The sequence below is a fragment of the Micromonospora sp. R311 genome (genome assembly GCF_056780015.1).
Genome location: NZ_JBSWCE010000007.1, coordinates 1 through 111,063, shown reverse-complemented (window position 1 = coordinate 111,063; position 111,063 = coordinate 1). Strand labels below are relative to the sequence as shown.

111 protein-coding genes and 1 pseudogene (1 of these 112 only partly in view) are annotated in these 111,063 nt (G+C 73.9%); 59 read left to right on the top strand and 53 right to left on the bottom strand.

The genetic code is table 11. The features are described from left to right. On the bottom strand, positions 1-128 hold the 5' portion of the coding sequence (locus AC1WTP_RS07970) for a Gfo/Idh/MocA family protein (protein ID WP_481648568.1). It extends 841 nt beyond the left edge of the window; 128 of the gene's 969 nt are visible here — the first part of the coding sequence; its start codon is at positions 126-128; its stop codon lies beyond the left edge, outside the window. 71 nt (positions 129-199) lie between these two features. Between AC1WTP_RS07970 and AC1WTP_RS07965 the strand changes: the two genes are divergently transcribed. Further along, positions 200-1,033, top strand: a complete 834-nt coding sequence (locus AC1WTP_RS07965; RefSeq protein ID WP_481648567.1) for an NUDIX hydrolase — start codon at positions 200-202, stop codon at positions 1,031-1,033. Positions 1,034-1,134: 101 nt separating this feature from the next. Here AC1WTP_RS07965 and AC1WTP_RS07960 read toward each other — a convergent pair. From AC1WTP_RS07960 to AC1WTP_RS07945, 4 genes and pseudogenes are all read right to left on the bottom strand, one after another. Beyond that, positions 1,135-1,275: pseudogene (locus tag AC1WTP_RS07960) on the bottom strand (ATP-binding cassette domain-containing protein); the annotation flags it as partial. A gap of 346 nt (positions 1,276-1,621) precedes the next feature. Then, on the bottom strand, positions 1,622-2,548 hold the full coding sequence (gene mshD / locus AC1WTP_RS07955) for a mycothiol synthase (protein WP_481648566.1): 927 nt from the start codon (positions 2,546-2,548) through the stop codon (positions 1,622-1,624). 61 nt (positions 2,549-2,609) lie between these two features. Further along, entirely contained in the window at positions 2,610-3,464 is an 855-nt protein-coding gene (locus tag AC1WTP_RS07950) for a polysaccharide deacetylase family protein (protein WP_481648565.1), read from the bottom strand. Positions 3,465-3,619: 155 nt separating this feature from the next. Beyond that, on the bottom strand, positions 3,620-4,339 hold the full coding sequence (locus tag AC1WTP_RS07945; RefSeq protein WP_481648652.1) for a winged helix-turn-helix transcriptional regulator: 720 nt from the start codon (positions 4,337-4,339) through the stop codon (positions 3,620-3,622). A 245-nt stretch (positions 4,340-4,584) separates the two neighbouring features. Here AC1WTP_RS07945 and AC1WTP_RS07940 point away from each other — a divergent pair, with 245 nt between their 5' ends. The 6 genes from AC1WTP_RS07940 to AC1WTP_RS07915 all read left to right on the top strand — a co-directional run bounded on the left by AC1WTP_RS07940 (position 4,585) and on the right by AC1WTP_RS07915 (position 8,986). After that, positions 4,585-5,643, top strand: coding sequence for a hypothetical protein (locus AC1WTP_RS07940; RefSeq protein WP_481648564.1), 1,059 nt, complete (start codon positions 4,585-4,587; stop codon positions 5,641-5,643). Positions 5,644-5,723: 80 nt separating this feature from the next. Continuing rightward, the gene (locus tag AC1WTP_RS07935) at positions 5,724-6,509 is read left to right on the top strand and encodes an LmeA family phospholipid-binding protein (RefSeq protein ID WP_481648563.1); all 786 of its coding nucleotides are present in this window, start codon (positions 5,724-5,726) and stop codon (positions 6,507-6,509) included. Positions 6,510-6,580: 71 nt separating this feature from the next. Beyond that, a complete protein-coding gene (locus AC1WTP_RS07930) occupies positions 6,581-6,658 on the top strand; it encodes an Ms5788A family Cys-rich leader peptide (RefSeq protein WP_311202345.1) in 78 nt (25 codons plus the stop codon). Between the two features lie 204 nt (positions 6,659-6,862). Further along, entirely contained in the window at positions 6,863-7,711 is an 849-nt protein-coding gene (locus tag AC1WTP_RS07925; protein WP_481648562.1) for a sulfurtransferase, read from the top strand. A 1-nt stretch (position 7,712) separates the two neighbouring features. After that, positions 7,713-8,048 carry a DUF1416 domain-containing protein gene (locus AC1WTP_RS07920; protein WP_481648561.1) on the top strand — a complete coding sequence of 112 codons (336 nt, stop codon included), beginning with the start codon at positions 7,713-7,715 and terminating at the stop codon, positions 8,046-8,048. An 86-nt stretch (positions 8,049-8,134) separates the two neighbouring features. Further along, on the top strand, positions 8,135-8,986 hold the full coding sequence (locus AC1WTP_RS07915; RefSeq protein WP_481648560.1) for a hypothetical protein: 852 nt from the start codon (positions 8,135-8,137) through the stop codon (positions 8,984-8,986). 12 nt (positions 8,987-8,998) lie between these two features. Here AC1WTP_RS07915 and AC1WTP_RS07910 read toward each other — a convergent pair whose 3' ends face one another. The 3 genes from AC1WTP_RS07910 to AC1WTP_RS07900 form a co-directional block, all read right to left on the bottom strand. After that, positions 8,999-11,056 carry an amylo-alpha-1,6-glucosidase gene (locus AC1WTP_RS07910; protein ID WP_481648559.1) on the bottom strand — a complete coding sequence of 686 codons (2,058 nt, stop codon included), beginning with the start codon at positions 11,054-11,056 and terminating at the stop codon, positions 8,999-9,001. Continuing rightward, positions 11,053-11,433: an SCP2 sterol-binding domain-containing protein gene (locus AC1WTP_RS07905; protein ID WP_481648558.1), complete on the bottom strand. Its 381-nt coding sequence runs from the start codon at positions 11,431-11,433 to the stop codon at positions 11,053-11,055. Before AC1WTP_RS07905 ends, AC1WTP_RS07910 begins: the two co-directional genes overlap by 4 nt. Positions 11,434-11,529: 96 nt before the next feature. Beyond that, positions 11,530-11,892, bottom strand: a complete 363-nt coding sequence (locus AC1WTP_RS07900; protein ID WP_109898117.1) for a DsrE family protein — start codon at positions 11,890-11,892, stop codon at positions 11,530-11,532. A gap of 23 nt (positions 11,893-11,915) precedes the next feature. Here AC1WTP_RS07900 and mtfM point away from each other — a divergent pair, with 23 nt between their 5' ends. Both mtfM and AC1WTP_RS07890 read left to right on the top strand, forming a co-directional pair. After that, positions 11,916-12,020, top strand: a complete 105-nt coding sequence (gene mtfM, locus AC1WTP_RS07895) for a small membrane protein MtfM (protein WP_267897534.1) — start codon at positions 11,916-11,918, stop codon at positions 12,018-12,020. Between the two features lie 232 nt (positions 12,021-12,252). After that, positions 12,253-12,846 (top strand): heme-binding beta-barrel domain-containing protein, encoded by a 594-nt coding sequence (locus AC1WTP_RS07890; RefSeq protein ID WP_481648557.1) that lies wholly within the window; start codon positions 12,253-12,255, stop codon positions 12,844-12,846. A 96-nt stretch (positions 12,847-12,942) separates the two neighbouring features. Here the strand turns inward: AC1WTP_RS07890 and AC1WTP_RS07885 are convergent, their stop codons facing one another. Further along, positions 12,943-13,803: an aminotransferase class IV gene (locus tag AC1WTP_RS07885; protein ID WP_481648556.1), complete on the bottom strand. Its 861-nt coding sequence runs from the start codon at positions 13,801-13,803 to the stop codon at positions 12,943-12,945. A 68-nt stretch (positions 13,804-13,871) separates the two neighbouring features. Here AC1WTP_RS07885 and AC1WTP_RS07880 point away from each other — a divergent pair, with 68 nt between their 5' ends. From AC1WTP_RS07880 to AC1WTP_RS07865, 4 genes are all read left to right on the top strand, one after another. Beyond that, entirely contained in the window at positions 13,872-14,300 is a 429-nt protein-coding gene (locus tag AC1WTP_RS07880) for a Fur family transcriptional regulator (protein ID WP_481648555.1), read from the top strand. After that, entirely contained in the window at positions 14,297-15,409 is a 1,113-nt protein-coding gene (gene ygfZ / locus AC1WTP_RS07875) for a CAF17-like 4Fe-4S cluster assembly/insertion protein YgfZ (RefSeq protein ID WP_481648554.1), read from the top strand. The genes AC1WTP_RS07880 and ygfZ overlap by 4 nt, the downstream gene beginning before the upstream one ends. Positions 15,410-15,502: 93 nt before the next feature. Then, the gene (locus AC1WTP_RS07870) at positions 15,503-16,345 is read left to right on the top strand and encodes a beta-keto acid cleavage family enzyme (RefSeq protein ID WP_481648553.1); all 843 of its coding nucleotides are present in this window, start codon (positions 15,503-15,505) and stop codon (positions 16,343-16,345) included. A gap of 94 nt (positions 16,346-16,439) precedes the next feature. Next, entirely contained in the window at positions 16,440-17,399 is a 960-nt protein-coding gene (locus AC1WTP_RS07865) for an asparaginase (RefSeq protein WP_481648552.1), read from the top strand. Between the two features lie 85 nt (positions 17,400-17,484). On the opposite strand, the gene AC1WTP_RS07860 is transcribed toward AC1WTP_RS07865, so the two are convergent. Further along, a complete protein-coding gene (locus tag AC1WTP_RS07860) occupies positions 17,485-18,282 on the bottom strand; it encodes an alpha/beta fold hydrolase (protein ID WP_481648551.1) in 798 nt (265 codons plus the stop codon). 110 nt (positions 18,283-18,392) lie between these two features. On the opposite strand from AC1WTP_RS07860, the gene AC1WTP_RS07855 reads away from it, so the two are divergent. The 5 genes from AC1WTP_RS07855 (at position 18,393) to AC1WTP_RS07835 (ending at position 21,739) form a co-directional block, all read left to right on the top strand. After that, entirely contained in the window at positions 18,393-19,025 is a 633-nt protein-coding gene (locus tag AC1WTP_RS07855) for a helix-turn-helix domain-containing protein (RefSeq protein ID WP_481648550.1), read from the top strand. Further along, complete coding sequence (locus AC1WTP_RS07850) at positions 19,022-19,720, top strand: hypothetical protein (RefSeq protein ID WP_481648549.1); 699 nt, start codon at positions 19,022-19,024, stop codon at positions 19,718-19,720. Before AC1WTP_RS07855 ends, AC1WTP_RS07850 begins: the two co-directional genes overlap by 4 nt. Before the next feature lie 71 nt (positions 19,721-19,791). Next, positions 19,792-20,106 carry a DUF2516 family protein gene (locus tag AC1WTP_RS07845; protein WP_124820335.1) on the top strand — a complete coding sequence of 105 codons (315 nt, stop codon included), beginning with the start codon at positions 19,792-19,794 and terminating at the stop codon, positions 20,104-20,106. Beyond that, entirely contained in the window at positions 20,103-20,990 is an 888-nt protein-coding gene (locus AC1WTP_RS07840) for an alpha/beta fold hydrolase (RefSeq protein ID WP_481648548.1), read from the top strand. Before AC1WTP_RS07845 ends, AC1WTP_RS07840 begins: the two co-directional genes overlap by 4 nt. Before the next feature lie 11 nt (positions 20,991-21,001). Next, positions 21,002-21,739: an alanyl-tRNA editing protein gene (locus tag AC1WTP_RS07835; protein ID WP_481648547.1), complete on the top strand. Its 738-nt coding sequence runs from the start codon at positions 21,002-21,004 to the stop codon at positions 21,737-21,739. Between the two features lie 46 nt (positions 21,740-21,785). Here the strand turns inward: AC1WTP_RS07835 and AC1WTP_RS07830 are convergent, their stop codons facing one another. Together AC1WTP_RS07830 and AC1WTP_RS07825 are read right to left on the bottom strand one after the other, a co-directional pair. After that, positions 21,786-22,688, bottom strand: coding sequence for a GNAT family N-acetyltransferase (locus AC1WTP_RS07830; RefSeq protein ID WP_481648546.1), 903 nt, complete (start codon positions 22,686-22,688; stop codon positions 21,786-21,788). A gap of 223 nt (positions 22,689-22,911) precedes the next feature. Further along, a complete protein-coding gene (locus AC1WTP_RS07825; protein ID WP_481648651.1) occupies positions 22,912-23,607 on the bottom strand; it encodes a nucleotidyltransferase domain-containing protein in 696 nt (231 codons plus the stop codon). 77 nt (positions 23,608-23,684) lie between these two features. Between AC1WTP_RS07825 and AC1WTP_RS07820 the strand changes: the two genes are divergently transcribed. After that, a complete protein-coding gene (locus tag AC1WTP_RS07820; RefSeq protein WP_481648545.1) occupies positions 23,685-24,599 on the top strand; it encodes an SDR family oxidoreductase in 915 nt (304 codons plus the stop codon). Here the strand turns inward: AC1WTP_RS07820 and AC1WTP_RS07815 are convergent. From AC1WTP_RS07815 to AC1WTP_RS07795, 5 genes are read right to left on the bottom strand one after another with little or no spacing between them, the layout of a single operon-like run. Then, positions 24,590-25,615 (bottom strand): helix-turn-helix transcriptional regulator, encoded by a 1,026-nt coding sequence (locus AC1WTP_RS07815; protein ID WP_481648544.1) that lies wholly within the window; start codon positions 25,613-25,615, stop codon positions 24,590-24,592. The genes AC1WTP_RS07820 and AC1WTP_RS07815 overlap by 10 nt on opposite strands. A gap of 24 nt (positions 25,616-25,639) precedes the next feature. After that, positions 25,640-26,281: a response regulator gene (locus AC1WTP_RS07810; RefSeq protein ID WP_481648543.1), complete on the bottom strand. Its 642-nt coding sequence runs from the start codon at positions 26,279-26,281 to the stop codon at positions 25,640-25,642. After that, positions 26,278-27,546 carry a sensor histidine kinase gene (locus AC1WTP_RS07805; protein WP_481648542.1) on the bottom strand — a complete coding sequence of 423 codons (1,269 nt, stop codon included), beginning with the start codon at positions 27,544-27,546 and terminating at the stop codon, positions 26,278-26,280. The genes AC1WTP_RS07810 and AC1WTP_RS07805 overlap by 4 nt, the downstream gene beginning before the upstream one ends. Positions 27,547-27,558: 12 nt before the next feature. Further along, complete coding sequence (locus AC1WTP_RS07800) at positions 27,559-28,293, bottom strand: ABC transporter permease (RefSeq protein ID WP_481648541.1); 735 nt, start codon at positions 28,291-28,293, stop codon at positions 27,559-27,561. Positions 28,294-28,304: 11 nt separating this feature from the next. Continuing rightward, positions 28,305-29,213: an ABC transporter ATP-binding protein gene (locus AC1WTP_RS07795; protein WP_481648540.1), complete on the bottom strand. Its 909-nt coding sequence runs from the start codon at positions 29,211-29,213 to the stop codon at positions 28,305-28,307. A gap of 154 nt (positions 29,214-29,367) precedes the next feature. Between AC1WTP_RS07795 and AC1WTP_RS07790 the strand changes: the two genes are divergently transcribed. Together AC1WTP_RS07790 and AC1WTP_RS07785 are read left to right on the top strand one after the other, a co-directional pair. Then, positions 29,368-30,159 carry an EI24 domain-containing protein gene (locus AC1WTP_RS07790; protein ID WP_481648539.1) on the top strand — a complete coding sequence of 264 codons (792 nt, stop codon included), beginning with the start codon at positions 29,368-29,370 and terminating at the stop codon, positions 30,157-30,159. 1 nt (position 30,160) lies between these two features. Next, the gene (locus tag AC1WTP_RS07785) at positions 30,161-30,673 is read left to right on the top strand and encodes an O-acetyl-ADP-ribose deacetylase (protein WP_481648538.1); all 513 of its coding nucleotides are present in this window, start codon (positions 30,161-30,163) and stop codon (positions 30,671-30,673) included. A 149-nt stretch (positions 30,674-30,822) separates the two neighbouring features. Here the strand turns inward: AC1WTP_RS07785 and AC1WTP_RS07780 are convergent, their stop codons facing one another. The 7 genes from AC1WTP_RS07780 to AC1WTP_RS07750 form a co-directional block, all read right to left on the bottom strand. Further along, a complete protein-coding gene (locus AC1WTP_RS07780; RefSeq protein WP_447134231.1) occupies positions 30,823-31,230 on the bottom strand; it encodes a RidA family protein in 408 nt (135 codons plus the stop codon). A 67-nt stretch (positions 31,231-31,297) separates the two neighbouring features. Continuing rightward, positions 31,298-32,305: a LacI family DNA-binding transcriptional regulator gene (locus tag AC1WTP_RS07775; RefSeq protein ID WP_481648537.1), complete on the bottom strand. Its 1,008-nt coding sequence runs from the start codon at positions 32,303-32,305 to the stop codon at positions 31,298-31,300. A gap of 20 nt (positions 32,306-32,325) precedes the next feature. Continuing rightward, positions 32,326-33,708, bottom strand: coding sequence for a GH1 family beta-glucosidase (locus tag AC1WTP_RS07770; protein WP_481648536.1), 1,383 nt, complete (start codon positions 33,706-33,708; stop codon positions 32,326-32,328). Next, positions 33,705-34,538 (bottom strand): carbohydrate ABC transporter permease, encoded by an 834-nt coding sequence (locus AC1WTP_RS07765; protein WP_481648535.1) that lies wholly within the window; start codon positions 34,536-34,538, stop codon positions 33,705-33,707. Before AC1WTP_RS07765 ends, AC1WTP_RS07770 begins: the two co-directional genes overlap by 4 nt. Next, positions 34,535-35,536: a carbohydrate ABC transporter permease gene (locus AC1WTP_RS07760; protein ID WP_481648534.1), complete on the bottom strand. Its 1,002-nt coding sequence runs from the start codon at positions 35,534-35,536 to the stop codon at positions 34,535-34,537. Before AC1WTP_RS07760 ends, AC1WTP_RS07765 begins: the two co-directional genes overlap by 4 nt. A 122-nt stretch (positions 35,537-35,658) precedes the next feature. Continuing rightward, positions 35,659-36,963 carry an ABC transporter substrate-binding protein gene (locus AC1WTP_RS07755; protein WP_481648533.1) on the bottom strand — a complete coding sequence of 435 codons (1,305 nt, stop codon included), beginning with the start codon at positions 36,961-36,963 and terminating at the stop codon, positions 35,659-35,661. Positions 36,964-37,233: 270 nt separating this feature from the next. After that, complete coding sequence (locus AC1WTP_RS07750) at positions 37,234-37,995, bottom strand: maleylpyruvate isomerase family mycothiol-dependent enzyme (RefSeq protein WP_481648532.1); 762 nt, start codon at positions 37,993-37,995, stop codon at positions 37,234-37,236. Positions 37,996-38,065: 70 nt separating this feature from the next. Between AC1WTP_RS07750 and AC1WTP_RS07745 the strand changes: the two genes are divergently transcribed. Further along, positions 38,066-39,157, top strand: a complete 1,092-nt coding sequence (locus tag AC1WTP_RS07745) for a UDP-N-acetylmuramate dehydrogenase (protein WP_481648531.1) — start codon at positions 38,066-38,068, stop codon at positions 39,155-39,157. 118 nt (positions 39,158-39,275) lie between these two features. On the opposite strand, the gene AC1WTP_RS07740 is transcribed toward AC1WTP_RS07745, so the two are convergent. Continuing rightward, positions 39,276-40,064: a class I SAM-dependent methyltransferase gene (locus AC1WTP_RS07740; protein WP_481648530.1), complete on the bottom strand. Its 789-nt coding sequence runs from the start codon at positions 40,062-40,064 to the stop codon at positions 39,276-39,278. Positions 40,065-40,086: 22 nt separating this feature from the next. Next, positions 40,087-40,851 carry an SDR family NAD(P)-dependent oxidoreductase gene (locus tag AC1WTP_RS07735; protein ID WP_481648529.1) on the bottom strand — a complete coding sequence of 255 codons (765 nt, stop codon included), beginning with the start codon at positions 40,849-40,851 and terminating at the stop codon, positions 40,087-40,089. Between the two features lie 192 nt (positions 40,852-41,043). Here AC1WTP_RS07735 and mshA point away from each other — a divergent pair, with 192 nt between their 5' ends. The 3 genes from mshA to AC1WTP_RS07720 all read left to right on the top strand — a co-directional run bounded on the left by mshA (position 41,044) and on the right by AC1WTP_RS07720 (position 44,194). After that, complete coding sequence (gene mshA, locus AC1WTP_RS07730) at positions 41,044-42,408, top strand: D-inositol-3-phosphate glycosyltransferase (protein WP_481648528.1); 1,365 nt, start codon at positions 41,044-41,046, stop codon at positions 42,406-42,408. A 59-nt stretch (positions 42,409-42,467) separates the two neighbouring features. Next, positions 42,468-43,058 carry a type III secretion system chaperone family protein gene (locus tag AC1WTP_RS07725; protein ID WP_481648527.1) on the top strand — a complete coding sequence of 197 codons (591 nt, stop codon included), beginning with the start codon at positions 42,468-42,470 and terminating at the stop codon, positions 43,056-43,058. A gap of 290 nt (positions 43,059-43,348) precedes the next feature. Then, positions 43,349-44,194 (top strand): hypothetical protein, encoded by an 846-nt coding sequence (locus AC1WTP_RS07720; RefSeq protein WP_481648650.1) that lies wholly within the window; start codon positions 43,349-43,351, stop codon positions 44,192-44,194. Between the two features lie 394 nt (positions 44,195-44,588). On the opposite strand, the gene AC1WTP_RS07715 is transcribed toward AC1WTP_RS07720, so the two are convergent. Both AC1WTP_RS07715 and AC1WTP_RS07710 read right to left on the bottom strand, forming a co-directional pair. Further along, on the bottom strand, positions 44,589-45,860 hold the full coding sequence (locus AC1WTP_RS07715) for an MFS transporter (protein ID WP_481648526.1): 1,272 nt from the start codon (positions 45,858-45,860) through the stop codon (positions 44,589-44,591). An 83-nt stretch (positions 45,861-45,943) separates the two neighbouring features. Next, on the bottom strand, positions 45,944-47,353 hold the full coding sequence (locus AC1WTP_RS07710; RefSeq protein WP_481648525.1) for an MDR family MFS transporter: 1,410 nt from the start codon (positions 47,351-47,353) through the stop codon (positions 45,944-45,946). 150 nt (positions 47,354-47,503) lie between these two features. Here AC1WTP_RS07710 and AC1WTP_RS07705 point away from each other — a divergent pair, with 150 nt between their 5' ends. Next, positions 47,504-48,271: a phosphoglyceromutase gene (locus tag AC1WTP_RS07705; RefSeq protein ID WP_481648524.1), complete on the top strand. Its 768-nt coding sequence runs from the start codon at positions 47,504-47,506 to the stop codon at positions 48,269-48,271. A gap of 49 nt (positions 48,272-48,320) precedes the next feature. On the opposite strand, the gene phoU is transcribed toward AC1WTP_RS07705, so the two are convergent. After that, on the bottom strand, positions 48,321-48,974 hold the full coding sequence (gene phoU / locus AC1WTP_RS07700; RefSeq protein ID WP_481648523.1) for a phosphate signaling complex protein PhoU: 654 nt from the start codon (positions 48,972-48,974) through the stop codon (positions 48,321-48,323). Between the two features lie 199 nt (positions 48,975-49,173). Here phoU and AC1WTP_RS07695 point away from each other — a divergent pair, with 199 nt between their 5' ends. Continuing rightward, positions 49,174-50,460 (top strand): sensor histidine kinase, encoded by a 1,287-nt coding sequence (locus AC1WTP_RS07695; RefSeq protein WP_481648522.1) that lies wholly within the window; start codon positions 49,174-49,176, stop codon positions 50,458-50,460. A gap of 23 nt (positions 50,461-50,483) precedes the next feature. After that, entirely contained in the window at positions 50,484-51,167 is a 684-nt protein-coding gene (locus AC1WTP_RS07690; RefSeq protein ID WP_447134248.1) for a response regulator, read from the top strand. 90 nt (positions 51,168-51,257) lie between these two features. On the opposite strand, the gene AC1WTP_RS07685 is transcribed toward AC1WTP_RS07690, so the two are convergent. After that, positions 51,258-51,932, bottom strand: coding sequence for a response regulator (locus AC1WTP_RS07685; protein ID WP_481648521.1), 675 nt, complete (start codon positions 51,930-51,932; stop codon positions 51,258-51,260). Next, positions 51,929-53,623 carry a sensor histidine kinase gene (locus AC1WTP_RS07680; protein ID WP_481648520.1) on the bottom strand — a complete coding sequence of 565 codons (1,695 nt, stop codon included), beginning with the start codon at positions 53,621-53,623 and terminating at the stop codon, positions 51,929-51,931. The genes AC1WTP_RS07685 and AC1WTP_RS07680 overlap by 4 nt, the downstream gene beginning before the upstream one ends. Before the next feature lie 99 nt (positions 53,624-53,722). Between AC1WTP_RS07680 and AC1WTP_RS07675 the strand changes: the two genes are divergently transcribed. Genes AC1WTP_RS07675 through AC1WTP_RS07655 form a run of 5 tightly spaced genes read left to right on the top strand, consistent with a single transcriptional unit; the run spans position 53,723 to position 57,474 of the window. Continuing rightward, positions 53,723-54,730 carry a Bug family tripartite tricarboxylate transporter substrate binding protein gene (locus tag AC1WTP_RS07675; RefSeq protein WP_481648519.1) on the top strand — a complete coding sequence of 336 codons (1,008 nt, stop codon included), beginning with the start codon at positions 53,723-53,725 and terminating at the stop codon, positions 54,728-54,730. Then, positions 54,727-55,407: a tripartite tricarboxylate transporter TctB family protein gene (locus AC1WTP_RS07670; RefSeq protein WP_481648518.1), complete on the top strand. Its 681-nt coding sequence runs from the start codon at positions 54,727-54,729 to the stop codon at positions 55,405-55,407. The genes AC1WTP_RS07675 and AC1WTP_RS07670 overlap by 4 nt, the downstream gene beginning before the upstream one ends. Further along, positions 55,407-56,909, top strand: a complete 1,503-nt coding sequence (locus AC1WTP_RS07665; protein ID WP_481648517.1) for a tripartite tricarboxylate transporter permease — start codon at positions 55,407-55,409, stop codon at positions 56,907-56,909. The genes AC1WTP_RS07670 and AC1WTP_RS07665 overlap by 1 nt, the downstream gene beginning before the upstream one ends. Beyond that, positions 56,906-57,301, top strand: coding sequence for a universal stress protein (locus AC1WTP_RS07660; RefSeq protein WP_481648516.1), 396 nt, complete (start codon positions 56,906-56,908; stop codon positions 57,299-57,301). The genes AC1WTP_RS07665 and AC1WTP_RS07660 overlap by 4 nt, the downstream gene beginning before the upstream one ends. Further along, complete coding sequence (locus AC1WTP_RS07655; protein ID WP_481648515.1) at positions 57,298-57,474, top strand: hypothetical protein; 177 nt, start codon at positions 57,298-57,300, stop codon at positions 57,472-57,474. Before AC1WTP_RS07660 ends, AC1WTP_RS07655 begins: the two co-directional genes overlap by 4 nt. A gap of 47 nt (positions 57,475-57,521) precedes the next feature. Here the strand turns inward: AC1WTP_RS07655 and AC1WTP_RS07650 are convergent, their stop codons facing one another. Further along, the gene (locus AC1WTP_RS07650) at positions 57,522-58,340 is read right to left on the bottom strand and encodes a DUF3109 family protein (RefSeq protein WP_481648514.1); all 819 of its coding nucleotides are present in this window, start codon (positions 58,338-58,340) and stop codon (positions 57,522-57,524) included. Between the two features lie 74 nt (positions 58,341-58,414). On the opposite strand from AC1WTP_RS07650, the gene AC1WTP_RS07645 reads away from it, so the two are divergent. Then, positions 58,415-59,359: a Ppx/GppA phosphatase family protein gene (locus AC1WTP_RS07645; protein WP_481648513.1), complete on the top strand. Its 945-nt coding sequence runs from the start codon at positions 58,415-58,417 to the stop codon at positions 59,357-59,359. A gap of 76 nt (positions 59,360-59,435) precedes the next feature. Next, on the top strand, positions 59,436-60,242 hold the full coding sequence (locus AC1WTP_RS07640) for a sugar phosphate isomerase/epimerase family protein (protein WP_481648512.1): 807 nt from the start codon (positions 59,436-59,438) through the stop codon (positions 60,240-60,242). A 23-nt stretch (positions 60,243-60,265) separates the two neighbouring features. Here AC1WTP_RS07640 and AC1WTP_RS07635 read toward each other — a convergent pair whose 3' ends face one another. Genes AC1WTP_RS07635 through AC1WTP_RS07625 form a run of 3 tightly spaced genes read right to left on the bottom strand, consistent with a single transcriptional unit; the run spans position 60,266 to position 62,310 of the window. After that, on the bottom strand, positions 60,266-60,853 hold the full coding sequence (locus tag AC1WTP_RS07635; protein WP_481648511.1) for a CGNR zinc finger domain-containing protein: 588 nt from the start codon (positions 60,851-60,853) through the stop codon (positions 60,266-60,268). A gap of 19 nt (positions 60,854-60,872) precedes the next feature. Continuing rightward, on the bottom strand, positions 60,873-62,039 hold the full coding sequence (locus AC1WTP_RS07630; RefSeq protein ID WP_481648510.1) for a glutathionylspermidine synthase family protein: 1,167 nt from the start codon (positions 62,037-62,039) through the stop codon (positions 60,873-60,875). A 1-nt stretch (position 62,040) separates the two neighbouring features. Beyond that, positions 62,041-62,310, bottom strand: a complete 270-nt coding sequence (locus tag AC1WTP_RS07625) for a hypothetical protein (protein ID WP_481648509.1) — start codon at positions 62,308-62,310, stop codon at positions 62,041-62,043. A gap of 152 nt (positions 62,311-62,462) precedes the next feature. Between AC1WTP_RS07625 and AC1WTP_RS07620 the strand changes: the two genes are divergently transcribed. Continuing rightward, complete coding sequence (locus AC1WTP_RS07620) at positions 62,463-63,383, top strand: proline dehydrogenase family protein (protein WP_481648508.1); 921 nt, start codon at positions 62,463-62,465, stop codon at positions 63,381-63,383. Position 63,384: 1 nt separating this feature from the next. Here the strand turns inward: AC1WTP_RS07620 and AC1WTP_RS07615 are convergent, their stop codons facing one another. After that, positions 63,385-63,795, bottom strand: a complete 411-nt coding sequence (locus tag AC1WTP_RS07615; RefSeq protein WP_481648507.1) for a VOC family protein — start codon at positions 63,793-63,795, stop codon at positions 63,385-63,387. Positions 63,796-63,871: 76 nt separating this feature from the next. Between AC1WTP_RS07615 and AC1WTP_RS07610 the strand changes: the two genes are divergently transcribed. From AC1WTP_RS07610 to AC1WTP_RS07560, 11 genes are all read left to right on the top strand, one after another. Next, positions 63,872-64,669, top strand: a complete 798-nt coding sequence (locus AC1WTP_RS07610; protein WP_481648506.1) for an alpha/beta fold hydrolase — start codon at positions 63,872-63,874, stop codon at positions 64,667-64,669. After that, positions 64,662-65,237 carry a TetR/AcrR family transcriptional regulator gene (locus AC1WTP_RS07605; protein WP_481648505.1) on the top strand — a complete coding sequence of 192 codons (576 nt, stop codon included), beginning with the start codon at positions 64,662-64,664 and terminating at the stop codon, positions 65,235-65,237. Before AC1WTP_RS07610 ends, AC1WTP_RS07605 begins: the two co-directional genes overlap by 8 nt. Then, complete coding sequence (locus tag AC1WTP_RS07600) at positions 65,237-65,572, top strand: YrdB family protein (RefSeq protein ID WP_481648504.1); 336 nt, start codon at positions 65,237-65,239, stop codon at positions 65,570-65,572. Before AC1WTP_RS07605 ends, AC1WTP_RS07600 begins: the two co-directional genes overlap by 1 nt. A 100-nt stretch (positions 65,573-65,672) precedes the next feature. Then, positions 65,673-66,974: a hypothetical protein gene (locus AC1WTP_RS07595; protein WP_481648503.1), complete on the top strand. Its 1,302-nt coding sequence runs from the start codon at positions 65,673-65,675 to the stop codon at positions 66,972-66,974. A 69-nt stretch (positions 66,975-67,043) separates the two neighbouring features. Continuing rightward, positions 67,044-68,435: an efflux RND transporter periplasmic adaptor subunit gene (locus tag AC1WTP_RS07590; RefSeq protein ID WP_481648649.1), complete on the top strand. Its 1,392-nt coding sequence runs from the start codon at positions 67,044-67,046 to the stop codon at positions 68,433-68,435. A gap of 28 nt (positions 68,436-68,463) precedes the next feature. Beyond that, positions 68,464-69,369, top strand: a complete 906-nt coding sequence (locus tag AC1WTP_RS07585) for an ABC transporter ATP-binding protein (RefSeq protein ID WP_481648648.1) — start codon at positions 68,464-68,466, stop codon at positions 69,367-69,369. Further along, positions 69,366-70,550 carry an ABC transporter permease gene (locus tag AC1WTP_RS07580; RefSeq protein WP_481648502.1) on the top strand — a complete coding sequence of 395 codons (1,185 nt, stop codon included), beginning with the start codon at positions 69,366-69,368 and terminating at the stop codon, positions 70,548-70,550. Before AC1WTP_RS07585 ends, AC1WTP_RS07580 begins: the two co-directional genes overlap by 4 nt. Positions 70,551-70,773: 223 nt before the next feature. After that, positions 70,774-70,983: a helix-turn-helix domain-containing protein gene (locus AC1WTP_RS07575; RefSeq protein ID WP_007465625.1), complete on the top strand. Its 210-nt coding sequence runs from the start codon at positions 70,774-70,776 to the stop codon at positions 70,981-70,983. A gap of 222 nt (positions 70,984-71,205) precedes the next feature. Next, the gene (locus AC1WTP_RS07570; RefSeq protein WP_007465623.1) at positions 71,206-71,307 is read left to right on the top strand and encodes a 30S ribosomal protein bS22; all 102 of its coding nucleotides are present in this window, start codon (positions 71,206-71,208) and stop codon (positions 71,305-71,307) included. Positions 71,308-71,427: 120 nt separating this feature from the next. Beyond that, on the top strand, positions 71,428-72,501 hold the full coding sequence (locus AC1WTP_RS07565; protein WP_481648501.1) for an NAD-dependent epimerase/dehydratase family protein: 1,074 nt from the start codon (positions 71,428-71,430) through the stop codon (positions 72,499-72,501). 287 nt (positions 72,502-72,788) lie between these two features. Further along, positions 72,789-73,646 (top strand): lysophospholipid acyltransferase family protein, encoded by an 858-nt coding sequence (locus AC1WTP_RS07560; RefSeq protein ID WP_481648647.1) that lies wholly within the window; start codon positions 72,789-72,791, stop codon positions 73,644-73,646. Between the two features lie 33 nt (positions 73,647-73,679). Here the strand turns inward: AC1WTP_RS07560 and AC1WTP_RS07555 are convergent, their stop codons facing one another. From AC1WTP_RS07555 to AC1WTP_RS07545, 3 genes are all read right to left on the bottom strand, one after another. Further along, complete coding sequence (locus tag AC1WTP_RS07555) at positions 73,680-74,555, bottom strand: HAD family hydrolase (RefSeq protein ID WP_481648500.1); 876 nt, start codon at positions 74,553-74,555, stop codon at positions 73,680-73,682. A gap of 228 nt (positions 74,556-74,783) precedes the next feature. Then, positions 74,784-75,662: a DUF5667 domain-containing protein gene (locus tag AC1WTP_RS07550; protein ID WP_481648499.1), complete on the bottom strand. Its 879-nt coding sequence runs from the start codon at positions 75,660-75,662 to the stop codon at positions 74,784-74,786. 293 nt (positions 75,663-75,955) lie between these two features. Continuing rightward, positions 75,956-76,912 (bottom strand): ECF subfamily RNA polymerase sigma factor, BldN family, encoded by a 957-nt coding sequence (locus AC1WTP_RS07545; RefSeq protein ID WP_481648498.1) that lies wholly within the window; start codon positions 76,910-76,912, stop codon positions 75,956-75,958. 787 nt (positions 76,913-77,699) lie between these two features. Here AC1WTP_RS07545 and AC1WTP_RS07540 point away from each other — a divergent pair. From AC1WTP_RS07540 to AC1WTP_RS07530, 3 genes are read left to right on the top strand one after another with little or no spacing between them, the layout of a single operon-like run. Further along, positions 77,700-79,346, top strand: a complete 1,647-nt coding sequence (locus AC1WTP_RS07540; RefSeq protein ID WP_481648497.1) for an AMP-binding protein — start codon at positions 77,700-77,702, stop codon at positions 79,344-79,346. Further along, positions 79,339-79,590: a glutaredoxin family protein gene (locus tag AC1WTP_RS07535; protein WP_088996181.1), complete on the top strand. Its 252-nt coding sequence runs from the start codon at positions 79,339-79,341 to the stop codon at positions 79,588-79,590. Before AC1WTP_RS07540 ends, AC1WTP_RS07535 begins: the two co-directional genes overlap by 8 nt. A gap of 21 nt (positions 79,591-79,611) precedes the next feature. Next, positions 79,612-80,262, top strand: coding sequence for an HAD family hydrolase (locus AC1WTP_RS07530; protein WP_481648496.1), 651 nt, complete (start codon positions 79,612-79,614; stop codon positions 80,260-80,262). Between the two features lie 35 nt (positions 80,263-80,297). Here AC1WTP_RS07530 and AC1WTP_RS07525 read toward each other — a convergent pair whose 3' ends face one another. Both AC1WTP_RS07525 and AC1WTP_RS07520 read right to left on the bottom strand, forming a co-directional pair. After that, complete coding sequence (locus AC1WTP_RS07525; RefSeq protein WP_481648495.1) at positions 80,298-80,951, bottom strand: response regulator transcription factor; 654 nt, start codon at positions 80,949-80,951, stop codon at positions 80,298-80,300. 70 nt (positions 80,952-81,021) lie between these two features. Further along, complete coding sequence (locus AC1WTP_RS07520; protein WP_481648494.1) at positions 81,022-82,320, bottom strand: sensor histidine kinase; 1,299 nt, start codon at positions 82,318-82,320, stop codon at positions 81,022-81,024. A 390-nt stretch (positions 82,321-82,710) separates the two neighbouring features. On the opposite strand from AC1WTP_RS07520, the gene AC1WTP_RS07515 reads away from it, so the two are divergent. From AC1WTP_RS07515 to AC1WTP_RS07490, 6 genes are all read left to right on the top strand, one after another. Further along, positions 82,711-83,481 carry a redox-sensing transcriptional repressor Rex gene (locus AC1WTP_RS07515; protein ID WP_481648493.1) on the top strand — a complete coding sequence of 257 codons (771 nt, stop codon included), beginning with the start codon at positions 82,711-82,713 and terminating at the stop codon, positions 83,479-83,481. Further along, a complete protein-coding gene (locus AC1WTP_RS07510; protein WP_481648492.1) occupies positions 83,478-84,848 on the top strand; it encodes a glutamyl-tRNA reductase in 1,371 nt (456 codons plus the stop codon). The genes AC1WTP_RS07515 and AC1WTP_RS07510 overlap by 4 nt, the downstream gene beginning before the upstream one ends. Next, on the top strand, positions 84,845-85,813 hold the full coding sequence (hemC, locus tag AC1WTP_RS07505; protein ID WP_481648491.1) for a hydroxymethylbilane synthase: 969 nt from the start codon (positions 84,845-84,847) through the stop codon (positions 85,811-85,813). The genes AC1WTP_RS07510 and hemC overlap by 4 nt, the downstream gene beginning before the upstream one ends. Next, positions 85,810-87,390 (top strand): bifunctional uroporphyrinogen-III C-methyltransferase/uroporphyrinogen-III synthase, encoded by a 1,581-nt coding sequence (locus AC1WTP_RS07500; RefSeq protein ID WP_481648490.1) that lies wholly within the window; start codon positions 85,810-85,812, stop codon positions 87,388-87,390. Before hemC ends, AC1WTP_RS07500 begins: the two co-directional genes overlap by 4 nt. Positions 87,391-87,408: 18 nt before the next feature. Further along, positions 87,409-88,392: a porphobilinogen synthase gene (gene hemB, locus AC1WTP_RS07495; RefSeq protein ID WP_481648489.1), complete on the top strand. Its 984-nt coding sequence runs from the start codon at positions 87,409-87,411 to the stop codon at positions 88,390-88,392. Between the two features lie 392 nt (positions 88,393-88,784). Next, a complete protein-coding gene (locus AC1WTP_RS07490; RefSeq protein ID WP_481648488.1) occupies positions 88,785-89,285 on the top strand; it encodes a helix-turn-helix domain-containing protein in 501 nt (166 codons plus the stop codon). A gap of 20 nt (positions 89,286-89,305) precedes the next feature. Here AC1WTP_RS07490 and AC1WTP_RS07485 read toward each other — a convergent pair whose 3' ends face one another. The 4 genes from AC1WTP_RS07485 to AC1WTP_RS07470 form a co-directional block, all read right to left on the bottom strand. After that, positions 89,306-90,256: a hypothetical protein gene (locus AC1WTP_RS07485; protein ID WP_481648487.1), complete on the bottom strand. Its 951-nt coding sequence runs from the start codon at positions 90,254-90,256 to the stop codon at positions 89,306-89,308. A 718-nt stretch (positions 90,257-90,974) separates the two neighbouring features. Then, positions 90,975-94,250, bottom strand: a complete 3,276-nt coding sequence (locus tag AC1WTP_RS07480) for a lamin tail domain-containing protein (RefSeq protein WP_481648486.1) — start codon at positions 94,248-94,250, stop codon at positions 90,975-90,977. 94 nt (positions 94,251-94,344) lie between these two features. Beyond that, positions 94,345-95,361: a GNAT family N-acetyltransferase gene (locus AC1WTP_RS07475; protein ID WP_481648646.1), complete on the bottom strand. Its 1,017-nt coding sequence runs from the start codon at positions 95,359-95,361 to the stop codon at positions 94,345-94,347. Between the two features lie 72 nt (positions 95,362-95,433). Next, positions 95,434-96,864 (bottom strand): lytic transglycosylase domain-containing protein, encoded by a 1,431-nt coding sequence (locus AC1WTP_RS07470; RefSeq protein ID WP_481648485.1) that lies wholly within the window; start codon positions 96,862-96,864, stop codon positions 95,434-95,436. A 39-nt stretch (positions 96,865-96,903) separates the two neighbouring features. Here AC1WTP_RS07470 and AC1WTP_RS07465 point away from each other — a divergent pair, with 39 nt between their 5' ends. Next, positions 96,904-97,128: an FmdB family zinc ribbon protein gene (locus tag AC1WTP_RS07465; protein WP_481648484.1), complete on the top strand. Its 225-nt coding sequence runs from the start codon at positions 96,904-96,906 to the stop codon at positions 97,126-97,128. Between the two features lie 142 nt (positions 97,129-97,270). Beyond that, the gene (locus tag AC1WTP_RS07460; RefSeq protein WP_481648483.1) at positions 97,271-100,114 is read left to right on the top strand and encodes an ATP-binding protein; all 2,844 of its coding nucleotides are present in this window, start codon (positions 97,271-97,273) and stop codon (positions 100,112-100,114) included. A gap of 130 nt (positions 100,115-100,244) precedes the next feature. On the opposite strand, the gene AC1WTP_RS07455 is transcribed toward AC1WTP_RS07460, so the two are convergent. The 7 genes from AC1WTP_RS07455 to arfA form a co-directional block, all read right to left on the bottom strand. After that, positions 100,245-100,784 (bottom strand): phospholipase, encoded by a 540-nt coding sequence (locus AC1WTP_RS07455; protein WP_481648482.1) that lies wholly within the window; start codon positions 100,782-100,784, stop codon positions 100,245-100,247. A 175-nt stretch (positions 100,785-100,959) separates the two neighbouring features. Then, a complete protein-coding gene (locus AC1WTP_RS07450; protein WP_481648481.1) occupies positions 100,960-102,621 on the bottom strand; it encodes a glycoside hydrolase family 10-like protein in 1,662 nt (553 codons plus the stop codon). 350 nt (positions 102,622-102,971) lie between these two features. Beyond that, the gene (locus AC1WTP_RS07445) at positions 102,972-103,994 is read right to left on the bottom strand and encodes a glycoside hydrolase family 43 protein (RefSeq protein WP_481648480.1); all 1,023 of its coding nucleotides are present in this window, start codon (positions 103,992-103,994) and stop codon (positions 102,972-102,974) included. Beyond that, positions 103,991-104,848 carry a carbohydrate ABC transporter permease gene (locus AC1WTP_RS07440; RefSeq protein WP_481648479.1) on the bottom strand — a complete coding sequence of 286 codons (858 nt, stop codon included), beginning with the start codon at positions 104,846-104,848 and terminating at the stop codon, positions 103,991-103,993. The genes AC1WTP_RS07445 and AC1WTP_RS07440 overlap by 4 nt, the downstream gene beginning before the upstream one ends. A 10-nt stretch (positions 104,849-104,858) precedes the next feature. Then, entirely contained in the window at positions 104,859-105,824 is a 966-nt protein-coding gene (locus AC1WTP_RS07435) for a carbohydrate ABC transporter permease (protein ID WP_481648478.1), read from the bottom strand. A gap of 6 nt (positions 105,825-105,830) precedes the next feature. Then, complete coding sequence (locus AC1WTP_RS07430; protein ID WP_481648477.1) at positions 105,831-107,159, bottom strand: ABC transporter substrate-binding protein; 1,329 nt, start codon at positions 107,157-107,159, stop codon at positions 105,831-105,833. 59 nt (positions 107,160-107,218) lie between these two features. Continuing rightward, entirely contained in the window at positions 107,219-108,733 is a 1,515-nt protein-coding gene (gene arfA / locus AC1WTP_RS07425) for an arabinosylfuranosidase ArfA (protein ID WP_481648476.1), read from the bottom strand. Between the two features lie 148 nt (positions 108,734-108,881). Between arfA and AC1WTP_RS07420 the strand changes: the two genes are divergently transcribed. Continuing rightward, positions 108,882-109,889: a LacI family DNA-binding transcriptional regulator gene (locus tag AC1WTP_RS07420; protein WP_481648475.1), complete on the top strand. Its 1,008-nt coding sequence runs from the start codon at positions 108,882-108,884 to the stop codon at positions 109,887-109,889. Between the two features lie 111 nt (positions 109,890-110,000). On the opposite strand, the gene AC1WTP_RS07415 is transcribed toward AC1WTP_RS07420, so the two are convergent. Then, positions 110,001-110,726 (bottom strand): methyltransferase domain-containing protein, encoded by a 726-nt coding sequence (locus tag AC1WTP_RS07415; protein WP_481648474.1) that lies wholly within the window; start codon positions 110,724-110,726, stop codon positions 110,001-110,003. Positions 110,727-111,063 lie beyond the last annotated feature (337 nt).

The window sequence follows — 111,063 nt, the reverse complement described above, 5'->3', positions numbered from 1 at the left end:
GCGAACCGCTCCGCGCTCTCGGCGGTGCGCGAGCCGACCGCGACCAGTTCCGCCCCCGGCACCAGCCGGAGGTCTTCGGCGAAGCGGCCGGCGATGTGTCCGGTGGCCAGGATGCCCCAACGTGTCATGCCGACAACGCTAGCGAAGATCAACCCACCGGGGCGCGGGCCATCCGCCCGGTGGGAACTAGGCTCGCCGCATGACGATCGACAGCGACGGCTTCGCCGCCCCGCCGGCGCTGGTGGAGCACGCCCGCCGGTTCCGCGCCGAGGGGGGCACCCCGGCCGTGCCCCGGGTCGCGGCCACCGTGCTGCTGCTCCGCCCGGCCGACGCCGGCTTCGAGGTCTACCTGATCCGCCGGGTGGCCGCGATGGCCTTCGGCGGCATGTACGCCTTCCCGGGCGGCGGGGTCGACCCCTCCGACTCGCAGGCGCACCCGGGCTGGGCCGGCCCGGCCCCGGCCCACTGGGGCGAACGGCTCGGCCTGGCCCCGGCGGCCGCCCAGGCGGTGGTCTGCGCCGCGGCCCGGGAGGTCTTCGAGGAGGCCGGCGTGCTGCTCGCCGGCCCCGACCCGGCGACCGTGGTGGGGGACGTCAGCGGCGACGACTGGGAGGCAGCCCGGGTCGCCCTGGAGCAACGCCGGGTCGGCTTCGCCGACCTGCTGGCCGACCGCGGGTTGACGCTCCGCTCGGACCTGCTGCTGCCGTGGAGCCGGTGGATCACCCCGGAGTTCGAGCCGCGCCGCTTCGACACGTACTTCTTCCTGGCCCTGCTGCCGGCGGGGCAGCGGACCCGGGACGTCTCGGGCGAGGCCGACCGGACGCTCTGGGTCCGCCCGGCGGACGCCCGTGCCCGGGCCGAGGCGGGTGAGCTGACCATGCTCCCGCCCACCCTGGTCACCCTCGCGCAGGTGGCCGCCGCCGGAGACCTGGACGGGGTGGTCCGCGCGGCCGCCACCCGGGACGCCGCCACCCCGGTCACCCCCCGCCTCGACCTGCCCGAGGACGGCGAACCCCGCTTCGTCCTCGGCTGAGCCGGCGGGGTCGAGGCGCCCCGACGTGAGAAGGAGTGGCCGTTCCCCCGTGGAACGGCCACTCCTTCCGACCGGGTGGGCCGACGGCGCGCGGACGGCTCAGCCGAGCAGGGCTCGTCCATGAGCAGGACCTGCGGCTCGACCGCGATGGTCCGGGCGATGCAGAGCCGCTGCTGCTGGCCGCCGGAGAGGCCGGCGCCGGGCTTGCCGAGCGGGTCCTTGACCTCGTCCCAGAGGTTCGCCGAGCTGGTAGACGAAGAGGGCCAGCGACGACTGGTTGTTCTCGAACGGGTTGAAGTTGATCGCCGCGCCGCCGCCGGCGACCAGCAGCACCGGCGCCGTCTCGCCGGCCGCGGGCGATGGCGAGCATCACGCCGGTGACGATGCCGGGCAGGGCGGTCGGCAGCACGACCCGCAGAATGGTCTGCCACTTCGGCACGCCGAGGGCGTACGCCCCTCGCGCAGCGGCGCCGGGACGAGGCGCAGCATCTCCTCGGTGGAGCGGACCACGGTCGGCAGCATCAGCACGCTCAGCGCGAGCGCGGCGGCGAAACCCGGAGAAGCCGGGCCGGCCGTGCCGGCCGGATTCTAGCCCAGGTGGTAGTTGACGTGCGCGGACCAGTGCGCGAAGCCGAGCCGCTGGTAGAGCGCGACGGCGCCGGTGTTCGACTCGTCCACGTAGAGCATCACCCGGTCCAGCCCACGCCGGTCGCGCAGGTACGCCAGCCCGGCCGCGGTCAGCGCCCGGCCCAGGCCGCCGCGGTGCGCGGACGGGTCCACCCCGAGCACGTACACCTCGCCGATCCGGGCCGAGCCGGGGCGCTCGTGCACCTTGGTCCAGTGGAAGCCGAGCAGCCGGCCGGTCGCCGGCTCCTCGGCGAGCAGGAAGCCGGCCGGGTCGAACCACGGCTCGGCGAGCCGGACCCGCAGGTCCTCCGGGGTCCAGCGGCCCTGCTCGGGGTGCTCGGCGAAGGCCCGGGCGTTCAGCGCCAGCCAGGCCGCGTCGTCGGCGCCCGGGCGGAAGGCGCGCAGCACCACGCCGTCGGGCAGGCGGGGTTCGTCAAGCGGAGCGGTCAGCGGCCGGCGCAGCTGCCAGAGCACCCGGGCCCGGCGGAAGCCGAGGTCGACGGCGAGCGCGGCGGCCGACGGGTGGTCGCCGTGGGCCCAGGCGCGCAGCGGGCCGGTGGCCGCCGCCAGCACCCCGCGGGCCAGCGCCCGCCCGGTGCCGCGCCGCCGGTACGCCGGGTGCACCGCCAGCTCCACCCCGATCCCGGTCGCGGCGTCGGTGGTGTCCAGGTGGGCGTAGCCGGTGAGCAGCCCGTCGTCGCTCCGGGCGGTCAGGTGCACGGCCGGCGCCCCCGGGTCGCGGAGCCGGAGCAGCACGTGCTCGTCGAGCGGGTCCGCGCCGTCCGCGTCTCCGGCCACGCGGGCCAGCGTGAGCACGTCGGCGATCTCCGCCGGAGAGAGGCGGTCGGTCCGGGTCACCTGGTCGATCGTCGGTTCGGCGCTGCTCATCCCGCCACCGTAGCCCGCGACCACCGCGGCCCGGCCCCGCCGTCCACTGCCGAGGGTCCGGTCACGTCGGCTCGGTGGGCAACGCCTCCAGCTGGAACCGGTTGGTCAGCTCCGGCAGCATCCGGTACAGCGCGTCCACCGTGCCCTGCCGGTCGCCGCCGGCGTCGTGCAGCAGCACCACCGAGCCGGGCGCGACCTGGGTGACCACCGTCGCGGCGATCCGCCCGGCGCCGGGCACCTGCCAGTCCGAGGGGTCCACGTTCCAGTGCAGGGGCGTCATCCCGAGGTTTCGCGCCGTCGAGACCACCGGCAGCGTCCACGCCCCGCCGGGCTGGCGGTAGTAGAGGATCGGTGCGTCCGGCGCCGCCGCCCGGATGGCGCCGCTGGTGCGCAGCAGGTCGGCCCGGATCCGCTCGGGTGACCGGGAGCCGAGGCCGACGTCGTGGTTCCAGCTGTGGTTGCACAGTGTGTGGCCGTCGGCCACGATCGCCCGGACCAGGTCCGGGTGGGCCTGCGCGTTCTCGCCGACGACACAGAAGGTCGCCTTGACGTCGAACTCCCGCAGCGCGTCGAGCACCTGCGGGGTGTACTGCGGGTCCGGGCCGTCGTCGAAGGTCAGCGCGACCCGCGAGCTGCCGGTGGTGGTGCGGGTACCCAGCGGCCCCTCGGGGTCGGTCGGCTCCGACCGGCCGTCGCGCCCGTCCTGGCCGGCCTCGTCCGGGCCGTCCGACCAGCCGGCGTCCGGTGACGGCTGCTCACCGTAGTGCGGGCCGGTGGCGCTGGTGACCGCGCCCGAGGAATGCGGATCGGGCCGGTCCGGCATCAGGCTCCGGCCCAGGGCGTACGCCGAGCCGAGCAGGGCGGTCAGCACCAGCGCGACGATCCCGGCGGCGCGTACGGCCGAGGGGGCCGGCATCAGTGCCCCCACCCCGGTCGACCCGTCGCCGCCCCCGTGATCACTGCACGCACCGCCGCCCCCTTTTTCCGGCAAACCCGGCAGTCAGGATAGAGGCGCTGAGCTGCACAAAAGGGGCATATCGGGAACAGTGCCCGGGAGGGGTGAACGGGGCGTCAGACCGGCAGCGGCGCCGGCTCCGCGTCCGGCAGCGACCGCGCCGGCGGTACGACGAACTTGTAACCGACCTGGCGGACGGTGCCGATCATCGACTCGTACTCGGAGCCGAGCTTGGCCCGCAGCCGCCGGACGTGGACGTCGACCGTCCGGGTGCCGCCGAAGTAGTCGTATCCCCAGACCTCGCGCAGCAACTGGTCCCGGGTGAACACCCGGCCCGGGTGCTGGGCCAGGAACTTCAGCAGCTCGAACTCCTTGTAGGTGAGGTCGAGCGGGCGCCCCTTGAGCTTCGCGGCGTAGGTGTCCGGGTCGATGGTCAGCTCGCCGGCGCGGATCGAGCCGCCGGCCCCGGAGACCGCGTTGCTCAGCCGGCCGACCGCGAGCCGCAGCCGGGCCTCCACCTCGGCCGGCCCGGCGGAGGCGAGGATGACGTCGTCGACGCCCCAGTCGGCGTTGAGGGCGATCAGCCCCGCCTCGGTGACCACGGCGACCAGCGGCACCCCGAGCCCGGTGGCGTGCAGCATCCGGCAGGTGGCCCGGGCCTCGCTCAACTCGGACCGGGCGTCCACCAGCACCGCGTCCGGGCTGGGGCCGGCGACCAGGGTGCGGACGTCACGCGGCGCGGTGCGGACCGAGTGCGGCAGCAGGTCGAGCGCCGGCAGCACGGCGGCCGGCTCGCTTGCGCGCGCGGTCACCAGCAGCAGGATCTCCACGATCACCTCCGTCCCGGCGGCCTGTTGTGCCGCGCGCGACCAGCGCACTCCTCGCGGATGTGGCGCTGAGAACTTTCCGTGGGTCCCGGCGTCGCTGACGGGCGGGTAACGGCTTGAGCGTAACCGATCGCCCCCGCTGCGCCTCCGCGCGCTTCCCTGTTTGCCCGGCTTGCCCCTGATCACACCGCAGGTTTTAACGTTGCCGAAACCGTGATCCCCGCCTCCGCCGGTGGGTCTGGCACGATCGGTGCGTGTTTCCCTCCAACTCGCCCGAGACCGGCCGTGACCCGTGGCCCGACGGCCCCCGCCCGCAGCCGGCCGGCCCGTCCCGGGGCCAGCCGCCGGCCCCGCGTGGTGGACCGGCCGTCGACCAGGACGACCGCCGGGAGCGCAGCGGGCCGCGCCGGGCCCGCCGCAGCGGTGAGCCGGCCCGCCGCCCCGACGACGAGCCGGGCGCCGAGCCGGACGAGGAGGCCGTGCCGCCGGTCGAGGTGCGCCGGTCGCTCGCGCTCGCCGTCGCCGGGTTCGCCGTGCTGCTCGGGGTGGGTCTGGTGCTCGGCGCGCAGACCTCCGGGCCGGGGCACCGGCTGCCCTTCGCGTTCATCATCTTCGGCGTCCAGCTGCTCTTCGTGCTGGCCTGGACGATGGCCATGCGGCCGCCCGCGGTGCTGCTGGTCGCCCTGATCAGCGTCGCCACCGCGGTCGCGGCCGACACCGCCGCCGTGCGGTCCGACGTCGCCGGGCTGGCGCCGCTGGGCTACGTCGCGGCGGGTGGCTTCCTGCTCGGCGTGCTCGGTCAGCTGGTCCGCCGGGTCGACCGGGTGCGGGTGACCGACTCGCTCGGCGGGACGCTGCTGATCCTGGTCGGCGTGGTGGCCTTCGGCACCCTGATCGTGCTCAGCCGGATCCCCGCCGGCACCCAGGCGATCACCGTCTGCCTCACCGCGAGCGGGGTGGCGCTCACCGTCGCCCGGCTGACCGACGCCGTCGCGCCGTGGCCGCGGCTGGCGCCCCAGGTGCCCCGTGGCGCCGCCGGCGTGGTCGCCGGCGCGATGGTCGGAACGCTGATCAGCGCCCTGCTCGGCAGCTACCTGGTCACGCCGTTCACGCCGACCCGGGCCGCGATCATCGGGCTGGTCGCGGCGGTCGCCGCCGTCCTGGCCGACCTGGCTGTGGGCTACGCCGAGGCGGGCCGGCTGATGGCGGGCGAGCCGCCGACGATGTGGGTCGCCCGGCACATGCAGGGCCCGCTCGGCGGCTTCGCGCTGGCCGCGCCGGCCGCGTACGCGATGTGCAAGCTGGTGCTGTGACCGGAGATTGAGCTTTTCCCCTTTCGGGTACCAACGGTGCGCCGTGGCACGGCGACCGGGGTGTGGAGACAGGAGGCGGCGTGGCGCAGGACTATCCGTACGAGGAGCGGCCCCGACGCCGGGGCCGCAAGGTGCTGATCACCCTCGTGGTCCTGCTGCTGCTCCTGGCCGGGCTGCTGGTCGTCGCCGACCGGGTGGCGGCCGCGGTGGCCGAGCGCGCCATCGCCGACCAGGTCCGGCAGGAGGTCGCCAAGCAGAACGCGCAGTCCGCGCCGCCGGAGGTCGAGGTGGGCGGCTTCCCGTTCCTCACCCAGGTGCTCGACGGCCGCTACGAGCGCATCTCGATCGTGCTGCGCGACGTGCAGGGCTCGGTGCAGGGCGACGCGGTCAGCGTGCCGCGGCTCGATGTGGACGCCCGCGACGTGCGTGCCTCGCTGGACACCATCCGCTCCGGGCAGGGCGAGGTGGTGGCCGACCTGGTCAACGGCACCGGCACCATCAGCTACGACAGCCTGGCGCAGCTGCTCGACCGGCCGGGGCTGCGGCTGGGCGAGCAGGACGGCCGGCTGGCCGTCACCGCGCCGGTGGACATCCTCGGCCAGCGGCTGACCGTCACCGGCACCGCCGACGTCACCGTCAGCGAGCAGGGCAAGGTGGCGCTGCGCTTCAACGACCTGAACGCCGAGGGGCTGCCGAACGTGCCGCTGGCCCGCACGCTGCTGAACAACTACGCGAAGGGCATCTCGGTCGACGTGCCCCTGCCCGAGCTGCCGTTCCAGCTCGCGGTGCGCGAGGTCCGGCCGATGCCCGAAGGGCTGGCGGTGACCGCGGACGCGCGCAACGTGCCGATCAACTCGGCCGGCTGAGCCAGCGAGGCCGTCCCGGATGCTGGTCGGTCCGGTGGCTCCTCCGGGCGCGGCTGGTAGGCTCCCTGCCCATGGGGACGCTCCTCACCAAACGGCGCGCGGTCGACCTGTGCCGCGTGGCCACCTGCCTGTGTCGCCCCGTCATCTGACGGCGGGGCTGTCCTCGGCCGCCTAGCGGCCATCGGCACGCAGGGTCCGCGTACCCTCCGGTGCTCCCACCATCGCCCGGCAGCGGCGCCGTCGCACGAACCCGTGATCCGTTCCGACCCATGGGTCCCGCGCGTGGTGCGACACCGACGAACATCGATCTCCGCGCGCTGGCTCACCATCCATCCTCACCAGGGAGTGATCTGATGAGTCGCGACACCGCACTCGTCTCGGCCGAGTGGGCCGAGAAGAACCTCGACGCCCCGGGCGTCGTCTTCGTCGAGGTCGACGAGGACACCTCGGCCTACGACACCGGCCACCTCGCCGGCGCGATCAAGCTGGACTGGAAGACCGACCTGCAGGACCCGGTGCGCCGGGACTTCGTCAACAAGGGCCAGTTCGAGGCGCTGCTCTCCGAGCGGGGCATCAGCAACGACGACACCGTCATCCTCTACGGCGGCAACAACAACTGGTTCGCCGCGTACGCGTACTGGTACTTCAAGCTCTACGGCCACCGCGACGTCAAGCTGCTCGACGGCGGTCGCAAGAAGTGGGAGCTGGACGCCCGCCCGCTGGTCAAGGACCCGGTGACCCGCCCCGCGACCCAGTACGTCGCCCAGCAGCCGGACACCTCCATCCGGGCCTTCCGGGACGAGGTGGTGGCCGCCATCGGCACCAAGAACCTGGTCGACGTGCGCAGCCCCGACGAGTACGCCGGCCGGCTGCTCGCCCCCGCCCACCTGCCGCAGGAGCAGGCGCAGCGGGCCGGGCACGTGCCGACCGCGATCAGCGTGCCGTGGTCCAAGGCGGCCAACGAGGACGGCACCTTCAAGTCCGACGACGAGCTGCGCAGGATCTACGCCGACGCCGGGCTGGACGACGGCAAGGAGACCATCGCCTACTGCCGGATCGGCGAGCGCTCCTCGCACACCTGGTTCGTGCTCCAGGAACTGCTCGGCCACCGCAACGTGAAGAACTACGACGGATCCTGGACCGAGTACGGCTCGCTGGTCGGCGTGCCGGTGGCGCTCGGCGACGAGCCGGGGGAGGCCTGAGATGACCGCACCGACCGCTGCCACGGCCGCCGGCTGCGCCGCTCCCGACCAGGCCGCCCCGCTGCCCGCCAGCCTCGACCTGGAGAAGGAGACCGTCATCACCGGCCTGGTCAAGGCCGAGTCCGGTGAGGTCGTGCCGGGCGCGTACGTCCGGCTGCTCGACTCCACCGGCGAGTTCACCGCCGAGGTGGTGACCTCCGCCGCCGGCCAGTTCCGGTTCTTCGCCGCCCCCGGCGACTGGACCCTGCGGGCGCTCTCCCGGCACGGCAACGGCGACACCGCCGTCACCGCCGGCCGGGGGATCAACGAGGTCGCCGTGACGGTGGCCCTGGCCTGACCCACGCTCTGATCGGCCCGGGGCCGGTCACCCCTCGCGGGTGACCGGCCCCGGCCGCGTTCCGGGGCGCGTGACACCATGAGCGGGTGAGCGGTGTCGTCCAGCCGGGGTACGCCCCACCGACCGGTCCCGATCAGCCGGCCGCCCCCGGCCGGCGGCCCTGGTTGATCGTCGTCGTGGTGGCCTGGGCGGTGCTGCTGGCGGCGCTCACCTGGGTCTCCGTCCGCGACGACCCGCCGACCGTCCGCGAGCAGCGCAGCCTGGCCCAGGCCGGGCCGGTGGTCGACCGCGCCGTCGGTGAACTGGTCGCGGCGGCCGGCGACGCGGTGCTGGCGCTGACCCCCGCGCGGGTCGAGCGGGGCTGCCGGGTCACCCCGTTCGCGGACGGCGCGACGCTGGTCCGCGGGGTGGACGTGGTGGTGCCCACCGGCGAGGAACGGGCGCTGCTGGAGCGGGTCGCCGACCGGCTGCCGGCCGCCTGGCGGGCCGGCGTCCGGGCCACCCCGGACGGTCCTCGGCTGCGCGCCGACGCCGGCGAGTTCGTCACCGTCGAGGGCCGCCGCGAGGCCGACGGCCTGGTCCGGCTGGTCACCGACACCGGATGCCGCCCGGTCGGCACCGGCTACGCCGCGCCGCCGCCCGTAGCCGCCGGGGCGGAGACCACCGCCCTCGCCGAGGCGCTGTCGGCCCTCGGCCGCCGGGCCGGGCCGAATCCGGAGCTGCTGACCGCGCCGTGTCCGGGTGGCGGCGTCGCCCGCACCGCCCGGGCCGCCGCCGGCCCACCACCGTCGTCCCCGGCCGCCGGGCTCGCCCCGTTCGCCGCGCCGGTGGCCGACACACCCCAGGTGTACGCGTACCGGCGGGGCGACGTCGCGGTGCTGCTCGACCGGGCCGCCGCCGACAGCCCGGTCTCCGCCACCACCGGCTGCGCCGGCTGACCCGCCCGGCGGTCAGTGGCCGCGAACACCGTCGTGCGGGGTGCGGCTGCGACCCAGCGCGTCCACCCGCCCCCACCGGCCGGGAATGTCGAGCAGCTCGACCCGGCCCATCCCCTCCGGCAGGGCCGGATCGATGATCAGGTGCTCGCCCTGCGGCTCCAGGCCGAGCATCACCCGGAGCAGCAGCAGCGGCGTCCCCGTCGACCAGGCCTGCGGGCTGCACGCGGTCGGGTACTCCACCGGGTACTGGGTGAGTTCGCGCTCGTAACCGGCGAAGGCCTCCGGCAGCCGCCCGTTGAAGAACCGGGACGCGGCCAGCATCGAGTCGCAGATCCGGCCGGCCTCCTCCCGGAACCCGTACCGCCACAGTCCCCAGGCGATGATTGAGTTGTCGAACGGCCACACGGTGCCGACGTGGTAGCCGATCGGGTTGTAGCGCCCCTGGTCGTCGGCGAGGGTCCGGACGCCCCAGCCCGAGAAGAGCCGCGGCCCGAGCAGGTGCTCGGCGATCCGACCGGCCCGGGACTCGTCGACGATGCCGCTCCACAGCAGGTGGCCGATGTTGGAGCTGAGCGCGTCGACGTGCCGCCCGTCGGCGTCCAGGGCGAGCGCGTAGTACTCCTTCTCCGGGATCCAGAAGTCCCGGTTGAACCGCTGCTTGAGCGCGGCCGCCTCGCGTTCCAGCCGTTCCGCGTACGCCGGGTCGCCCCAGATGGCGCGGGCCAGCCGGGCGCCGCGCATCTTCGCGTCGTAGGCGTACCCCTGCAGCTCGCAGGTGGCCCGGGGGAAGCCCGGCAGCCGGCCGTCGGCGTAGGAGATGGCGTCCCAGGAGTCCTTCCAGCACTGGTTGGGCAGGCCGGTCTCCTCGTTGCGGGTCTGGTACCAGATGTAGCCGGTGCCGAGCAGGTCCCCGTACGTGTCGATCCACTCCAGCGCGGCCCGGGCCGCCGACTCCAGTTGCTTCACCAGCTTCGCGTCGCCGGTCCACCGCTCGTACTCGTCGAGCAGGATCACGAAGAGCGGCGTCGCGTCGGCGGAGCCGTAGTACGGCGAGTGCGGCTGCTCCTCGAAGCCGGCCATCTCGCCGTAGCGCAGTTCGTGCAGGATCTTGCCCGGTTCCTCGTCGCGGAAGTCGTCCAACCGGTGCCCCTGGAGCCCGGCCAGGATCAGTGCCGTCGGCGGGATCAGCTCCGGCAGGTAGGGCAGCAGCTGGAGCGAGGTGATGATGCTGTCCCGGCCGAACAGGGTCATGAACCAGGGCAGCCCGGCCGCCAGCAGCCGGACGCCGAGCGCGATCGACTCGTAGCGCAGCGCCCCGACGTCGTTCAGGCTGCGCCGGTACGCCCCGGCCAGCGGCTCGCAGTCGCAGCCGAGCTTCGGCGCCTGCCTGATCAGCTCGTTCTGTTCGGCCTTGATGGCGGCCGCGCCGCGGCTGCCGCGGTACAGCGGCAGGTTGGACCGGATGTCCTCGCCCCGCGCCCCGTACACGACGGTGTTCACGTGTAGCCGCGTGGTCCACTCGTCGTGCGGGCCGATCATGACCCGGAAGGTCATGCCCGACACGTCGATCTGCCCGGGCGTGGTGGTGGTGATCACCGTCTCCCGGTGGAAGGCCTCCCGGCGGTAGGTCAACCGGAGCTCGTTACCGCTGACCGAGGCCGTGACGCGGCCGTGCTTCTGCCGTACGTTCTTGATCTCGAACAGGTCCGCGAAGTCGGCGCCCATGTCGACCCGGACGTTGAACTCCATCTCCCGGCCGGCGTGGTTGATCACGGTCAGCTCCTCGTCGAAGCTGCCGCCGATCGCCCGGCTCCGGATCACCGAGACCTTCGCGTCGAGGTAGTGGGTCGGCTCGCCGGGCACCAGGAAGAAGCGGGTGCGGTAGGACTCCGCGTCGTCGACGGAGAGCGCGTGCAGCCGTTCGCCGTCGAGGGTGAGCAGCCAGGTGGAGAGGAACCGGGTGTCGAAGGAGAAGAGCCCGGTGGGGTAGTCGAGGGAGGGTTCGATGTCGCCCCGGCGGTCACTGACCAGGAAGGTGTTGCCGTCCAGGATGCTGACCAGCGGCCTCACCTGAGCCGTCCGGCCTGCTTGCGGGCGACCTCCCGGGGGTCCCGGGTGCCGGGCGGGTTGGGGAAGAACCGCCGGAACGCCAGGAACAGAACCACGTTGCCGCTGAACGTGCTCTCGTTGCGCAGCACCGCGGAGACCCCCTGGGCGCGGCCGGTGACCAGCCGGTCGAAGAGGTCCTCGCTGCTGTACCAGATGGCGTCCGCCGGCCCCCGCTCCCGGCGCACCTCGATCGCGCCCGGCCGCATCCGCACCAGCCAGTGGTCGATCCGGTCGCCGTTGCTGAGTTCGATCTGAAGGGCGCCGCTGACCAGGCCGCGGAGGATCTCCGGGGCGCGTGCCGGCAGTGATTCGAAGAATCGCTCGGTCGCCTCGGCCACAACCGAATGGTAGGCATTGGACCGACTTGTCGGGCCGGTATCGCCGCTCCGTCGACCGGTCGTCACCAGGCCGGCGACGGCGTCGGGTCGGCCCGGTCAGTAGACCAGCGCCTGCGCCCCCTCGGCCATCGCCTCCTCGACGAAGACCGCCGCGCCCGCGATCCGTACGCCCGGCAGCACGTCGCCGGGGCCGATGTCCCGGCGGGCGGCGCACTGGGTGCAGGCGGTGACCGTGCCGGTGGTGAGGATCACGTGCAGCAGTTCGGCCAGCGGGGCCGAGTGCGGCAGCTCGAACTCCTGGGCCCGCCCGGGCAGCGCGAACCAGGTCGACTCGCCGGTCAGCCAGAGCGAGACGTCCACCCCGGCCGCGGCGGCGGTGGCGGCGACCGTGAACGCCTGGGCGCACCGTTCCGGGGCGTCGGCGCCGGCGGTGGCCTTGACGACGAGAGTGCGGGCCATGGCGCCAGCATAGGATGGCCGGGATGGTCACCGAGATCGGGTTCGTCAGCCTGCTGGTCGCCGGCCTGGGCGCGCTCGCCGGTGGCCTGGTCTACCTGGCGGTACGCATATCGAGAGGACGTTGGTGAGCGCGAGGAGTGAGCCGGGTCTGCGAGCCCCGCAGTCGCGAACGAAGGGGGTTCGGTGAGCGCGAGGAGTGAGCCGGGTCTGCGAGCCCCGCAGTCGCGAACGAAGGGGGTTCGGTGAGCGCGAGGAGTGAGCCGGGTCTGCGAGCCCCGCAGTCGCGAACGAAGGGGGTTCGGTGAGCGCGAGGAGTGAGCCGGGTCTGCGAGCCCCGCAGTCGCGAACGAAGGTGGTCCGGTGAGCGACGAGAACCCGTTGCAGCCGCCGCCGTGGCTGAACGCGCCGCCGGTCGACCCGTACCCGTACGAGGAGAGCCACGACCTGCGGGTCGGTCCCAAGCTGCACCCCACGCTGGACGGGCTGCTCCCGTACGTCGGGGTGTGGCGGGGCCGGGGCCGGGGCGGCTTCCCCACCATCGAGGACTTCGACTTCGCCCAGGAGATCAGGATCAGCCACGACGGCCGGCCCTTCCTGTTCTACGAGTCCCGGGCGTGGATCCTCGACGAGCAGAGCCGTCCGGTCCGTCCGGCCGGTCGGGAGGTCGGCTGGTGGCGCCCGGTGGTCAAGGACGACCGGGCCACCGACGAGCTGGAGGCGTTGATGACGACGCCGACCGGGGTGATGGAGCTCTACCTGGGCCGGCGCACCGGCACGCAGGTCGAGTTCGCCACCGACGCGGTGGTGCGTACCGCGACCGCCAAGGAGGTCACCGCCGGCCACCGCCTCTTCGGCATCGTCGAGGGCGCCCTGCTCTACGCCCAGGAGATGGCCGGCCTCGGCCACGGCCTCTCCCCGCACCTCTCCGCCCGCCTCACCCGCGTAGCCGGCTGACCCACCCACCCCCCGCTCCCCCCGGCCCCCCGCTCCCGCCGGTTGATCATGAGTTGACGTCGTCCGCCCCGGCGTGTCGTGACGCCAACTTCATGATCAACGAAGGTTGCCGGAGGGGAGGGGGAAGGAGAGCAGGGACTGGAGGGCGGGGGTGTGGGGAGAGGGTGGCAGCGTGGTGCCGTCGAGGGTGCGCAGTCGGGTGAGGCCGCGGACCGACGAGGTGAACCAGACTCCGTCGGCGGCGGTCAGCTCCGCGGGGGTGACCAGGCGTTCGGCCGCCGCCAGGCCGAGCTCGTGGGCGTGGGCGAGCAGCCAGGCGGCCGTGGTGCCGGGCAGGATGCCGGTGTCGGCGGCGGGCACCGTGCAGAGCGTGCCGCCGGTCAGCCAGACCACGTTGGCGGTGGGCCCCTCCAGGGCGTACCCGTCGGTGGAGACCCAGAGCACGTCGTCCACCCCGGCCCGCCGTGCCCACCGGCGGGCGGCGGTGCTCACCGCGTACGACGTCGACTTGATCCCGGCCGGCAGCCAGTCCAGGCCGGTGCGGGTCACGGCCGGCACCCCCAGCGGCAGCGTCGCCACGGTGATCCCGTCCCGGCGGGCGGCCCGCGCGGCGGCCGGCACCTCGGCCAGCGTGGCGTAGACGGTCGGCGGCCCGCCGTCCTCCGGCCCGCGGGTGCAGACCAGCCGCAGCGCGCCCTCCACCTCGGCGGGCCAGCCGGCACAGATCGTGTCCAGCAGGTCGACCAGCGCCGTGGTGGGCGGCAGCGCCAGCTCCACGGCCGCGGCGGCCCGGGCCAGCCGGGCCAGGTGTTCGTCGCGCAGCCACGGCCGGCCGCCCCGCAGGTGCATCGTCTCGAAGAGCCCGTCACCGCGCAGCACGCCCAGGTCGTCGCCGCGCAGCACCGGCTCCTCGGGCGGTAGGAGCCCCCGCCCGAGCACCGCCATCCTCGACGCCATGACCGCCGAGCGTAGCGGCGCGCCCGGCGGGCCGGGGGTCACCGTGGTTACCGAACTATGATCGGACGGTGTCCGAATCCTCCCTCGCGGAACTGCTCCGCGCCCGTGGGCTGCGGCTGACGGCGCAGCGGCAGCTGGTCCTCCAGGCGGTGCTGGACCTGGGGCACGCCACGCCGGAGCAGGTGCACAACGCCGTCCGGGAAGTGGCCGCGGGCGTCAACATCACCACCATCTACCGCACGCTGGAGCTGTTGGAACGGCTCGGCCTGGTGACCCACACCCACCTCTCGCACGGCTCGCCGACCTATCACGCGGCCGGCGAGGACCAGCACGTCCACCTGGTCTGCCGGGAGTGCGGCGCGATCGACGAGATCGATCCCGAGCTGCTGCGCCCGCTGGCCGACCAGTTGGCGGGCCAGCGCGGGTTCGGCGTGGACATCGGGCACGTGTCACTCTTCGGCGTCTGCGGCCGCTGTCAGAACGGGGACACGAAATGATCGACATCGCGGGAGCGGTGGCCGTCGAGAGCATCGACGAGGCCAGCCGGGACCAGCCCGAGCCGGCGCACGCCGCGGCGGGCGTCCGGGGGGTGGCCGCGCACTACGGCGACCCGATGCGGGAACAGCGGACGCTGGACACCGCGGTAGGCCTGGTCGACCGCTCGCACCGCGGGGTGATCGCGGTGCCGGGCGAGGAACGGATCGGCTGGCTGCACACCCTCACCACCCAGCACCTGGCGCAGCTGACCGCCTTCCAGGGCACCGAGCTGCTGGTGCTCTCCCCGCACGGGCACGTCGAGCAGCACGCCATGGTGACCGAGGACGGCGTCACCACCTGGCTGGACACCGAGCCGGGCGCCACCGAGGGGCTGCTGTCGTACCTGGAGAAGATGCGGTTCTTCAGCAGGGTCGAGCCACGCGACGTGACGCCCGACCACGCGCTGCTCTCCCTGGTCGGGCCGGAGGCCCCCGACGCGCTGGCCACGCTCGGCGTGACCGGGCTCGCCGAGCCCGACGTGGTCGCGGTGCCGGGCCCGAAGTTCCGCACGGGCTCGGTGCCGGCCCGGCCCACCGCGCGGTACGACGTCCGGCCGCTGCCGGTCGGCGGCTGGGCCCGGCGCGGCCCGCTCGGGGTGGACCTGCTGGTGCCCCGGGCCGCGATGGAGCAGGTGGTCGCGGAACTGCGCGGCGCCGGGGTGCCGGTCGCCGGCCTCTGGGCGTACGAGGCGATCCGGGTGGCCGCCCGCCGGGCCCGGGTGGGGGTGGACACCGACCACCGGACCATCCCGGCCGAGGTGGACCTGATCGCCCCGGCCGTGCACCTGGAGAAGGGCTGCTACCGGGGCCAGGAGACGGTGGCCCGGGTGCACAACATGGGCCGCCCGCCGCGCCGGCTCGTCCTGCTGCACCTGGACGGGGTCACCACCGACCAGCCGCCGGCCGCCGGCACGCCGGTGAGCCTGGACGGCCGGACGGTCGGCTTCGTCGGCACCGCGGTCCACCACCACGAGCTCGGCCAGGTCGCCCTCGCCGTGCTCAAGCGGAACGTGCCGGACGACGCCCGGCTGCTGGTCGGGGAGACGGCCGCCGCGATCGATCCGGCCTAGGACGGCTGGTAGCGAAAAGTTCTCTGCTTGGCGACGCGTAGGCCGGAAAAGTTCCGGTCGACTGGGCTCGGAGCCGCGGTCTAGGATCCCGGCATGACGACAGGGACGTTGATCACGGTTGCCCCCACCGGTGCGGAGTCGGCCAAGGCGGAGGTGCCCGCGCTGCCGGTGACCCTCGACGAGCTGCTGCTGACCGCCAAGGAGTGCGAGGCGCTCGGCGCCGCCGTGATCCACGTCCACATCCGCGACGACCAGGCCCGGCCGACCCTGGACCAGGGCCGGCTGCGGGAGACCGTGGCGGCGCTGCGGGAGAGCAGCGACCTGGTGGTGCAGCTCTCCTCGGGCGGCGCGGTGACCGACCCGGAGGCCGACCGGCTCGCCGTGCTGGACGCCGGCCCCGACATGGCCTCCTGCACCATGGGCACGGTCAACTTCGGCGACGACGTCTTCCTCAACCGCTGGGAGTTCATCGTCGGCCTGCACACCCGGATGCAGGAGCGGGGCATCGTGCCGGAGTACGAGATCTTCGACCTCGGCCACCTGACCGCCCTGCAACGCCTGCTCGGCAAGTACGGCCTGCCGGCCGGCGGGCACGTGCACGTCGACTTCGTGATGGGCGTGCCGGGCGGCATGCCGGGCACCACCGAGGCGCTGGTCGCCTGCCGCCAGGCGCTGCGGGACCTGCCCGAGGGCACCACCTTCTCGGCCACCGGCATCGGCCGCAGCACCATCCCGGTGATGCTGGCCTCGCTCTCCACCGGCGGGCACCTGCGGGTTGGCATGGAGGACACCGTCACGTACGCCAAGGGGCGCCCGGTGGAGTCCAACATGCAACTCGTCGCCCGGGCGGTCGGCTTCGCCCAGCTCGCCCAGCGCCCGCCGCTGACCACCGCCGAGGCCCGCGAGCTGCTCGGCGTGCCGGCCGCCGGACGGTAAGCGGCGCGCTCGCCGGCGCTCCTGTACACCGGGGCGCGGACGACCTGGTCACCCCGCCGCCCGGGGCCGTCCGGTCGTCGGTACCGTCCACGCTGTGGGAAAGACGTACGAGGGCGGTGCGCCGCTCGCCGAGGTGGTCCGGTCCGGTTTCGTGGAGGGCGTCCACCGCGGCTCGGTGGTGGTGCTCGACGCGACCGGGACGACGGTGGCCGGTGCGGGGGACGTGACCTCGCCGGTCTTCCCCCGCTCGTCGAACAAGCCGATGCAGGCGGTCGGGATGCTCCGTGCCGGCCTGCCACTCACCGACCCGGCCGACCTCGCGCTGGTCTCCGCGAGCCACGCCGGCGAGGAGTTCCACCTGGCCCGGGTCGGCGCGCTGCTGGCCCGCGCCGGGTTGGACGAGTCGGCGCTGCACTGCCCGCCGGACCTGCCCGTCGGTGAGGCGGCCCGGGCCGCCGTGCTGCGCGCCGGCGGCGGCCCTCGCCGGGTCCAGATGAACTGCTCCGGCAAGCACAGCGGGATGCTGCTGACCTGTGGCGCCGCCGGCTGGCCGCGGGACGGGTACTGGCGTCCGGAGCACCCGTTGCAGCAGTGCCTGCGGGACGCGGTCGAGGAGTTCACCGGCGAGCGGGCGGCGGCGGTCGGGGTGGACGGCTGCGGCGCCCCGGTGCTCGCCGTCTCGCTGACCGGGCTGGCCGGGGCGTACCTCCGGCTGGTCTCGGCCGAACCCGGCTCGGCGGCCCGGACGGTGGCCGACGCGATGCGCGCCCACCCGGAGATCGTCGGCGGCACCGAGGCGGACGACACCCGGCTGATGCGGGGCGTTCCCGGCCTGCTGGCCAAGGTGGGCGCCGAGGGGGTCATCGCGGCGGCGCTGCCCGGCGTCGGGGCGGTCGCCCTCAAGATCGACGACGGAGCGGCCCGGGCCCGGATGCCGGTGCTGGTCTCCGCGCTGCGCCGGCTCGGCGTGGCCGCGCCGGTGCTGGCCGAGTACGCCGAGCTGCCGCTGTTCGGCGGCGGCGTCCCGGTCGGCGCGGTCCGCCCGGTCTGGTGACCCGGGGCGGGCCCGGGGACGCGACTGGTCCGACCGGCGCAGGCCGGCGGGCCGGCTCAAGCCGGCGTGGGTCGGGGCGGGCGGCTCAGCGGAGGAAGTCGAGCAGGGCGGCGTTGACCGGCTCGGGGCGCTCCAGCGGAAGCAGGTGGGCGGCGTCGGGCACGTCGGGCAGGCGTACCGCGTCGGGCGCCTCGGCGGCGATCCGGTCGGCGAGCCGGCTGATGTCCGGCACGTCGGCCGCGCCGGCGGTGACCAGCACGGGCATCCGCAGCTCGGCGAGGCGGCCGATCGCCGGCGGGTCGAGTTCGGCCACGTCCACCGCGGAGAGCGCCAGCTCGGCGGCGAGGGCGCGCTGGTCCATCTCCCGGGCGAAGGCGAGCAGCTCCTGGTCCACCTCCTCCGGGCGGCGGCCGGGGCCGACCACCCAGAACCGCACCTCGGCGGCCGCGCTGGCCGCGAAGTCCTCCTGGTCGACCTCGCCCACCAGCTGGTCCCAGAGCTCGTTGGCCTGCTCGGACCATTCGTGACCGGAGATCGCGGTGCCGAACAGGGCGAGCGCGCCGACCCGCTCCGGGTGGGCCAGCGCGGTGTCGACCGCCACCGCGCCGCCGAAGGAACAGCCGACCAGGGCGGCCCGCGGCACGCCGAGCGCGTCCAGCAGCCCGACCACGTCGTCGTGGTGGGCGAAGGGGGCGGGCGGCAGCTCGGAGTCGCCGTAGCCGCGCAGGTCGAGCGCGATCACCCGGTGCCGCGCGGCCAGCGCGGCGATCTGCTCGCGCCACATCCGGCGGTCGGCGATGCCGGCGTGCAGCAGCACCACCGGCGTCCCGCTACCGGCCTCGTCGTACGCGAGCTGGGCGCCGTTCACCTCGATCTTGGTCACCGGAGGAAGGTACGCACGAGACGACCTGGACGCAACCACGTACTGAGACCCTGCTAACTCTGGCTAGCGCTTTGCTTGCAAGAGCTAGCAGCGCGGGCTAGCGTCGGGGTATGGCCACACCCAAGGACCTTCCCGACGTCGGCGGGTTCATTCGCGACCTGCGCCGCAACGCGAAGATCTCGCTGCGGCAGCTCGCCGAGCAGGCGGGGGTCAGCAACCCGTACCTCAGCCAGATCGAGCGCGGCCTGCGCAAGCCCAGCGCCGAGGTGCTCCAGCAGCTGGCCAGCGCGCTGCGGGTCTCCACGCCGGCGATGTACCTGCGGGCCGGGCTGCTCGACGACAAGGAGGGTCAGGGGGTGCTCGCGGCCATCGCGGCCGACCCCGACCTGACGATGGCGCAGAAGCAGTCGCTCAGCCAGATCTACGAGACGTTCCGCCGGGAGAACGCGCGGCTCGCCGAGGCGACCGCCGCGGCCGCCGGCGCCGAGGCCACCGGCACCGAGGCGGCCGCACCCGGCGAGACCCCGCGGCCGTCCGCGCCCGCGTCGGCCGAGTCGGCGCCCGCCCTGGTCAACCCGACCGCCACCGGCCCCACCACCGAGGCGGGCACGCCGACCGAGGCCGTCATCGAGTCGGTCGCCGTCACCGAGGCCGGCGCCGCTCCCGCACCGACCCCCGAGAAGGAGGCCGCCCCCGGGGCGGCCCGGAAGGCCGCCGAGGCGGCCGAAGAGGAGAAGTCATGACCCAGCCGAAGACCAACCGCATTCCGGCCCCGATCTACGCCGCCGCCGGCGCCGGCGAGCTGGCCATCCAGCAGCTGCGCAAGCTCCCCGCGGTCTTCAGCGACCTCGGCACGAAGGTCGTCGCCGACCTCGGTGGCAAGGCCGTCGTCACCGGCTTCGAGCTGCGCCAGAAGGCCAACGAGACGCTGCGTACCGCGAACCAGACCGCTGGCAGCCTGCGCGAGAAGGCCGTCCCGGCCGACCTGGACCTGAACCGGCTGCGCGAGGTCGCCGACCTCGACCGGCTGCGCGAGGTCGCCGACCTGGACAAGCTGCGCGCGGCGGCCACCCGCAACGCCGCCGTCGTGGTGGCCGGCGCCCAGGCCGCCCAGGAGCGGGCGCTGGCCGCGTACGGCGCGCTGGTGGCCCGGGGCGAGCGGGTGGTCGGTGCCGGCGTGCTCGAGGCCGCCGACACGGTGAACGCCGACATCGAGGCGACCGAGGCCGCCGAGCCGGCCGCCGCCGCGAAGCCGGCCGCGCCCGCCGCCGAGGTGCCGACCCCGGCCGAGGTGGCCGAGGTCGTCGAGGCCAAGCCGGCCGCCGCGAAGAAGGCCACCCGGGCCGCCAAGGCCACCACGAAGGCCGCGAAGCCGGCCGCCACCCCGTCGGCGAAGCTGCCCCGGGCCACCAAGCGGACCCGCCCGGCCGCCGAATGATCCGCTGAGCCGGCGACCCCGGAGGCGTCCTTGTCGGACGTTTCCGGGGTCGCCGGCATAAGCTTGCCCTCATGGCCAACGCCGCGCCGATCTTCGCCTTCGAAGTCCGCTACGTGATCGAGCTGATCCTGCTCGTCTTCGCGCTGATCATCCAGGGCGTCGCGCTGGTGCACGCCATCACCCAGCGATCCGACGCCTTCCCCGCCATCGGCACGCTGCCCAAGGGCGGCTGGATCGCCATCCTGGCGGTCTGCCTGGTGCTGACCCTGCTCGGGTTCGGCCCGATCAGCCTCTTCGGACTGATCGGCATCGCGGCCGCGCTCATCTACCTGCTCGACGTCCGGGTCGGGCTGCGCGACCTCAGCGACGGCAAAGGGTTCTGGTGAGAGGCTTCCGCTGGCCACCCCCGCCGGACGGCGGGCCCCGCACCTGGGGTCCGGGGCCGGGCGGTCCGCGTACCGGGCGGCCGGCCCTGCCCGAACCGGAGACCGAGCTGGTCGCCACGCCACACGGCGTACGGCTGGAACGGCTGGTCACCGGGACCGGTGACCCGGTCACCGTGTTCGCCCACGGCCTGGCCAACGGCATCGCCACCACCCGGCCGTTCGGCAGCGGCGTCACCGGCCGCAAGCTCTTCTTCCAGTTCCGCGGGCACGGCCGCTCCGACGCGCCACCCGGGCCGTGGAGCTACCTCGACCTCGCCCGCGACCTGCGGGCGGTCGCCGACCTCGGCGGCGCCACCCGGGCCTTCGGTGCGAGCCTCGGCGCGGGTGCGCTCTGCCGGCTGCTCGTCGAGAGCCCGGAACGGTTCGAGCGGTTGGTCTTCTTCCTGCCGGCGGTGCTCGACCGGCCGCGTGGCGAGGTCGCCCGGGCCCGGCTGACCGCGCTGCTCGACGCGGTGGAGAGTGGCGACGCCTCGGCGGTCGCCGAGGTGGTCTCGGTGGAGCTGCCCCCGGGCGTGCGCAACACTCCCGCCGGCTGGGCGTACCTGCGCCAGCGGCTGGACCAGCTGCTCCGCGACGGGCTCGCCCCCGGGCTGGCCAGCCTGCCCGAGCAGGTGCCGTTGCGCGACGCCGGAGCGCTGGCCGCGGTGACCGCGCCCGTCCTGGTGATCGGGTGCGCCGGCGACGACCTGCACCCGGTGGAGGTGGCCGAGCAGCTCGCGGCCGCGCTGCCGGCGGCCACCCTGCACGTGTACGACCGGCCCGGCGTGCTCTGGACCGAACGCGCCGACCTGCGGTCGCGGATATCCGCCTTCCTCAACGAGTAACCTGCCCTGTCATGGGCGTCACACACCACGGACGTACGCACCGGCTGGACCTCGCCGACCCGACCCTGCGGGAGTGGCGGTGCACGGTGCTGCACGCCGACCCGGAGCAGGGCATCGTGCTCGACCGGTCGGCGTTCTACCCGGGCGGCGGCGGCCAGCCGCCGGACCACGGCGTACTGCTCTGGCAGGGGGTGCAGACCCGGATCGTCGGCACCCGCAAGGGCGACGACCTCTGGCTGATCCCGGCCGAGGGTGACCCGCTGCCGCCGGCCGGCACCCCGGTGACCGGCGCGGTCGCCGACGAGCGGCGCACCCGCCTGATGCGCACCCACTCGGGGCTGCACGTGCTCTGCGGCGTCGTGTTCCGCGACTTCGGCGCGCTGGTCACCGGCGGCAACATGGAACCGGGTGAGGCCCGGATGGACTTCAACCTGCCCGAGGTGCCACCCGACTTCAAGAGCCGGATTGAGGAACTGGTCAACGCCGAGGTGGCCGCCGACCGGGCGGTGGCCGTCCGGGTGCTGCCCCGGGCCGAGGCGCTCGCCCTGCCGGACATCATCCGCACCCAGTCCAACCTGATCCCGCCGGACGAGCAGGAGGTCCGGATCGTCGACATCGTCGGCCTGGACGTGCAGGCCGACGGCGGCACGCACGTCGCCTCGACCGCGCAGATCGGCAAGGTGCAGGTGGTGAAGGTGGAGAGCAAGGGCCGGGCCAACCGCCGGGTCCGGGTACGCCTGGTGGACTGACCGGTCTCCCGGCGCCGGGACACCCCGGCGCCGGGAGGTCACCGGCTCACACCAGGTCGATCCGTTCCCGCTCGACCGGATAGCCGGCCCGGGCGAAGGCGGCCGCCATCGGGTGGTTGGTCTGGTCGGTGGCCGCCACGATCACCTCCACCCCCGCCTCGACGAGCAGGTGGGTGGCCTCGACCAGCAGGTCGTACGCGTAGCCGTGCCCGCGCTGCCCGGGAACCACGCCGACGAAGCCGACGATCGGATCGCTGTGGTTGCGCGCCGGCACGGTGATGCCGACCAGTTCGCCCTCGGGCGTCCAGGCCAGCCGCCACCAGTCGCGCGGGCTCGGCAGCCAGCGCAGCAGGTCCAGTTCCTCCCGCGCCGCCGCGTCCGGCCCGTGCTCGGTGGCGGTGTGCCGGGTGTGCGCGTCGAGGCTTCCCTCGCCCACCCGGCGCAGCACGTCGAGGATCACCGCGTCGTCCGGTTCCGGGCGGAACTCCAGCCGGCCGGGTCGGGCGGGCAGCCCGCACTCCGGCGTCCAGCGGTACCGGTACCGCTCGACCAGTGGTGCCATGCCGGCGTCGATCGCGGCGTCGATCCGGGCCTGCGCCTCCGCGCGGACCGCCGGGTCGTCCCGCCAGCCGGGCGGCAGGGAGAGCGAGTACTCGGCCCGCAGCGGCGCGGTGCGCAGCAGCCGGACCGCGGCCTCGCGGTCGGTGAAGTCGAACCAGTCGAGGGCCAGCGGCGATTCGTCGTCCGGCCCGCCCCACCAGGCGGCCCGGGCCACCACGGTGCCGGCGCGCAGGGCGACCCAGCTCCACTCGGGACGGTACTGGCCGGCCGCGGCCATCTCGGAGTAGGTGTCGCCGAAGGCGGCGCGCCCGACCAGCTTGGTGTGCGGCAGGGAGTCGAACAGTGCTTCCTCGCCCGCGGTGAGCGGGCGGATGACCAGGTCGGTCATGGGATCCTTCCGGGTTTCGTGCTCCCGGCTCAGGACCGTGGCGCCCTCGTGACCGGGCGGGAGCACAACGATGTCGTGGACACGGTGCTCACCTCCCTTCCCGTCGACGAGGGCGTGCGGGGACGCTACCAGGCGGCCGTGGTGGCCCGTCAAACCGATTTACCCGCCCCGCGCGCAGGACGCCTCCACGGCGTCCGCCGCCGACAGCCGGCGGCCGGGCGGGTCAGCGTCCGGTCACCTCCGGCGGCAGGTGGGCGGCGCGGACGTCGAGCAGCCAGCGCTCGACCGTGGCCTCGTCCGGCCGGTCCGGCAGCGGGGTGCGGATCCGGTCGAAGTCCCGCTCGGCGTCGGCCAGCAGCGCCCGGGCCTCGTCCAGTTCGCCGCCGGCGACCCGTTCGCCGAACGCCCGGAACCACTCCGGGTCGGCGAGCCGGATCTCCAGCACCCCGGTGGCGTAGAGCAGCCGGCCCTGGTGCACCAGCCGGGCCAGGTGCCGGGCGTGCTTGGCGGTCCGGCGCCGGGTGTCGGCGGAGAACGTGCCGTCGCCGCGCGACTCCAGCCTGCGGAACTGCCGGCCGGCGTAGCCCAGATACGCGTCGCGGACCCGGGGCGCGCTGAGGAAGGCCGCGCGGATGCCGATCAGCCGTTCGCCGAACTCCGTCCGGGTCTCGTAGCAGTCGTCCGGCAGCCACATCAGCTCGGTGGCGGTCGGGTTGCCGCTCAATCCCAGCTTCGCGTACTTCGCGGCCTCGTGCAGGGTGACGTCCGGGTCGGTGGTGACCACCGACTCGCGGGGCGGGTGCAGGCCGTGGAAGGCGACCGTGGGCGCCGCGAACACGCCGATCCGGTCCACGTCCGAACCGGGCCGGGCCAGCCCGTACGCGACCGAGCCGACGATGCCGGCGAGCAGCAGGTGCATGCCGGCGAGCATGACGGATGACACCCGGTGCGCCAAACCCGACTTCGGCTGTCAGGTATTGCTGACACGCTGGCCGCATGACGAAACCGCTGACAGGAAAGATCGCGCTGGTGGCCGGCGCGAGCCGCGGCGCCGGGCGGCAGATCGCGGTGCAGCTCGGCGCGGCCGGGGCCACCGTCTACGCCACCGGGCGCAGCAGCCGGGCCGGCCGGTCGGAGATGGACCGGCCGGAGACCATCGAGGAGACCGCCGAGCTGGTCACCGCGGCCGGCGGCGAGGGTGTCCCGGTCGTGGTCGACCACCTGGTCCCCGAGCAGGTCCGCGACCTGGTGGCCCGGATCGACGCCGAGCGTGGCCGGCTGGACGTGCTGGTCAACGACATCTGGGGCAGCGATCCGCTGATCACCTGGGAGAAGCCGGTCTGGGAGCAGCCGCTGGAGGCCGGCTTCCGGACGTTGCGGCTGGCGGTCGACACGCACATCATCACCAGTCACTTCGCGCTGCCGCTGCTGATCCGCCGTCCCGGCGGGCTGGTGGTGGAGATCGGCGACGGCACGAAGGAGTACAACGACGCCAACTACCGGCTCTCGGTCTTCTACGACCTGGCGAAGGTCTCGGTGAACCGGCTCGCGGCGAGTTGGGCGCACGAGCTGAAGCCGCACGGTTGCACCTCGGTCGCGCTCACCCCGGGCTGGCTGCGGTCGGAGTCGATGCTGGAGCTCTTCGGCGTAACCGAGGAGAACTGGCGGGACGCCCTGGACAAGCAACCGCACTTCGCCATCTCGGAGTCGCCGGCGTTCGTCGGCCGCGCGGTCGCCGCGCTGGCCGCCGACGAGGACCGGGCCCGGTGGAACGGGCGGTCGGTGTCCAGCGGCGAGCTGGCCAAGGTGTACGGCTTCACCGACCTCGACGGCAGCCAGCCGGACGCCTGGCGCTACCTGGTGGAGGTGCAGGACCCCGGCAAGCCGGCCGACGTCACCGGCTACCGCTGACCGGTGCCGTCGTGCCCGGCCGCGGCACCCGGCGAGGGCGGAGGTGACCCCGCGTAGCGGGCGACGGTACGGGCCGCGGCGTCGGCGAGCCACGCCCGCAGGCCGGGCGGGTCGAGCACCTCCACCTCCGGCCCCAGCCCCAGCAACTGGGTGTACGCCACCTCGACGGACTCGACGGGCAGCCGGGTCACCACCCAGCCCTCTCCGTCGGGTTCCCCGGCGGCGGCCACCGCCTCCTCGTACGCGAAGGGGGCGTCGGCGGCGTGCCGGAGCCGGCGCAGGCCGGCGGGGCTGAGCCGGACGGTGATCCGGTCCCGCAGCATGCTCCGCAGGAACGCCTCGGCCTGCTCCCGCCAGTACCCGGCCAGGTCGAAGCGCTCGTCCCGGTCGAAGGTCTCCGCCCGCACCTCGACGGCGGTGACCCGGTCCACCCGGTACGTCCGGTACCCGTCGTCGACCCGGCCGACCAGGTACCAGGTGCCGCTCTTGAGCACCAGGCCGTAGGGGGACAGCTCCCGGGTGACCTCCCGGTCGCCGCGCCGGTAGCGCAGCTCGACCACCCGGTCGCGCCAGACCGCGCCGGCCAGCTCGCTCAGCCACCGCGGCGGCCCGGTCTCCCGGAACCAGCCCGGCACGTCCAGGTGGAACCGCTGCCCGGTGCGGGCCGGCGCGTCCCGCAGCGCCGGCGGGAGCGCGGCCAGCACCTTCAGCTCGGCGGCCGCGACCGCGTCGGCGAGGCCCATGTCGCCGGCCGGGCCGGGCAGCCCGGCCAGGAAGAGCGCCTCCGCCTCGTCCCGGGTCAGCCCGGTCAGCCGGGTCCGGTAGCCGCCGAGCAACCGGTAGCCGCCGGCCCGGCCCCGGTCGGCGTAGACCGGCACGCCGGCGGCGGAGAGCGCCAGCACGTCACGGTAGACCGTCCGCTCGGAGACCTCCAGCTCCCGGGCCAGCTCCGCGGCGGTCATCGTCTCCCGCGCCTGGAGCAGCAGGACCAGGGAGATCAACCGGGACGCGCGCACCCGTCCATCCTGCCCCGGCGGCGCTCAGCGCCCGCCGGGGGTGAGCAGGCCCCGGTCGTACGCGGCGGCCACCGCGGCGGCCCGGTCGTTGACCCCGAGCTTGGCGTAGACGTGCAGCAGGTGGGTCTTCACCGTGGCCTCGCTGATGAACAGCCGGGCGGCCGCCTCCCGGTTGGACGAGCCCTTCGCCACCAGGGTGAGCACCTCCAGCTCGCGCTGGCTCAGCGGCTCCTCGGCGGGCCCGCGGAGCCGCCCCATCAGCCGGCCGGCCACGCTGGGGGAGAGCACCGCCTCACCCCGCGCGGCGGCCCGCACCGCCCGGACCAGCTCGTCGCGGGGCGCGTCCTTGAGCAGGTAGCCGGTGGCGCCGGCCTCGATCGCCGGCAGCACGTCGGCGTCCGTGTCGTAGGTGGTGAGCACCAGCACCCGGGCGCTGCTGCCGGCCCGGGCCAGCCGGCCGATCGCGGTCACCCCGTCCATCCCGGGCATCCGCAGGTCCATCAGCACCACGTCGGGGTGCAGGTGGGCGGCGAGCGCGAGCGCCTCGGCCCCTTCGCCGGCCTCGCCCACCACCTCGAAGCCGGGGTCGCCGGTGAACATGCCGCGCAACCCGTCCCGCACCACCGGGTGGTCGTCGACGATCAGCAGCCGGACCGGGGCGGTCAACCGGCACCTCCGGGAAGTGCGGGCACGGACGCCGAGACGGCGGTGCCGCCGCCCGGCTCACTTTCGACGGCCAGCTCGCCGCCGACCCCGGCCACCCGCTGCCGCATGACCGTCAGCCCGTAGCCGCCGTCCGGCCGGCGGGGGGCGGGCGGATCGGTGACCGCGAAGCCCACCCCGTCGTCCCGGACGTCCAGGGTGACCACGTCGCCCATGTACGACAGGGTCAGCCCGACCCGGGACGCCTTCGCGTGCCGGGCCACGTTGGACAGCGCCTCCTGGGCGGCGCGCAGCAGGGTCACCTCGACCTCCGGGTGCAGCGGGCGCGCCTCGCCGGTGACGCTGACGTCGGCGCGGACCTCGTTGATCGTCGACCAGCGCCCGGTCAGCTCGGCGATCGCCTCGGGCAGCCGGGCGGCCTCCAGCGCCCCGGGGCGGACCGCCCGCACCGAGCGGCGCGCCTCGGTGAGGCTCTCCCGGGCCAGGGCGACCGCGGTGTCCACGTGCCGCTGCCAGTCGGACCGGCGGTCCCGGGCCTGCCCGGCGGCCTCCAGCTGGGTGATGATGCCGGTGAGGCCCTGGGCCAGGGTGTCGTGGATCTCCCGGGCCATCCGCTGCCGCTCGTCGGTCACCCCGGCTTCCCGCGCCTGGGTGAGCAGTTGGGCGTGCAGCCCCTCGTTCTCCCGCATCGTCTCGGCCAGCCGGCGGTTCGTCTCGGCCAGCTCCTCGACCAGCCGCTTGCGGTTGGTGTTCTGCCGGTCGGTGATGGTGCCGAACCAGGTCACCCCGCCGGCCACGCCCACGTTGAACAGCACGAGCACGCACCAGAGCAGCCAGTGCGACAGTGAGGACGGCAGGCCCGCGCTCTGCGCGGTGGCCACCAGCACGGCCGACGCGGCCACCCCGGCGAACCGCCAGTTGCCGGGCAGCACGAACGTGTGCAGGAAACCGGCCCAGGCGAAGAAGCCGTACCACGGGCTGCCCAGCACCAGCACGGTGGCGAACGCGAGCAGCCCGAGGTAGTAGACCGCCATCAGCGTGCGCCGGGTCACCCAACCGGGGTGCAGGTTGACGAACCAGGCGACCCAGCAGGCCGCGGCCGCGCCGACGAGCAGGTGATGGGCCAGCGGGAGGGCTCCGGGCGCCGGCGCGGCGGTGGTCAGCAGTGCCCCGACGGCCAGCCCCACGTAGGGCACCACCCGGTGGAGCCCCGCCTCCCGGGCCTCCCAGGCGGCCAGCCGGTCGACCTGCTCGGCGGTGCTGGTCATCGGACCCCCGGCTCATTCCCAGCGGAACAGTTTCGCCGCCACCGTACCGGCGAGCAGGGCGACCACCGCCATCACCGCCAGGTGCGCCGGGTGCGGTGCGGTGCCGGTCCAGGCGTCGAGCAGCGCCTGCACCCCCGGCGGGGTGTAGTCGCCGATCCGGACCAGGACGTCCGGCAGCAGGAACCGGGGCACGTAGACCCCACCGAAGAACATGACCACCAGGAACAGCGGCACGGCCAGCGCCTGCGCCGCCTTGGTCGTCCGCGCGACCGCCGCCACCAGCAGCCCCAGCGCCAGCAGCGCCGCGGTACCGAGGACCAGGGCCAGCGCGAAGCCCAGTGGACGTCGGGGCAGCGGTACGTCGAAGGCGAGCCGGCCGACCACGACCAGCAGCAGGGCACTGATCAGGATGGTGGCGAGCGAGATGACCAGTTGGGCGGCCAGCAGCGCGGCCGGGCTGGCCGGGGTGGTGGCCAGCCGGCGCAGCACCCCGCGTTCCCGGTAGGTGGCCAGGACCGTGGGCAGGATGTTCACCGCCGCCATGGCGAGCGTGATCACCAGCAACGAGGGGGCGAAGTACTGGATGAAGGACAGGCCACCGAACTGCGCCTCCGGCTGGCGCCCCGCCGGGATCAGCCCGAACACCATCAGCAGCGCGAGCGGTAACGCGACGGTGGTCAGCGGCGAGGCGAGGTCCCGCAGGTAGAGTCTCGTCTCGATCTTCAGGATCTGCCTGAAGGCGTGCATCCCGGTCTCCCTCAGTCGGCGGGTCGGTGCCCGGTCAGCTCGACGAACGCGTCGTCGAGAGTGGACTGCTCCAGCCGCAGGTCGGCGGCGACGATCTGGTTGCGGGCCAGCACCGAGGTGACCGCGTGCAGCACGTCGCCGCTGCCGGTCACCACCACCTGGCTGCCGGTGCGGTGCACGGCGCTCACCTCGGGCAGGTCGGCGAAGAGCCGGTCGTCCACCGGGGCGGACGGCCGGAACCGGACCCGCTGCTCCGGAGTCACCGCCGACACCAGGCCGGCCGGGCTGTCCAGCGCGACGACGCGTCCGCGGTCGATCACGGCCACCCGGTCGCAGAGCCGCTCGGCCTCCTCCATGAAGTGGGTGACCAGCACGATCGTCACCCCGCTGTCCCGGACCTGCTCGATGAGGGTCCAGGTGTCCCGCCGGGCCTGCGGGTCCAGCCCGGTGGTCAGCTCGTCCAGGATGGCGATCTCGGGGTTGCCGACCAGCGCGAGCGCGATGGACAGCCGCTGTTTCTGGCCGCCGGAGAGGTCCTTGTACGCGGTGTTCCGCTTGGCGCCCAGGCCCAGCTTGTCGATCAACCCGGCCGGGTCGGCCGGCTCACGGTAGAACGAGGCGTACAGCTCCAGCGCCTCGGCCACCCGCAGCCGGTCGGGCAGTTGGCTCTCCTGGAGCTGCACCCCGACCTGCTGGCGGAGCCGGGCCGCGTGCCGGTGGGGGTCGAGCCCGAGGACCGACACCCCGCCGGAGTCGGGGACGCGGAGCCCGGAGACGCACTCCACCGTGGTGGTCTTGCCCGCGCCGTTCGGGCCCAGGATGCCGAAGATCTCCCCGGCCGCCACGGTGAACGACACGTCGTCCACGGCCACCACGTCGCCGTACCGCTTGTGCAGGTTCGTCACCTCGATGACCGGCATCGTGCCGCCTTCCGCCGTTGCAGATCCGTACGTCGAGGATGGACGGGCGGACGCGGCGGCGGATCGACCACACGGCGATCATGGGGGACGGCGCGGGTTGATCCCGGCGATCCACCAACCGGTTGACGCGCCGGCCGCCGTTAGGCTCTCGGTCGTGAACGCACCCCGCCTCGCCGCGCCCGTGACCGGCCCCGCCCGTCGGTTCCTCACCGGCGTCGGGCTGCTGCTGCGCGGTCTCGGCCTCTACGTCCGCAGCCCCGGCCTGATGCTGCTCGGCATCGTGCCGGCGCTGATCTCCGGTGCGCTCTTCGTCGCCGCGTTCGTCACCCTGGCGTTCTTCGTCGACGACCTGGCCGAGCTGGTCACCCCGTTCGCCGACGACTGGTCGGCGACCCCGCGCGACCTGGTCCGGGTGGTCGCCGGGCTGGCCTTCCTCGGGCTCGGCGGCCTGATCGGGGTGCTCGCCTTCACCGCGGTCACCCTGGTTATCGGCGACCCGTTCTACGAGAAGATCTCCGAGCGGGTGGAGGAGCGCCTCGGCGGCACACCGGGCGCGGTCGACGTGGCGTTCTGGTCGTCGCTGCGCCGCAGCCTGGCCGACTCGGTCCGGCTGGTGGCCCTCTCGGTGCTGATCGGCGTCCCGCTCTTCGCGGCGGGCTTCATCCCGGTGGTCGGGCAGACCGTGGTTCCGGTGATCGGCGCGGCGGTGGGCGGCTGGCTGCTCGCGCTGGAACTGGTCGGCGCGCCCTTCTACCGGCGCGGCATGCGTCTGCCGGACCGCCGGTCGGTGCTGAAGGCGGACCGGCCCACCGCGCTCGGCTTCGGGGTGGCGGTCTTCGTCTGCTTCCTGATCCCGCTCGGCGCGGTGCTCGTCATGCCGGCCGCGGTCGCCGGCGCCACGCTGCTGGCCCGCCGGTCGCTCGGCCAGTCCATCGAGGAGCGCTGACATGCGGATCACCCTGGTGGAGGGGGACATCACCACCCAGGAGGTGGACGTGGTCGTCAACGCCGCGAACTCGTCGCTGCTCGGCGGCGGGGGCGTCGACGGCGCGATCCACCGGCGCGGTGGCCCGGCCATCCTGGCCGAGTGCCGGGCGCTGCGGGCCTCCCGCTACGGCCGGGGCCTGCCGACCGGGCAGGCGGTGGCGACCACCGCCGGGAACCTGCCGGCCCGCTGGGTGGTGCACACCGTGGGGCCGGTCTGGTCGGCCGACGAGGACCGCTCGGCGCTGCTGCGCGACTGCTACGCCAACAGCCTGCGGGTCGCCGACGAACTGGGTGCGCGCACGGTGGCGTTCCCGCTGGTGTCGGCCGGGATCTACGGCTGGCCGGTCGAGGACGCGGTCGGTCAGGCCCTGGCCGTGCTGCGCGCCGCGACCCCGGCGAACGTCACCGAGGCGCGGCTGGTGCTCTTCGGGGCGGACAGCTATGAGGCCGCTCGGCGCGTCCACGGCGGCTGAGCGCCCGGGACGGTTCCGGTGCGAGACCGGAGACCGGCTCCACCCGACGTAGCCCGACCCGCGCAGTGCGGTCGCGGGGCGGGCTACGGAGCCGGGGCCCTCTCCTGCGCCGGGAGAGGCCCCCGCTGCCGTGCGGGTGCGAACCCCGTTCAGCTCGACGGGCGGACGGCGGCCACCGCCTCCACCTCGACCAACTGGTCGGCGTAGCCGAGCACGGCCACGCCCAGCAGGGTGCTCGGCGGGTCGTGGTCGCCGAAGTGGTCGCGGACCACCTCCCAGACGGTGACCAGGTCGGCCTGCCGGCCGGACGCCACGTAGACGGTCGTCTTGACCACGTCGGTGAGCCGCGCGCCGGCCGCCGCGAGGGCGGTTTCCAGGTTGGCCATCACCTGCCGTGCCTGCGCCGCGTGGTCGCCGGGCGCCACCGTCCGGCCGTCCGGGTCGAGCGGGCAGGCGCCGGCGGTGAAGACCAGCCGGGCCGGCGGCTCCACCGTGGCGGCGTACGCGTACTCGGCAACGTCGGAGAGCGCGGGCACGTGGATCAGGTGGGTCGTCACCGGCCGACGCTATCGCCGGGCGCGCGGGCGGCTCGACCGAATATCGTGCCCGGGGCCGCACGAGCGGTCAGGCGGACTCGCGCCGGATCAGCTCGGTCGGCAGCACCAGGGCGGTCTCGATGGCCTCGCCGGCGGCCAGCCGGAGCAGCTGGCGGGTCATCTGCCGGCCGATCTCCTGGATCGGTTGCCGGACGGTGGTCAGCGGCGGCTCGGTGTAGGCGGCGGTCTCGATGTCGTCGAAGCCGATCACCGCCACGTCGTCCGGCACCCGCCGCCCGGCCTCCCGCAGGGTACGCAGGGCGGCGTGCGCCATCAGGTCGGAGGCGGCGAAGACCGCGTCCAGGTCGGGGTGCTCGGCGAGCAGTTGCCGCATCGCCGCCGCCCCGGACTCCCGGGTGAAGTCGCCGACCGCCACCAGCTCGGGCAGCCCGGCCGCCGCCACCGTGCCCCGGTAGCCGGAGAGCCGCTCGATCCCGGCGACCATGTCCTGCGGGCCGGCGATGGTGGCGATCCGCCGCCGGCCGCCGTCGATCAGGTGTCGCACGGCGGCGGTCACCCCGCCGACGTGGTCGACGTCGACGTACGGCACGTCCGCACCGTCGAGCGGCCGGCCGCTGCACACCACCGGGATGCCGAGCCGGGCCAGCCGGCCGGGCAGCGGGTCGGCGCCGTGCAGCGAGGCGAAGAGCACCCCGTCGACGTGCCGCCCGGTGGTGTACCGCTCCACCCGGGCGTGCCCGGCCGGCGAACCGGCCAGCATCAGCACCAGCTGCTTGTCGGCCGCCTCCAGCTCCTGGCTGACGCCCCGGATGATCCCCGGGAAGACCTGGTCGTCGGAGAAGACCCGGGTGGCCGCCTCCGGCATGACCAGGGCGATCGAGTCGGTCCGCTGGGTGACCAGGCTGCGGGCGGCCAGGTTCGGCACGTACCCCAGCTCGGCCACCGCCCGGTTGACCGCCTCCCGGATCGGCTCGGCCACCGTGGTGGAGCCGTTCACCACCCGCGAGACGGTGGCCCGGGACACCCCGGCCCGGCGGGCCACCGCTTCGAGCGTCGGTCGTTGCGCCGTCGTCATGGTCGCCATCCCCCCGCTGGTCACAGCCCGTTCCGGGAGATCACCTCCTGGTACCACCGGGCGCTGGCCTTCGGTGTGCGCCGCTGGGTCAGGTAGTCGACGTGGACGATCCCGAACCGCTTGCGGTAGCCCTCCGCCCACTCGAAGTTGTCCAGCAATGACCATACGAGATAGCCGCGCAGGTCCACCCCCCGGGCGATCGCCTCGTGCGCCGCGCGCAGGTGCCCGTCGAGGTAGGCGATCCGGTCGGTGTCGACGACGCCGCCCCCGCCGTCCGGTCCGTCCGCCCCCGGCTTGTCCGGGAACGCCGCGCCGTTCTCGGTGATCAGCAGCGGCACGCCCGGGTAGTCGGTGGCGATCCGCTCCAGCAGCCGGGTCAGCCCGGCCGGCTCGATCATCCAGCCCATGTCGGTCAGCGGCCCGACCGCCGGCAGGAACTCCACCGCACCCTCCGTACCCGGGTAGGCGCCGCCGCCCCCGGCCCCGCCGGGGCGCCCGGCGACGTAGGTGGGCTGGTAGTAGTTGATCCCGAGCAGGTCGATCGGGGCGGCGATCAACTTCTCGTCGCCGTCCCGGACGAAGGACGGCTCGACGATCCGGCCGACGTGCTCCAGCACGTCCTCCGGATAGCCGCCGGCCAGCAGCGGATCCAGGAAGATCCGGTTGTGCAGGCCGTCGACCAGGCGGACCGCGGCGGCGTCGGCGGCGCTGGCCGGGTCGGCCGGGCGCACGTCGGCCGGGTTGAGGGTGATCCCGACGATCTCCGCGCCGGCCGCGCGCAGCGCCCGGGCCGCCAGGCCGTGCCCGAGCAGCAGATGGTGTACGGCGGTGAAGGCCGCCGCCGGATCCTGCTCGCCCGGGGCGTGCACCCCGTTGCCGTACCCGAGATAGGCCGAGCACCACGGCTCGTTCAGCGTGGTCCAGGTGCCCACCCGGTCACCGAGTCGGGCGTGTACCGCGGTTGCGTACGTGGCGAAGTGCTCGGCGGTCTCCCGGCTGGTCCAGCCGCCCCGGTCGCCCAGGCTCTGCGGCAGGTCCCAGTGGTAGAGCGTGACGATCGGGTCGATGCCCCGGTCGAGCAGCGCGTCGGTCAGCCGGTCGTAGAAGTCCAGCCCGCGCGGGTTGACCGGGCCGGTGCCGTCCGGCTGGATCCGGGGCCAGGCCACCGAGAAGCGGTAGGCGCGCAGCCCCAGCTCGGCCATCAGCGCCACGTCCTGCGGGTACCGGTGGTAGTGGTCGCAGGCCACGTCGCCGGTGTGCCCCTGGAACACCTTCCCCGGCGTACGGCTGAAGGTGTCCCAGATGGACGGGCCGCGACCGTCGTCGCGGGCCGCGCCCTCGATCTGGTACGCGGCGGTGGCGGCGCCCCAGAGGAAGTTCTCGGGAAATCGGAGATTGCTCAAGCTTTGACCGCACCTTCCATGATCCCGCCGATGATCTGGCGGCCGAACAGGACGAAGACCAGCAGCAGCGGGAGCGTTGCGATGGCCGTCCCGGTGAAGACCTGCGACATGTCCTGGTAGTACCCGTCGGACAGGGCCCGCAGGGACAGCTGGACGGTCGGGTTCTCCGGGTCGTTCAGCACAGCGTACGGCCAGAGGAAGTCGTTCCAGGTGGTCATGAAGGTGAGCAGGCCGAGCACCGCCGCGGCCGGGCGCAGCGCGGGCAGCACCACGTTCCAGTAGATCCGGGCCGTGCCGCAGCCGTCGACCCGGGCCGCCTCGATCAGCTCGGTGCTGACCGCCTGGCCGGCGTACTGCCGCATCATGAACACCCCGAAGCCGGTGACCAGCGCCGGCACGATCACCGCCGGCAGCCGGTCGTTCCAGTTCAGCTTCGTCATCAGCATGTACAGCGGGATGACGCCGAGCTGGGTCGGCACCATCATGGTCGCGATGATCACCAGCAGCAGCACGTTGCGCCCGCGGAACCGCAGCTTGGCGAAGGCGAACCCGGCCAGGGTGGAGAAGAGGACCACCGACACGGTGACGGTGGTCGCCACGATGGTCGAATTGATCAGACCGGTCAGGAAGTACGCGTCGGTGTTGCCGAACAGCCGGGCGATGTTCGCCCCGAGGTTGCCGCCGGGGGTGACCGGCGGCGGCACCTGCCCCATCGCGTCGCTGGACCGGCTGGCCACCACGAACATCCAGTAGATCGGGAAGATCGACAGGAACGCGGCGGCGAGCAGCGCGCCGTACGTCAGCGGGCTGGCCCGCCACAGCCGGCTCATCGGAGGTCTCCCTTCGCGGCCCGGCCACCGGGCGTCTGCCCGCCGAGTCGCCGGATGATCAGTACGTTGACCGCCGCCACGACGGCGATCAGGGCGAAGAGCAGCCACGCCACCGCCGAGCCGTAGCCGAAGTTGTAGTGCGGCGCGAAGGCGTTCTCGAACATGTACATGGTCACCGTCTGCGACTCGCGCAGCGGTCCACCGCGGATCGGGTTGGTCCCGGAGTGGAACAGCCGCGGCTCGGTGAACAGTTGCAGCCCGCCGATGGTGGAGATGATGACCGCGAAGATGATCGTCGGCTTGAGCAGCGGCACCGTGATGGACCAGAACTGGCGGGCCCGGTTCGCGCCGTCGATCGCCGCCGACTCGTAGAGGTCCCGCGGGATGGCCTGCATGGCGGCCAGGAAGATCAGCGCGTTGTAGCCGGTCCACCGCCAGTCGACCATGGCGGAGATGGCCACCCAGGAGGCGAACCGGTCCGACTTCCAGTTGACCGCGTCGATCCCGACCAGGTCGAGCAGCCAGTTCACCATCCCGAACTCGCGGCCGAAGAGCACCCCGAAGACGATCGCGACGGCCGCGGTGGAGGTGACGTTCGGGATCAGCACCGCCATCCGCCACCCGGTGCGGGCCCGCAGCGACCGGTTGAGCAGGTTGGCCAGCCAGAGCGCGGCGAGCAGCTGCGGGACGGTGGAGATGACGAAGATGCCGAGGGTGTTGACCACCGCGTGCCAGAAGTCGGCGTCGGCCATCAGCCGGGCGTAGTTCTCCGTGCCGACGAAGGCGTGCTCGGTGCCGAGCAGGTCCCAGTCGTGCAGCGACACCCAGAACGTGTACGCCAGCGGGTACACCCCGAACACCGCGAAGAGCAGGAAGAACGGGGCGATGTAGAGGTAGGGCGAGTACCTGGTGTCGAACCTGCTGAGCCGGTGCGCCCGGGTGGGCCGGGCGGCGGCTGCCGGTGCCACCGGGGGCCGCGCGTCGAGCTGGACGCTCATGGCCGGAAACTCCTTTCCACGCCGCCTGCCCGCCCCGCACCCCGCCGGCCACCGGGTCGGGCGTCGCGGCGCGCGACGCCCGACCCGGGTCGGCCGAGCCGGGGTGCGGGGGCGGGAGGGGGTTACTTGGCGGCGGCCTTCTTCGCGTTGGTCACCGCGTCGGTCCAGCCCTGGTCGGGGTTGCGCTGGCCCAGCTCGACGGTCCGGACGGCGTTCTCCACCTCGGTCCGGACCGCCTGGTTCTTCGGGCCCATGTAGACCGGCTTCAGGTTCTTCGCCCCGGCGGCGAAGATCTGGCCCACCGGCGCCCCGGAGAAGTACGCGTTGGTCGCCCCGGTGATCGCCGGGTCGTCGAGGGCCTGCGGCGACGACGGCAGCGGCCCCTTGGCCTTGAACGCGCCGATCTGTCCCTTGGCGCTGGTGAGGAACGTGGCCAGTTCGATCGCCTCGGCCTGGTGCTTGCTCTGCTTGGGCACCGCCAGGTAGGAGCCGCCCCAGTTGCCGCCGTTGCCGGGCACCTGGGCGATGTCCCACTTGCCGGACGCGTCCGCGCCGGCGTTGCCCTCGATGACCCCGGTCATCCAGGCCGGGCAGGCGATGGTGGCGAACTTGGCCTGCTTGAAGGCGGAGACCCACTCCTCCGACCAGGCGCCGTACTTGCCGGACAGGCCCGAGTCGATGATGTCCATGGTGGTGTCCCAGGCCTGCCGGACCGCGGGGTTGCTGTCGACGACCAGGTTGTCCGAGGTGTCGTAGTAGCTGTAGCCCTGGGCGTTGCCGGCGGTCTGCAGCAGGATGGTGTTGAAGGTGTTGGTGGCCGCGTCCAGGAACGACGCCCCGGTCTGCTTCGCGGTGAACTGCTCGCCGACCCGGATGTAGTCCTGCCAGGTGGGCCAGAGCTTCGAGACCGCCTCGCGGTCGGTGGGCAGGCCCGCCTTGGCGAACAGGTCCTTGCGGTAGCACATCGCCATGCCGCCCACGTCGGTGCCGAGGCCGATGAGGTGCTTGCCGTCGGCGGTCAGCCCGGCGTTCCACTTCCAGTCCAGGAAGTTGCCCTTGAGTTCGGCGGCGCCGTGGTCGAGCAGGTTCACGAAGTTGCCGGGGTTGGCCTTGTACTCGACCAGCAGCCCCTCCTCGATGGCCACGACGTCGCCGGCGCCCTTGCCGGCGGCGAGCCACTGGGTGAGCTTCGGCGAGTACTCGTCGAGGTTGCCGCCGGTGCCCCGTTCGACGATCTTCACGCCGGGGTGGCTGGCCATGTACTCCTGGTAGAGCTGCTCGTAGCCGAACTGGCCGAAGACGTCGACGGTCAGCGTGACCGTGCCGTCCTCGGCGGCGTCGTCGCCACCGCAGCCGGTGGTGACGAGCAGTGCGCTGGCGGCGACGAGGGCGACCGCCGCGAGGCGGCGGCGCGGAAAGGCACCCATCTGTCTCGGACCCCTCTCAGGTCGGGCGGGTGATGGTGGAAGAAATCTGAGAGAGCGCTCTCACGTAGGGTGCTGTCTCGTTGATCCGGTGTCAAGAGAGCGCTCTCTCAGGTGTCGAGACCGTTACCTGGCGGCTGGTCGCCCGGCCCGCCCGCCCTTCGTCGCCGCCGCCCGGCGGACGAGTCCCCCGCAGACGGAAAGAGTGGCCTCCGTTGCCGGGAGGCCACTCTTTCCGGAACCTGGTCCGGGACTCGGCCCGGCGGGTCGGGCTCAGCCGGTGCGGAGGCCGTCGAGCAGGGCGTGGTCGCCCGCGACGTCCAGGGTGTCGAAGCTGACCCGGCCCCACAGCGCCAGCAGCAGGTCGCTCGCCGTGCCGCTGACCTGCACCCGGGCGTGGTGGTCGTCGTGGCCGAAGATGGTGGCGGTGTCCAGCAGCGCGACACCCTCGCCGCGCAGCCGCAGGTACCACTCCTGGGCGGCGTCCACCGCCGACAGGTGCACCACCCCGTGCCACTGGCCCGGCACCCGCCGCCGGCCGGCCGGCAGCCAGGTGTCCAGCACCTCACTCACCCCGTCGGCCGCGAGCTTCGCCTCGACCGGTTCGCCCGCGGCGATGGCGAGCTGGGCGTCCCAGCGGTGCACCGCCGTCTCGTGCGCCGCCCGGCGCGGCCAGAACCCGGCCTTCTTCGGCTGCGGCGCCCAGTTCCACGCCGGAGCCTCCGGGTCGAGCCCGTCGAAGAGGGTCATCAGCTGGTCGAAGTCGTGCTGCCAGACCTGGAGCGGGGTGGTGCCCGGCGCCAGGTCGGCGAGCTCGGGGCGCTTCGGCGGGGCGGCGGTGGCCCCGGACCCGGCGAACGAGTGCACCCACCGGTAGAAGGCGGCCAGGTGCAGGGTGAGGTCGGCGACCGTCCAGCCGGGACAGGAGAGCACCGGGGTCTCGGGCGGCGCCTCGGCGACCGCGGCGGCGAACGCCGGCCCTTCCGCTCGCAGCGCGCCGATCCAGAAGTCCTTCGTTACGTGCAGCCTGCTCATCGCCATCCTCCCGGGGGTGACCCGGCCACCAGTAGGTGCCGCGGCTACCCCACAGCCTAGGGTGAAAGGCGTGTCAGACGTCTACGCCCAGCCGACAACCGGACCCGGAGCCGACGCCATGTGCGATCTGGCGCGATACACCACATTGCGCCTGGGCGGGCCGGCCGGACGGATCGTGACCGCCACCAACGCCGAGGAAATCGTACGAAGTGTCCGCGAGGCGCAGGGACGGGACGAGCAGGTGCTCATCCTCGCCGGGGGTAGCAACGTGGTGATCGGTGACGCCGGTTTCCCCGGCACGGTGGTGCTGGTCCGCTCGCGCGGCCTGCGGGTGCTCACCGAGGACGACGACGCGGTCACCGTACGGGTGGAGGCCGGCGAACCCTGGGACGACCTGGTCGCCGCCACGGTGGCCAACGGTTGGTCCGGTCTGGAGTGCCTCTCCGGCGTGCCCGGTTCGACCGGCGCCACCCCGATCCAGAACGTCGGCGCGTACGGCCAGGAGGTCGCCGAGACGATCACCGCCGTCCAGGTCTACGACCGGGTGGAGGGCATCACCGGGCGGATCGCCGCCGCCGACTGCGGCTTCGCCTACCGGTCCAGCATCTTCAAGTACAGCGACCGCTGGGTGGTGCTCGCCGTCGACTTCCGGCTCGCCCGCTCGCCGCTCTCCGGGCCGGTGCGCTACGCCGAGCTGGCCCGGGCGCTCGGCGTCGAGGTGGGTGACCGGGTGCCGCTGGCCGACGCCCGGGCCACCGTGCTGCGGCTGCGCGCCGGCAAGGGCATGGTGCTCGACGCCGCCGACCCCGACACCCGCTCGGTCGGCTCGTTCTTCACCAACCCGGTGCTGGACCGGTCGGCGTACGAGCTGCTGCGCGAGCGCGCGGCCGACATCGGCGAGCCGCCGGCCTGGCCGGGCGCGGGTGACGTGGTCAAGGTCAGCGCCGCCTGGCTGATCGACAAGGCCGGCTTCGGCAAGGGCCACTCCGGCCCGGAGGGGGTCGCCATCTCCAGCAAGCACACCCTCGCGCTGACCAACCGCGGCGGCAACGCCAGCACGTCCGCGCTGGTGGAGCTGGCCCGGGAGATCCGCGACGGCGTCCACCACCGGTTCGGCGTCACCCTCCACCCCGAACCCGTCCTCATCAACTGCACCATCTGACCCCCTTCCCCTCCCCGCCCCGAGGCTTGCTCCGCGATCCTGCGGTTCCTGCCCCGGCATGACCGGCGAACGGTGCGATCCGCGCGCCGAAAGTGCAAGATCGGCGGAGTAAGGGGGGTTAGGTGGGGGCGATGGTGGGCCAGGGGAGGGTGACTTCGCCGAGGCGCCAGCGGCGGGGGCGGTCGAGGATCGGCCAGCCGGCGGCCTTGACCGACTCGACGGCGCGCAGCCAGCGCTGCCGGGGGCCGAAGGGGGCGTAGCCGGCGGCGGCGTGCCAGGCGTCGTCGAGCGCGCGGAGCAGCGCGTGCACCGGCTCGCCGGGCACGTTGCGGTGGATCAACGCCTTGGGCAGCCGCTCGGCCAGTTCGGCCGGACTGCCCAGGGCGCCGAGCTTCGCGGCCAGGGTCAGCGTGCGCGGCCCGTCGGCGTCGAGCAGCACCCAGCCGGCGAGCCGGCCCAACTCGTCGCAGGTCCCCTCGACCAGCAGCCCGCCCGGGACGAGCCCGCCGGTCATCGTGCGCCAGGCGTCGGCGACCTCGCTCTCGTCGTACTGGCGCAGCACGTTGAAGGCGCGGACCAGGGCCGGCCGCAGCCCGGCCAGTTCGAAGCCGCCGCGGGCGAAGGTGAGCCACGGCGGATCGGCGGCCGGCGCGGCGGCGGCCACGCGTACCGGATCGATCTCCAGCCCGACCACCCGCACGTCGGCGCGGACCGCGGCGGCGAGCCGGGCACGCAGTTCGACGGCGGTGACCGGGGTGGCGCCGTAGCCGAGGTCGACCACCAGCGGGTCGGCTGCGGCCCGCAGCCGGTCCCCGCAGGTCGCGACGATCCAGTTGTCCACCCGGCGCAGCCGGTTGGGGTTGGTGGTCCCCCGGGTCACCACGCCGAGCGGCCGGCGCCGCCCCATCCCCGCCACGCCCGGCCCCGACTCAGCCGACCCGGTGCACCTTGTGCTGGGCGGCCTGCGCCAGCGGGCGGACGACCAGCCGGTCCACGTTCACGTGGTGCGGACGGGTCGCGCACCAGGCGATGCAGTCGGCGACGTCCTCGGCGACCAGCGGCTCCGGCACCCCGGCGTAGACCGCGGCCGCCTTCTCGGCGTCGCCGTCGAAGCGGACCAGCCCGAACTCGTCGGTCTTCACCATCCCGGGGTCGATCTCGATCACCCGGACCGGCCGGCCGCAGAGTTCCAGCCGCAGCGTGCCGGCGATCGCGGTCTGCGCGTGCTTGGCGGCGGTGTAGCCGCCCCCGCCCTCGTACACCGTGAAGCCGGCGGTGGACGAGACGATCACGATCGTGCCGGCTCCGGACGCCTCGAGCGCGGGCAGCAGCGCCTGGGTGACCCGCAGCGTGCCGAGGACGTTGGTGTCGTACATCCACTGCCAGTCGCCGACCGAGCCGGACTCCACCGGGTCCAGGCCCCGCGCGCCGCCGGCGTTGTTCACCAGCAGGGTGACCGGTCCCGGCGCGTCGGCCGCCGCCCCGGCGAGCAGGGCCACCGACTCGTCCGAGGTGACGTCGCAGCTCACCGCGGTGGCGGTGCCGCCGGCCCCGGCGATCTCGTCGACCAGGCCGGCCAGCCGGTCGGTACGCCGGGCGGCGGCGAGCACGTGGAAACCCTCGGCGGCGAGCCGGCGGGCGGTGGCCGCACCGATCCCGCTGGACGCCCCGGTGACGATGGCGACTGGACTCATCCGGCCATTGTGCTCCCGGCCCGAGATGCGCTCCACCGCGGGCGCGGGCCGTGCCGTGATGAGGTCCGTCACGCCCGGCGGCCGTCCCGGGGCATTACCCACCTCCGATGGGGAAGATGACATTCGGCGAGGACGTTGTCCGAAAAGCGCCGGGCGTGCGGGACGGCATCAACCGTGGCAGAGGGAGCGGACGTGGCGGAAATGCACACCGGTGTCGGTCGGCAGCGAGGTGCCCGGCCGTGGCCCCGGCCCCGGCGGATCGCGACGCTCTCGGTGCACACCTCACCCCTGCACCAGCCCGGCACCGGCGACGCCGGCGGGATGAACGTCTACATCCTCGAGGTGGCGCGCCGGCTCGCCGAGGCGGACGTCGAGGTGGAGATCTTCACCCGGGCCACCTCGGGCGACCTGCCACCCGTGGTGGAGATGGCCCCGGGGGTGCACGTCCGGCACATCATCTCCGGCCCGCTGGAAGGGCTCACCAAGGAGGAACTGCCCGGGCAGCTCTGCGCCTTCAGCGCCGGCGTGCTCCGCGCCGAGGCCGCCCGCCCGCCGGGCTGGTACGACCTCATCCACTCCCACTACTGGCTCTCCGGGCAGGTTGGCTGGCTGGCCAAGGAGCGCTGGGGGGTGCCGCTGGTGCACACCGCGCACACCCTGGCGAAGGTCAAGAACGCCCAGCTGGCGACCGGTGACCGGCCGGAGCCGAAGGCCCGGGTGATCGGTGAGGAGCAGGTGGTCGCCGAGGCCGACCGGCTGGTCGCCAACACCGGGGTCGAGGCCCGGGACCTGATCGACCGGTACGAGGCCGACCCGGCCCGGGTCGCCGTGGTCGAGCCCGGCGTTGACCTCGCGCGGTTCCGGCCGGCCCGGGGTGACCGGCACACGGCCACCGTCGCCGCCCGCCGCCGGCTCGGCCTGCCCACCACGGGGTACGTGGTGGCCTTCGTCGGCCGCATCCAACCGCTCAAGGCGCCCGACGTGCTGGTCCGGGCGGCCGCCGCGCTGCGCGACCGCGACCCGGAACTGGCCGCGGAGCTGACCGTGGTGGTCTGCGGCGGCCCGAGCGGCAGCGGCCTCGACCGGCCGACCGCGCTGATCGAACTGGCCGGCTCGCTCGGCATCGCCGACCGGGTGTGCTTCCTGCCCCCGCAGACGGGCGACGACCTGCCCGCCCTGTACCGGGCCGCGGACCTGGTCGCGGTGCCGTCGTACAACGAGTCCTTCGGCCTGGTCGCCCTGGAGGCCCAGGCCTGCGGCACGCCCGTGGTGGCGGCCGCCGTCGGTGGCCTGGTCACCGCGGTGCGGGACCGGGTCAGCGGGGTGCTGATCGACGGCCACGACCCGGCTGACTGGGCCGCGGCGCTGGGCCGGCTGCTGCCGGACCGGCCGGGCCGGGCCGAGCTGTCCCGTGGCGCCGAGCGGCACGCCCGCAACTTCTCCTGGCACCGCACCGTGTCCGGGTTGCTCGACGTCTACGGCGAGGCGATCTCCGCGCACCGGGCCCGGCTCGTCGCCGAGCTGGCCGGCGACCCGGCGCTCACCTGTTCCTGGTGACGCCCGCGGCCGTCCCGCCCGTCCAATGCGTCGGCCGGGGCGGTCGTAGAGTGGTTCCGGTGAGCGGGAAGAGCGATCTTGCGGCCCTGATCGAGTCGGTCTGCGACGAGCGGGAACTGGTTTGGGAGCCGACCGGCCCGGGGTCGTACGCGGTCACCCTGCCCGGCACCCACAAGCTCAAGACCGTCTGCAACCTGATCGTCGGCGAGCACGCGCTGCGCATCGAGGCGTTCGTGATGCGCCAGCCGGACGAGCGGCGCGAGGAGCTGTGGGCCTGGCTGTTGCAGCGCAACGCCCGAATGTACGGCGTCTCGTTCTCCGTCGACGCGGTCGGCGACGTCTACCTGACCGGTCGGGTGAACCCGGCCGGGGTCGACGCGGACGAGCTCGACCGGTTGCTCGGCGCGGTGCTCACGTACGCCGACGAGTCGTTCGACACGATGCTGGAGATCGGCTTCGGCAGCTCGATCCGCCGGGAGTGGGAGTGGCGGGTCAAGCGGGGCGAGTCCACCGCCAACCTGGCGGCGTTCGCCCACCTCTTCGAGCCGTCCGGCGGCGCCTCGGGCGAGGGGGCGCCGGGCGGTTCCGGGAACGCCGCTTCCGGCGCGCGGAGCACCGGTGCGGCCGATGGAGGTTCGGACCGGTCCTGACGGGTATGCCGCACCGCGCGGTGCGGCACTTGGGACCCGCCGCGCGCCGAGGACGGACTGTCGAGGAGCGTGAGCGTCCCATGGCTCAGCGGAACAGCTCAGGTCGCGGCGGGACTGCGACCAGGACCAAACGGCAGGCGGGCAACCAGACCCCGAACACCCCGACGATCTCCGAGTCGGAGATCTCCCGGATGCGGGTCGACGACATCCGCGGTCAGCTGCGCCGGCACGGGGTGTCCGGGATCTCCGCACTGCGCAAGCCGGAACTGGTGAAGACGCTGGTCCGGACCCTGCGATCGGCAGGGGGCGCGGGTCGGCGGAGCACCGGGCCGGCGGGCCGTGCCACGGGCACGAAGGCGGCGGCGGGCCGCCCGGCGGCCACGAAGAAGGCCGCGGGCAAGGCGGCACCGGCCCGCGCCAAGGCCGCGCCGGCGAACAAGACCGCCCCGGCCAGGAAGGCCGCGGTGAAGAAGGCGGCGGCGAAGAAGGCGCCGGCCAAGAAGGCGCCCGCGAAGAAGGCGCCGGCCAAGAAGGCGCCCGCGGCGAAGAAGACCGCGGCGGCGCGGCGGACGACGGCGGCGGCGAAGAAGGCGCCCGCGAAGAAGGCGCCGGCCAAGAAGGCGCCCGCGGCGAAGAAGGCGCCTGCGGCGAAGAAGACCGCGGCGGCCCGGCGGACGACCGCGCCCGCGAAGAAGGCGCCCGTGGCCGGGAAGACCACCACGGCCGCGGCGAAGCGGACACCCGCCAAGGCCGCCCAGGGCGGGGCCGTCCGGACCGGGCGGACCAGTTCCCGGTCGGTCAGCTCGTCACAGGTCATCTCGTCGCTCACCGACCGCCCGGAGCGCCCGGGGCGGAGCCTGGTCACCACGAACCACGAGGTGATCCAGCGCTGGGCCCGGGAACGCGGCGCGAAGCCGGCCACCATCGCCGGCACCGAGCGGGAGGGCCGGGCCGGGGTGCTGACCTTCAACATCCCGGGCTACCGGGAGAGCAGCCGGATCCGGGAGATCACCTGGGACGACTGGTTCCACACCTTCGACCTGCGCAAGCTCAACCTGATCTACCAGGAGCAGCTGCGCGACGGCCGGCAGAGCAACTTCTTCCGTACCGAGTCGCCGGACCGGGAGGACGCGTGAATCCGGGGTGTTTGCGGGAATCGTCGGCGGGTATCCGCTGTTGGCCAGGACGAGGCCCGAAGTATCGGCCACGGCGATCCGCGTGTGACCGGCGAGACAGCCGGAGCGGGTTGAATCCGTAAACCGGGCGAACTAACTTTATTGCACCGCGCCACGCTCGGAAACGTTCGGGGGAGCGGCGGATCGATCAGATCCGTGCACCGAGCGAGGCGCAGGGGACGAGTGGGTCAACACCGTTGGGGGACGGTGTCCACTCGTTTGGACCGGCGGCGCGAGCGGGCGACGCTTACGGGGGTGAGTGCCGCCCGCCGCCGCCGGTCATACGGTGCGGGTGCCCGTCACGACTCCGGTCGTGGCGGGCGCTTTGCGTCGTACGGGAGTGACTGTCCGGCTGTCAGCGGCCGGTGAGCGCCGGCTCGGCCGTGGCCCGTCGCAGGGCGGCGACCCGCCGTTCCCGGGGCGGGCCGGCCCAGAGGTGCCCGACGGCGGCCAGCAGGCCCAGCCCTCCGACGACCAGCCAGTGCCGCTCGCCGAGGTACTGCAGGCTCGCCCCGCCGAGGGTGGGCGCCACGAACGACGCCGCCGGGAACGCCAGGTAGAAGACCGACTGGTAGCGGGCCCGCAGCTCCGGCGGGGCGAGGTCGGCGTTGATCTGGGCGTTCGGCGGCGCGGCGAGCATCGAGCCCACCGTCCAGACCACGGCGGCGCCCAGGTAGACCGCCAGTTCGTCGGCGAACGCGAGGGCGCCGAAGCCGAGCGCGAGCAGCCCGGTGGAGACGGCCAGCACGCGATCCTTGCGGTGCCGCTCGATCAGCCGGGGCACGAAGAGTTGGCCGAGCACGATCAGCACGCCGCCGAGCGCCACCACCGCGCCGTACGCGGACGGGCGCAGACCGTCCGCCCGCATGGCCAGCGGCATGATCGTCGAGGTCTGCAGGGTCAGCACGGCCAGCACGAAGGTCAGGCCGACGAAGACCAGGAAGATCCGGTCGGTCAGCGCCGTGTGCAACCCCGGCCGGCGGGACCGCCGGTCCCGCCCCGGCACCCCGCCCCTGGAGAGGGCGCGGCGGGCGCCGGCGGGGAGGGTCTCCGGCACCTTCCAGGCGATCACCGCCGCGGCGAGCAGGGTGGCCGCCGCGTCGACCAGGAACAGGGCGACGAAACTCGCCTCGGCGAGGACGCCGGCCAGCAGCGACGCCACCGCCATGCCCAGGTTGAACGCCCAGAACTGGAGGTTGAAGGCGCGCGACCGGCGTTGCTCGGGCACCACGTCGACGATCGCCGCGACGAACGCCGGGCTGGGCATCGAGTGGACCACGCCGACCAGCGCGGCGAGCGCCGCGATCACCGCCAGGTGGTGGCTGAACGCCAGCGCGACCATCAGCCCGGCGGTGACCAGGTGCGCCGCGAGCAGCGTGGACCGGCGGCCCCACCGGTCGGCGAGCACCCCGCCGAGCAGCACGCCGGCCGCCCCGCCGGCCCCGTACGCGCCGACCACCACGCCGGCCACCGCCTCGCTCGCGCCGCGCGCGGCGGTCAGGTAGAGCGGCAGGAAGAGCATCGCGAAGGCGCCGGCCCGGTTGATCAGGAGCCCGGTCCAGAGGTACCAGAACGTGGCAGGCAGCCCGCCGGCGGTGTCGTCCAGCCAGCGCCGCAGTGACCGCACGCGTCCTCCGAACAGTTCAGTCAACTAACAGTTCCGTTCCGACCGTAATAATCCCGACCCGGCGGGCGCCACGTGTGGCTGGTTCACCGCGTTCCGGCCGACTCGGTCGGGCGGGCCCGGTCCGGGCCGCCCGTCACCGGCCGCGCCGAACCGTTCGCCTCGGCCGGGCCGGCCGGCAGGACCGGCTCCGCGGGTGCGGTGGCCGCCGCCTCGGCCGCCTCGGGTGCCGGCGACCGGATCGCGGTCACCGGCACGACCGGCTCGGTGGCCGCCCGCAGCGCGACCGCCCGCCGCTCCCGGGCCGGCCCGGAGACCAGGTGCGCCACCGCCGTCACCCCGCCGATCGCCGCGCAACCGAGCCAGAGGGCGCCGTCGCCGGCCTGCTCCCGCACCAGGCCGCCGAGGATCGGGGCCACCGCGCCGGCCACCTGCCAGGAGAGCGAAAAGACGCCCTGGTAGCGGCCGCGCAACTCGGCGGGGGAGAGTTCGGCGATCAGCGTGGCGTTGGACGGCGAGTTGAGCATCTCGCCGAGCGTCCAGATCAGCACGGTGAGCCCGTAGAACCAGGCGGCGTCCGCGAACGCGGTCAGCCCGAAGCCGACGCCCATCACCACCGAGGCCAGGGCGAGCACGTGCGACCGGCTCCGGCCCCGGATCAGCCGGGGCACGAAGAGTTGTCCCACCACGATCAGCACGCCGTTGAGCGCGATCACCGAGCCGTACGTGGCGGGGGTCAGGCCCGAGTCGCCCATCGCGATCGGCAGCATCGAGATGTGCTGGAGGAAGACCAGCGCGGCGAGCAGGTTCAACGCCACGAAGCCGAGGTAGACCCGGTCGGCCAGGATGGTGCGCAGCGCCCCGGCCGGCGCGCCGTCCCGGGCCGGTGCCGGCGGCGCGGTGACCGCGGTCCGGGTCTCCCCGACCTTGCTGAAGATGATCAGCGCGGTGACCACCGTGGTGACCGCGTCGACCACGAAGAGCAGCAGGTAGCCGGCCTGGGCGGCGAGGCCGGCGAGCACCGCCGCGCAGGCGAAGCCGAGGTTGATCGCCCAGTAGTTCAGCGAGAAGGCGCGCAGCCGGTCCTTCGCCGGCACCACGTCGATCATCATCGCGCCGAACGCCGGCCGGGCCGCCTCGGCGAACGTGCCGAGCAGCAACGCGCCCAGCGCCACCGCCCACAGGTCCCGGGCGAAGCCGAGGCCGAGCATCATGGTGGCCGCGCCCAGGTGCGCGGTGAGCAGCGTGGGCCGGCGTCCCCAGCGGTCGGTCAGCGTGCCGCCGACGGTGGTGCCGACCGCGCCGCCGACGCCCCAGAGCCCGATCACCAGCCCGGCCTGCGAGGCGGAGAAGCCGCGCTCCTGGGTGAGGTAGATGGCCAGGAACACCAGTACGAACGAGCCGAGCCGGTTGATCAGGGTGCCGGTCCAGAGGTACCAGAACCGGGCTGGCAGCCCGCCCGTCGTATCCCGCAACCAGCCGCGCACCGTCCGCATCTGCCGCCCCCGCTTTGGTAATGACCGATCTATCGCAAGCGCCTTACAACCTAGTCCCGCCCCGGAGTGCCGGTCATCGGCTTTTCCACGTGGTGGTCGTCACGACCGGTCGCCGCGTGTCCGGCGGCGGCGTACGGCAGGATGATCCGCATGACTGCGAGCGAGGGGCCCACCGTCGGGACGCTGGTCCTGCTGCGGCACGGCGAGAGCGACTGGAACGCCAAGAATCTCTTCACCGGCTGGGTCGACGTCGACCTCACCGAGAAGGGCGAGAACGAGGCGCGCCGCGGCGGCGAGCTGATGCGCGAGCACAGCCTGCTGCCGGACGTGGTGCACACCAGCGTGCTGCGCCGCGCGATCCGCACCGCCGAACTTGCGCTGAGCGCCGCGGACCGGCACTGGATCGCGGTACGCCGGTCGTGGCGGCTCAACGAGCGCCACTACGGCGCCCTGCAGGGCAAGAACAAGAAGCAGACGCTGGACGAGTACGGCGAGGAGCAGTTCATGCTCTGGCGCCGCTCCTACGACACCCCGCCGCCGCCGATCGCGGACGACGACGAGTGGTCCCAGGTCGGCGATCCCCGGTACGCGCTGCTGCCGGGCGAGCTGATGCCGCGTACCGAGTGCCTCAAGGACGTCGTCGAGCGGATGCTGCCCTACTGGTACGACTCGATCGTGCCGGACATCCTGGCCGGCCGTACGGTGCTGGTGGCCGCGCACGGCAACTCGCTGCGGGCCCTGGTCAAGCACCTGGACCAGATCTCCGACGAGGCGATCGCCAAGCTCAACATCCCGACCGGCATCCCGCTGCGCTACGACCTCGACCCGCACCTGCGCCCGCTCACCCTGGGCGGCACCTACCTCGACCCGACGGCCGCCAAGGCGGCCGCCGCCGCGGTGGCCAACCAGGGCCGCTGACGTATCCGACGGGGCCCGGCCGCACCGGCCGGGACCCCGTCGCGGCGGGTCAGTTGGGAGAGGGCGCGGTCTGCCCGGTGATCAGGTAGACGACGTGCTCGGCGGTGTTCACCGCGTGGTCGGCGAACCGCTCGTAGAAGCGGCCGAGCAGGGTGGCGTCGATCGCGGTCTCCACCCCGTACGGCCAGTCCTCGCCGAGCAGCACGCCGAACAGGCTCTTGTGCAGGTCGTCCATGGCGTCGTCGTCGCGGTCCAGTTCGGCGGCCACGTCGACGTCGGGCTTGGCCAGCACCGACCCGATCTTCCCGGCCATCCGGTCGGCGATGCCGGCCATGTCGGTGAAGATCGGCCGCAGCTCCGCCGGCACGGCCGGCGAGGGGTGCCGGCGCAGCGCGGTCTTCGCCACGTGGTCGGCCAGGTCGCCCATCCGCTCCAGGTCGGCGGCGACGTGCAGCGCCGTGATCATGGCGCGCAGGTCGGAGGCGACCGGCGCCTGCCGGGCGAGCAGGTCGCAGACCCGCTCCTCGACGTGCCGGTAGAGGTCGTCGATCTCGGCGTCCCGCTCGATCACCGTCTCCGCGGCCCGGCGGTCCGCGGTGAGCAGGGCGCGGGTGGCCTGCCGCATCGCTGCCCGGACCCCCTCCGCCATGTCCACCAGCAGTTGGCTGACGATCTGCAGGTCAGCCCGGAACTCGTCGCGCATTGTCACGTCCTGTGTCGGCGGCCGCCGGCCGGGCCGGCGCGGGATGGGCAGGTGCGCGGCCCAGGCTAGGTCGCACGGGCGGACCGCAGATGAACCCCGGTGAACGACGCCGGACGCGGGGGTGAACTTTCCCGGAAGTGAGGTTGGTTCGTCCCGTTATGGGCGATGCCCAGGTTAACAATGACCCTACGATCGCCGGGTGGAGTGGGCGGTGACCGTCGGTGTGGTCGTGGGCCTGGTGGCCGGGCTGGTCGCCGGGTTCCTGCTGGTCCGGTCGGTCCCGGCGCTGCGCGCCCGCGTCACGTCGGCGGGGGGCCGGTCCGGCCGCCGCCTCGGCAGGGGGAGGCTCGCGATAGCCGACGACCAACAGGTCGGGCTCGGCCGGCGGACGATCGACTCGCTCCGCGCCGGGGTGGTGGTGCTCGACGCCGAGGACCAGCCCGTCCTGGTCAACCCGGCCGCCCGGGCGATGGGGCTGCTCCGCACCGGCGCGACACCCGGTTCGGTCGCCGCCCACCCGTTGATCCGTACGCTCGCCGGCCAGGTGCGCCGCACCGGCGTGCGGCGCGAGATCGAGCTGGACCTGCCGCGTGGCCGCGACAGCGCCGGGGAGAACCCGCTCGGGGTGCACCTGCGGGCGATGGGGATCGGCGCCGGGCACGTCGCCGTGGAGGCGGTGGACGTGACCGAGTCGCACCGGCTGGCCCGGGTCCGGCGGGACTTCGTGGCGAACGTCAGCCACGAGCTGAAGACCCCGATCGGCGCCCTCCAGCTGCTCGCCGAGGCGCTGCTCGACGCGACCGAGCCGGCCGGCGCGGCGGCACCGGACCTGTCGGAGGACCTGGTCGCCGCCCGGCGCTTCGCCGAGCGCATCCAGCACGAGTCGACCCGACTGGGCCGGCTGGTGCAGGAGCTGCTGGAGCTGACCCGGCTGCAGGGCGCCGAGCCGCAGCCGCCGCCGGAGCCGGTCGCGGTCGACTGGGTGGTCGCCGAGGTGGTCGACCGCACCCGCACCAGCGCCGCCGCCCGCCGGATCGAGGTGGCGGTCACCGGCGAGCGTGGCCTGACGGTGTACGGCAGCGACACCCAACTGGCCACCGCGGTGGCGAACCTGGTCGAGAACGCCATCAACTACTCGGGCGAGGACACCACGGTCCGGATCACCACCCGGGCCGACGACGAGCACGTGGAGATCTCCGTGACCGACCAGGGCATCGGGATCGCCCCGACCGACGTCGACCGGATCTTCGAGCGGTTCTACCGGGCCGACCAGGCGCGCTCGCGGGCCACCGGCGGCACCGGGCTCGGCCTGGCCATCGTCAAGCACATCGCGAGCAACCATGGCGGACGGGTGGAGGTGGCGAGCACTCTTGGTGGTGGGTCGACGTTCACCCTGCGGCTGCCCACCCGTCCCCCGGACGACCTCCTGGCGACACTGCCACCCGCTGGGATCGAGGCCGGTCCGGCCGGGCTCCGGCAGGCCTGACAGCAATGGAAAGGAAATCCCCGTTGAGCCGCGTTCTGGTGGTCGAGGACGAGGAGTCGTTCTCCGACGCCCTGTCGTACATGCTCCGCAAGGAGGGGTTCGAGGTGTCCGTCGCCGCGACGGGTCCCTCCGCCCTCACCGAGTTCGACCGGACCGGCGCCGACATCGTGCTGCTCGACCTGATGCTGCCCGAGATGTCGGGCACCGAGGTGTGCCGGCAGTTGCGGCAGCGCTCGCACGTGCCCATCATCATGGTCACCGCACGGGACAGCGAGATCGACAAGGTGGTCGGTCTGGAGATCGGCGCCGACGACTACGTGACCAAGCCGTACTCGCCCCGGGAACTGGTCGCCCGGATCCGGGCGGTGCTGCGCCGGCAGAGCACCGAGGTGGCCGAGTCCGGCGCCCCGACGCTGGCGGCGGGCCCGGTCCGGATGGACATCGAGCGGCACGTGGTGACCGTGGACGGCGCCGCCGTGCAGCTGCCGCTGAAGGAGTTCGAGCTGCTGGAGCTCCTGCTCCGCAACGCCGGCCGGGTGCTCACCCGGGGGCAGCTCATCGACCGGGTCTGGGGCGCCGACTACGTCGGCGACACGAAGACCCTGGACGTGCACGTCAAGCGGTTGCGCTCCAAGATCGAGCCGGAGCCCTCCGCGCCCCGCTTCATCGTCACCGTCCGCGGCCTCGGCTACAAGTTCGAGCCGTGATCCGGAGCAGCGGAGAGGGCCGGTGCGTGGCCCCATCCGTGGTGCTCGGCGGGCGTCCTCGCGGGGGGTCACCGGGCCCTCCGCCCGACGTCAGGCGACCCAGCAGTAGCGGCGTTCCGGCCGGCCGGCGGCGCCGTAACGCAGGGTCACCTCGGCTCGACCGGTGCCGGCGAAGTGCTCGAGATAGCGGCGGGCACTGACCCGGGAGATCCCCACCCGGTTGGCGCACTCGGCGGCCGAGAGCGTGCCGCCGTGGTCCCGCAGGGCGTGCTCCACCAGGTCCGCCGTCTCCGGGCTCAAGCCCCGGGGCAGGGCGGAGGTGGCGATGTGCGACCCGGTGCGGGACAGCACCCGGTCGACGTCGGCCTGGTCGCTGACGACCGGGGCCTGGAACGCGTTGCGCCGGGCGGCGTACTGTCCGAGGCGGGTCCGCAGCTCCTCGAAGGCGAACGGCTTGAGCAGGTAGTTGACCGCCCCGTAGCGGACGGCACGGCGGACCGCCTCGGCCTCCCGGGCGGCGCTGATCACCAGGATGTCGCAGTCGTGCCGGGCGGCCCGCAGCCGGGTCACCACGTCCAGGCCGAACATGTCCGGCAGGTAGAGGTCGAGCAGCACCAGGTCGGGCCGGAACTCGTCGACCGCCGTGATGGCCTGCTCGCCGGTGCTCGCGGTGCCCACCACCCGGAAGCCGTCGATCCGTTCGACGAACCCACGGTGGATCCGGGTCACCATGAAGTCGTCGTCGACGACCAGGACGTCGATCACCGGGCTCCCTCCAGGGTCGCCACCGACATCCGGGCGGTGAACATCGCCCCCTCCTCGGTGTTCGTCACCGCGATCTCGCCGCCGCGACGGTTGCACACCAGCCGGGTCAGCGCCAGCCCGATGCCCCGTTCGCCGCCCTGCGCCGCCTTGGTGGTGAAGCCGTGGGTGAAGACCTCCTGGGCCAGCTCCGGCGCGATCCCCGGCCCCGAGTCGCGGACGACGATCTCCACGGACGAGGCGTCCTGGCGCAGTTCGACCTCCACCCACGCCGGTCCGTCCGCCACGCCGGCGCCGCCGCAGGCGTCGACCGGGCCGGCAACGCCGTCCGGACCGGTGCCCGGGTCCCGGCCGCCGGCGACGGCCTCGACGGCGTTGTCGACCAGATTGCCCAGCACCGTGGCGACGTCCGCGGCGATCTCCGGCTCCAGGCGGTCCAGGCCGGTCCGCTCGGAGATCCGCAGCTCCACCCGGCGTTCGGCGGCGACCGCGGACTTCGCCATCAACAGCGCGGCGATCGCGGTGTCGTGGATCCGGCTGGTCACGGTGAGGTCGAGCGACGCGCGGTGCCGGCTCAGCGTGTCCACGTACCGGACCACCTCGTCGTGCTCACCGATCTGGATCAGCCCGGAGATGGTGTGCAGCTGGTTGGCGAACTCGTGGGTCTGCGCGCGGAGCAGCTCGGTGGTGCTGCGGAACGACCCGATCTCCCGTTCCAGGCGGGCCAGCTCGGTGCGGTCCCGCAGCGTCGTCACCGAACCCAGCCGGCGGCCGTCCTTGCTGACCGTCATCCGGTTCATCACCAGTACCCGGCCACCCCGGACGGCCACCTCGTCACGGGCCTCCGCGCCGTCTCCGCTGCCGGCCAGCACGTCCCGCAGCCGACCCGAGATCCGCAGGTCGGCGAGGCTGCGGCCGAGGCAGTGCTCGGGCAGGTCGAGCAGCCGCCGGCCGACCTCGTTGACCAGGGTGACCCGCAGCTGCGGGTCCAGCGCGATCACTCCCTCGGCGATGCCGTGCAGCAGCGCCTCCCGGTGCTCCGCCAGCCCGGCGATCTCCCGCGGCTCCAGGCCCAGGGTCTGTCGCTTGATCCGCCGGGCCAGCAGCCACGATCCGGCCACCCCGAGCGCGCTGGCGATGCCGAGGTAGGTCACGAGGTAGGACGAGGCGCCGACCAGCCGCTCGGACCAGGGCGGCGAGGCCTCCCCGACGATCACCGCACCGAGGTAGCGCCCGAGGTTGTGCTCCCGGGCACCGAGCACCGGCACCTGGGCTACGAGTTCCCGCGACCCGTCGACCTCCAGTTCACCGAACCAGCTGCGGCCCTGGGCCACCCGGGCGTCGCCGAGCACCACCGGGGTGCCCACCAGGGTGGGATTGGTGGAGCTGACCACCCGGCCGCGGGCGTCGGCGACGCTGACCGTGGTCACGCCGGCCTGGGTCAGCACGTTCTGCACCAGCGGCGCGATCGTCTCCGCCGGGGCCGGCTGGGTGAGCCGGTCGCGCAGCAGCGGGTTGCCGGCGAGCTGCTCGCCGAGAGCGGCGACCCGGCGCCCCTCCACCCGGTTGAAGGTCGCCGCCGACTGGGCCAGCGACACGGCGGCCACCGCCAGCAGCACCACGACGATGATCGCGAGCTGGAGGACCAGCAGCTGCCCGGCCAGGCTTCGGCGGCGGGGAGTGATCGCGACCACAAAGACCTCAACTTCCGCTGGTGACACAAGGCAGACGAGGGGTCCGCCCGGAGGCCATCATCTTGCCGCTGGACTCATTCGAAACGGAAGAGAAACAAGATGGCAACTAGGAGAAACGTGCTGGTCATGGGGGTCGCCGCCGCCACGGCGCTGGCCCTGGCTGCCTGCGGCGCCACCGCCGACCAGAACGAGGGCGGCTCCAGCGACGACGGCAAGCCGGTCGCCGGTCTGCGGATCATGGTGCCGAACACGCCGGGTGGCGGGTACGACACCACCGCCCGTACCGCGGCCAAGGTGATGGAGGACGCCAAGATCGCCACCGGCGTGCAGGTCTTCAACCTGCCCGGCGCGGGCGGCACGGTCGGCCTCCAGCGCACCGTGAACGAGAAGGGCAACGGCAAGCTCGCCATGCAGATGGGGCTGGGCGTGGTCGGTGCCTCGTACACCTCCAAGTCCTCCGCCACGCTCACCCAGACCACGCCGCTGGCCAAGATGATCGAGGAGGCCGGCGCCATCGTGGTGCCGAAGGACTCGCCGTACCGGACGATCGGCGACCTGATCGCGGCGTGGAAGGCCGACCCCAAGGGCATCGCGGTCGGCGGCGGCTCGTCGCCCGGCGGCCCGGACCACCTGCTGCCGATGCAGCTCGCGAAGACCGTCGGCATCGACCCCCGCCAGGTCAACTTCGTCTCGTACGACGGTGGCGGCGAGCTGCTGCCCGCCGTGCTCGGCGGAAAGGTTGCCTTCGGCGCCAGCGGCTTCGGGGAGTTTCTCGACCAGGTCGAGGCCGGTCAGATCCGGGTGCTCGCGGTGACCAGCGAGCAGCCGATCGGGGCGCTCAAGGACGTGCCGACGCTCAAGGCGTCCGGGATCGACCTGGTCTTCACCAACTGGCGGGGCATCGTCGCGCCGCCGGGGATCAGCGACGCCGACAAGAAGGTCTGGATCGACGTGCTGACGAAGATGCACGAGTCCGACGAGTGGAAGGCCGAGCTGGCCAGGCGCGGCTGGACGGACGCCTTCGTCACCGGCGACGAGTTCGGCACCTTCCTGACCGAGCAGGACAAGTCCGTGGCGGACCTGCTCAAGCAGCTCGGGTTGGCATGAGCGGCAGGACCACCCGACCGGACCGGGACGGCGACCTGCCGTCCCGGCCGCCGGCCGCGGAGACACCCGGACCGCCGATCCCCGAACAGGCGGGCCGGGAGCGTACGCCGGATCTGCCGGAGGCGGCGCGGCCCGCGACGGCGGACGTCCCGCCGCCCGTCGTGGACCCGGCTGTGGAGGACGGCCCGCCGCCGAAGCCGGACAAGGCGCAGTACGTGGTGTGCGCCTTCCTGGCCCTCGTCGGCGCTCTGGTCATCGCCGACGCCACGCGTATCGGGCACGCGGTGAACAGCGCCGACCCGATCGGCCCGAAGCCGGTGCCGATCCTGCTCGGCGTGCTGCTGCTCGTCGTCGCGGCGATCTACGCCGTCGACGTGGCCCGGGGCGGCGCCGGTGAGCCGGAGGCCGGCGAGGACGTCGACCTGACCACCCCGATCGACTGGCGGACCGTGCTGCTGCTGGTCGGGGCGTTCCTGGTCAACGCCGTGCTGATCGACCGGCTCGGCTGGGTGATCAGCGGGACGCTGCTCTTCTGGGGCTCGGCGTTCGCGCTCGGCAACCGGCACCACGTCCGGAACCTGCTGATCGCCGTCGCACTGTCGCTGATCACCTTCTACACCTTCGCCATCGGGCTCGGCGTCAACCTGCCCGCCGGCGTGCTGCAAGGGATCCTGTGATGGACAACCTCGCCAACCTGCTCGACGGGTTCGCCACCGTGCTGACCCCGATGAACCTGCTGATCGCGCTGCTCGGCGTCACCATCGGCACCGCCGTCGGCGTGCTGCCCGGGATCGGCCCGGCGATGACGGTGGCGCTCCTGCTCCCGGTCACCTACGGGATGGAGCCCACCCAGGCGTTCATCATGTTCGCCGGCATCTTCTACGGCGGCATGTACGGTGGCTCCACCACCTCGATCCTGCTGAACACCCCCGGCGAGTCCTCCTCGGTGGTCACCGCGATCGAGGGCAACAAGATGGCGAAGGCCGGCCGGGCCGCGCAGGCCCTCGCCACCGCCGCCATCGGCTCGTTCGTCGCCGGCACCATCGCCACCCTGCTGCTGGTGGTGGTCACCCCGCCGGTGGTGCAGTTCGCGATCAGCCTCGGCGCGCCCGACTACTTCGCGCTGATGCTGCTCTCGTTCGTGGCGGTGACCGCGGTGCTCGGCGCGTCCCGGGTACGCGGCTTCGCCTCGCTGCTGATCGGCCTGCTCATCGGCGTGGTCGGGATCGACCAGACCGGTCAGCAGCGGCTCACCCTGGGCATCCCGCAGCTCGCCGACGGCATCGACGTCGTCGTGGTGGCGGTCGGCATCTTCGCCGTCGGTGAGGCGCTCTGGATTGCCGCGCACCTGCGCCGCCGGGCCGCCGAGGTGATCCCGGTGGGCCGGCCGTGGATGGGTAGGCAGGACTGGAGACGGTCCTGGAAGCCCTGGCTGCGCGGGACCGCGTACGGGTTCCCGTTCGGGGCGCTGCCGGCGGGCGGGGCGGAGATCCCGACGTTCCTGTCGTACGCCACCGAGAAGAAGCTGACGAAGCACCCGGAGGAGTTCGGCCGGGGCGCGATCGAGGGGGTCGCCGGGCCGGAGGCGGCCAACAACGCCTCCGCCGCCGGCACGCTGGTGCCGATGCTGGCGATCGGCCTGCCCACCAACGCCACCGCCGCGGTGATGCTGGCCGCCTTCCAGCAGTACGGCATCCAGCCCGGCCCGCTGCTCTTCGAGCGGGAGTCGGGCCTGGTCTGGACGTTGATCGCCAGCCTCTTCGTCGGCAACCTGCTGCTGCTCGTGCTCAACCTGCCGCTCGCGCCCGCCTGGGCCCGGCTGCTGCGGATCCCCCGCCCGTACCTCTACGCCGGGATCCTGTTCTTCGCCTCGATGGGCGCGTACGCCGTCAACGCCCAGCCGTTCGACCTGTTCCTGCTGCTCACCCTCGGTCTGGTCGGGTTCGGTATGCGGCGCTTCGGGCTGCCGATCCTGCCGCTGATCGTGGGCGTGATCCTCGGCCCCCGCGCAGAGCTGCAGGGCCGGCGGGCGCTGCAACTCTCCGGTGGCGACCTGTCCGGCCTGCTCGGCGGGTGGGTGTCCTGGCTGATCTACGCCGCCGTGCTGGTGGTGCTGTTCTGGCCGCTGCTCGGCCGATTCGTGGTGCGGCCCCTTAGGGGAAGGTTGGTGACCGGATGACCGTGCTGGTGGGATACGTGCCGTCGCCGCTCGGCGAGGCGGCGCTGCGGGCCGGGGTGGAGCAGGCCCGGTTCCGCGACGAGGCGCTGCTGGTGGTGAACACCTCGCGGGGGGACGCCTACGTCGATCCGCGGTTCGCCCAGGAGCACGACCTGGAGCGAGTGGTCCGCGAACTCACCGCCGCCGGGGTGCCGCACACGGTCCGCCAGCTGGTGCGCGGTCGGGACGCGGCCGAGGAGATCGTCGAGATCGCCGAGACGGAGGACGTGTCGCTGGTGGTGATCGGCATCCGGCACCGCAGCCCGGTGGGCAAGCTGATCATGGGCTCCACGGCGCAGCAGGTCCTGCTCGACGTGCCGTGCCCGGTGCTCGCCGTGAAGAGCGTCGAGTGAGCGAAGGACGAACCATACCGTCATCGGAAAGCCCCGCCACCGCAGACCTGTACGACCGGTACGGCGACCGGGACGTGCCGGTGCCGTTCGGCAACTGCGCCTTCCACCCGGGCGACCAGGTGTACAGCGACGGCGGCGGGGCGGTCGTCCTGCCCGTCGGCGAGCCGGCGTAGCGCGGCGCCTCGCCGCACCGTCGCCTACGAGCGGACGATCTGGATCATCAGAGCGGTCGGTCCCCGTCGGCCGGGTGCGGGGCGACCATGCCCTGCCGGGTCCGGGCCGCGCAGAGTTCGGCCAGCTTCGCGTACGCGGGGGCGCCGATCAGCGCGGTCAGCTCCGGGCCGTAGGAGACGTACATCGGATCGGTGCCGACGTGCGCGTCGGTGGAGGAGGTGCACCACCAGTCCAGGTCGTGCCCGCCGGCGCCCCAGCCCCGCCGGTCGAATTCGGACAGCGTGGAGACCAGCACCTTGGTGTTGTCCGGCCGCTTGACCCAGTCCTGGTCCCGGCGGATCGGCAACTGCCAGCAGACGTCCGGCTTGTACTCCAACGGGTGCACCCCGTCGCGCAGCGCCTGGGCGTGCAGTGCGCAGCCGCCGCCGGCCGGGAAGTCGGCGTCGTTGAGGAAGACGCAGGGGCCCTCCGCGCCCTGGGTCGCGGTCCGCCGGGCCGGGTTCTTGCCGTCCACGGTGTCGTCGTCGGTCCAGTTCTTGAAGCCGCGCCGGAAGTGCTGCCAGGTCTCCGGGGTGAGTCGCTTGACCGCCGTCCGGACCCGCTTCTCGTCGTCGGAGTCGGTGAAGAAGGCGCCGTGCGAGCAGCAGCCCTCCGCGGACCGGCCGGCGATGATGCCGTGGCAGCCGCGGCCGAAGACGCACGTCCAGCGGGAGAGCAACCAGGTCAGGTCGGCGCGGATCAGGTGCTGCTCGTCCGCCGGGTCGACGAACTCGACCCACTCCCGGGGAAAGTCCAGCGGCACCTCGCGGCTGCGCGGGTCCGCCGGGTCGTCCACCAGCACCCGGAGTTCGATCTGCCCTGTCACCCGGCCCAGCGTACGCGCGGTGTGGTGCGCGGGCCGCCGAGCCGCGCAAACGTGTTGGCCCTAGGGTCGACAGCATGCGACTGGGTGTCCTCGACGTCGGTTCGAACACGGTGCACCTGCTGGTGGTCGACGCCCACCACGGCGCGCACCCCTGGCCGGCGCACTCGGAGAAGGTGGTGCTCCGGCTCGCCGAGCAGATCGGCCCGGACGGCGCGCTCACCGAGGCCGGCGCGGACGGCCTGGTCAAGGCGGTCGGCATGGCCAAGGCGGCGGCCGCCGGCCTGGAGACCGACGACCTGATCGCGTTCGCCACCTCCGCCGTGCGGGACGCCACCAACGCCCAGGAGGTGCTGGCCCGGGTCCGCGACGAGACGGGCGTACGCTTGGCGGTGCTCGCCGGGGCGGACGAGGCCCGACTGACCTTCCTCGCCGTCCGGCGCTGGTTCGGCTGGTCCGCCGGGCGGTTGCTGGTGCTGGACATCGGCGGCGGCTCGCTGGAGGTCGCGGCCGGCATCGACGAGGACCCGGACGTCGCGGAGTCGCTGCCGCTCGGCGCGGGGCGGCTGACCCGCGACCGGCTGCACACCACCCCGGACAGCGCCGCCCCGCCGCCGGCCGAGCGGGTGGACGAGCTGCGGGCGTACGTCGACGGCCTGCTGGACCCGGTGGTGAAGAAGATGACCGAGGTGGGCTGGGAGCGCCCGGTGGCCACCTCGAAGACGTTCCGCACCCTGGCCCGGCTGGCCGGGGCGGCTCCCTCCGGCGCCGGGCTCTGGGCCCGCCGCCGGCTGACCCGCGCCGGCCTGCGGCAGGTGCTCGGCTTCATCCGGCACATCCCGCCGGCCCAGCTGGTCGAGCTGGACGGGGTCAGCGCCGGCCGGGCCCACCAGCTGCTGGCCGGCGCCGTGGTCGCCGAGGCGGCGATGCGCCGGCTCGACCTCGACTCGCTGGACATCTGCCCCTGGGCGCTGCGCGAGGGGCTGATCCTGCGCCGGTTGGACCAGCTCGACCCGGTGTGATCCGCCCGGGCGGTTGACGCCGGTTTGCCGCTTCTCGTCCCGATGCCTCGGACCACGGCGGGCTACCCTGACAGGTGTGACTTCCCGCGTCCCGGTGCTCCTGTCCAGTTCCTCGGTCTTTCCTGAGCGGACCGCGGCGGCGTTCCAGCTGGCCGCGGCGCTCGGCTACGACGGCCTCGAGGTGATGGTCTGGACCGACGCCGTCAGTCAGGACACCGGCGCGCTGCGCGGCCTCTCCGAGCACTACGGCGTGCCGGTGCTCTCCGTCCACTCGCCCTGCCTGCTGGTCACCCAGCGGGTGTGGAGCCCCGACCCGTGGGAGCGGCTGCGTCGCTCGGCCGAGATGGCGCTGAGCCTGGGCGCGCCGACGGTGGTGGTCCACCCGCCGTTCACCTGGCAGCGGGACTACGCGCGCAACTTCGCCGACGGGCTGAACAAGATCGTCGGCGAGTATCCCGACGTGCAGTTCCCGGTGGAGAACATGTACCCGGTCCGGATGGCCGGCCGGCAGTTCGTGCCCTACGTGCCGGGTTGGGACCCGACCGAGACCGGCTACCCCTCCTACACCCTCGACCTGTCGCACTGCGCCGCCTCGCACACCGACTCGATGGAGATGGCCGACCGGATGGGTGCCGGCCTGGCGCACGTGCACCTCGGTGACGGCACCGGCGAGGGGCGCGACGAGCACCTGGTGCCCGGGCGCGGCAACCAGCCCTGCGCGGAGCTGCTCTCCTCGTTGGCCGGGCGGGGTTTCACCGGTTCGGTCGCGGTGGAGGTCACCACCCGGGGCGCGAAGAGTCGCGCCGTGCGCGAGGCGGATCTGCGCGCCGCGCTGGAGTTCGCCCGCGAGCACCTGAGCACGCCGTCCCCGGTGGACGCCTGACCGGCGCCCCCGGGCGGGACGGCTCAGCTGACCGGGGTCAGCGATTCGGCGGCCGGGGCCGGCTGGGCGGCCACCGTGGCCTGCTCGCCGATCGCGGCGCGCTTGCGGGCGCGGTGCGCGGCCACGTGCGAGCGGGTGGCGCAGCGCTCCGAGCAGAACCGCCGGCAGCAGTTGGACGAGGTGTCCAGGTAGACGTTGCCGCAGCGCTCGTCCGCGCAGACGCCGAACCGGGCACTGCCGTACTCGCAGAGCCAGACCGACAGACCCCACACCGCGCCGGCGAGGTATTCCGCGCTCACCGAGGAGCCCCGGCTGGTCACGTGCATGTGCCAGTCGCTGGAGTCGTGCCCCGAGATGCGCGGCTGCACCGGGTAGGCCTCCAGCAGCGAGTTGAGCTCGGCCACCGCCTGGCCGTCCCGCCCGGAGGTGCCGTACTCGAAGACGTCACGCAGTCGCTTCTGCGCGCGCCGGAAGATCGCGAGGTCCCGCTCCGCCACCTCGTCGCGCATCCACGCGTTGTCGTCCGGGAAGAGGGCCCGCAGGTCGTCGAGGTCGTCCAGACGGGCGTTGACGAGATCAACACCGGTCCGGGCGTACGCGTCGAAGTTCACGCCCCCAACGGTAGACGACTCAACCGCCGCGCGGCGCGTCGATGTAGTGCGGCAGGAACCGCGCGTAACCGTCGGTGATCAGACTCACGCTCTCCCGTACCCCGGCCCCGGCGGACTCACCGTCGACGATCCAGCTCCCCAGCACCATCCGGTTGCCGGCGAACTCGGGCAGCGCCCGGAACTCCTGGTAGCACCACCCCTCCTCGCCGTAGATCCCGGGGTTGGTGATCTCCGAGCCGGCGGTGACGATCCGCACCGAGCCGCCCTCCCGGCCGAGCAGCGGCTTCGCTACGTACTCGGACATCCCGCGCGGCGAGTCGAGGTACGCCGGGAGCAGCAGCTCGTGCCCCGGATAGAGCTCCCAGAGCACGGCCAGCAGCGCCTTGTTCGACAGCAGCAGCTTCCAGGCCGGCTCGATCCAGGTGGTCGGGGTGCCCGGGTCGAGCGCCGGCGGCCCGTACGGCTCGGCGAGCATCCACTCCCAGGGGTAGAGCTTGAAGCAGGTGGTCACCGGCCGGTCGGCGGCGTCGACGAAGCGGCGGCCGTCCCAGCCGATCTCCTGGATCGGCAGCAGCTCGACCTCCAGCCCGGCCTGGCGGGCGGTCTCGGCCAGGTAGCCGGCGGTCATGTGGTCCTCGCCCGACTCCTCCTCGTTCGACCAGACCACGTGCACCCGCCGGTCGTGCAGGCCGGCCCCGATCTTGGCCCAGGCGCCGACCAGGCGCTCGTGCAGGCTGTTCCACTGGTCCAGCTCGGGCCGGGTGTGCTCCAGCCAGTACCACTGGACGATGCTCGCCTCGACCAGCGCGGTCGGGGTGTCCGCGTTGTACTCCAGCAGCTTCGGCGGCCAGCTGCCGTCGTACCAGAGGTCGAAGCGCCCGTAGAGGGTCGGCGGCCGCTCCCGCAGTGACCGGGCCACCGCCTCGGCCGCCCAGGCCGGGATGCCGTACTCGGCGTACCGGTGCCGGGCGACCACGTGCTCGGCGGCGGCCACCGACATCCGGTGCAGCTCCTCGGTCGCCTCCTCCAGCCGGAGCACCTCGGCCAGGTCGAAGGCGTACGCCGCGGTCTCGTCCCAGTACGACATCACCCCGCCGTCGGGCAGCTCGGTGTCGACGTAGACCAGGCCCTGCTCCCGGATGGTGGCATCCCAGCCGGGACGCGGGGCGACCGGCTCCCGGCGCACCTCAGCCGCCGCAGGCGGCGAGGTGGGTGCCGAACCCGCCGCGGGCCGGCACCGCCGCGGCCACCGGCTCCGGGGCGGTGCCTCCGGCGGTGGCCGCCGGCGCCTGCAGCGCCAGCGCGACGGTGCCGTCGCCGCCGGCCGGCCCGAGGGCGCAGTCGTCGTCATCGTCGTCCGAGGTCAGGTTGCAGCCGGAGAGGGCGAGCGCCAGCGCGGTGAGCGCGCCGAGCTGCACGGAGGCCGAGCGGAGCCGGCGGCGGGGGCGTTGTTCCACGGCATCGTTGTAGCCGATCGCCGCCACTTCCGCCGCCCCGGGCCGGCCGGCCCGGGTGCCCGCGAGCCACCCCCGGACAGGGGCGAAAGTGGCGCAGCGCGCACCCCGCCGCCCCCCGGCGCGGATCCGCACAGGGGCGTTACGCTCGGCGCATGCTCCGTTCCGTCATCCTCGCCGCCTCCCGGTCATCCCAGGTCGAGCGGCTCGTCGCGACGGCCCCGTTCACCCGGGACGTCGTCCGCCGGTTCGTCGCCGGCGCCAAGACCGACGACGCGTTGCGCGCGACCCGCGGGCTCGTCGACGACGGTCTCGCGGTCACCCTCGACAACCTCGGCGAGGACACCGTCACCCCCGAGCAGGCCAACGCCACCCGGGACGAGTACCTGAAGCTGCTGAAGCTGCTCTCCGGGGCGGGGCTCACCCCGGCCGCCGAGGTGAGCGTCAAGCTCTCCGCGCTCGGGCAGGCGTTCGACGAGCAGCTCGCGTACGACAACGCGCGGGCGATCTGCCTGGCGGCCGACGAGGTGGGCACCACGGTCACCCTGGACATGGAGGACCACACCACCACCGACTCGACCCTGGACATCCTGGCCAAGCTGCGCAAGGACTTCCCGTCGACCGGCGCGGTGCTCCAGGCGTACCTGCGGCGCACCGAGTCGGACTGCCGCGAGCTGGCCACGGCCGGTTCCCGGGTGCGGCTGTGCAAGGGCGCGTACAAGGAGCCGGAGTCGGTGGCCTACCAGTCCGCCCGCGAGGTGGACAAGTCCTACGTCCGCTGCCTGAACATCCTGATGTCCGGCGAGGGCTACCCGATGCTGGCCACCCACGACCCGCGGCTGATCGCCATCGGCGAGGACCGGGCCCGCTGGTTCGACCGGGGGCCGGAGCAGTTCGAGTTCCAGATGCTCTTCGGCATCCGGCCGGAGGAGCAGGCCCGGCTGGTCGGCGAGGGCTACACCGTGCGCACCTACCTGCCCTACGGCGAGGACTGGTACGGCTACCTGATGCGCCGGCTCGCCGAGCGCCCGGCCAACCTGATGTTCTTCGGCCGGGCTCTGATCTCCAAGAAGTGAGTCAGCCGTTCGACCAGCCCCGGGTGCTCAGCACCAGGCGGTAGCCGTCCGGATCGGCCACCGCCACCCCCCAGCGGTCCCAGTACGGGCCGGCGGAGACCCTCGTCCCGCCGGCCCGTTCCAGTTCCCGGACCAGGTCGGCGTCGACCGGCCCGTCCAGGTAGAGCACGAGCAGGTCCTCGTCGGTGGGCGCCGGGGCGGTGGCGAGCGCCGGGCCGCCGACGAGTTCCAGGTGCCACCGCGCGCCGGGCCAGCCGACCATGAGCAGGTCGTGCTCGCCCGGCTCGGCGGCGCTGGACCGCCAGAGCACGTCGAGGTCGAGCCCGCCCACCCAGAAGCGTTCGGCGGCCGCCAGGTCGCGGCTCGGGCGGGCGATGCGCAGGTGCGGGACGGCGGTGCGGGGAAGTGGCATGCCCGGATGGTGCGACCTGAAGTCGGGTGGAGGTCAAGCCTTGACGGGGTTAGCTAATGACATTAGCCTTCCGGTTATGAGTGTTAGCTACGTGGTGCGGGACGGCGGACGGATCGCCTACGAGGTGCACGGCGAGGGGCCGCTGGTGCTGCTCTCGCACGGCATGGGAGAGAACCGGGCCTCGTTTCGCCACCTGGTCCCGCTCCTCGTCGCGGCGGGCCACCGGGTGGCGTCGGTGGACGTGCGGGGGCACGGCGAGTCCACCGCCGGTTGGCCGTCGTACGCACCGGCCGAGGTCGGCGCCGACCTGCTGGCGGTGGTCCGCGAGCTCGGCGGCGGGCCGGCCACCCTGGTCGGCAGCTCGTCCAGCGCGGCGGCGGTGGTCTTCGCCGCCGCCGACGCCCCGGCGCTGGTCAACGGCATCGTCCAGGTCAGCCCGTTCGTCGGGCAGCCGAAGCTCAACCCGTTCCTGCGGGTGGCGCAGGCCGCCGTGCTGCGCAGCCCCCGGCTGTTCGGGCTGTTCCACCGCACGCTCTTCCCCGCCGCCCGGCCGGCGGACGACGCGGCGTACCGGAAGGCGATGGTCGCCACCCTGCGGGAGCCCGGCCGGATGGCGGCGACGCGCGGCGTGGTCGCCCCGGCCGAGCCGCACTGGACCGCCCGCGCCCGCGAGGTCCGGCAGCCGGTGCTGGTGCTGATGGGCACGAAGGACCCGGACTTCCCCGACCCCGGTGCGGAGGCCCGGGCGGCCCGCCGGCTCTTCGCCACCGCCGAGGCGCGGATGATCGACGAGTCCGGCCACTACCCGCACGCCGACCAGCCCGCGCGCACCGCCGCCCAGCTCGTCGAGTTCCTGGCGGTGACCGGTGCCTAGGGCCGGGCTCAACCAGCAGGCGGTGGTGCGCGAGGCGGCCCGGCTCGCCGACGAGGTCGGCGGCGACCAGCTCACCCTCGCCGCGCTGGCCAACCGGCTCGGCGTCGCGCTGCCCAGCCTCTACAAGCACGTCCGGGGCGCGGACGCCCTGGCCCAGAAGCTCTCCGCGCTGGCCACCGCCGAACTCGCGGCCGACCTGACCGCGGCCGTCGCCGGCCGGGCCGGCGGCGACGCGTTGCGGACGCTGGCCAGCGCCTACCGGGCGTACGCCCACCGGCACCCCGGCCGCTACCCGGCCACCCAGCGGGTGCCGGACCCGACCGACCCGGAGCACGTCGCCGCCGGGGAGCGCGCCGTCGGGGCCATCTACGCGATCCTGCGCGGCTACGGGCTCGACGGCGACGCCGCCGTCGACGCGGCCCGGATGCTGCGCAGCACCCTGCACGGGTTCGTCTCGCTGGAGGCGGCCGGCGGGTTCGGGCTGCCCCGTGACGTCGACCGCTCGTTCGACCACCTGGTCACGGCCCTGGATTCCGCGTTCCGGTCCTGGCCCGGGAAGGACCGCTGATGTACGCCCTGGGCCTGCTGCTGCTCTTCGTGCTCGAGCTGGCCGTGCTGGCGGTGGGAGGCTGGTGGGGCTGGACGCTCGACGCCGGCCTCCCGGTCCGGGTGGGCGCGGCCGCCGGCGTGCCGCTGCTGCTCGCCGCGCTGTGGGGCGTCCTCGGCTCCCCCAGGGCCCGAGTGCCGCTGCGGCCGGCCGCCAAGCACGCGTTCCAGGCGGCCTGGTTCGCCGTCGGCGGCACGCTGCTGGCCCTGCTCGGCCGGCCGGTGGCCGGCGTCGCGCTGGTCGTGGTCTGGGCGGCCACCGTCACCCTGCTCCGGCGGGCCGGCCGCCCGGCCTGACCCGGTCCACCCGGTCGCCGGGCGCGGGCCGGCCGGTCGGGCACCGCGACCCGCCGGGCCGCACTCGCCGGATCCGCCGGAGGGTCGTACCCTTCGGCGGGTGACTGACGGGGCGCCGGGTGACGACCGGCTGGACGAGTCGCCCACCCGCCGGCGCTGGCCGTTGTGGACGGCCCTCACGGTGGTCCTGCTGCTGGCCTGCGGTCTGCCCGCGGCGCTGCTGGTCGCGGTGGTGCGCGACGCCAGCGCCCGGGCGGTGGTGGACCGCCTCGGCACCCCCACCGCGGACCCGGCCACGCTCGCCGCCCGCCAGCTCGCCGAGCGGATGACCGCGCAGCTCGACCGGCAGGCCACCGCCCTGCTCGCCGGGGACCGGGCCGGCTTCCTGGCGGTCGCCGAGCCGGCCGCGCACCCCGACCTGCGGCGGCGCTTCGCCGCGCTCCGGGCGCTGCGGGTGGCCGTCTGGCAGGCCAGCCCCAACGGCCTGCCCGAGACCGTTGCGGGCCGGCCGGGGGAGTGGCGCCTGCTGGTGGAGTTCCGCTACTGCTTCGTGACGCCGGACTGCCGACCCAGCCCGGTGCTCATCGGCACCCGCTGGCGCGAGGGCGGGGCCCAGCCCCGGCTGGTCGCGGTGGAGGAGTCCCGGTCGGCGGCCACCGGCACCCGACCGTGGGAGGTCAGCGAGCTGGCGGTCGCCGTCGGCGCGCGCACCCTGGTGGCGACCACCCCGGCGTCGCGCGGGCAACTGCCCCGCCTGCTGGCCGAGGCCGAGGCGGCGGCGCGGGTCGCCGACTCGTACGTGGTGGACGGCGCGCCGCCCGACCGGTACCGGGTCTTCTACGCGGGCCGCAACGAGTGGGAGCGCTGGTACGGCGGCGGCCGACCGAAGTGGACCGGCGGGTACGCGGTCACCGTGGGCGGCGGTCACCACGAGGTGGTGCTCAATGCCGACGGGCTCACCCCCGGCGGGCTGGACGACCTGCTCCGGCACGAGCTGACGCACGCCGCGTCGTTGCCCGACCGCGGCTACCCGGGCACCACGACCTGGTGGCTGGTGGAGGGGCTGGCCGAGTTCGCCGGCGTCGACGGCCAACCGGTCGACCGGTACGAGGGGCTGAACGAGGTGCGCCGGCTGGCCGGCGGCGGCTGGACGGGCCGGCTCGAGGACCTCAACCCGGCCGACGACGCCCCGGCCGACCGGGTCGCCGGCAGCTACGGCATCTCCTACCTGGCGGTCCGGCACCTCGTCGACCGCTTCGGGCAGGAGCGGCTGCTCGCCTTCTTCCGGGCGGTGGTGCACGAGCGCCAGCCGGTGACCGAGGCCGCCGAGGAGGTCTTCGGCGAGCCCTGGCCGGCCCTGCACGACGCGTGCGTGGCGTACGCCCGCGGCCTGTCCGGTTGAGCGCGACCGGCCGGGCGCGGGGCCGGTGCCGTTTCCGCCGCATGGTGCAGGTGGCGCCGCGTTCGTAGGATCGACGGGGTGCGCCGCACCCACTCGCCGCGGCTGCGCGCAGCGACGCGGCCCCGCCTGCTCACCGCCCTCCTCGCCGTCACCGTCCTGACCGGAGTCACCGCCGCGTCCTGCGGTGCCGAGCAGCCCGACGTCGCGCTGGCCGCCGCGGAACGCGCCCCGGTCGCCGAGGTGGTCGACGCGCCCGCGACCGTCACCGCCCGCGCGGCCGCGACCCTCACCGCCGCCGCCGACGGCACCCTGGTCAGCCTGCGGGTCCAACCCGGCCAGCGGGTCCGGAAGGGCCAGCTGCTGGCCGTGATCGACTCGCCGTCCGCGCAGGCCCGGCTCCGCCAGGCCCGGGAGGCGCTCGCCGCCGCGAAGCGGGCCGGCCGGGGGACCGGCGGCATCGAGCTGGGCGGTTCCCGACGGGGCACCGACCGGGCCGCCGCCGACGCGTTCCGGGCGGCCCGTACCGCCGCCGGCAAGATCAGCGATCCACGGCTGCGCGGGGCGCTGCTCGCGCAGGTGGCCGCCGCGCAGGAGCAGTACCGGGCCGCGGCCCGGGCGGCCGACCAGGCCGTCCGCGCCGTGCAGCGGGGCGTCGCCGGCATCGACTCGGCGGTCGGTGCGCTCTCCGCCGCGCAACGGCTCCAGGCCCGGCAGGCGTACGACCTGGCGAAGGCGACCGTGGACGCGCTGACCCTGCGCGCCCCCATCGCGGGCGTGGTGCAGCCGGGCGGGACGGCCGCCGCGGGCGGGTCGGCGCTCGACGACCTGCTCGGCGCGCCGGGCGGCGCGGCGGCCGGCCTGGACCCGTCCGCCTTCGCGCCACCCGGCGGCCGGCCGCCGGAGGGCGTGGACGACGCGGTGCCCGTCGGCGGCCTGGTCACCGCCGGCACACCCGTGCTGACCATCGTGGACGTCGGCGCGCTGGGCCTGCTCGCCGAGGTCGACGAGACCGACGTGCTGCTGGTGCGCCCCGGCCTGGCCGCCACCGCCGAACTGGACGCGGTGACCGGGGCCACCTATCCGGCGACGGTGCGTTCGGTCGACGTGCTGCCCACCACCTCGGCCCGGGGCGGGGTCTCCTACCGGGTGCGCCTCAGCCTCGACACCGGCGGCTACGGCGAGGGGGAGGCGGCGCCGGTACCCCGGCCCGGCATGAACGCGGTGGTGCGGCTGCGGGTGCGGGAGGCCGCCGACGCGGTGACCGTGCCGGCCTCGGCGGTTTTCTCCGCGGACGGCCGGGACGCGGTCTGGCTGGTCCGCGACGGCCGCGCCGGCCGGGCCACGGTGACCCTGGGGGTGCAGGGCGAGGATCTGGTGCAGATCGTCAGCGGCGTGCGGGCCGGCGACCGGGTGGTGGTCCGGGGCACCGACCAGGTCCGCGACGGCCAGGAGCTGCGGTGACGTGGCCACCCGGGGCGCCCCGGTGAGCGTGGCACCCGCCGCCGTCGAGGCGGCGGACGTGTCCCGGACCTACCAGCTCGACGGGGTGTCGGTGCCGGCGCTGCGCGGAGTGTCGCTGACGGTCGCCGCCGGCGACTATGTGGCGCTGGTCGGGCCGTCCGGTTCCGGCAAGTCGACCCTCATGCACCTGCTCGGCGGGTTGGACCGGCCGACCGGCGGCCGGCTGGTGATCGGCGGCCGGGACGTGGCGGCGCTCTCCGCGGCGGAGTTGGCGGCCCTGCGCAACCGGACCATCGGCTTCGTCTTCCAGGCGTTCCACCTGCTGCCGCGGACCTCCGCGGTGGACAACGTGGCGTTGCCCCTGGTCTACCGGGGGATCGGCGCGCGGCAGCGACGGGAGCGGGCGGCCGCGATGCTCGACCGGGTCGGCCTCGGCCACCGGCTGAACCACCGCCCCAACCAGCTCTCCGGGGGCGAGCAGCAGCGGGTCGCGATCGCCCGCGCCCTGGTCACCGACCCGACGGTGCTGCTCGCCGACGAACCCACCGGCAACCTCGACAGCGTGACCGGCGCGGCGGTGCTGGAGCTGCTGGAGCGGCTCAACGCCGAGTCGGGCGTCGCGTTGGTGCTGGTCACACACGACCACGAGGTGGCCGCCCGGGCCCGGCGGCAGATCGCCCTGCGCGACGGCGTGGTGGCCGCGGACAGCCCCGCGCCGGCGGCCGTCGAGGGCCGGCCGGAGCTTCATGATCGACCGCTGTCCGGTGCCGACGCGGGACCTGACACACTGGTGGCCGCTCCCAGCGCGGAGCCCCGGTCCGCGTCCGGAAGCGGCCCGGGGCGCCCGCCCGGTGGCTCCGGTGGCGCCACCGGAGCCACCGGGCGCCTTCCGCCGTCCGGCCCCGCCGACGAGCGGAACGGATCCGGCTCGTGAGGGTGGCGGAGGCCTGGCGGGTGGCGCTGGGCGCGCTGCGGGCCAACCGGCTGCGCAGCGCGCTGACCATGCTCGGCGTGATCATCGGGGTCGCCTCGGTGGTGATCCTGGTGGCCATCGGCACCGGCACCAAGCGGAAGGTCGAGCAGCAGGTCGAAGGGCTCGGCTCCAACCTGCTGCTGGTGGTGCCCGGCCGGCTGGACGTGGGCGCCGCCCCGGCCGTCTCCCCGCTCACCCTGGCCGACGTGGACGTCGTCGCCCGGGTGGTCGGCGACCGCGACCGGGTCGCGGTGACCGTCGCCTCCGGCGCGACCGTACGGGCCGGCGGCCGGGCCGACTTCAGCACCGTGCAGGGCGTGCTGGAGACCACCCCGTCGGTGTTCACCCGGGAGTTGGCCCGGGGGCGCTACCTCAGCGGCTCCGACGTGGACACCAGCCGGCGGGTGGCGGTGCTCGGCGCCGCGGTGGCGCGCGTCCTCTTCCCCGACCGTGACCCGGTCGGCCGCCAGATCACCGTGGCCGGGGTGCGGTTCCGGGTGATCGGCGTCTTCGCCCCGCTCGGCCAGAGCCTGGGCGTGGACCGCGACGACGAGGTGCACGTCCCGGTGACCGCCGCGCAGCGGCTCTACGGCACCCAGCGGGTCGACGGGATCGCGGTGAAGGCGCCGGACCGGGAGCGGATCGACGAGCTGGGTGACCGGATCGTGGCGGAGCTGACCCGCCGACACCCGGGCACCGAGTTCAGCGCGGTGACCCAGGAGCAGATCCTCGGCGTGCTCGGCGACATCCTGGGCGTCCTCACCGGCGTGCTGGCGGCGATCGCGGGCATCTCGCTGCTGGTGGGCGGGGTCGGCGTCTCCAACATCATGCTGGTCAGCGTCCGGGAACGGACCCGGGAGATCGGCCTGCGCAAGGCGGTCGGCGCCCGACCCCGGGACATCGGCGTGCAGTTCCTGCTGGAGGCGGTGCTGCTCACCTCGGTCGGCGGCCTCACCGGGATGGCCCTGGGGGTGGGCACCGCCCTGCTGGTGGACGCCCTGTCCCCGATCCCGGCGGCGATCACCTGGTGGTCGTTGGCGCTCGCGTTCGGCGTGTCGGCGGCGGTCGGCATCGTCTTCGGTGTGGTCCCCGCGCAACGGGCCGGCCGCCTCGACCCGGTGGTGGCGCTCCGTGCCGAGTGAGCCTACCGGCGGGCCGTCCCGACAACGGGACATCAGGCGTAGCCGGGCGGATATCGGCAGGTCGGGACGGGTGAATCGGGGGCCGAACTATGATCAGTTGTACGAAGGGATCGCGCCGGTAACAGCCGCCCCGCTACCGTACTGGTAACACGCGCGTTCGCCGGTCCGGGCGGGAGGATCCCGTCCGGTGGCACGCGCCGGGCATGGGATGGGTCGGTGAGCCATGGCCGGGTCGCAGTCCGACGGTCGGCTGTCGGAGGTCAAGTTCCTGACCGTCGCCGAGGTGGCGACGGTGATGCGGGTGTCGAAGATGACGGTCTACCGCCTGGTGCACAGCGGTGAGCTGACCGCGGTGCGGGTGGGCCGCTCGTTCCGGGTGCCCGAGCACGCGGTGCACGAATATCTCCGGGGCGCCTTTCAGGAAACCGCCTGAGCCACCCGCGAATCCCCCGGCGGCTGCGCGCTGACGCCCGTCGACGGGGTCGCGTTGGTCCTGCTGAAGCTCTCCGGCTACCCTGGACCCGACCGTGACCGCACACCGGTGCGACCTGCCGCCCCCGAGCTGGTCCGGTCCGTTGTCCGCAAGCGGTCGTCGACGCCACCCCGCGGGTGGTGTCATCCGGTCGCCCCGCACGTTGCATCGAAAGGCTGTCGTATGGGCTCGGTGGTCAAGAAGCGCCGCAAGCGCATGGCTAAGAAGAAGCACCGCAAGCTGCTGCGCAAGACCCGCGTCCAGCGTCGCCGTCTCGGCAAGTGACCGGAGCCGGGCCCCAGCCCGGCGTCCGCCGTCACTCGCCAACTGTCGACTCCCGGAGGCTCAGGTGACCAGGCCGTGGCTGTCCCGGCTCGATCCCACCTGCCGGGAGAGGTGCGAGACATGACCCCCGGTGGCACCCCAGGTGCTCCGGGGGTCGTCGTCGTGACCGGGGTCGGCCGCTACCTCGGCGCGCACGTCGCCGCCCGGCTCGCCGCCGACCCGCGCATCGAGCGGGTCATCGGCGTCGACCCGCCGGAGCCCGGCGCCGAGTTCACCGACCTGCTCGACCGGGTCGAGCGGATCCGCGTCGACGCCGGCTCGCTCGGCGGGCTGCTGGCCGACCTCGAGGTGGACGCGGTGGTGCACCTCGCCCTCGTCACCGCCCCGGATCCGCAGCACGGCGGCCGGTCGGCGATGAAGGAGCAGAACGTCATCGGCACCATGCAGCTGCTCGCCGCGTGCCAGCGCGCGCAGCGGCTGCGCAAGCTCGTGGTCCGCTCGTCGACCGCCGCGTACGGGGCGTCGTTCCGCGACCCGGCCGTGTTCACCGAGGAGACCGAGCCGCGCGAGGTGCCGCGCGGCGGGTTCGGCCGCGACATCCTCGACATCGAGGGGTACGTCCGCGGCTTCCGCCGGCGCCGGCCCGACGTCACCGCCACCGTGCTGCGCTTCGCGCCGTTCATCGGCTCGACCGCCGACACCACCCTCACCCGGTACTTCTCCCAGCCGGTGGTGCCCACCGTGTTCGGCCGCGACCCCCGGCTGCAGTTCCTGCACTTCGACGACGCGCTGGAGGTGCTGCACCGGTCGATCGTGGAGGACCACCCGGGCACCTACAACGTCGCCGGGCCCGGGGTGCTCTCCCTCTCCCAGGCGATCCGCCGGGCCGGCCGGGTCGCCGTGCCGGTGCTGGAGCCGGGGCTCTCCGGGGCCGCCGCGTTCGCCCGCAACCTCGGCTTCGGCCGCTACGGCCTCGACCAGGTCGACCTCTTCGTGCACGGCCGGGTGGTCGACACCAGCCGGCTGGAGCGCGAGTACGGCTTCACGCCCCGCTCCACCGCGGCCGCGTTCGACGACTTCATCCGCGCCCACCACGGCGGTGTCGTGGTGTCCCGGGAGCAGCTGGCCGCCGCCGAGCGGCTCGTGCTGGACGGGATCCGGCAGGTCCGGGCCGCCGTGCGGGAGCGCTCGTGACCGGGCCCGAGGAACAGCGTGACCGCCGGTACGACGTACCGCTGACGGTGGCCGACCCGGGTGCGGCGCGGGCCAACGGGCACCGGCGCGCGGCCGACGAGCCGGACACCGCGGCCACCGACGAGCCGGTGGTGTCCGCGGCCGGCGACGCCGCCACCGACGACGCGCCCGGCCGCGACCAGCGGGCCACCGACGCTCCGGCCGGTGCGCCGACCGCCGACCGGCCGGTGACGCCGAGGGCGGACGCCGGCAAGGCCGGCGACGGCGGAGCCCGGCGGGGGCCGGCGGTGCCGGACCGACCCGGCGACCACTGGGACCGCAAGGTCGCCGGCGGCCTGGCCTTCCTGCGCCGGCGGCTCTCCGGCGACTACGAGGTGGACGAGTTCGGCTTCGACCCGGAGCTGACCAGCGCGGTCTTCCATCCGCTGCTGCGGCTGCTCTACCGCGACTGGTTCCGCACCGAGGTCACCGGCATCGAGCACGTGCCGGTCGACGGGGCCGGCCTGGTGGTGGGCAACCACTCCGGCACGGTGGCGCTGGACGCGCTGATCCTCTCGGCGGCCCTGCACGACCGGCACCCGGCGCGCCGCTACCTGCGGCTGCTCGGCGCCGACCTGGTCTTCCGGATGCCGGTGGTCTCCGAGTTGGCCCGCAAGTCCGGCGGCACGGTGGCCTGCAACCCGGACGCCGAGCGGCTGCTCGGCAACGGCGAGCTGGTCGGTGTCTTCCCGGAGGGCTTCAAGGGCATCGGGAAGCTCTACTCCGAGCGCTACAAGCTGCAGCGCTTCGGCCGAGGCGGGTTCGTCTCGGCGGCGCTGCGTACCGGCACCCCGATCGTGCCGGTGGCCATCGTCGGCGGCGAGGAGATCTACCCGATGCTCGCCGACATCAAGCCGCTCGCCCGGCTGCTCAAACTGCCGTACTTCCCGATCACCCCGACCTTCCCGTGGCTCGGGCCGCTGGGCATGGTGCCGCTGCCGAGCAAGTGGCTGATCGAGTTCTGCCCGCCGATCCCGACGGCCCACCTGACCGACTCCGCGGACGACCCGATGGTCGTGTTCAACCTCGCCGACCAGGTGCGGGAGACCATCCAGCAGACCCTGCACAGGCTGCTCGAGCGCCGGCCGGACCCGTTCGGCCCCTGATCGCGCGTCCCGCTGCCGGGCGGGCGCGAGCCGTCAGGTGCCGCGGCGACGGCGGTGCAGCGCCATCCCGGCGGTGACCGCCCCGGCGACCAGGCCCGCGGCGGCGGTGGACGGCACCGCGATCTTGACCGCCCGGCGGCCGGTGCGGAAGTCCCGCACCTCCCAACCGAGCTGCCGGGCCTGCCGCAGCAGGGTGCCGTCCGGGTTGACCGCCACCGCCCGGCCCACCGTCGAGAGCATCGGCAGGTCGTTCGCCGAGTCGCTGTAGGCCGCGCAGCGGGCCAGGTCCAGCCCTTCGACCGCGGCGAGCTGGGTGATCGCCTCGGCCTTGGCCGGGCCGTGCATCAGGTCGCCGACCAGCCGCCCGGTGTACGCGCCGTCCACGATCTCGGCCACCGTGCCGATCGCGCCGGTCAGCCCGAGGCGGGCGGCGATCACCCGGCCGATCTCCACCGGCGCGGCGCTGACCAGCCAGACCCGCTCGCCCGCGTCGAGGTGGCGCTGGGCCAGCCGTCGGGTGCCGGTCCAGATCCGGGGCGCCATCAGCTCGTCGAAGATCTCCTCGGTGAGCCGCTCCACGTCCTCCACCCGCCAGCTCTCGATGAAGGCGAGAGCCGCCTCCTTGGCCTGCGACATGTCCCCGGCGTGCTCGGTGGCGAGCAGCCGGAACCGGAGCTGCTGCCAGGCGAACCGGGCCAGGTCGCCGGTGGTGAAGTACTTGCGCGCGGCGAGCCCGCGGGCGAACCAGTAGATCGAGGCGCCCTGCATCATCGTGTTGTCCACGTCGAAGAAGGCCGCCGCGGCCGGGTCCGGCGCCGGGGGAGTGGGCGCCGCGGGGTCGGTCTCCGCCCAGCCGGCGGTGTGACCGTGGGCGTCGGTGCTGACGGTCACCTTACGGCTGCGGGCCACGCGACCTCCCTCCGCTCGACCGGCACGAGATGTGCCTCCCGGCGAGGGTAGCCGGGAGAAGGCGTCGGACGGCCGGCCGACGGGTGAACTGTGGCGCGTCCGGCTCCCCGGCGGGTGCCGGGGAGCACCGGGGCGTCAACGGCCGGTGGCGCCAGCGGCCGGCCGGTCCCGCAGCGCGCGCCGGGCCGGCGCGGTCAGCGGCCGGCCGGGCCGGCAGAACCCGCCGGGTCAGCGGTCGGCCGGGCAGGTGGCCGGGGCCGGGCCGAGGGCGTCGCTGCCGACGGGAGCCGGCAGGCCGCAGGTGATCGCGGCGCGCAGGGCGTCGGAGCGCTTACGGATCGCGTCCAGCAGGGCCAGCGAGCGCCGGGCCCGATCCCGCTCGGCGCGGGTGGTGTCGTCCAGCAGCGCGTTCACCGCCCGCCGCTGCCCGGCCAGGAAGGAGTTCACCGTGTCCAGCGCCGCCGGGTCGGAGCGCTGCACCGCCGCGCCGGTCAGCAGCCGTACGCCCTGGCGGGTGTCGGCGTCCATGTCGTCGAGCACGGCACTGAAGCCGGGGTCGTCCCCGCGCAGCGCGGCCGCCTCGCCCAGTCGGGTGCGGGCGAAGCCCAGGAAGAGCTGCCCCCGGCTGATGTCGGAGCTGGTCAGGGCGAGCTGGGCCCGCTCGGTCGAGCGCTTCATCCCGTAGAGCGCGTCGCCCGGCACGGCGTTCTCGCTGGCGGCCGAGATGCCGGAGACGGCGATCGCCCCGGCCGCGATGCCGACCAGGATGGCGCCCCGGGCGCGGGCCCGGCGCGCGGTGACGGCGGGCAGCAGCGGACCGCGGCCGGTGCTGGCGGCGGAGCGCTGGGCCGCCGCTCCCGCCGCGGCGGGAGCGCCGATGCCCTCCCGTTCCGCGGTGGCCAGCAGCATCGCCCGCAGTCCGGTGCGGAACTCCGGGTCGACCTCGACGGCCGGCGCCTCCGTGCGCAGCCGCTGCCCGACCGCGACGAGCGCGGCGAGCTGGTCGTCGGCCCGGGACCGGACGTGGTGGCGCCGGCCGCCGTTGGCCTCGTCGAGAAGTTGCGCGAAGCGCTCGGCGCGCCGACGGGAGAAGAGGTTGCTGTCCACCGCAGGCACCTCCTCTCGCTGGTCACGGCCGGTCGGCCGCTGTCGTCGCCGACGACCGGTGACGGCAGGGCACCACGGACGAACGTTCGTGGTCGGCCATACCGCCGGACCTCTCGGGGGTCCGGGGGATGTCCGGAGCTACCAACCGGTCGCACCCGGAGAAACGGTCCGCACAGGGCACGGGTTACGGGGCCGGCGGGGGCGAAATCACGGAAAGTGACCGGATTCACCCGACGAGAAGGATGCTGAGCCGCGGAAACGCCGATGGGCGGGAGCGGGTCCCGTTGATGGGACTACGGTTGGAAGCCGTCGGGGAGCAGCCGCGCCAGGGCCCGGACCGCCCGGTACTGGAGCGCCTTGATGGCCCCCTCGTTCTTGCCCATCGCCCGAGCCGTCTCGGCCACCGAGAAGCCCTGCAGGAAGCGGAGCACGATGCACTCCTGCTGCTCCGGGTTGAGCTGCTTGACGGCGCTGAGCAGGGCCACGTTGGTGATGTGCTCGACCACCGCCGCCTCCGGGCTGCCCTCCGGCCCGCGGTCCTCGCGGTCGGCGTCGAGCACGTCGCCGGTGGTCACCTCCAGCCGGTACCGGCCGGACTTGAAGTGGTCGGCGACCAGGTTGCGGGCGATGGTGACCAGCCAGGCGCCGAGGTCCCGGCCCTGCCAGGTGAAGCTGCCGATCCGCTTCAGCGCGCGCAGGAAGGTGTCGGAGGTGAGGTCCTCGGCCAGCTGTCGGTTGCCCACCCGGAAGTAGACGAACCGGAAGACGGTGTCGACGTACCGGTCGTAGATCAGCCCGAACGCCTCGGACTCGCCCGCCTGGGCTCGCTCGACCAGGGCCCAGACCTCGGTGGCCGGGTCGGACGGGTCCGGCCGGCTCGGGTAGCCCGTGGCGGCGTTGACCGGGGCGGCCGCCGGTACCGCGGGGAGCACCGCGGTCTCGGTCGTCGACGGGTCGGCCACGGCGGGTGTCTCCCCGGTGCGGCGTCCCTGTGCCGGCATGGTCGGTCGGGCGGGGACCGCCACGCGGCCGCCGGCCGGCTTCGCGTTTCCCCCCGGTGTGGCCGGTCGCGGTGGCGGGTCGTTGTGGTGCGGCCTGCTGCGCAGCCGGTTCGACGCGCCCTCCCCCCGCGCCGAGAGGCTGCCGGTGTCCTCCACCGGGCCGCGGGCGGCGAGCCGTTCGTTCACCGTGGGGCGGGCCTGCGGGCCGGTCAGGCCGAGGGGGCGCTCCGCGTAGCCGAAGGTCGTCACCGGGCCGCCTCCGTCCCATCGGCGGCCGAGCACGCCGGCCGGCGCGTCGGCGGCGACACCCGGTCGGGTATGTGGTCGGGCACGGCGGGTCGGGGGTGTGCCGACGGGCGGCAGATCCCCTTGAGGTGCTGGTCCAATGCGCTCACAGGCACGGGGGCCTCCTCGGGCTGAGGGGTGTCGACTCACGGCAAATGGGGTGAGCCGACCCGAGTGATGATAGGGGCCAACGTCACCCGCGCGTGGCAAGTCCGTTACACAGGGCGGAAGTATTTCCCGCCGCGTCGCACCGATGGCGGACCGGTTGTCCGTCGTGTGCGGTTGACTTTCGGATTGGCAGATGGTCCGGAGTGGAAACCCTGGTCAGCGGCGTAATCTGAGTTCGCTGAGCGTCCCGGGCGGACGGTGCCGCGGTGCGTCCGACCCGGCGTCGAGCCGGCCCGGGTGCGTCCTGTCGACGGGACTGATCTTGTCTCGGGTGTCGTCCCCGGCGTGTCCCGTCGGCGGGACCCATCCCCCGCCCGGAGGAGCCCGCCCCACCGGCCCGGCCGCACGGCCCCGCCGAGCGGACGATCCGCCCCCGTCCCGATCGCCGTCGGCCGCTCCGGCCGGCCGCGTCCCTCCGGCGTACGGGGGAGGGCCGGCACCGGGGCGCTCGCCCGTGACGTCCCGGGCGGCCACCGGCGCACCGGCAACCCCGCGCTCCACTCGGGGCGGCGGTGGGCGCCCCGCCCGGTGCGGTCCGCTCCGGCATGGCCGGCGGGCCCGCGCTGTGCCAGACTCAGCCACCGTGCAGGACGCAGCCGACAGCTCCGCGCCGAACCTCGCCGACCGGCTCCACCGGGCGGCCCTCGCCCATGGCGACCGACCCGCGCTGCACTGGCGCGAGCAGACCCTGAGCTGGTCCGAACTGGACGCGGCGGTGACCGAGGTGGCCACCGCGCTGGCCGCGGCGGTGCCGGCCCCCGACCCGTCCGGCCGGCCCGCGCGCGTCGCGGTCGCCCTGCCCAACTCGCCGGACTTCGTGCTCGCCCTGCTCGGCGCGCTCCGGGCCGGGCTGGTCGCGGTGCCGGTCAACCCCGGATTCACCGCCCCCGAGCTGCGCCACGTGCTCGCCGACTCCGGCGCCTCCGTGCTGATCGGCACCGACCGGGTCGGCGAGCTGGCCGGCGTCGCCGGGGAACTACCCGCGCTCACCGCGGTGCACAGCACGCCGCCCCGGAGGCCGGCCACCGGCGGTCCGTTTCCGCCCCGGCGCGGCGAGGATCTCGCGGTACTGCTCTACACCTCGGGCACCGAGGGGCGGCCGAAGGGCGCGATGCTCTCGCACCGGGCGTTGCTGGCCAACCACGAGCAGGTGGAGCGGATCGAGCCCCCCGTGGTCGGCCCCGACGACACCGTGCTGCTGGCGCTGCCGCTGTTCCACGCGTACGGGCTGAACTCGGGGCTCGGCGCGGTCGTCCACCATGGCTCGACCGGGGTGCTCGTCGACGACCTCGGCGCCGACGGCGGGCTCGCCGAGATCGCCCGGCACCGGGTCAGCGTGCTGGTCGGCGTACCGTCGATGTTCCTGGCCTGGTCCACCGCGGACGCCGGCGCGACCGCCGCGGCGATGGCGTCCGTGCGGGTCGCGGTCTGCGGCGCGGCGCCGCTGGAGCCGGCCGTGGCGGCGCGCTACGCCGAGGTCGCCGGCCACCCGGTGCACGTCGGCTACGGCCTCACCGAGACCGCCCCGGTGCTCACCACCACCCTGGTCGGCCAGGTGGCGAAGGCCGGCTCGATCGGCCGGCCGCTGCCCGGCGTCGAGCTGCGTCTGGTCGGCCCGGACGGCGCTGACCTGTGGCGCGACGGCGCGGCCGAGCCGGACGAGGACGCCGACGAGCTGGACTTCGCCGACTCGGCGCCGGGCACCGATCCGGGGCAGATCGTGGTGCGCGGGGCCAACCTCTTCTCCGGGTACTGGCCGGACGGCCGGGGCGGGCCGGATGCGGACGGCTGGTGGGCCACCGGCGACGTGGCGTACGCCGACGCCGACGGCGATCTCTTCCTGGTCGACCGGATCGGCGAGTTGATCCTGGTCAACGGCTTCAACGTCTATCCGCACGAGGTCGAGTCGGTGCTCTCCGCGCACCCGGGCGTGGCCGAGTCGGCGGTACTGGGTGTGCCGCACCCGCGGACCGGCGAGACTGTCCGGGCGTACGTGGTGCCGGCGCCGGGGCGTCCGGTGACCGGCGAGGAACTGCTCGCCCACTGCGCCCGCAACCTGGCCCGGTTCAAGTGCCCGAGCGCCGTCGAGTTCGTCGACGCGCTGCCCCACTCCGCGATCGGCAAGGTGCGCAAGACCCTGCTCCGGTCGGTGCCGTCCCCGGCGGCCCCGGCCGGCGACCGCCCGTCGGCTCCGGCCGGCGCCAGCAACACGGAGGACACCGATGCGTGAACCCCGCCTCACCCTCATCACCCGGCCCGGCTGCCACCTCTGTGACGACGCCAAGGCGGCGCTGGACCGCGTGGTGGCGGTCACCGGCGACCGGTGGGTCGAGCAGGACGTCACCGGCGACATCGAGCTGGAACGCGAGTACGGCGACCGGCTGCCCGTGGTGCTGCTCGACGGCAAGGAGCACGGCTACTGGCGGGTGGAGGAGGAGCGGCTGCTGCGGGACCTGACCACGCCGCAGCTGTAAGGGGTTGGATAGGGTGCGGCGATGACCCCTGCACGCACCCACCTGGTGTGGGACTGGAACGGCACCCTGCTCAACGACCTGAGCCTGGTGGTCGCCGCCACCAACGCCGCGTTCGCCAGCGTCGGCGGGCCGAGCGTGACCGCCGAGGAACACCGGGTCAGGTTCCGCCGGCCGGTCGCCGACTACTACGCCGAGGTGCTCGGCCGGGCCGTCGACGACGAGGCGTTCGGGCGGCTGGACCGGATCTTCCACGACGCGTACCGGGACGGGCTGACCACCTGCGAGCTGGCGCACGACGCCTCGTCGGCGATGGCGGCCTGGCCGGGCAGTCAGTCGCTGCTGTCCATGTGGTTCCACCACGAGCTGGTGCCGACCGTGCACACCTACGGGCTGAGCGGGCACTTCGTCCGGGTGGACGGCCTGCGGGCCGAGGTGGGCGGCGACCGCAAGGCCGAGTCGCTGGAACGGCACCTGGCCGAGCTGGGCCTGGACGGCGGCGCCGTGGTGCTGATCGGCGACTCCATCGACGACGCCGACGCGGCCGCGTCGGTGGGCGCCCGGGCGGTCCTCTACACCGGCGGTTTCACCGACCCCGACCGCCTGCTCGCCTGCGGGCACCCCGTAGCCGACACCCTCACCGAAGCGGTCAAACTGGCCCAGACCCTCCCCTGACCCCGGCCTCCCGCGGGACGGAGCGGGGCGGGGGGTCAGTTGCGGAGGTAGGTGAGGACGGCCAGGACGCGGCGGTGTTGTTCGGTGTCGGGCGGCAGGTTGAGCTTGGTGAAGATGTTGCGGACGTGCTTCTCCACGGCCCCGTCGCTGACCACCATGGTGCGCGCGATGGCGGTGTTGGACCGGCCCTCGGCCATCAGGGCGAGCACCTCCCGTTCGCGCGGGGTCAGCTCGCGGAGCGGGTCGTCCCGGCGGCGCCGGGCGAAGAGCTGGCCGACCACCTCCGGGTCGAGCACCGTGCCGCCGCCGGCCACCCGGTCCAGCGCGTCGAGGAACTCGTCGATCGCGGCCACCCGGTCCTTGAGCAGATAGCCGATCCCGCCCCCGCCGGCACCCGTGGTGGCGAGCAGGTCGTCGGCGTACGAGACCTCGACGTACTGGGAGAGGACCAGGATCGGGGTACGGGGCACCAGCCGGCGGGCCTCCACCGCCGCCCGCAGCCCCTCGTCGGTGTGCGAGGGCGGCATCCGCACGTCGACGATCGAGACGTCGGGCCGGTGCGCCACCACCGCCTCGACCAGCGCCTCGCCGTCCCCGACCGCGGCCACCACCTGGTGCCCCCGCTCGCTGAGCAACCGGATCAGCCCCTCCCGCAGGAGTACGGCGTCGTCCGCGATCACGATCCGCATGGTGCTGTTGTCTACCACGGCCCGACCCCGCTCCGGGGCGCTCGCGGCGCGCGGAGCGGGAGCACCCCGGTCACAGCGGCAGGTCCGCGCGGATCTCGGTGGGCCCGCCGGCCGGGCTGACCACGTCCAGCCGGCCGCCGGCGGCGCGGACCCGGTCGGCGATCCCGACCAGCCCGTGCCCCTTGGCCAGGTGCGCCCCGCCCTGGCCGTCGTCGCCCACGGCGACCACCAGCCGCTGGTCCTGCCGGGCCACCGCGACCTGGCACTCGGTGGCCCGGCTGTGCTTGGCGACGTTGGTCAGCGCCTCGGCCACCACGAAGTACGCGGTGTTCTCCACCGCCGGGTCGAGCCGCCCGGCCGGGGTGCCGAGGTCCGGATCCACCCGCAGCTCGATCGGGATCAGCCCGCGCCCGGCGAGCGCGGCGAGGGCGCTGGGCAGCCCGCGGTCGACCAGGATCGGCGGGGCGATGCCCCGGGACAGCGCGCGCAGCTCGGCGAGCGTCTCCCGGGTCTGGGTGACCGCCTCGTCCAGGGTGCGTCCGGCCGCCTCCGGGTCGGTGGCGAGCTGCTGGCGGGCCCGGCTCAGGTCCATCGCCAGCCGCACCAGGCGCTGCTGCGGGCCGTCGTGGATGTCGCGTTCGAGTCGGCGCAGCGCGCTGGCCTCGGCCGACACGGCGGCCCGCTTCTGCTCCTCCAGCACGGTGATCCGGTTGCGCATCTCGGCCACCCCGGTGAGCATCGCCCGGCCGAAGCTGGCCTGCAGGAGCGCGCAGCCGCGGGCCACGATCGGCAGGGTGATCAGGAAGAACAGCCCGATCGCGGTGTGCAGGCCGATCCGGGCGGTGGTCGAGCCGCCCAGGCCGAGGAGCTGGGGAAGGTCGACGTCCTCCGGATCGGCGCGCGGCAGCGCCCAGTCGTACGCCCAGTAGAGCGAGCCGGCGACGGCGCCGGCCCACCAGACCAGCGTGACCACGAAGGTGACAATGGCCACGATCAGCTTGAAGATGCCGTGCGCCAGGTCGAGCCAGGACTGGGCGTCCGCCATCGGCACGAAGATCCGCCGCCAGGCGCTGGCGCCGGGTTCGGCGAGCCGGTACTGCGGGCGGATCCGGGCCTGACGCAGCACGGCCGGCAGCCGCAGCCGCTCGATGTCCGCCAGTCCCCGGGCGGCGTAGAGGGTGCCGCTGAGGATCGGCAGGCCGATCACCGTCACCACCAGCCCGAGGCCGGCGGCGAGGCCCACCACGAGCACGACGAAGCTGGCCAGCGCGAGCGGGAGGCCGAGCAGGACGTACCCGGAGTCGAGGAAGAGCTGGCGGGGGATGCTCGGCGCCAGCGGCGGCTGGGCGGCGGCGGGAACGGCGGTCATGTCACGAGGCTAGGCAGCGCGTGGGGGCGGACCCATCCCGCCGGCCGCCGTTTCCGCCGTAGGGCTGGCCCTACCAGCGGCCGGCGGGGCGGGCGCGGCGGGTCGGATCGGGCCGCGACGCGCGGTCGCGCGATTGGTCAGAGAAGTCGGGATTGAGCAATAATCGCCGAGCGGCGCCGGCAATGGTTGCCGGATCGATCTTGCGGAATGGAGAGCCTGGTGGAGCCGCGTCGCGAGCTGTCAAGATCGCGATTTGTGCGTGCGTTCACAAGCGCCTACTCTGTAATTCCGACGCGCCCTGCTAGCACAGCCGGCAATCTCGGTCGCCAGCGGGAGTCCCGAAACGGCCGGCCGGTGGAGTTGGCCGAGGATCGCACCGCACGGAGTCTCATGAGTCAGCACCGTCACCCTGGCGCGCCCGGTCGCGCCGGTGCCGTACCGGCGCTACCGGACCTGCCCGAGGCGACCGTCGCGCGGCTCCCCGAATACCTCCGCGCCCTGCACAATCTCGCCGAGACGGGCCACGAGACGGTGTCCAGCGAGGGGCTGGCCAGCGCCGCCGGGGTCAACTCCGCGAAGCTGCGCAAGGACCTGTCCCACCTCGGCTCGTACGGCACCCGCGGGGTCGGCTACGACGTGGCGCTGCTTATCGAGCAGATCGAGTTCGTGCTCGGGCTCACCCAGCGCCGGGCGGTCGCCCTGGTCGGCGTGGGTAATCTCGGTCACGCCCTGGCCGGCTACGACGGCTTCGCCAGCCGCGGCTTCCGGATCGCCGCGCTCCTCGACGCGGACCCGTCGCGGGTCGGCGAGGAGATCAACGGCCTGGTCGTCCGGCACGTCGACGAGCTGCCCCGGGTCGCCGCCGAGGAGTCCATCGCGATCGGCGTGATCGCCACCCCCGCCGCGGCCGCCCAGCGGGTCGCCGACCAGCTCGTCGCGGTCGGCGTGACGAGCATCCTGAACTTCGCGCCGTGCGTACTCTCGGTCCCGGAGGGGGTCGACGTGCGCAAGGTCGACCTCGCCATCGAGCTGCAGATCCTGTCCTTCCACGAGCACCGCAAGGCGTCGCTGACCGGGCTCCCCGCCACCGGCGGATCCGCCCTCACCGCCCTGCCGGGCGGGCTCGCGGTCACCGAGACCCAGGAGGCGATCGGCACGTGAAACTGCTCGTCGTCGGCGCGTCGTACCGCACCGCTCCGGTCGCCACGCTGGAACAGCTGGCGGTTGCCCCGGCCGACCTCACCCGGACCCTGGACCGGCTGGTCGCCCAGCCGTACGTGGCCGAGGCGGTGCTGGTCTCCACCTGCAACCGGGTGGAGGTCTACGCCGTCGTGTCCGGTTTCCACGGCGGCCTCGGCGACATCTGCGCCGTCCTGGCCGAGCAGGCCGGCAGTCCGCCGGCCGCGCTCGCCAACCACCTCTACGTGCACTACGACGCCGCCGCGGTCGACCACGTCTTCCGGGTGGCCGTCGGGCTGGACTCGATGGTGGTCGGCGAGGCGCAGATCCTCGGCCAGCTCCGCGACGCCTACCACTGGGCCAGCGGGGCGGACACCGCCGGGCGGCTGCTGCACGAGCTGATGCAGCAGGCGTTGCGGGTCGGCAAGCGGGCCCACGCCGAGACCGGCATCGACCGGGCCGGCCAGAGCGTGGTCACCGCCGCGCTGGAGCTGGCGGCCGGCCACCTCGACGGCGACCTCGCCGGCCGTCCGGCGCTGGTGGTCGGTGCCGGCGCGATGGGCTCGCTGGGCGTGGCGACGCTGTCCCGGCTGGGCGCCGGGCCGCTCACCGTGACCAACCGGGGCGCCGACCGGGCCGTCCGGCTGGCCGAGTCGTACGGCGCCACCGCGGCGCCGATGGCCGAACTGACCGCCACCCTCTCCACAGTGGACATCGTAGTGGCCGCCACCGCGGCCACCGAACCGGTCCTCACCCTGGACACGGTCACCCGGGCGCTGGCCGACCGCGACCCGGGCCGGGGCCCGCTGGTCCTGCTCGACCTGGCCGTCCCGCGTGACGTCGAGCCCGGTGTCGCCGAGCTGCCCGGCGTCGAGGTGATCGACATCGACCGGATGGCGGCGCTGCTCGCCGACGGCCCGGCCGCCGCCGACGCCGCCGCCGTGGAGCAGATCGTCGCCGGCGAGGTGGAGAGCTTCCTCACCTGGCTGCGGGGGGCGGACGTGGCGCCGACCGTGGCCGCCCTGCGCGGGCGCGCCGACGACGTGGTCACCGCCGAGCTGCGCCGGCTCGCCCAGCGCCGCCCCGACCTCAGCGACGACCAGCGCGCCGAGGTCGCCCGCACCGTGCACCGGGTGGTCCAGCGGCTGCTGCACCAGCCGACCGTGCGGGTCCGCCAGTTGGCCGCGGAGCCCGGCGGCGACCAGTACGCGGCGCTGCTGCGCGAGCTGTTCGACCTGCAGGTCCCGCAGACCTCACCGGTCGACACCGTCCCCGACGTCATGGACTCCGACGTCACCCCGGCGTTCGGCGCAGCCGACGCCACCCCGCCCGCCGGAGGTGAGCGATGAGCACGCCCCTACGCCTCGGTACCCGGGGCAGCGCCCTGGCGATGGCCCAGTCCGGCCACGTCGCCGAGGCCCTGACCGCCGCCACCGGGCGCCCGGTCGAACTGGTCGAGGTGGTCACCGCCGGCGACCGTTCCGCCGCGCCGGTGCACCGGCTCGGGGTCGGCGTCTTCGTCTCCGCGCTGCGGGACGCGCTCGTCGCGCGGACCATCGACTTCGCCGTGCACTCCTACAAGGACCTGCCGACGGCCGCGGCGCCCGGGCTGCACATCGCCGCCGTGCCGCCGCGGCAGGATCCGCGCGACGCGCTGGTCGCCCGCGCCGGACGGACGCTCACCGAGCTGCCGCCCGGCGCGACCGTCGGCACCGGCGCGCTGCGCCGCATCGCGCAGCTGCACGCCCTCGGCATGCAGCTGGAGGTCACCCCGATCCGCGGCAACGTGGACACCCGCCTGGCGCGGGTGCTCGGCCCGGAGGCCGACCTGGACGCCGTGGTGCTGGCCCGGGCCGGCCTGGCCCGGCTGGGCCGCACCGACGTGGTCACCGAGACGCTCGACCCGATGCTGATGCTGCCCGCACCCGCCCAGGGTGCGCTGGCGGTGGAGTGCCGGGTCGACGACCCGGACCTGGTCGAGCTGCTGGCCGTGCTCGACCACGCACCGTCGCGCGCCGCGGTGGTCGCGGAGCGGGCGTTCCTGGCCACCCTGGAGGCCGGGTGCAGCGCACCCGTCGCCGCCTACGCCGAACTCGCCGAGGGCGACGCCGGCGAGGAGATCTACCTGCGCGGGGCGGTGATCAGTCCGGACGGTACGCGTGACCTCCGGCTGTCCCGCACCGGTACGCCCGCCGACGCGGCGGAGATCGGCAAGGCACTGGCCGCCGAACTCCTCGACCTCGGCGCCGACTCGATCCTCGGCCAAGCAGGACCCACCGGCCCGGGGACCCAGCAATTTGGGAGCACAGAATGACCCGCACCCGTAAGCCCGTAGGCCGTATCGCGTTCGTCGGGGCCGGTCCCGGCGACCCGGGCCTGCTGACCCGTCGGGCGCACGACGCCCTGGTCGACGCCGACCAGGTGGTGTACGACCGGGGAGTCCCCGAGTCGCTGCTCGACGCCGTCCGCGCCCAGGCCAAGACCGACGCCCAGTTCACGCCGGCCGAGGGCGCGCCGGGTGACGTGGCGAAGGTGCTGATCTCGGCGGCCCGTTCCGGGCTGAACGCCGTGCACCTGGTCGCCGGCGACCCGTTCGGCCACGACTCGGTGGTCAAGGAGGTGCAGGCGGTGGCGCGTACCGCCGCGCACTTCGAGGTGGTGCCGGGGGTCGGTCAGGCCGAGGGGGTGGCCACCTACGCGGGCGTGCCGCTGCCGGGCGTACGGACCGCGGCCGACGTCGAGGACGTCAGCACGCTGGACTTCGAGGCGCTGGCCGCGGCCGTCGGCCGGGGCTCGCTGGCGCTGGCCGTGGACGCGGGCGACCTCGCCGCGATCCGGGACGGCCTGCTCGCCGCCGGGGTGGACGGCGCCACCGCCGTCGGGGTGACCGGCGACGGCACCGGAGAGACGCAGTACACCACCACGTCGACCGTGGACAGCTTCGTCGCCGCCGCGCTCGGTTTCACCGGCCGGGTGGTGCTCACCGTCGGCGCCGGGGTCGGCCAGCGGGACAAGCTCAGCTGGTGGGAGAACCGGCCGCTGTACGGCTGGAAGGTGCTGGTCCCGCGGACCAAGGAGCAGGCCGGCGTGATGAGCGCCCGGCTGCGGGCGTACGGGGCGATCCCGTGCGAGGTGCCGACCATCGCCGTGGAGCCGCCGCGCACCCCGGCCCAGATGGAGCGGGCGGTCAAGGGCCTGGTCGACGGCCGGTACGCCTGGGTGATCTTCACCTCGGTGAACGCGGTCCGGGCGGTCTGGGAGAAGTTCGCCGAGCACGGCCTGGATGCCCGGCACTTCGGCGGCGTCAAGATCGCCTGCATCGGCGAGGCGACCGCCGACGCGGTCCGCGCGTTCGGCATCCAGCCGGAGCTGATTCCGTCCGGGGAGCAGTCCTCCGAGGGGCTGCTGGCCGAGTTCTCGCCGCACGACGAGGTGCTCGACCCGGTCGGCCGGGTGCTGCTGCCGCGCGCCGACATCGCCACCGAGACGCTGGCCGCCGGGCTCACCGAGCGCGGCTGGGAGGTCGACGACGTGACCGCGTACCGGACCGTCCGGGCCGCCCCGCCGCCCGCCGAGATCCGGGACGCGATCAAGTCGGGTGGCTTCGACGCGGTCCTCTTCACCTCGTCCTCCACCGTCCGGAACCTGGTCGGTATCGCCGGGAAGCCGCACGCGCGTACCGTTGTTGCCGTCATCGGGCCCAAGACGGCGGAGACCGCGACGGAGTTCGGCCTGCGGGTCGACGTCCAGCCGCCGCACGCCTCGGTGCCCGACCTGGTGGAGGCGCTCGCCGCCTACGCCGTCGAGCTGCGCGAGAAGCTCGCCGCCATGCCGGCGAAGCAGCGCCGCGGCTCGAAGGTGCAGGGGCCGACCGCCCTCCGCTTCCGGTAGTCGCAGCAGGAGGCCCGAATGTCGTACCCCGAGATCCGCCCCCGCCGGCTGCGCCGCACCGCGGCGCTCCGGCGGCTGGTCTCCGAGACCCGCGTCGACCCGGCCGAGCTGGTCGTGCCGATGTTCGTCAAGGAGGGGCTGACCGAGCCGCGGGCGATCGCCTCGCTCCCGGGGGTGCTCCAGCACTCCCGGGACTCGCTGCGCAAGGCCGCGGTCGAGGCGGTCCAGGCCGGCGTCGGCGGGATCATGCTCTTCGGCGTGCCCGCGCAGCGGGACCCGGAGGGTTCGGGCGGGATCGACCCGAACGGCATCCTGAACGTGGCCATCCGGGACGTGGTCTCCGAGGTCGGCGACGCCACCGTGGTGATGAGCGACCTCTGCCTGGACGAGTTCACCTCGCACGGGCACTGCGGCCGGCTCACCCAGGACGGCGAGGTGGACAACGACGCCACCCTGGCGGCGTACGCCGAGATGGCGGTGGCCCAGGCCGCCGCCGGGGTCGGTGTGGTCGGGCCGTCCGGGATGATGGACGGCCAGGTCGGGGTGGTCCGCAAGGCCCTCGACACCGCCGGCCACACCGACGTCGCCGTGCTGGCGTACGCGGTGAAGTACGCCTCGGCGTTCTACGGCCCGTTCCGGGACGCGGTGGAGTCGGCGCTGGAGGGGGATCGGCGCACCTACCAGCAGGACCCGGCGAACCTGCGGGAGTCGCTGCGCGAGGTGGCGCTGGACGTCGCCGAGGGCGCCGACATGGTGATGGTCAAGCCGGCGCTGCCGTACCTCGACGTGGTGGCCGCGGTCCGCGCGGCGGTCGACGTCCCGGTCGCCGCCTACCAGGTCTCCGGTGAGTACGCGATGGTCGAGGCGGCCGCCGCGAACGGCTGGATCGACCGGGAGCGGGTGATGCTGGAGACGCTCACCTCGATCCGCCGGGCCGGCGCGCAGATCATCCTCACCTACTGGGCGGTCGAGGCCGCCCAGCTGCTCCGCGACCGCTACTGACGAACCCTCGACCGCTCGGAGCAACCCCGGCCTGGGCGGGCAGGTTAGTGTGCGGGCCCGCTGGCTCTGCTTCAACCTGCGCAACGTCTCGCCACCACGGCCGCCGGCACGTCCCGCAGCGCACCGCAGCCGTGCCCGACGACCTGGCCGCGGCCCCGGTCGGATCCCCGTGGGTAACCCTCCTAGCCCCCTTTGCTCTGCTTCAACCGACGCACAGGATCTGGCAGCGAAACGCTGCGTGGGTTGAAGCAGAGCAAAGGGGCCAGTGCGAGGGTGTCTGTCAGCTGCCGAGGTGACTGTCGGTGAGCGCGGCGTTGGCTGCCCCGGTGCGTTGTCCACAGGTTCGTCCACAGGGGTTGCTCCGCAGTCGGACGGCCGGGGAAGGTTCGGTCATGGCCTCCGCGCTCGACCCGCCCGCCGCCGGGCCAACCGTCGGTCCGTTTCCCATCGCCGGCCTGGTCCGGCGGGCCCGCCGCATGGTCGGGGTCGGCCAGCTCCGGATGGCCCGCTTCGCCAAGGTGGCTCCCTCGACCGTCTCCCGGGTCGAGGCCGGCACGTTGACACCGAGCCTGGTGGTGCTCGAACGGCTGCTCGGGGCTGCCGGCCTCTACCTCGTCGTGGTCGATCAGGACGGCCGGATCATCCAGCCGATGCAGACCTGGGACGACACCCGGGACGGTGCCGGCCGGCGCTACCCGGCCCACCTCGACACGATCATCGAACCCGAACCCGGCGAGTGGTGGGGTGACATCTACGGCCTGGCCCGCCCGCCGGAGACCTTTCACCGTTGCCCGGTGGACCGGGAGGAGCGGCGACGCCGTAGCGAGTGGGAGGTGCGGGTGGCCAAGAACCGCAACGTCCCGCCACCACCGAACCCCCGCTACCACCAGTGACGGCCCGCCCTCCCCACGCGCTACCGGACGGGGACGGTCACCACCTCCACCACCTCGTCCACTGAATGCACGTCGCGCGCGCCCTCCGGAAGGTCGGCCCAGGCGACCCGCACCGTCGTGTCGTCGGCCCAGGCGACCCCCTGGATCGCGATCGCCCGAGGGGCCCGGCGGGACGTGCCGACCGGCTGGTCGGCCCGGAGCACCCCGGTGCTGATCTCGAAGACGGCGATTCGCCGCTCCCGATCGCCGGCCCGGTCGGGGAAGCGCTGGTACGGGATCGCGACGAAACGGCCGCTCGGCGACAGCCGGAGACCGTTCTCGCAGAGACCCTCGACCGTGAGTCGGGCGATCCGCTTCCCGTCGGTCAGCCGGCGCACGTCGGTGCGGCAGCCGTCGTCGGTCCGTTGCTCGGCCAGGTGGCCGGGCCCGAGCACGGTCTGGCTGGCCGCCAGCAGGTCGGCGCCCGCGGTCGACGAACGGAGCAGGAACTCCTCCCGACCGGTGGCCAGGTCGTGCGCCAGGATGCCACCGTCCCGGGCCAGGTAGGCGGACGTCCCGTCGGCGCCGACCAGCTCCACGCCGCCACCGCCGACCCGGACCTCCCGGCTCTGCTCGACGGAGTCGTCGGGGCCCAGCACCACCAGCTTGATCGACAGGCCCTCGACGTCCGGGCCGTCCCGCCGGGGCACCCCCGGCCGCAGATCGGTCAGCTGCAGGCCGACCAGCCGTCCGCCGGCCAGCGCGACGGTCTGCTCCCACCCGTCAGGTACCCGGTGCCGCCGCAGCGTTCCGTCGGGTAGCACCTCGACCGCCACGCCGCCCAGCAGCCGCTGGGCCGGTGCGACCGTGGGCACGACCGGGGCCGCCGGCGGGCTGGTGGCGGGAACCGCCGGGACCGTCGGCGGGGTCGCCGGCGCGGGCGCGGCCCGGGCGTCGGCCAGCATCGGCAGAGCGCCGCCGGTGAGCGCCACCAGAGCCGCGAGTCCGCCAGCCGTGGCGGCCGCCCGCCGACGGCGCCGGGCGCGCCGGCGGCGGTGCACGTTCGCGAGGTCGGCGGCGTGCGGCGGTCAGGTCGAGCACGGCAGCCGTCTCGGCGGTGGAGAGGTCGAGCAGGATCCGGCAGACGATCACGGTGCGCTGCGCGGTGGGCAGCCCGTCCAGGGCCGACCGGGCGGCCAGGGCGGCCGGATCCGGCCCGGCCTGGGACGGGTGCAGTTCGTCGACGGCGGGCGGGCGCTCCCGGCGTACCTTGCGCCACCGGGAGGTGGCCCAGTTCAACCCGACCCGGAACACCCAGCCGGCGGGGTTGTCGAGCCGACGCACGTGTGCCCACCGCGCGTACGCCCGCGCCATCGCCTCGTCGGCCGCCTCGCGAGCCAGCGCGACGTCCCCGGTGGCCAGCGCCAGCGCCCGGTGGACCCGGTCGACGTGCGTTCGGTAGAACCGCTCGAACGGCAGGTCCGGATCGGGATCCGGCCGAGCGGGGACGAGCTCGTCCGGTGGGCGGGCCGGCGGTGCCGCGTTCCTTCCCATGCCAGGTACACGCCCGGCGGTCCGGATCCGTTCCCGTCCGCTGCCCGCCGTCTCCTCCTTGGCCGACCGGCTCACCGCGACCGCCAGCGCGACGGCCGACGGCCCGCCGGCCAGGCGCGAACCTGGCCGACGGGCCGTCGTCTTCCGCTGCCGACGTCAGTCGTCGTCAGCGATGGTGCCGGTGGCGATCGGGTCGGCCAGGCGCAGCCCCGGCACGCCGGCCACCACGAGGGTGAGCTTCTCGTCCGGCTCCGGCCTCCGGTCGCCGCGTACGGTCACCGGGAAGGCCAGCGAGGTCTGCCCGGCGGCCAGCGTGCGGCAGCCGGCGTACGGGTCGTAGTCCTGGCCGGACTGGGCGGTGATGCCGATGGTCGCGGCGCAGACCAGCACCGGCTCGGACAGCGGCCGGGAGACGGTGACGGTGAAGGTGAGCGGGCTGGTGCCCTTGTCGCCCTCGGCCACCGTCGCGTTCCCGACGCTCAGCGAGGCGCGCGAGCGGAACCGGGCCACCTGCGGGTCGTGGTCGCTGGAGCCGCGGGTGCCGTCACCGGCGTGCTCCGCCGGCCAGTCGGCGTTGATGTGCGCGGCCCGCATCTGCACCAGGTCCCCGTGCAACACCTCGTTGACGAAGAGGTGGTCCAGCGTCTGCGCGTGCCCCCCGAAGCTGTACGAGTAGGCGGACGACGGCGCGTCGGCGAGCAGATCCTCCCAGAGGTTGCGCATGCCCGCGTCGTACAGCGGGGCGAGCTGGTCCGACGGGGTCGGCCGCTCGGCCGTGGCGATCGGGTCGTCGGGGCGGGGGAAGACGTTCAGGTCCCCGCCGTAGACCACCCGGGCGTGCGGGTCTGACGCCTCGATCGCGGTGACGATCGCGGCCCCGTACGCGGCCTGCTCCCGGCGCTGGCCGACCCGGCTGTCCGGGCCGGACGAGTAGTGGTTGCTCGCCGCCCAGAGGGTGAACCGCTCGGTCGAACCGGGTGCGGCCGCCACGGTGAACTTGCCGAGCTGCGGTGCGCGGGTGAAGACGTCGTTGCCGTCCCGGCCGGTCGAGGTGTCCACGTCGGCCGGCAGCACCGCGTTGAGCGCCTTCGGGTTCTGCACGTCCGCGTTGCCGGGCAGCCCCGGCGCGCGGTACTGCACGGTGGGCGCGGAGCCCAGCAGCGGGTCGGTCGCGGTGGCCTCGGCCAGCGCCACCCGGTCGGTGCGGTAGAGGAAGGCGGCGGTGATGCCCCGGGCGTCCGCGCCGGTCCGGTCGTAGGCGGCGGCGTAGGCGGGACCGCCGGCCGCCGCGATGGTCAGCGCCAGGTCCTGCAGGGTGTCCGGCGCGCCGTCGGCGTTGTTCTTGCTGCCGCAGCTCAGCTGCCCGCCGGAGACCGCGCAGATGTCCTGGTCCTCGGCCTCCTGGACGAGGATCAGGTCCGGGCTGTGCAGGTCGGTGGTGATCTGGTCGGCCAGCGCGGCCAGCTGGTCGCGGTACTCCTGCTCGCTGCCCGGGACGTAGTCGAACGGCGGGCTCACCCCGGCGCAGCCCGCGTTGCCGGTGAAGTCACAGCCGTCGAACGGGTCGTCCCGGAAGTCGTACAGGTTCTCGACGTTGTAGGTCGCGACGGCGACCTCCTCCGACCGGTTGGCCGGCTGCGGCGGGTGGTTCGTCGACGGGTCGGTGCCCGCCGCGAACTCGGCCCGCTCGACCTGCACGCCGTACTTCTCGAACGAGTAGTAGAGGCCGCCGACGGCGTCGGCGCTCAGCGTGTCGAAGGTGTGCACCGGCGGCAGCAGCGCGCCGCTGTTTCCGGTGCTGCCCTTCACGCCCATGCTGCCGAGCATGATCCGCTGGCCGTTGCCGTCGTCGAAGCGGCGGGTGGGGTCGTTGTCCAGCGGATGCGCGTCGCGGAACACCCGGCGGGCGTACGGGTCGGCGCGGTCCAGCAGCGGGTCGTCCCGGTCGACGACCCACAGCTCGGCGTCGGCCGTGGAGGCGAAGACGTCCCGCCCGCTCACCGCGCCGCTGCCGGCGCGCACCCGCAGCCGGGCGCCCTCGTGCCGCTCCCAGAAGCGGCCCGCCTCGGCCAGGTCGGCCGGCGGCACCGCGTCGGTGACCTCGACGGCGGTGTCCACGTCGACCCCGGAGGCGACCTTGCGGACCAGCGAGGCGCTGGAGAGCTGGGTCATGGTGAAGTACTCGGACACCCGGGCGTGGAGCACCACCTCGTCGCCGACGGTCGGCACGTAGCCGCCGATCAGCGAGGTGAACGAGCCCATGAACACGAAGATTCCGTCGGAGCTGGTCGGGTCGCCGTCGGTGGCGTCGGCCCGGCTCTGCAGGAAGAAGCCGCGCTGGTCCCGCCCGGAGGAGTCCCGGGCCAGGGTCAGCTGGGTGATCACACCGCGGACGTCGTAGAGGGCGCTGCTGGTCCCGTTGCCGCTGGCCGGCGCGTACGGGGACCGGTCGGCCGGCCCGGACTCGCCGTCGGTGGTCGGGCCCTGCACCTCGCCGACCGTGAGCTCCCGGGTGACCTGCACGGAGAGCGTGCAGGTGGCGGTGCCGCCGTCGGCGTCGGTCGCGGTCAGCACGACGGTGTACGCCCCGGCGGCCAGGTCGGCGCTCGCCGCGACCGTGGCCCGGGCGGTGCCGCCGACCGCGTCGGCGGGGGTGAGCGCGGTGCGGCTGATCGCGCCGGCGGTCGGGGTGGGGGTGACCGAGATGACCGCCAGGTCGACGATCCGGTCGTCGGTGTCGGTCGCGGTGACCTCGCGGGTCGCCGCGGTGCCGGCCGGGGTGACCAGCGTCCCGCCGCAGTTCAGCGTGGCCGGCGCGTCGACCGGGCCACCGCCGTCCAGCGAGTGCGTGCCGAGCCCGTCGAAGGTGTCGGTGGCGAAGCCGGCCCACTGGGTGGCCGGATCGAAGGCGTCGGACGGGTCGGTGTCGCCGGCGGTGACGGTGGCCAGCCGGCGCAGGGTGTTGTCCGCGGTGCTGGTCAGGCCGCTGCCCCACTCGGTGCCCGGGTCGACGCCGACCTGGCCGAGCGAGTCGAGCACGGTGCCGGCGCGGCTCAGCACGATCGCGTCGTCGCCGTTGAACAGCCCCACGCTGGTGGTCTGGTCGGCCTGGGCGAGGATCGCCGGCCCGGCGGAGGCGTGGGCGAAGACGAAGACCTCCCCGGCCGCGACGCTGCCGGTCAGCGGCACGTTCGTCGGGGCGGTGGAGCCGTTGAAGTAGAGCTGGAGCTGGTATCCGCCGGCGGCCAGGTCGACGGCGGCACCGGTGCCGTTGTAGAGCTCGATCGCCTTGTTGTTCGACGAGCCTTCGACGTACTCCGAGATGAACAGGTCGGTGGGCGCGGCGCTGGCCGCGCTGGGTGCGACGGCGACGGCCGTGGTGGTGACGGCTGCGGCGGTCGCGAGCGCGGCGATTGTGCGGCGCGGGCGCATAGGGCCTCCACGATGGGTGGGCGTGAACTAACGCACGTTAAGGGGCGGCGCTGTCCAGCGTCCATCCCCCGGTGGACTGTTTCGTGAACTCCGGTCAGCGCGGGGCGTCGAGCCGGTGGACGAGGTCGGCGACGTCGACACTGTATTCGCACCAGTCCCGGTCGGGGCGGTAGCCCAGCTCCGCGTTGACCTTGAGCATCGCCTCGTTGGCCTGCGCGTTCCAGGTCTGCACCTCGGCCAGGTCGGGCTCGGCGGAGCGCAGCTCCAGCAGCATCCGCGCCTTGATCGCCCGGTCGATCCCGTAGCCCCGGTGGTCCTGCACCACGATGGTGTCGTACTGGTCGGCCCGGGTCGGGTGCTGCGCCGGCACCACGACCTCGGTCAGGCCGGCCACCTCGCCGGTCTGCTCGTGCAGGGCGAGCACGATGTACGGCTTCATGCCGCGCCGGTGCAGGCAGTCCAGGCTGTCCCGCAGCCGCTCCGGGTCGTAGGAGCTGGGGCGCAGTTCGCCGTCGTCGACGTCACGCACCTCGGCCTTGGCCCGCGCGTACGCCTCGATCAGGTCGTCCGGCGGCCCGCCGGGGCAGAACTCCAGGTGGTAGCCGGCGCCGACGCCGGTGGCCATCCCGGCCAGGTCGGCCCAGTCCACCGTGGACAGGTCGAGCACGCTGCGGGTCTCGACGTACTCCCGGGTGAAGCCGAGCGCCTCGTAGAAGGCCACCGCCGGGGTGTCGCCGACCACCTCGACCCCGATCGACTGGAAGCCCTCGTGGTAGACCCGGCGGGCGGCCGTCCGGACCAGGTCGCGGCCGAGCCCGGAGCGCCGCTCCGAGGGGTGCACCAGCACCTCCAGCACGCCGATGTCGCCGAGCAGCAGCACCTGGACCTGGCCCAGGATCGCCCCCGGCGCCCCGTTGGCGGCCGGCTCCGCCTGGGCGACCCAGGAGATCCGCCGTTCGCCGGGCATCACCTCGGAGAGGTATTCACGCAGGGAACTCTCCCGCCAAGGCGGATCCTGCGGGAGATCGACCGCGAGGACCGCGTTGAGCGTGTCCAGCAGCGACGCGATCTCGGCGGACGACGCGGTCCTGGGGTCCCACTCGCGCACCATCACCCGTCTAGCTTGCCGCTAACAGCTGCCCGGGGGAAGTGTCCAGTTCTCCAATGTATGCGGACGATCACTTCACGTGCGGCTGGCCTGTCCGTACCGGTTGGCGGTGTCGAAGACGTCCTGGGCGTAACGCCGGACGTCGTTGTACGACAGGATCGCGTTCCACCAGTCGCCCGGGATGGTGAGGTTCCGGCCGCCCTTGCAGAGGTAGTTGCCGGCGGCCAGCGCGGCGTCGTCCAGGTCGTGCGGGTCCTTGCGGCCGTCGTTGTCCGCGTCGGCGCCGATCTCCTGCCAGGTGGTCGGGATGAACTGCATCGGCCCGATCGCCCGGTCGTAGGTGGTGTCCCGGTCCAGCTGGCCGCGGTCGGTGTCGGTGATCCGCATCCGGCCGCCCTGCCCGTCCAGCGGCAGGCCGATGATCTCGGGCAGCGCCCGGCCGTCGGTGCCCAGCCGGGCGTTGTTCGCCTGACCGTGCGCGGACTCGACGAACCCGATCGCGGCCAGCGTGGTCCAGCTCAGGCCGCAGCTGCGGTTCGTCTCGGCGAGCACCAGTTCGGCATAGCCGTAGGCCTGCATGGCGACCGGCGAGATGCCGACCTTCGGGCCGACCTGCTGGGCCCACCCGGCGAGCGCGTCGGCCGGCCGGCCGGTGGCCACCGGGCCGACGGTGGGCCCGGTGGGCAGCGCGCCGCCCGGCGGCAGCGTCCCGGTGGGCAGCGGCGTGCCGGGCAACCCCGGCAGGGCGGGCGGTGGGGTGGCGCTGGCACCGGCGTCGGCGGCGACCGTGCGGGGCGCCCGCACGGCGCCGGGCACCACCAGCGCGCCCGCCGCGGCGGTGCCCAGGACCAGCGCGAGCAGGAACACCCCGGGCAGGGTGAGCCGGCCGCTGGAGCGCCGCGACCAGTCCCGGGTCGCCCGGGCGGCGGTCAGCGCCACCCGGTGCGGCGGCTGCCGTACGGCATGCGCGAACGGCACCCGGCGGCGCCGGGCTCCCGCCGGCTGGTCCGTGGTCTTCGCGTCGCCCCCGGTCGCCGCGGTGTCGGCCTGCTCCGCGGTGGCGTCCGGCGCACCCGCGCCGTCAGCCGGCTTGGCGGGGGCGGTGTCGGCGCTCTCACCCGGCCTGGCGGGGGCGGTGTCCGCGCTGTCACCCGGCCTGGTCGTGGCGGCGGTGTCCGCGCTGTCACCCGGCCTGGTCGTGGCGGCGGCGCTGTCGTCCGGCTTCGTGGCGGCGGTGGCCGGCGCGTCCGCCGTGCCGCTCGACGCGGCGGAGGCGGCACCCGACTCGGCGGCGGGCTGCGCACCGGCGTCGCCGGTCTCCGCCTGGGCCGGCCCGGTCGAGGCGTCCGCCGGCGCGGCGGATCTCAGCCACGGACGGCGCGGGCGGGGTAGCCGGGTCGCCGGCTCGTCGGGCGCCGCGCCCGAGCCGGCGAGCGGCGCGGCCGGCCGCAGGGGCCGAAGGGTCGGTCTGTCCTCGCCGTCCACCACCCGTCGAGTATCACCCATGTCCCGTCCGAAGTCAGGTCCAGTCGTACCCTGATTGCCATGCCCCGCTACGAGTTCCGTTGCCGCGCCTGCGGCGACACCTTCGAGGTCAACCGTCCGATGATCCGGGCCGGTGAGCCGGCCTCCTGCCCGCAGGGGCACGACGACACGGTGAAGCTGCTCTCGACGGTCGCGGTGACCGGCCGCGGCGGCGCCCCGGCGTCCGGTGGCGGGTCCGCGCCCGCCGGTGGCGGTGGCTGCTGTGGCGGTGCCTGCGGCTGCTGACCCCGTCCGCTCGGGCCGTCGCGCTTGCCCGCGTCGAGGTCCGGTGGCACCTTGGGTCGGAACCTGCCCGGCCGTTCTCACGATGCGTGATGGCCCGGTATCAGGCAGCATGAACCCGACGTCACGGGCGGAGGTTCCACGCATGTCGCCACGGATCCACCTCCCGACCGGGTGGGTGACCTTCGTCTTCACCGACATCGAAGGCTCGACCCGGCTGGCCCAGCTGCTCGGGCCGGACTACCGTCCGGTGCTGCGCGAGCACCGCCGCCTGCTGCGCCGGACGATCGCCGCCACCGAGGGCGCGGAGCTGCTGACCGAGGGCGACTCGTTCTTCCTCGCCTTCGGTGACGCGACCGCGGCGCTCACCGCGTGCCTGACCGCGCAACGCGCGCTGGCCGACCACGAGTGGCCCACCGCCGAGGCCGCGCCTCGGGTACGGATGGGGCTGCACACCGGGTGGGCCGAGCCGCGCGACGGCGAGTACGCCAGCCCCGAGGTGCACCGGGCGGCCCGGATCGCCGCCGCCGCGCACGGCGGTCAGGTGCTCTGCTCGGCCGCCACCGCCCGGCACGCCGACCCGCTGCCGACCGGCGCCTCCCTGCTCGACCTCGGCCTGCACCGGCTGCGCGGCTTCGACGACCGGGAGCGGCTGTTCCAACTGGTCGCCCCGGGCCTGGAGCGGCAGTTCCCGCGGCCGCGTACCGCCGACGCGGTGGCGCACAACCTGCCCACCCAGGTCACCTCGTTCGTCGGCCGGCAGGCCGAGCGCGCCGAGCTGCGCCGGCTGGTCGAGGAGCACCGGCTGGTCACCGTGCTGGGCGCGGGCGGGGCGGGCAAGACCCGCCTGGCCGTGGAGCTCGCCACCGACCTGGTGGAGACGTATCCGGACGGGGTCTGGTTCGTCGACATCGCCACGGTCACCGACCCGGGGCTGGTGGCGTTCGCGATCGCCGCCGTGCTCGGGCTGCGCCCCGAGCCCGGCCGCCCGATGGTGGACACCCTGGTCGAGTACGCGGCCGCCCGCCGGATGCTGGTCGTGCTGGACACCTGCGACGCCCAACCCGCCGCCTCGGCCGACGTGATCTCCCGGCTGCTCGCCGGCGGGGTGGGCGTGCGGGTGCTGGCCACCAGCCGGGAGTCGTTCGGCCTGCCCGGCGAGGTGGTCTGGCGGATCCCGCCGCTCTCGGTCGACCCGCCGGCCGACGGCGCGGAGAGCGACGCGGTCGCGCTGCTGCTCGACCGGACCGCGGCGGCCCGGGGCGGCCGGCAGCCGGACCCGGCCGAGTCGGCCGACCTGCGCCGGGTGGTGCGGCGGCTGGACGGGCTGCCGCTCGCCATCGAGCTGGCCGCGGCCCGGTTGCGGGTGCTCTCGGTCGGCCAGCTCGCCGAGCGCCTCGACGACGTGCTCGGCACCCTGGACGCCGGCCGGGACGACCCGGAGCCGCCCCCGGTGGAGCGCGGCTGGATGGGCAACCAGCAGGACACCGTGGACCTGGTCGCGGCGGCGGCGGGCGCCACGCCACCGACCCCGGCCACCCGGGCGGTGCAGCGGTCGGCCAGCGAGCGGCACCTCACCATGCAGGCGACGGTCACCTGGTCGTACCGGACGCTGGGGCCGCGGGCGGCCCGGCTGCTGCGTTGGCTGGCGGTGTTCGCCGGCCCGGTGGACCTGGCCACCGTCGAGTGGCTGCTCGGCGACGACCCGCTCGACCCGCTCTCCGTCCTGGTGGACAAGTCGATGGTGCTGGCCGAGCCGCACGCCGCGGGCAGCACCTACCGGATGCTCGACCCGATCCGGGCGTACGCGGCGCGCCGGCTGGCCGAGGCCGGCGAGGAACAGGACGCGCGGGACCGGCACGTGGCCTGGTCGGCGCACGCGCTGGAGCGGGCCCACCTCGGCCCGGACGGGCGCCCGGTCACCCTCTCCCTCTACGCCCTCGACCCGCTCGCCGGGGAGCTGCGCGCCGCGCTGCGCTGGTGCGCCACCGGCGGCAGCGCCCGGGCGGGCCTGCGGCTGGCCGGTGGGCTCGACCAGTGGTGGCGGGAGCGGGGGCTGGCCCGGGAGGGGCGGCTCTGGCTGTTCCGGCTCTACGGCCGGATCGCGGAGACCGGAGAGCCGATCCCGGAGGACGAGCTGGCGGCGGCGTACCACATGCACTCGCTGCACGCCGGCGCGGACGGTGAGTTTGCCGAGGAGCTGCGCTTCTCGCAGCGGGCCGAGGCGGCGGCCCGGCAGGCCGGCGACGCCGGGCTGCTGGCCCGGGTGCTCGCCGGCCGGGCGGCCCCGCTGGTCGACATGGGACAGTTAGCCGAGGCCGAGCGGGTCTGCCGCGAGGTGATCGAGTGGGCGCATGACCAGGACGTGCTGGGCGACGCGTTGTTCGCCGTGTTCGGGCTGGCCGAGCTGCTCTGGCGGCGGGGCGCGCTGGACGAGGCGGCGGAGCTGCTCGGCGCCGCCCGCCCGGTCGAGGCGGCCCGCCCGGTGGAGCGGGGCCGGCGCTCGGTGGACATGCTGCTCGGCATGGTCGCCCTGGCCCGCGGTGACCTGATCGCCGCGCACGAGCACCTGCTGGTGGCGCTCCGGTCCCGGATGAGCCACGGCTTCCACGGCCGGGCCTGCGACACCCTGAACGGGGTCGCGGTGCGCTGCGCCGCCGGGGGCGATCCGCTGACCGCGGCCCGGCTCTTCGGCGCCGCCCAGGCCACCCGGGCGAGCCTGCGCTCCACCCCGGGCATCTACGGGACGTACTGGGCGGAGCGGCAGGCGCAGCTGCGCCGGGAGTTGGGCGACGCGGCCTTCGACGACGCGTACGGCGAGGGGGCCGAGCTGGGTCTGGAGGAGGCGGCGGCGCTCGCGCTCGGCGTGGAGCACCCCGACCTGGCGGCCGACTCGACCCGGTTCGGCGCCGGCGCGTCGACCCCGGCCCCCCGCCGCCCGGCCACCGACCCCCACCGCCACCCCACCCCCCACACCGAACACGCCTAACCCCCCACCCCCACCCCCAGGCCCCCCCGCGGTGATCATGAAGTTCGCGTCCGGATCCGGCCCGGAAATGACGCGAACCTCATGATCAGCGCAGGGGTTTGAGGGGGCGGGGAGAGGGGGGAGGGGTGGGTCAGGAGCGGGTGGCGGCGCGGCGTTCCGCGTCGGCCTTCATCCGGGCGGCGCGGTCGATGTCGGCCTGCTGGACGGCGGCGACCGAACCGAAGATGCTGACCGCCTGGTAGTAGGTCCAGGCCAGGCTGTAGCAGGCGGGCCGGACGACGGAGCTGTAGGTGGCGCAGACCCGCTTCAGGTCCTCGTAGAAGGCGCTGTCCAGCCGGGACTTGTTGGCCGAGAACTGGCCCATCGCCTTGTAGTTGCGGTAGCCGAAGTCGTGCCGGTAGCAGGAGAGGTTGAAGGTGAAGCCGAGGGGGTTGTCCGGGCTGGACGAGCAGTAGTCGGTGGACCAGTCGAACGCGTAGTCGGCCCAGGCGGCCTTGTTCAGCCGCGCGGCGTTCCAGGCGTTGTAGCTGGTGGCGCTGGTCTGCGTCCAGCTGGACAGGACGGAGAGCTTCTGTTGCGGCGTGACGGCGGCGGCGGGGGTGGCGATCCCGAGCGCGACCAGCAGGCCGAGCGCGCCCGAGGCGAGGAGGGTGGCGAGACGACGGGGCATGGCAACCTCCGCGAGGGTGTGCGGAACCATTTGTTACCGGCGGGTCACCGGGTGTCGATTAGTGTCGATGAACCGCCCGCCCCGGATCTTGTATCGGTGTGAACTATTGGTGACATACGTTGAAACAGACGAATGCCCCGGGCGTCGGTGACGCCCGGGGCATTCGGTCGGTGGATCAGCGCACGACGTGCGGCGGGCTGAGCCGGCTCTCGTTGGCCAGCCGGTCGAGCGCCGTCACGTAGTAGGTGTAGCGCCTGCCCTGCTCGGCGGTGGTGTCCACCCAGGACTGCACCGCGCCCGGGGTGGCCCGGACAGTGTCGACCAGGTGCGTGGCGTCCGCGACGTCGCACCCGCCGGCCAGCGTGGCGCCGTCGAAGCGGTAGATCGCGTACGAGGCGGCCGTGCCGAGCGGGCCCATCCCGTCGGCCGGCTGCCGCCAGCTCAGCCGGACCCCGTCGTCCTGCCGGGCCGACCCGGTGACCACCGGCATGAGCAGCGGCTTGGCCGGCAGGTGCGGCATGGTCGGGACCAGCGCCGGGCGGGAGTAGTGCTCGGCGGCGTAGATGTCGGTCGCGCCCAACCGGTTCGCCCGGACCTGGACCGCCGAGAAGTGCACGTTGCCCAGCACCTCCGGGTGCGACCGGTTCAGCGTCAGGTGGTTGGACAGCTCCTGCGGGTTCATCCAGAACGAGCCGTACACCGGGTCGCCGCTCTTGTAGTCGGCCTGTCCGATGTAGAGCTGCACCCGGGTGCCCTTCACCACGTCCGCCCACCACGGCACCAGCCGGGCGTAGTCGGCGGCCGGGTACTGGCCGATGTACCAGTAGAGCTGCGGCACCACGTAGTCGATCCACTCCTCCTTGACCCACTTGCGGGTGTCGGCCGAGATGATGTCGTACGACTGGCTGCCGGTGGTGTCCGAGCCGAGCGGGTCGGCGGACTTGTTACGCCAGATGCCGAACGGGCTGACGCCGAACTTCACCCACGGCTTCGCCGCCTTGATCTTGGCGTTCATCTCCTGGACCAGCAGGTTGATGTTGTCCCGCCGCCAGTCGGCCTTGTTGGTGAAGCCGCGGTTGTACGCCGCGAACGTCGCGTCGTCGGGCACCTGGTGGGTGCCGCTCGGGTACGGGTAGAAGTAGTCGTCGAAGTGCACACCGTCGATGTCGTACCGCTTGACGGCGTCCATCATCGCGGTCTGCACGAACTCGCGGACCTCGGGGATGCCGGGGTTGTAGTAGAGCCGGCTGCCGGCGACCCCGGCCGGCGGGTACGCGAACGTCCACTCCGGGTGCTGCCGCGCCGGGTGGTTCGGGGCGAGCTGGTTGATGTCCGCGCCGGCGCCGCTCGGGGCCGGCATGGAGACGCGGTACGGGTTGAACCAGGCGTGGAACTCCAGGTTCCGCTTGTGCGACTCCTCCACCAGGAAGGCCATCGGGTCCCAGCCCGGATCCTTGCCGCGCACCCCGGTCAGGTACTCCGACCACGGCTCGTGCGGCGACGGCCAGAACGCGTCGGCGGTCGGCCGGACCTGGACCACGACGGCGTTGTGGTTCAGCCGCTCGGCCAGGTCCAGCCAGGCCAGGTATTCGGCCTTCTGCGTGGCGACCTGGTCCGGCGCCGTCCAGGACGCCTTGCTGGGCCAGTCGATGTTGGTGACGGACGCGATCCACATGGCCCGGAACTGCCGCTTCGGCGTGGCCGGGTCGGTGACGCAGGTGGTGGTGGCGGAGACGTCGGTCGCCGCCTCGTCGGCGGCGTTCGCGGGGGTGACGGCGACGAGCGCGCCGAGCAGTGCCGCGGCCAGCCCGGCGGCTCCGAGCCGAGTTGCCTTCATGCGGTGTGTCCCTTCGTGGGGAATCCCGTGGCAGGTTTCATCGCGGCGGCCCGTCGGCAAGATTCGCCGTCGGCTATCTGCCGCTGGTAGGAAATTTTCACACCAGGCGTGCCGCGCGCAAGTGGTGCGGGACGGAACCGTCCGTCCGTCGGATAGGCGGTGGTCCGGACTCCCGCGTCACGTTCCGGCGGGTGACCGGAAGCACACGACGGGTGGTGGCCGGGTTGGGGTCGCCCGCCGCGATCCGGTCAACCTTCCCTTGATGTACGCGACAGCGCGGCATCCGATCGTGTCGGGTGCCGCGCTGTCGGTGCCCTTGCTGTCTGCTCTGCCTTCGGAAACGTCCCCGGTCAGGGCTTCTTCTGGGGTTCGGCCGTGGGGCCGTCGACCTTGGGTTTGCCGTCGTGCCAAGTGACCTCGTCGAGCCAGAGTTGGCGGCCCGGGTCGACGCTGCCCTCCTGGCCGGGCGGCCAGGCGTGGTAGAGCAGCCAGGTGCGCCCGTCCTTGACCACCATCGAGGCGTGGCCCGGGCCGGAGGCCACCTCGTTGGTCTTCAGGATCGGGTTCTCCGGGGCCTTGACGCAGGGGCCGGTGGGCGACTCGCAGACCGCGTAGCCCTCGGCGTACTCGGCCCGGTCGTAGGCGTTGGCGGCGAAGAAGAGGAACAGCTTCCCGTCCTGGCGGTGGAAGAACGGCCCCTCGATCAGGTTCCCCTCCCACGGCTCGGTCTGCCTGAGCAGCTTCGTCGGCTCGCCGACCAGGCGCAGCCCGTCGTCGGAGAGGCGCTGCGACCAGAGCCAGGTGTCCACCCCGATGGCGTTGCCGTCGTTCTTCCACAGCAGCCACAGGCTGCCGTCGGTGTCCCGGAACGGGCTCGCGTCGATCGCCCCGCCCAGCTCCGCCTGGCAGATCAGCGGCCCGGTCGAGTCGTCCCGGTACGGCCCCTGCGGCGCGCCGGCCACCGCCCGCCCGACGCACTGCCGGCCCGACTCGCGCCCGGCCACCGTGTAGTAGAGCAGGAACCGGTCCGGCGCCAGCTGGATCGCCTCCGGGGCCCAGGTCTTCCCGGCGTCCGCCCAGCCGGGCAGCTCCGGCAGCGCGTCACCGGCCGGGGTCCAGTCGACCAGGTCGGGCGAGGTGAGCACCGGGACGTTCCGGCCGCCGGCGTTGGTGTGGAACAGGTACCAGGTGTCGCCCACCCGGATCGCCTGCGGGTCGGGCGCGTCGGTGCGTACGACCGGGTTGGTGAACATGCTCGGGTCGCTCCCGGTGCTCGTGGGTTTCGGACTTTCGGTGCCGCCGCAGCCGGCGGCGAGCAGCGCGGCGGCGAAGGCCGCCGCCGCGCCGCGCCACCGGGTCGTCCCGGCCGTCATCCCTTCAGGCCGCTGCGCGACACGCCCTGGATGATGTGCCGCTGGGCGAGCACGAAGAGGATCAGCACCGGCACGCTGGCCAGCACCGCACCCGCCATGATCACCGGGTAGTCGGTCACGTAGGCGCCCTGGAGCAGGCCCAGGCCCGGCGGCAGGGTGAGCATCTCCGGGCTGAACAGCACGAAGATCGGCCAGAGGAAGTCGTTCCAGTTGGTCAGGAACGACAGCACCGCCAGGGTGGCCAGCGCCGGCCTGGACAGCGGCAGCACCACCCTGAAGAAGATCTGCCACTGGTTGGCGCCGTCCAGCACCGCGGCCTCCTCCAGCTCCCGGGGCAGGGAGACGAAGAACTGCCGCAGGAAGAACACCCCGAACGCGCTCGCCGCGCCCGGCACGATCACCACGGTGAGGGTGTCGATCCAGTTCAGCGTGTCGACGATCAGGAAGTTCGGGATGATCAGCGAGGTCGGCGGAATGAAGAGCGTCCCGACGATCAGCGCGAACGTCACGCCGCGGCCGCGGAACCGCATCCGGGCCAGGGCGTACGCGGCCATCGAGGCGGTCACCAGCACCAGCAGCGCGTGCAGGGTGGCGGCCAGCATGCTGTTGGCGAACCAGCGCAGCACCGGGTTGGCCGTGTTGTTCAGGATCTGCTCGTAGCCGTACCCGGAGACCGGGTCGGGCAGCCAGCTCGGCGGGATCTGCTGGGCGCCGGCGTAGGTCTTCAGCGAGGTGATGACCATCCAGACCAGCGGGGTCAGGAAGACCAGGGCGAGCGCCACCAGGGTGGCGTAGAGCACGGTCCGGCGCAGCACGGTCCCCGGGGCGCGCGTGGTGCGCGTGGGCGTCGTCATGGCGGTCCCCTCAGTCTTCCCGGTAGCGGAAGAGGCGGAAGTTGGCGATGCTCACCACCGCCAGCATCAGGGCGAACACGATGCTCATCGCGGCGGCCCGACCGGCGTCGTTGTCCCGCAGCCCCTCCTCGACGATGAACCAGACCACCGAGCGGGTCTCGGTGCCCGGCGCGCCCTGGGTGATCAGGAACGACTGGCCGAACACGTTCGCCGAGGCGAGCACGGTCGTGGTGATGACGAAGAGCAGCACCGGACGCAGCCCCGGGAGGGTGACGTGCCGGAACCGTTCCCAGGCGCTCGCGCCGTCCACCTTCGCCGCCTCGTACAGCTCGGCCGGGATGTCCTGCAGGCCGGCCAGGTAGATCACCGCGTTGAAGCCGGAGGTCCACCAGACGGTGACCCCGACCAGCGAGACCCACGCCCACGGCACGTCGGTCACCCAGGGGGTGTCCGACGGCAGGCCGACCGCGCCGAGCAGCCGGTTGACCAGGCCCAGGTTGGCGTCGAGCAGGAACCGCCAGAGCAGGCCGATGACCGCGACGCCCAGCACGTACGGCGCGAAGTAGATCGCCCGGAAGAAGGTCCGGCCCGGGAACGAGCGGTTGAGCAGCAGCGCCAGCCCCAGCGGGACCACCACCAGCAGCGGCACCGAGAAGACGGTGAAGATCGCCGTCGCCCGGACGCTCTGCCACCAGTCGCCGTAGACGGCCGAGTCGCTGGAGAAGAGCTCCTGGTAGTTGTCCAGCCCGACGAAGGGCCGGTTGGGCAGCTGGAAGTCCCACTGGTGCACGCTGAGCCAGAGCCCGAGCAGGATCGGCAGCAGGCCGAAGACCCCGAACAGCACCAGGTACGGGGCGAGGAAGAGGTACGGCGTCAGCCGTCCGGTCCGGCGCGCCGAGGCGCCCCGGCGGGTGGTGCCGGCCGCCGGGGGCGGCGCGTCACCACGCGCCGCCCCGACCTCGATCACGTCCGCCACGGGGCATCAGCTCCCGTACTTCTTGCGGTTGTCCTCGAGCTGCTTGTTCGCCTTGGCCACCCCGTCGTCCATCGCCTGCTTGGGCGACTTCTTGCCCAGGGCGGCCTCATTGAAGGAGTTGTAGAAGGTGGTCATGACCTCGCCCAGGCCCGGCGTCGCCGGCGGGAAGGCCGCGTACTCCAGCTCGGGGGCGAGCGCGTTGACCTCGGTCAGCGCCTTGAACTCGGCGCTGTCCCGAACCGTCTTGCGGGCCGGCACCTGGCCGCCCTTGGCCCAGTCGAGGGAGTGCTGGCTGAGCCAGTTGATGAAGACCTTCGACGCGGAGACCTTGTTGGCGTCGTTGGCCCGCTGCTTGACGATGGTGAAGTTGTGCGAGTTCGCCCAGGCCGCCGGCTTGCTGCCGATCTGCGGCAGGGGCGCGACGCCCCACTGGATCTCCGGGCTCTTCTTCAGGTCGTTGATCTGCCAGATGCCGTTCCAGTTGAAGGCGTTCTTGCCGCTCTTGAACGCCAGGTAGTCGGCGTCCTGGCCGACGTTGGCCGGGGAGTGGCCCTGCTTGATCAGGTCGACCAGCCAGGTGCACGCCTCGACGGCCTGGTCGGAGTTGAAGACCGCCTTGGTGGCCTCGGCGTCGAACACGCTGCCGCCCCACTGGTGGACCAGCGAGTAGAAGGTCATGCCACCGGTGAACTGGAACGGGCTGACCCAGAAGCCCTGCACGCCGGACTTCTTCAGCTCGGTCAGCGCGGCGGTGTACTCGTCCTTCGTCGTCGGCGGCTTGTTCGGGTCCAGACCGGCGGACTGCATGACCGCCTTGTTGTAGTAGAACCCGAGCGGGTGCATGTCCAGCGGGATGCCGTACCGCTTGTTGTTGTAGAGGCCGCCCTGCCAGACGGTGGGGGCGAAGTCGCCCTCGGAGAGCTCCAGGGTCTTGGCCACGTCGTCCAGCTCGGTGATCACGCCGCGAGCGGCGAAGGTGGCGAGCTGGTCCATGTGCATGACCGCGATGTCCGGGCCGTTGCCGCTGGAGGCGGCGCCGGGCAGCTTGTTGTAGTAGTCGTCCCACTGGTAGGTGGCGATCGACACGGCGATGTTCTGGTGCTCGCTGTTGAACTGGTTCACCAGGGTCTTGAAGATGTCGCCGTCACCGCCGGTGAAGCCGTTCCACAGCTTCAGGTCGACCTTCGGCCCGGTGTAGTCCTTGCCACCGTTGCCCGCCGCCGGGCCGGACGCGTCGTCGCCGCCGCCACAGCCGGCCAGGGTCAGCGTGGCCGCGGCGCCGAGCCCGAGCCCGAGGCCGAGCAGCCGCCGCCGGCTCATGTCGTTCTGCATCATGGCTGGTATCTCTCCTTGGGGGACGGATTGAATTGTGCCTGGTCAGGGCCGGTCCGGCGTCAGGCGCCGGCAGGGGCGAAACGCAGCACGTTCCAGGACACGGCGGGCAGGCGCACGGAGCACCGGCCGCCGTCGATGGTGGGGGTGTTCAACTCCCGGGGCGTCACCCGGTCGGGCTCGGCCTCGGTGTTCGTCGCCGACGGGTCATCCCCGGCGGCGAGGCTCACATGGGTCGAAGCGGACAGACCCGGCAGGCCGCGCAGGTCGAGCCGCAGCTCCAGGTCCGTCTCGTCGCGGTTGACCGCGAAGACGGTCAGTTCGCCGGTCTCCTCGTCGTGCACGGCGACGGTGTCCAGCACCGGGACGTCCCCGTACCGCTTGGTGTCGTAGCTGGGGGAGACCGGGTCGGTGCGCAGCACGGTGCCCCGGGCGTACCGGGCGGTCAGCGCGAACGGGTGGAAGATGCTCTGCCGCCAGGCCGGCCCGCCGGTGCGGGTGCGGATCGGGGCGATCACGTTGGCCAGCTGCGCCTGGCAGGCCACGCCCACCCGGTCGGCGTGCCGGAGCAGGGTGATCAGCAGGTCGCCGACCACCACCGCGTCGACCGCGGTGAAGTCGTCCTCGATCAGCGCCGGTGCCTCCACCCAGCCGCGCCGGTCCAGGTCGGCCTTCAGCCGGGACTCGTACCAGACGTTCCACTCGTCGAAGGAGATCTTGAGCTTCCGCTTGTGCCGCTGCTTGGCGGCCACGTGGTCCGCGGTGGCGATCACCTCGCGGATGAAGTTGTCCATGTCCACCGCCGAGGCCAGGATGCTGGCCCGGTCGCCGTCGGACGGATCGTAGTAGGTGTGCGCGGAGATGTAGTCGACGTGCTCGTAGGTGTGCTCCAGGACGGTGGCCTCCCACGCCGCGAAGGTGGGCATCCGCCGGTTGGAGCTGCCGCAGGCGACCAGGCTGATCGACGGGTCGATCATCTTCATCGCGCGGGCGGTCTCGGCGGCCAGCCGGCCGTACTCGTCGGCGGTCTTGTGGCCGACCTGCCACGGGCCGTCCAGCTCGTTGCCGAGGCACCAGAGCCGCACCCCGTACGGCTCCTCGGCGCCGTGCTTGCGGCGCAGGTCGGACAGCTGGGTGCCGCCCGGGTGGTTGGCGTACTCGAGCAGGTCGCAGGCCTCCTGCACGCCCCGGGTGCCGAGGTTGACCGCCATCATCGGCTCGACGCCGGCCTCGGCGGCCCAGCTCATGAACTCGTCCAGGCCGAAGGCGTTGGTCTCGATGGTCTTCCAGGCCAGGTCGAGCCGGCGCGGCCGGTCGCCGACCGGGCCGATCCCGTCCTCCCAGCGGTAGCCGGAGACGAAGTTGCCGCCCGGGTAGCGGACCACCGAGACGCCGAGCTCGCGGGTCAGCTCCAGCACGTCGCCGCGCAGCCCCCGCGCGTCGGCGGTGGGGTGCCCGGGCTCGTAGACCCCGCCGTAGACGCAGCGGCCCATGTGCTCGACGAACGAGCCGAAGAGGCGCCGGTCGGCCGGTCCGATCGCGAAGGCCGGGTCGATGGTGAGCTGCGCGGTCCGCAAGGAGGTGCCACCTTTCCTGTTGCCGGTCCCCGGTGACCGAGGTCATCGGGTATCCATGGTTTGTACAACGTTGTAAGCAACGTTGTAAAGAGGCTGTAATGCGGTCGTGACACGGTAAAGTGCGGTCAGCAACTGGGGGAGGAAGTCAGTGCGGCACAGGCTCAAGGACGTCGCGGAGCGGGCCGGCGTGTCGGTGAAGACCGTCTCGAACGTCGTGAACGGCTACGTGCACGTACGGCCGGACACCCGGGCCCGGGTCGAGGAGGCCATCGCCGAGCTCAACTACCGGCCCAACCTCTCCGCCCGCAACCTGCGCAAGGGGCGCACCGGCGTGATCGCGCTGGCCGTGCCGGAACTGGACATCCCGTACTTCGCCGAACTGGCCCGGCACGTGGTCACCGCCGCCGCCGAGCTGGGCTGGACGGTGCTCATCGACCAGACCGGCGGCGGGCGTGAGCAGGAGCGGGTGGTCGCCTCCGGGATCACCGACCACCTGATCGACGGCCTGATCTTCAGCCCGCTGGCGCTCGCCGCCGAGGATCTCGCCAGCCTCGACGGCACCCCGATGGTGCTGCTCGGCGAGCGGGTGGACCACGGCCCGGCCGACCACGTGGTGATCGACAACGTGGCCGCGGCCCGGGAGATGACCGCGCACCTGATCGGGCTCGGCCGCCGGCGGATCGCCGCCATCGGCTCGCAGCGCACCCCGGAGGGGGCCAGCGCCCGGCTCCGGCTCGCCGGCTACACCGCCGCGCTCGCCGACGCCGGCATCGACTACGACGAGCGCCTGGTGGCGCCCGCGCCGGCCTGGCACCGCGCGGACGGCGCGGCCGCGATGCGCGCCCTGCTGGCCTCCGGCGTACGCCCCGACGCGGTCTTCTGCTTCAACGACACGCTGGCCCTCGGCGCTCTGCGCGCGCTGCACGAGGCCGGCCTGCGGGTGCCGGAGGACGTCGCGGTGGCCGGCTTCGACGACATCGAGGACGGCCGGTTCTCCATCCCCACCCTCAGCACCATCGCCCCGGACAAGGAGCGGATCGCCCGCCTGGCCGTCGAACTGCTGGCCAACCGCCTGGACACCGACCCCACCGCCCCACCAAGAGAACTCTCCGCCCCCTACCACCTGACCCCCCGAGAATCCACCCGCGGCCGCTAACCCCTCCCCCTCTCCCCTCCCCCGGGGCTCTCCCCGTTGATCATGGAGTTAGCGGCGTTTTCGATCTCCGAAAGTGCCGCTAACTCCATGATCAATGCGAATGTCGGCGGGTCAGGCGAAGAAGCGGGAGAGGTGGGTGGGGGGTGGGGGGTCGGCGTCGGGGGGTAGGGGGGTGAGGTCGGCGAAGATGGAGGCGCCGTCGCAGCCGGCGTGCAGGGGGTACCAGCGCGGGGTGCCCGGCGGGCGCTGGAGGCAGATCCCCTTGATCGTCTGTACGTCCAGCAGCCGGACGTGGGTCGGGTCGGCGACCGCGTTCACGTGCCCCCACCACGGGCTCATCACGTGCAGCACGCCGCCCGGCCGGAGCACCCGGTGGCACTCGTCCACCAGCGGCAGAAAGTCGATCAGGTGCTCCAGGATGTGCACCGCGAAGAACACGTCCACCGAGTCGTCGGCCAGCGGCAGCGAGCCGGACAGGTCCGCCACCGCGTCCACCCCGGGCGCCGGGAAGATGTCCAGCCCCAGGTTGCCCGGCCACTGCTTGGTGGCGCCGCAGCCGAGATCCACCACCACCGGGTCGCGCCCGCCGACCCGGACCCGGCACCAGACGCCGAACACCCCGGCCAGCCGGCCGACCAGGTCCCGGACCAGGCGCAGCTGCGCCGGCTCGGCGACCTCGCCGCTCAGGTGGGCCACCCCGCGGTCGAAGCGCACCTCGACCGCGAGGTCCCGCAGCCGGGCGTCGTGCCGGACCTGATCCGCCCACGCCTCGGCGAGAAAGCCGTCGACCGACCGCAGCCGCTCGGCCGAGGGCGGGGTCTGTGCCAACGCGACCATGGGTCACCTCCCGCCGCCCGTTACCCGCATCTACGTCCGGTATGCCTGGCGTTGTGGCGGCTCGTCGAAGCCTCCAACGGAACCCTAGGGCCGCGGAGGCCGGCGGCACGGGCTCCGGGAGCCGGCCGTCCGAGGCCCCGCGGAACCGGCTCCGGAGACCGATCTCTCGGAGGTCGACGGAGCCGGCTGCGGCAGCCGGCCCTCCGGAAGGCGGCCGGGATGCGGTGCTGCTGATGAGGCTGATACCTCAGAGGCATTTTTATGGATCTTGTGACGTGTCTGTGGGTGGTCGGGCGCGTCGTTTATGGGGCACGCCGTTGTCCTGCCTAGGTTCTGG

Coding starts and splice junctions, on each gene's coding strand:
- AC1WTP_RS07820 (WP_481648545.1), top strand. CDS start 23,685: ATGACGAAACCGCTGACAGGAAAGATCGCGCTGGTGGCCGGCGCGAGC.
- AC1WTP_RS07465 (WP_481648484.1), top strand. CDS start 96,904: ATGCCCCGCTACGAGTTCCGTTGCCGCGCCTGCGGCGACACCTTCGAG.
- AC1WTP_RS07600 (WP_481648504.1), top strand. CDS start 65,237: ATGTACGCCCTGGGCCTGCTGCTGCTCTTCGTGCTCGAGCTGGCCGTG.
- AC1WTP_RS07795 (WP_481648540.1), bottom strand. CDS start 29,213: ATGCCGGTCATCGAGGTGACGAACCTGCACAAGCGGTACGGCGACGTG.
- AC1WTP_RS07430 (WP_481648477.1), bottom strand. CDS start 107,159: ATGATGCAGAACGACATGAGCCGGCGGCGGCTGCTCGGCCTCGGGCTC.
- hemB (WP_481648489.1), top strand. CDS start 87,409: ATGTCGTACCCCGAGATCCGCCCCCGCCGGCTGCGCCGCACCGCGGCG.
- AC1WTP_RS07455 (WP_481648482.1), bottom strand. CDS start 100,784: ATGCCCCGTCGTCTCGCCACCCTCCTCGCCTCGGGCGCGCTCGGCCTG.
- AC1WTP_RS07475 (WP_481648646.1), bottom strand. CDS start 95,361: ATGGTGCGCGAGTGGGACCCCAGGACCGCGTCGTCCGCCGAGATCGCG.
- phoU (WP_481648523.1), bottom strand. CDS start 48,974: ATGCGCGACGAGTTCCGGGCTGACCTGCAGATCGTCAGCCAACTGCTG.
- AC1WTP_RS07615 (WP_481648507.1), bottom strand. CDS start 63,795: ATGCCACTTCCCCGCACCGCCGTCCCGCACCTGCGCATCGCCCGCCCG.
- AC1WTP_RS07620 (WP_481648508.1), top strand. CDS start 62,463: ATGCTCCGTTCCGTCATCCTCGCCGCCTCCCGGTCATCCCAGGTCGAG.
- AC1WTP_RS07525 (WP_481648495.1), bottom strand. CDS start 80,951: ATGCGGATCGTGATCGCGGACGACGCCGTACTCCTGCGGGAGGGGCTG.
- AC1WTP_RS07440 (WP_481648479.1), bottom strand. CDS start 104,848: ATGACGACGCCCACGCGCACCACGCGCGCCCCGGGGACCGTGCTGCGC.
- AC1WTP_RS07900 (WP_109898117.1), bottom strand. CDS start 11,892: ATGGCCCGCACTCTCGTCGTCAAGGCCACCGCCGGCGCCGACGCCCCG.
- AC1WTP_RS07705 (WP_481648524.1), top strand. CDS start 47,504: ATGACTGCGAGCGAGGGGCCCACCGTCGGGACGCTGGTCCTGCTGCGG.
- mshD (WP_481648566.1), bottom strand. CDS start 2,548: ATGAGCAGCGCCGAACCGACGATCGACCAGGTGACCCGGACCGACCGC.
- AC1WTP_RS07885 (WP_481648556.1), bottom strand. CDS start 13,803: ATGGCGTCGAGGATGGCGGTGCTCGGGCGGGGGCTCCTACCGCCCGAG.
- AC1WTP_RS07520 (WP_481648494.1), bottom strand. CDS start 82,320: ATGACCGCCGTTCCCGCCGCCGCCCAGCCGCCGCTGGCGCCGAGCATC.
- AC1WTP_RS07670 (WP_481648518.1), top strand. CDS start 54,727: ATGAGCGGCAGGACCACCCGACCGGACCGGGACGGCGACCTGCCGTCC.
- AC1WTP_RS07870 (WP_481648553.1), top strand. CDS start 15,503: ATGACGACAGGGACGTTGATCACGGTTGCCCCCACCGGTGCGGAGTCG.
- AC1WTP_RS07925 (WP_481648562.1), top strand. CDS start 6,863: ATGAGTCGCGACACCGCACTCGTCTCGGCCGAGTGGGCCGAGAAGAAC.
- hemC (WP_481648491.1), top strand. CDS start 84,845: ATGAGCACGCCCCTACGCCTCGGTACCCGGGGCAGCGCCCTGGCGATG.
- AC1WTP_RS07480 (WP_481648486.1), bottom strand. CDS start 94,250: ATGCGCCCGCGCCGCACAATCGCCGCGCTCGCGACCGCCGCAGCCGTC.
- AC1WTP_RS07735 (WP_481648529.1), bottom strand. CDS start 40,851: ATGAGTCCAGTCGCCATCGTCACCGGGGCGTCCAGCGGGATCGGTGCG.
- AC1WTP_RS07500 (WP_481648490.1), top strand. CDS start 85,810: ATGACCCGCACCCGTAAGCCCGTAGGCCGTATCGCGTTCGTCGGGGCC.
- AC1WTP_RS07800 (WP_481648541.1), bottom strand. CDS start 28,293: ATGCACGCCTTCAGGCAGATCCTGAAGATCGAGACGAGACTCTACCTG.
- AC1WTP_RS07575 (WP_007465625.1), top strand. CDS start 70,774: ATGGCCGGGTCGCAGTCCGACGGTCGGCTGTCGGAGGTCAAGTTCCTG.
- AC1WTP_RS07775 (WP_481648537.1), bottom strand. CDS start 32,305: ATGACGACGGCGCAACGACCGACGCTCGAAGCGGTGGCCCGCCGGGCC.
- AC1WTP_RS07965 (WP_481648567.1), top strand. CDS start 200: ATGACGATCGACAGCGACGGCTTCGCCGCCCCGCCGGCGCTGGTGGAG.
- AC1WTP_RS07830 (WP_481648546.1), bottom strand. CDS start 22,688: ATGACCGACCTGGTCATCCGCCCGCTCACCGCGGGCGAGGAAGCACTG.
- AC1WTP_RS07805 (WP_481648542.1), bottom strand. CDS start 27,546: ATGACCAGCACCGCCGAGCAGGTCGACCGGCTGGCCGCCTGGGAGGCC.
- AC1WTP_RS07660 (WP_481648516.1), top strand. CDS start 56,906: ATGACCGTGCTGGTGGGATACGTGCCGTCGCCGCTCGGCGAGGCGGCG.
- AC1WTP_RS07665 (WP_481648517.1), top strand. CDS start 55,407: ATGGACAACCTCGCCAACCTGCTCGACGGGTTCGCCACCGTGCTGACC.
- AC1WTP_RS07570 (WP_007465623.1), top strand. CDS start 71,206: ATGGGCTCGGTGGTCAAGAAGCGCCGCAAGCGCATGGCTAAGAAGAAG.
- AC1WTP_RS07470 (WP_481648485.1), bottom strand. CDS start 96,864: ATGGGTGATACTCGACGGGTGGTGGACGGCGAGGACAGACCGACCCTT.
- AC1WTP_RS07855 (WP_481648550.1), top strand. CDS start 18,393: ATGGCCACACCCAAGGACCTTCCCGACGTCGGCGGGTTCATTCGCGAC.
- AC1WTP_RS07950 (WP_481648565.1), bottom strand. CDS start 3,464: ATGCCGGCCCCCTCGGCCGTACGCGCCGCCGGGATCGTCGCGCTGGTG.
- AC1WTP_RS07450 (WP_481648481.1), bottom strand. CDS start 102,621: ATGAAGGCAACTCGGCTCGGAGCCGCCGGGCTGGCCGCGGCACTGCTC.
- ygfZ (WP_481648554.1), top strand. CDS start 14,297: ATGATCGACATCGCGGGAGCGGTGGCCGTCGAGAGCATCGACGAGGCC.
- AC1WTP_RS07920 (WP_481648561.1), top strand. CDS start 7,713: ATGACCGCACCGACCGCTGCCACGGCCGCCGGCTGCGCCGCTCCCGAC.
- AC1WTP_RS07675 (WP_481648519.1), top strand. CDS start 53,723: ATGGCAACTAGGAGAAACGTGCTGGTCATGGGGGTCGCCGCCGCCACG.
- AC1WTP_RS07530 (WP_481648496.1), top strand. CDS start 79,612: ATGACCCCTGCACGCACCCACCTGGTGTGGGACTGGAACGGCACCCTG.
- AC1WTP_RS07850 (WP_481648549.1), top strand. CDS start 19,022: ATGACCCAGCCGAAGACCAACCGCATTCCGGCCCCGATCTACGCCGCC.
- AC1WTP_RS07750 (WP_481648532.1), bottom strand. CDS start 37,995: ATGAGCAGGCTGCACGTAACGAAGGACTTCTGGATCGGCGCGCTGCGA.
- AC1WTP_RS07490 (WP_481648488.1), top strand. CDS start 88,785: ATGGCCTCCGCGCTCGACCCGCCCGCCGCCGGGCCAACCGTCGGTCCG.
- AC1WTP_RS07610 (WP_481648506.1), top strand. CDS start 63,872: ATGAGTGTTAGCTACGTGGTGCGGGACGGCGGACGGATCGCCTACGAG.
- AC1WTP_RS07535 (WP_088996181.1), top strand. CDS start 79,339: ATGCGTGAACCCCGCCTCACCCTCATCACCCGGCCCGGCTGCCACCTC.
- AC1WTP_RS07845 (WP_124820335.1), top strand. CDS start 19,792: ATGGCCAACGCCGCGCCGATCTTCGCCTTCGAAGTCCGCTACGTGATC.
- mtfM (WP_267897534.1), top strand. CDS start 11,916: ATGGTCACCGAGATCGGGTTCGTCAGCCTGCTGGTCGCCGGCCTGGGC.
- AC1WTP_RS07740 (WP_481648530.1), bottom strand. CDS start 40,064: ATGGGGCGGCGCCGGCCGCTCGGCGTGGTGACCCGGGGGACCACCAAC.
- AC1WTP_RS07755 (WP_481648533.1), bottom strand. CDS start 36,963: ATGGGTGCCTTTCCGCGCCGCCGCCTCGCGGCGGTCGCCCTCGTCGCC.
- AC1WTP_RS07765 (WP_481648535.1), bottom strand. CDS start 34,538: ATGAGCCGGCTGTGGCGGGCCAGCCCGCTGACGTACGGCGCGCTGCTC.
- AC1WTP_RS07785 (WP_481648538.1), top strand. CDS start 30,161: ATGCGGATCACCCTGGTGGAGGGGGACATCACCACCCAGGAGGTGGAC.
- AC1WTP_RS07415 (WP_481648474.1), bottom strand. CDS start 110,726: ATGGTCGCGTTGGCACAGACCCCGCCCTCGGCCGAGCGGCTGCGGTCG.
- AC1WTP_RS07445 (WP_481648480.1), bottom strand. CDS start 103,994: ATGACGGCCGGGACGACCCGGTGGCGCGGCGCGGCGGCGGCCTTCGCC.
- AC1WTP_RS07825 (WP_481648651.1), bottom strand. CDS start 23,607: ATGCACCTGCTGCTCGCCGGCATCGTCGGCTCGGTCGCGTACGGGCTG.
- AC1WTP_RS07645 (WP_481648513.1), top strand. CDS start 58,415: ATGCGACTGGGTGTCCTCGACGTCGGTTCGAACACGGTGCACCTGCTG.
- AC1WTP_RS07835 (WP_481648547.1), top strand. CDS start 21,002: ATGGGCGTCACACACCACGGACGTACGCACCGGCTGGACCTCGCCGAC.
- AC1WTP_RS07515 (WP_481648493.1), top strand. CDS start 82,711: ATGAGTCAGCACCGTCACCCTGGCGCGCCCGGTCGCGCCGGTGCCGTA.
- AC1WTP_RS07930 (WP_311202345.1), top strand. CDS start 6,581: ATGGGGACGCTCCTCACCAAACGGCGCGCGGTCGACCTGTGCCGCGTG.
- AC1WTP_RS07565 (WP_481648501.1), top strand. CDS start 71,428: ATGACCCCCGGTGGCACCCCAGGTGCTCCGGGGGTCGTCGTCGTGACC.
- AC1WTP_RS07710 (WP_481648525.1), bottom strand. CDS start 47,353: ATGCGGACGGTGCGCGGCTGGTTGCGGGATACGACGGGCGGGCTGCCA.
- AC1WTP_RS07460 (WP_481648483.1), top strand. CDS start 97,271: ATGTCGCCACGGATCCACCTCCCGACCGGGTGGGTGACCTTCGTCTTC.
- AC1WTP_RS07760 (WP_481648534.1), bottom strand. CDS start 35,536: ATGAGCGTCCAGCTCGACGCGCGGCCCCCGGTGGCACCGGCAGCCGCC.